106 protein-coding genes and 1 riboswitch (1 of these 107 running past the window's edge) are annotated in these 115,343 nt (G+C 45.7%); of the genes, 22 read left to right on the plus strand and 84 right to left on the minus strand.

Annotated features, from left to right (window positions below; genetic code table 11):
• The 17 genes from DWX28_RS05175 to DWX28_RS05260 all read right to left on the minus strand — a co-directional run.
• The coding region (locus DWX28_RS05175; RefSeq protein WP_243002344.1) for a transposase at positions 1-982 on the minus strand (982 nt) is incomplete at its 3' end.
• A 358-nt stretch (positions 983-1,340) separates the two neighbouring features.
• The gene (locus tag DWX28_RS05180; protein WP_118252068.1) at positions 1,341-2,282 is read right to left on the minus strand and encodes a hypothetical protein; all 942 of its coding nucleotides are present in this window, start codon (positions 2,280-2,282) and stop codon (positions 1,341-1,343) included.
• A 194-nt stretch (positions 2,283-2,476) separates the two neighbouring features.
• Positions 2,477-3,424, minus strand: coding sequence for an HAD-IA family hydrolase (locus DWX28_RS05185; protein ID WP_243875187.1), 948 nt, complete (start codon positions 3,422-3,424; stop codon positions 2,477-2,479).
• A gap of 169 nt (positions 3,425-3,593) precedes the next feature.
• The gene (locus DWX28_RS05195; protein WP_022213216.1) at positions 3,594-3,956 is read right to left on the minus strand and encodes an ArsR/SmtB family transcription factor; all 363 of its coding nucleotides are present in this window, start codon (positions 3,954-3,956) and stop codon (positions 3,594-3,596) included.
• Between the two features lie 29 nt (positions 3,957-3,985).
• A complete protein-coding gene (locus DWX28_RS05200) occupies positions 3,986-5,854 on the minus strand; it encodes a heavy metal translocating P-type ATPase (protein WP_022213215.1) in 1,869 nt (622 codons plus the stop codon).
• Between the two features lie 69 nt (positions 5,855-5,923).
• Entirely contained in the window at positions 5,924-6,142 is a 219-nt protein-coding gene (locus DWX28_RS05205) for a cation transporter (protein ID WP_005427815.1), read from the minus strand.
• Positions 6,143-6,315: 173 nt separating this feature from the next.
• Positions 6,316-7,704, minus strand: a complete 1,389-nt coding sequence (gene rlmD, locus DWX28_RS05210) for a 23S rRNA (uracil(1939)-C(5))-methyltransferase RlmD (RefSeq protein ID WP_118252069.1) — start codon at positions 7,702-7,704, stop codon at positions 6,316-6,318.
• A 99-nt stretch (positions 7,705-7,803) separates the two neighbouring features.
• A complete protein-coding gene (locus DWX28_RS05215) occupies positions 7,804-8,046 on the minus strand; it encodes a hypothetical protein (protein WP_022213213.1) in 243 nt (80 codons plus the stop codon).
• 116 nt (positions 8,047-8,162) lie between these two features.
• Positions 8,163-9,044 (minus strand): phosphatidylserine decarboxylase, encoded by an 882-nt coding sequence (locus DWX28_RS05220; RefSeq protein WP_118252070.1) that lies wholly within the window; start codon positions 9,042-9,044, stop codon positions 8,163-8,165.
• 3 nt (positions 9,045-9,047) lie between these two features.
• Positions 9,048-9,725, minus strand: a complete 678-nt coding sequence (locus DWX28_RS05225; RefSeq protein WP_022213211.1) for a CDP-alcohol phosphatidyltransferase family protein — start codon at positions 9,723-9,725, stop codon at positions 9,048-9,050.
• Positions 9,726-9,730: 5 nt separating this feature from the next.
• Positions 9,731-10,765: a lysylphosphatidylglycerol synthase transmembrane domain-containing protein gene (locus DWX28_RS05230; RefSeq protein WP_022213210.1), complete on the minus strand. Its 1,035-nt coding sequence runs from the start codon at positions 10,763-10,765 to the stop codon at positions 9,731-9,733.
• A 7-nt stretch (positions 10,766-10,772) separates the two neighbouring features.
• On the minus strand, positions 10,773-11,465 hold the full coding sequence (locus DWX28_RS05235; protein WP_118252071.1) for a phosphatase PAP2 family protein: 693 nt from the start codon (positions 11,463-11,465) through the stop codon (positions 10,773-10,775).
• A 98-nt stretch (positions 11,466-11,563) separates the two neighbouring features.
• Complete coding sequence (gene pcrA, locus DWX28_RS05240) at positions 11,564-13,795, minus strand: DNA helicase PcrA (protein WP_118252072.1); 2,232 nt, start codon at positions 13,793-13,795, stop codon at positions 11,564-11,566.
• Between the two features lie 222 nt (positions 13,796-14,017).
• Complete coding sequence (locus DWX28_RS05245) at positions 14,018-16,204, minus strand: alpha-galactosidase (RefSeq protein ID WP_118252073.1); 2,187 nt, start codon at positions 16,202-16,204, stop codon at positions 14,018-14,020.
• A 36-nt stretch (positions 16,205-16,240) separates the two neighbouring features.
• Positions 16,241-17,089 (minus strand): carbohydrate ABC transporter permease, encoded by an 849-nt coding sequence (locus tag DWX28_RS05250; RefSeq protein WP_022213206.1) that lies wholly within the window; start codon positions 17,087-17,089, stop codon positions 16,241-16,243.
• On the minus strand, positions 17,089-17,958 hold the full coding sequence (locus DWX28_RS05255; RefSeq protein WP_022213205.1) for a carbohydrate ABC transporter permease: 870 nt from the start codon (positions 17,956-17,958) through the stop codon (positions 17,089-17,091). The genes DWX28_RS05250 and DWX28_RS05255 overlap by 1 nt, the downstream gene beginning before the upstream one ends.
• The gene (locus DWX28_RS05260; RefSeq protein WP_022213204.1) at positions 17,955-19,247 is read right to left on the minus strand and encodes an ABC transporter substrate-binding protein; all 1,293 of its coding nucleotides are present in this window, start codon (positions 19,245-19,247) and stop codon (positions 17,955-17,957) included. Before DWX28_RS05260 ends, DWX28_RS05255 begins: the two co-directional genes overlap by 4 nt.
• Positions 19,248-19,541: 294 nt before the next feature.
• Between DWX28_RS05260 and DWX28_RS05265 the strand changes: the two genes are divergently transcribed.
• Positions 19,542-20,390: an AraC family transcriptional regulator gene (locus DWX28_RS05265; RefSeq protein WP_022213203.1), complete on the plus strand. Its 849-nt coding sequence runs from the start codon at positions 19,542-19,544 to the stop codon at positions 20,388-20,390.
• A gap of 67 nt (positions 20,391-20,457) precedes the next feature.
• Positions 20,458-21,066: a DUF1836 domain-containing protein gene (locus DWX28_RS05270; RefSeq protein WP_118252074.1), complete on the plus strand. Its 609-nt coding sequence runs from the start codon at positions 20,458-20,460 to the stop codon at positions 21,064-21,066.
• A 57-nt stretch (positions 21,067-21,123) separates the two neighbouring features.
• On the opposite strand, the gene DWX28_RS05275 is transcribed toward DWX28_RS05270, so the two are convergent.
• Both DWX28_RS05275 and DWX28_RS05280 read right to left on the minus strand, forming a co-directional pair.
• Entirely contained in the window at positions 21,124-22,080 is a 957-nt protein-coding gene (locus DWX28_RS05275) for a hypothetical protein (protein WP_243002346.1), read from the minus strand.
• 41 nt (positions 22,081-22,121) lie between these two features.
• A complete protein-coding gene (locus tag DWX28_RS05280; protein WP_022213200.1) occupies positions 22,122-23,090 on the minus strand; it encodes a serine hydrolase in 969 nt (322 codons plus the stop codon).
• A 245-nt stretch (positions 23,091-23,335) separates the two neighbouring features.
• Between DWX28_RS05280 and DWX28_RS05285 the strand changes: the two genes are divergently transcribed.
• Positions 23,336-25,045: a serine hydrolase gene (locus tag DWX28_RS05285; protein WP_118252075.1), complete on the plus strand. Its 1,710-nt coding sequence runs from the start codon at positions 23,336-23,338 to the stop codon at positions 25,043-25,045.
• Positions 25,046-25,239: 194 nt separating this feature from the next.
• On the opposite strand, the gene DWX28_RS05290 is transcribed toward DWX28_RS05285, so the two are convergent.
• On the minus strand, positions 25,240-25,548 hold the full coding sequence (locus DWX28_RS05290) for a YerC/YecD family TrpR-related protein (protein ID WP_118252076.1): 309 nt from the start codon (positions 25,546-25,548) through the stop codon (positions 25,240-25,242).
• Between the two features lie 181 nt (positions 25,549-25,729).
• Here DWX28_RS05290 and DWX28_RS05295 point away from each other — a divergent pair, with 181 nt between their 5' ends.
• Positions 25,730-27,049 (plus strand): replication-associated recombination protein A, encoded by a 1,320-nt coding sequence (locus tag DWX28_RS05295; protein WP_022213255.1) that lies wholly within the window; start codon positions 25,730-25,732, stop codon positions 27,047-27,049.
• Between the two features lie 18 nt (positions 27,050-27,067).
• Here the strand turns inward: DWX28_RS05295 and DWX28_RS05300 are convergent, their stop codons facing one another.
• The 14 genes from DWX28_RS05300 to infC form a co-directional block, all read right to left on the minus strand.
• Positions 27,068-27,586: a DUF4364 family protein gene (locus DWX28_RS05300; protein ID WP_022213254.1), complete on the minus strand. Its 519-nt coding sequence runs from the start codon at positions 27,584-27,586 to the stop codon at positions 27,068-27,070.
• 16 nt (positions 27,587-27,602) lie between these two features.
• Positions 27,603-28,586 carry a TIGR01212 family radical SAM protein gene (locus DWX28_RS05305; RefSeq protein WP_118252077.1) on the minus strand — a complete coding sequence of 328 codons (984 nt, stop codon included), beginning with the start codon at positions 28,584-28,586 and terminating at the stop codon, positions 27,603-27,605.
• Complete coding sequence (locus DWX28_RS05310; protein ID WP_118252078.1) at positions 28,583-29,242, minus strand: YesL family protein; 660 nt, start codon at positions 29,240-29,242, stop codon at positions 28,583-28,585. The genes DWX28_RS05305 and DWX28_RS05310 overlap by 4 nt, the downstream gene beginning before the upstream one ends.
• Positions 29,243-29,372: 130 nt before the next feature.
• The gene (locus tag DWX28_RS05315) at positions 29,373-30,104 is read right to left on the minus strand and encodes a polysaccharide deacetylase family protein (protein ID WP_118252079.1); all 732 of its coding nucleotides are present in this window, start codon (positions 30,102-30,104) and stop codon (positions 29,373-29,375) included.
• Between the two features lie 97 nt (positions 30,105-30,201).
• Positions 30,202-30,828 carry a cytidylate kinase-like family protein gene (locus DWX28_RS05320; protein ID WP_118252080.1) on the minus strand — a complete coding sequence of 209 codons (627 nt, stop codon included), beginning with the start codon at positions 30,826-30,828 and terminating at the stop codon, positions 30,202-30,204.
• 13 nt (positions 30,829-30,841) lie between these two features.
• The gene (locus DWX28_RS05325; RefSeq protein WP_118252081.1) at positions 30,842-31,552 is read right to left on the minus strand and encodes an ABC transporter ATP-binding protein; all 711 of its coding nucleotides are present in this window, start codon (positions 31,550-31,552) and stop codon (positions 30,842-30,844) included.
• A gap of 13 nt (positions 31,553-31,565) precedes the next feature.
• Positions 31,566-32,324, minus strand: coding sequence for an ABC transporter ATP-binding protein (locus DWX28_RS05330; RefSeq protein ID WP_022213248.1), 759 nt, complete (start codon positions 32,322-32,324; stop codon positions 31,566-31,568).
• A 2-nt stretch (positions 32,325-32,326) separates the two neighbouring features.
• Positions 32,327-33,397, minus strand: a complete 1,071-nt coding sequence (locus DWX28_RS05335; protein WP_118252082.1) for a branched-chain amino acid ABC transporter permease — start codon at positions 33,395-33,397, stop codon at positions 32,327-32,329.
• A 12-nt stretch (positions 33,398-33,409) separates the two neighbouring features.
• Entirely contained in the window at positions 33,410-34,294 is an 885-nt protein-coding gene (locus DWX28_RS05340; protein WP_022213246.1) for a branched-chain amino acid ABC transporter permease, read from the minus strand.
• 108 nt (positions 34,295-34,402) lie between these two features.
• Positions 34,403-35,563, minus strand: a complete 1,161-nt coding sequence (locus DWX28_RS05345; RefSeq protein WP_022213245.1) for an ABC transporter substrate-binding protein — start codon at positions 35,561-35,563, stop codon at positions 34,403-34,405.
• Between the two features lie 163 nt (positions 35,564-35,726).
• A complete protein-coding gene (locus DWX28_RS05350; protein ID WP_022213244.1) occupies positions 35,727-37,205 on the minus strand; it encodes a DUF6056 family protein in 1,479 nt (492 codons plus the stop codon).
• Between the two features lie 73 nt (positions 37,206-37,278).
• Positions 37,279-37,635 carry a 50S ribosomal protein L20 gene (gene rplT / locus DWX28_RS05355; RefSeq protein ID WP_015541986.1) on the minus strand — a complete coding sequence of 119 codons (357 nt, stop codon included), beginning with the start codon at positions 37,633-37,635 and terminating at the stop codon, positions 37,279-37,281.
• Between the two features lie 50 nt (positions 37,636-37,685).
• On the minus strand, positions 37,686-37,883 hold the full coding sequence (gene rpmI / locus DWX28_RS05360; RefSeq protein ID WP_015541985.1) for a 50S ribosomal protein L35: 198 nt from the start codon (positions 37,881-37,883) through the stop codon (positions 37,686-37,688).
• 86 nt (positions 37,884-37,969) lie between these two features.
• A complete protein-coding gene (gene infC, locus DWX28_RS05365; protein WP_022215329.1) occupies positions 37,970-38,464 on the minus strand; it encodes a translation initiation factor IF-3 in 495 nt (164 codons plus the stop codon).
• Between the two features lie 370 nt (positions 38,465-38,834).
• Between infC and DWX28_RS05370 the strand changes: the two genes are divergently transcribed.
• Entirely contained in the window at positions 38,835-39,161 is a 327-nt protein-coding gene (locus tag DWX28_RS05370; RefSeq protein ID WP_118252083.1) for a DUF1540 domain-containing protein, read from the plus strand.
• Between the two features lie 77 nt (positions 39,162-39,238).
• Here DWX28_RS05370 and ftsZ read toward each other — a convergent pair whose 3' ends face one another.
• The 24 genes from ftsZ to DWX28_RS05490 form a co-directional block, all read right to left on the minus strand.
• A complete protein-coding gene (gene ftsZ, locus DWX28_RS05375) occupies positions 39,239-40,402 on the minus strand; it encodes a cell division protein FtsZ (RefSeq protein ID WP_118252128.1) in 1,164 nt (387 codons plus the stop codon).
• Between the two features lie 148 nt (positions 40,403-40,550).
• Positions 40,551-41,750, minus strand: a complete 1,200-nt coding sequence (locus DWX28_RS05380) for a cell division protein FtsQ/DivIB (protein ID WP_022215332.1) — start codon at positions 41,748-41,750, stop codon at positions 40,551-40,553.
• Positions 41,728-43,023 (minus strand): UDP-N-acetylglucosamine 1-carboxyvinyltransferase, encoded by a 1,296-nt coding sequence (gene murA, locus DWX28_RS05385; protein ID WP_334294784.1) that lies wholly within the window; start codon positions 43,021-43,023, stop codon positions 41,728-41,730. The genes DWX28_RS05380 and murA overlap by 23 nt, the downstream gene beginning before the upstream one ends.
• 165 nt (positions 43,024-43,188) lie before the next feature.
• Positions 43,189-44,547, minus strand: coding sequence for a UDP-N-acetylmuramoyl-L-alanine--D-glutamate ligase (gene murD, locus DWX28_RS05390; RefSeq protein WP_022215334.1), 1,359 nt, complete (start codon positions 44,545-44,547; stop codon positions 43,189-43,191).
• A 34-nt stretch (positions 44,548-44,581) separates the two neighbouring features.
• On the minus strand, positions 44,582-45,538 hold the full coding sequence (gene mraY, locus DWX28_RS05395) for a phospho-N-acetylmuramoyl-pentapeptide-transferase (protein WP_022215335.1): 957 nt from the start codon (positions 45,536-45,538) through the stop codon (positions 44,582-44,584).
• 84 nt (positions 45,539-45,622) lie between these two features.
• Positions 45,623-47,362 carry a peptidoglycan D,D-transpeptidase FtsI family protein gene (locus DWX28_RS05400; protein WP_022215336.1) on the minus strand — a complete coding sequence of 580 codons (1,740 nt, stop codon included), beginning with the start codon at positions 47,360-47,362 and terminating at the stop codon, positions 45,623-45,625.
• Positions 47,363-47,427: 65 nt separating this feature from the next.
• Positions 47,428-49,692: a peptidoglycan D,D-transpeptidase FtsI family protein gene (locus DWX28_RS05405; RefSeq protein ID WP_243002347.1), complete on the minus strand. Its 2,265-nt coding sequence runs from the start codon at positions 49,690-49,692 to the stop codon at positions 47,428-47,430.
• 4 nt (positions 49,693-49,696) lie between these two features.
• Positions 49,697-50,260, minus strand: a complete 564-nt coding sequence (locus DWX28_RS05410; protein WP_022215338.1) for a cell division protein FtsL — start codon at positions 50,258-50,260, stop codon at positions 49,697-49,699.
• 29 nt (positions 50,261-50,289) lie between these two features.
• Positions 50,290-51,234, minus strand: coding sequence for a 16S rRNA (cytosine(1402)-N(4))-methyltransferase RsmH (gene rsmH / locus DWX28_RS05415; RefSeq protein ID WP_022215339.1), 945 nt, complete (start codon positions 51,232-51,234; stop codon positions 50,290-50,292).
• A gap of 35 nt (positions 51,235-51,269) precedes the next feature.
• A complete protein-coding gene (mraZ, locus tag DWX28_RS05420) occupies positions 51,270-51,701 on the minus strand; it encodes a division/cell wall cluster transcriptional repressor MraZ (RefSeq protein ID WP_022215340.1) in 432 nt (143 codons plus the stop codon).
• Between the two features lie 254 nt (positions 51,702-51,955).
• Positions 51,956-53,041, minus strand: a complete 1,086-nt coding sequence (locus DWX28_RS05425; protein ID WP_022215341.1) for a prolipoprotein diacylglyceryl transferase — start codon at positions 53,039-53,041, stop codon at positions 51,956-51,958.
• Positions 53,042-53,053: 12 nt separating this feature from the next.
• Positions 53,054-54,151 carry a redox-regulated ATPase YchF gene (gene ychF, locus DWX28_RS05430; RefSeq protein ID WP_118252085.1) on the minus strand — a complete coding sequence of 366 codons (1,098 nt, stop codon included), beginning with the start codon at positions 54,149-54,151 and terminating at the stop codon, positions 53,054-53,056.
• Positions 54,152-54,233: 82 nt separating this feature from the next.
• Positions 54,234-54,893: a thiamine diphosphokinase gene (locus DWX28_RS05435; RefSeq protein ID WP_118252086.1), complete on the minus strand. Its 660-nt coding sequence runs from the start codon at positions 54,891-54,893 to the stop codon at positions 54,234-54,236.
• Positions 54,894-54,901: 8 nt separating this feature from the next.
• Positions 54,902-55,576: a ribulose-phosphate 3-epimerase gene (gene rpe / locus DWX28_RS05440; RefSeq protein ID WP_118252087.1), complete on the minus strand. Its 675-nt coding sequence runs from the start codon at positions 55,574-55,576 to the stop codon at positions 54,902-54,904.
• On the minus strand, positions 55,577-56,455 hold the full coding sequence (gene rsgA, locus DWX28_RS05445; RefSeq protein ID WP_022215345.1) for a ribosome small subunit-dependent GTPase A: 879 nt from the start codon (positions 56,453-56,455) through the stop codon (positions 55,577-55,579).
• 3 nt (positions 56,456-56,458) lie between these two features.
• The gene (gene pknB / locus DWX28_RS05450; RefSeq protein WP_118252088.1) at positions 56,459-58,666 is read right to left on the minus strand and encodes a Stk1 family PASTA domain-containing Ser/Thr kinase; all 2,208 of its coding nucleotides are present in this window, start codon (positions 58,664-58,666) and stop codon (positions 56,459-56,461) included.
• Positions 58,660-59,406, minus strand: a complete 747-nt coding sequence (locus DWX28_RS05455; protein ID WP_022215347.1) for a Stp1/IreP family PP2C-type Ser/Thr phosphatase — start codon at positions 59,404-59,406, stop codon at positions 58,660-58,662. The genes pknB and DWX28_RS05455 overlap by 7 nt, the downstream gene beginning before the upstream one ends.
• A gap of 1 nt (position 59,407) precedes the next feature.
• Positions 59,408-60,448: a 23S rRNA (adenine(2503)-C(2))-methyltransferase RlmN gene (rlmN, locus tag DWX28_RS05460; RefSeq protein ID WP_022215348.1), complete on the minus strand. Its 1,041-nt coding sequence runs from the start codon at positions 60,446-60,448 to the stop codon at positions 59,408-59,410.
• Between the two features lie 2 nt (positions 60,449-60,450).
• A complete protein-coding gene (gene rsmB / locus DWX28_RS05465; protein ID WP_022215349.1) occupies positions 60,451-61,803 on the minus strand; it encodes a 16S rRNA (cytosine(967)-C(5))-methyltransferase RsmB in 1,353 nt (450 codons plus the stop codon).
• The gene (locus DWX28_RS05470; protein ID WP_022215350.1) at positions 61,796-62,497 is read right to left on the minus strand and encodes a zinc metallopeptidase; all 702 of its coding nucleotides are present in this window, start codon (positions 62,495-62,497) and stop codon (positions 61,796-61,798) included. Before DWX28_RS05470 ends, rsmB begins: the two co-directional genes overlap by 8 nt.
• Before the next feature lie 4 nt (positions 62,498-62,501).
• Complete coding sequence (gene fmt, locus DWX28_RS05475; protein ID WP_118252089.1) at positions 62,502-63,452, minus strand: methionyl-tRNA formyltransferase; 951 nt, start codon at positions 63,450-63,452, stop codon at positions 62,502-62,504.
• Positions 63,453-63,474: 22 nt separating this feature from the next.
• Positions 63,475-63,966 (minus strand): peptide deformylase, encoded by a 492-nt coding sequence (gene def, locus DWX28_RS05480; RefSeq protein ID WP_022215352.1) that lies wholly within the window; start codon positions 63,964-63,966, stop codon positions 63,475-63,477.
• A gap of 129 nt (positions 63,967-64,095) precedes the next feature.
• Positions 64,096-66,315, minus strand: coding sequence for a replication restart helicase PriA (gene priA / locus DWX28_RS05485; protein ID WP_173906786.1), 2,220 nt, complete (start codon positions 66,313-66,315; stop codon positions 64,096-64,098).
• Positions 66,312-67,784 (minus strand): UDP-N-acetylmuramoyl-L-alanyl-D-glutamate--2,6-diaminopimelate ligase, encoded by a 1,473-nt coding sequence (locus DWX28_RS05490; RefSeq protein WP_022215354.1) that lies wholly within the window; start codon positions 67,782-67,784, stop codon positions 66,312-66,314. Before DWX28_RS05490 ends, priA begins: the two co-directional genes overlap by 4 nt.
• 158 nt (positions 67,785-67,942) lie before the next feature.
• Positions 67,943-68,050: riboswitch (TPP riboswitch) on the plus strand.
• Positions 68,051-68,135: 85 nt separating this feature from the next.
• Between DWX28_RS05490 and thiW the strand changes: the two genes are divergently transcribed.
• From thiW to thiC, 4 genes are read left to right on the plus strand one after another with little or no spacing between them, the layout of a single operon-like run.
• A complete protein-coding gene (gene thiW / locus DWX28_RS05495; protein WP_022215355.1) occupies positions 68,136-68,645 on the plus strand; it encodes an energy coupling factor transporter S component ThiW in 510 nt (169 codons plus the stop codon).
• Between the two features lie 3 nt (positions 68,646-68,648).
• Positions 68,649-69,455, plus strand: a complete 807-nt coding sequence (locus tag DWX28_RS05500) for a hydroxyethylthiazole kinase (protein WP_118252090.1) — start codon at positions 68,649-68,651, stop codon at positions 69,453-69,455.
• Between the two features lie 31 nt (positions 69,456-69,486).
• Positions 69,487-70,296, plus strand: a complete 810-nt coding sequence (thiD, locus tag DWX28_RS05505; RefSeq protein WP_118252091.1) for a bifunctional hydroxymethylpyrimidine kinase/phosphomethylpyrimidine kinase — start codon at positions 69,487-69,489, stop codon at positions 70,294-70,296.
• Positions 70,297-70,331: 35 nt separating this feature from the next.
• On the plus strand, positions 70,332-71,642 hold the full coding sequence (gene thiC / locus DWX28_RS05510) for a phosphomethylpyrimidine synthase ThiC (RefSeq protein WP_022215358.1): 1,311 nt from the start codon (positions 70,332-70,334) through the stop codon (positions 71,640-71,642).
• An 18-nt stretch (positions 71,643-71,660) separates the two neighbouring features.
• Here thiC and DWX28_RS05515 read toward each other — a convergent pair whose 3' ends face one another.
• The 3 genes from DWX28_RS05515 to DWX28_RS05525 all read right to left on the minus strand — a co-directional run bounded on the left by DWX28_RS05515 (position 71,661) and on the right by DWX28_RS05525 (position 74,945).
• Entirely contained in the window at positions 71,661-72,923 is a 1,263-nt protein-coding gene (locus tag DWX28_RS05515; RefSeq protein WP_118252092.1) for a DUF11 domain-containing protein, read from the minus strand.
• 414 nt (positions 72,924-73,337) lie between these two features.
• Positions 73,338-74,030 carry a D-lyxose/D-mannose family sugar isomerase gene (locus DWX28_RS05520; RefSeq protein ID WP_022215360.1) on the minus strand — a complete coding sequence of 231 codons (693 nt, stop codon included), beginning with the start codon at positions 74,028-74,030 and terminating at the stop codon, positions 73,338-73,340.
• Positions 74,031-74,051: 21 nt separating this feature from the next.
• Positions 74,052-74,945 (minus strand): aldose 1-epimerase family protein, encoded by an 894-nt coding sequence (locus tag DWX28_RS05525; protein WP_118252093.1) that lies wholly within the window; start codon positions 74,943-74,945, stop codon positions 74,052-74,054.
• 144 nt (positions 74,946-75,089) lie between these two features.
• On the opposite strand from DWX28_RS05525, the gene arcC reads away from it, so the two are divergent.
• From arcC to eutJ, 3 genes are all read left to right on the plus strand, one after another.
• The gene (gene arcC, locus DWX28_RS05530; RefSeq protein WP_022215362.1) at positions 75,090-76,022 is read left to right on the plus strand and encodes a carbamate kinase; all 933 of its coding nucleotides are present in this window, start codon (positions 75,090-75,092) and stop codon (positions 76,020-76,022) included.
• A gap of 197 nt (positions 76,023-76,219) precedes the next feature.
• On the plus strand, positions 76,220-76,543 hold the full coding sequence (locus DWX28_RS05535) for a helix-turn-helix domain-containing protein (RefSeq protein ID WP_022215363.1): 324 nt from the start codon (positions 76,220-76,222) through the stop codon (positions 76,541-76,543).
• 326 nt (positions 76,544-76,869) lie between these two features.
• Positions 76,870-77,709 (plus strand): ethanolamine utilization protein EutJ, encoded by an 840-nt coding sequence (gene eutJ, locus DWX28_RS05540; protein ID WP_022215364.1) that lies wholly within the window; start codon positions 76,870-76,872, stop codon positions 77,707-77,709.
• Between the two features lie 89 nt (positions 77,710-77,798).
• Here the strand turns inward: eutJ and nrdD are convergent, their stop codons facing one another.
• The gene (gene nrdD / locus DWX28_RS05545; RefSeq protein ID WP_022215365.1) at positions 77,799-79,934 is read right to left on the minus strand and encodes an anaerobic ribonucleoside-triphosphate reductase; all 2,136 of its coding nucleotides are present in this window, start codon (positions 79,932-79,934) and stop codon (positions 77,799-77,801) included.
• Positions 79,935-80,280: 346 nt separating this feature from the next.
• Here nrdD and asnA point away from each other — a divergent pair, with 346 nt between their 5' ends.
• Complete coding sequence (gene asnA / locus DWX28_RS05550; protein ID WP_118252095.1) at positions 80,281-81,294, plus strand: aspartate--ammonia ligase; 1,014 nt, start codon at positions 80,281-80,283, stop codon at positions 81,292-81,294.
• A gap of 158 nt (positions 81,295-81,452) precedes the next feature.
• Positions 81,453-81,899: a CBS domain-containing protein gene (locus DWX28_RS05555; RefSeq protein WP_118252096.1), complete on the plus strand. Its 447-nt coding sequence runs from the start codon at positions 81,453-81,455 to the stop codon at positions 81,897-81,899.
• A gap of 94 nt (positions 81,900-81,993) precedes the next feature.
• On the opposite strand, the gene DWX28_RS05560 is transcribed toward DWX28_RS05555, so the two are convergent.
• From DWX28_RS05560 to DWX28_RS05575, 4 genes are all read right to left on the minus strand, one after another.
• The gene (locus DWX28_RS05560) at positions 81,994-83,433 is read right to left on the minus strand and encodes a M20 family metallopeptidase (RefSeq protein WP_022215368.1); all 1,440 of its coding nucleotides are present in this window, start codon (positions 83,431-83,433) and stop codon (positions 81,994-81,996) included.
• Between the two features lie 91 nt (positions 83,434-83,524).
• Positions 83,525-84,301 carry an amino acid ABC transporter ATP-binding protein gene (locus DWX28_RS05565; RefSeq protein ID WP_022215369.1) on the minus strand — a complete coding sequence of 259 codons (777 nt, stop codon included), beginning with the start codon at positions 84,299-84,301 and terminating at the stop codon, positions 83,525-83,527.
• Entirely contained in the window at positions 84,285-85,070 is a 786-nt protein-coding gene (locus DWX28_RS05570; protein ID WP_022215370.1) for an amino acid ABC transporter permease, read from the minus strand. Before DWX28_RS05570 ends, DWX28_RS05565 begins: the two co-directional genes overlap by 17 nt.
• Positions 85,071-85,183: 113 nt before the next feature.
• Complete coding sequence (locus DWX28_RS05575) at positions 85,184-86,053, minus strand: transporter substrate-binding domain-containing protein (protein WP_022215371.1); 870 nt, start codon at positions 86,051-86,053, stop codon at positions 85,184-85,186.
• 300 nt (positions 86,054-86,353) lie between these two features.
• Between DWX28_RS05575 and hydF the strand changes: the two genes are divergently transcribed.
• Both hydF and dapF read left to right on the plus strand, forming a co-directional pair.
• Positions 86,354-87,583, plus strand: coding sequence for a [FeFe] hydrogenase H-cluster maturation GTPase HydF (gene hydF / locus DWX28_RS05580; protein WP_022215372.1), 1,230 nt, complete (start codon positions 86,354-86,356; stop codon positions 87,581-87,583).
• Positions 87,584-87,779: 196 nt separating this feature from the next.
• On the plus strand, positions 87,780-88,634 hold the full coding sequence (gene dapF, locus DWX28_RS05585; protein ID WP_022215373.1) for a diaminopimelate epimerase: 855 nt from the start codon (positions 87,780-87,782) through the stop codon (positions 88,632-88,634).
• A gap of 61 nt (positions 88,635-88,695) precedes the next feature.
• On the opposite strand, the gene DWX28_RS19340 is transcribed toward dapF, so the two are convergent.
• Positions 88,696-88,836, minus strand: a complete 141-nt coding sequence (locus DWX28_RS19340; RefSeq protein ID WP_158565281.1) for a hypothetical protein — start codon at positions 88,834-88,836, stop codon at positions 88,696-88,698.
• Positions 88,837-88,840: 4 nt separating this feature from the next.
• The gene (locus DWX28_RS05590; RefSeq protein WP_330417624.1) at positions 88,841-89,110 is read right to left on the minus strand and encodes a hypothetical protein; all 270 of its coding nucleotides are present in this window, start codon (positions 89,108-89,110) and stop codon (positions 88,841-88,843) included.
• 235 nt (positions 89,111-89,345) lie between these two features.
• Here DWX28_RS05590 and DWX28_RS05595 point away from each other — a divergent pair, with 235 nt between their 5' ends.
• Complete coding sequence (locus tag DWX28_RS05595) at positions 89,346-89,672, plus strand: nucleotidyltransferase family protein (RefSeq protein WP_022215376.1); 327 nt, start codon at positions 89,346-89,348, stop codon at positions 89,670-89,672.
• 153 nt (positions 89,673-89,825) lie between these two features.
• Here DWX28_RS05595 and aroE read toward each other — a convergent pair whose 3' ends face one another.
• The 4 genes from aroE to DWX28_RS05615 all read right to left on the minus strand — a co-directional run bounded on the left by aroE (position 89,826) and on the right by DWX28_RS05615 (position 94,830).
• Positions 89,826-90,692, minus strand: a complete 867-nt coding sequence (gene aroE / locus DWX28_RS05600; protein WP_118252098.1) for a shikimate dehydrogenase — start codon at positions 90,690-90,692, stop codon at positions 89,826-89,828.
• A gap of 152 nt (positions 90,693-90,844) precedes the next feature.
• Positions 90,845-91,735 carry a quinate/shikimate dehydrogenase gene (locus DWX28_RS05605; protein WP_334290851.1) on the minus strand — a complete coding sequence of 297 codons (891 nt, stop codon included), beginning with the start codon at positions 91,733-91,735 and terminating at the stop codon, positions 90,845-90,847.
• A 47-nt stretch (positions 91,736-91,782) separates the two neighbouring features.
• Positions 91,783-93,804 (minus strand): oxidoreductase, encoded by a 2,022-nt coding sequence (locus tag DWX28_RS05610; protein WP_118252099.1) that lies wholly within the window; start codon positions 93,802-93,804, stop codon positions 91,783-91,785.
• 87 nt (positions 93,805-93,891) lie between these two features.
• The gene (locus DWX28_RS05615) at positions 93,892-94,830 is read right to left on the minus strand and encodes a LysR family transcriptional regulator (protein ID WP_022215379.1); all 939 of its coding nucleotides are present in this window, start codon (positions 94,828-94,830) and stop codon (positions 93,892-93,894) included.
• A 438-nt stretch (positions 94,831-95,268) separates the two neighbouring features.
• On the opposite strand from DWX28_RS05615, the gene DWX28_RS05620 reads away from it, so the two are divergent.
• From DWX28_RS05620 to DWX28_RS05640, 5 genes are all read left to right on the plus strand, one after another.
• Complete coding sequence (locus DWX28_RS05620; RefSeq protein WP_118252131.1) at positions 95,269-96,483, plus strand: MFS transporter; 1,215 nt, start codon at positions 95,269-95,271, stop codon at positions 96,481-96,483.
• Positions 96,484-96,531: 48 nt separating this feature from the next.
• Positions 96,532-97,293 carry a type I 3-dehydroquinate dehydratase gene (gene aroD, locus DWX28_RS05625; RefSeq protein ID WP_118252100.1) on the plus strand — a complete coding sequence of 254 codons (762 nt, stop codon included), beginning with the start codon at positions 96,532-96,534 and terminating at the stop codon, positions 97,291-97,293.
• 147 nt (positions 97,294-97,440) lie between these two features.
• Positions 97,441-98,067: a TRAP transporter small permease gene (locus DWX28_RS05630; protein ID WP_118252101.1), complete on the plus strand. Its 627-nt coding sequence runs from the start codon at positions 97,441-97,443 to the stop codon at positions 98,065-98,067.
• A complete protein-coding gene (locus DWX28_RS05635; protein ID WP_022215383.1) occupies positions 98,067-99,356 on the plus strand; it encodes a TRAP transporter large permease in 1,290 nt (429 codons plus the stop codon). The genes DWX28_RS05630 and DWX28_RS05635 overlap by 1 nt, the downstream gene beginning before the upstream one ends.
• A gap of 10 nt (positions 99,357-99,366) precedes the next feature.
• A complete protein-coding gene (locus tag DWX28_RS05640) occupies positions 99,367-100,416 on the plus strand; it encodes a TRAP transporter substrate-binding protein (protein ID WP_118252102.1) in 1,050 nt (349 codons plus the stop codon).
• A 97-nt stretch (positions 100,417-100,513) separates the two neighbouring features.
• On the opposite strand, the gene DWX28_RS05645 is transcribed toward DWX28_RS05640, so the two are convergent.
• The 12 genes from DWX28_RS05645 to DWX28_RS05700 all read right to left on the minus strand — a co-directional run.
• On the minus strand, positions 100,514-101,578 hold the full coding sequence (locus DWX28_RS05645; protein WP_022215385.1) for a substrate-binding domain-containing protein: 1,065 nt from the start codon (positions 101,576-101,578) through the stop codon (positions 100,514-100,516).
• Positions 101,575-103,170 (minus strand): response regulator, encoded by a 1,596-nt coding sequence (locus tag DWX28_RS05650; protein ID WP_022215386.1) that lies wholly within the window; start codon positions 103,168-103,170, stop codon positions 101,575-101,577. Before DWX28_RS05650 ends, DWX28_RS05645 begins: the two co-directional genes overlap by 4 nt.
• Before the next feature lie 28 nt (positions 103,171-103,198).
• Positions 103,199-104,698 carry a sensor histidine kinase gene (locus DWX28_RS05655; RefSeq protein WP_118252103.1) on the minus strand — a complete coding sequence of 500 codons (1,500 nt, stop codon included), beginning with the start codon at positions 104,696-104,698 and terminating at the stop codon, positions 103,199-103,201.
• A complete protein-coding gene (locus DWX28_RS05660) occupies positions 104,695-105,708 on the minus strand; it encodes a substrate-binding domain-containing protein (RefSeq protein ID WP_118252104.1) in 1,014 nt (337 codons plus the stop codon). The genes DWX28_RS05655 and DWX28_RS05660 overlap by 4 nt, the downstream gene beginning before the upstream one ends.
• Positions 105,709-105,821: 113 nt before the next feature.
• The gene (locus DWX28_RS05665) at positions 105,822-106,979 is read right to left on the minus strand and encodes an ABC transporter permease subunit (protein ID WP_118252105.1); all 1,158 of its coding nucleotides are present in this window, start codon (positions 106,977-106,979) and stop codon (positions 105,822-105,824) included.
• Between the two features lie 43 nt (positions 106,980-107,022).
• Entirely contained in the window at positions 107,023-108,564 is a 1,542-nt protein-coding gene (locus DWX28_RS05670) for a sugar ABC transporter ATP-binding protein (protein WP_118252106.1), read from the minus strand.
• Positions 108,565-108,664: 100 nt separating this feature from the next.
• A complete protein-coding gene (locus DWX28_RS05675; protein ID WP_022215391.1) occupies positions 108,665-109,795 on the minus strand; it encodes a substrate-binding domain-containing protein in 1,131 nt (376 codons plus the stop codon).
• Positions 109,796-110,024: 229 nt separating this feature from the next.
• Positions 110,025-110,816, minus strand: coding sequence for a shikimate kinase (locus DWX28_RS05680; RefSeq protein WP_118252107.1), 792 nt, complete (start codon positions 110,814-110,816; stop codon positions 110,025-110,027).
• Positions 110,817-110,956: 140 nt separating this feature from the next.
• Positions 110,957-113,272 carry an ABC transporter permease gene (locus tag DWX28_RS05685; RefSeq protein ID WP_118252108.1) on the minus strand — a complete coding sequence of 772 codons (2,316 nt, stop codon included), beginning with the start codon at positions 113,270-113,272 and terminating at the stop codon, positions 110,957-110,959.
• A gap of 12 nt (positions 113,273-113,284) precedes the next feature.
• Positions 113,285-113,983 carry an ABC transporter ATP-binding protein gene (locus tag DWX28_RS05690; protein ID WP_022215394.1) on the minus strand — a complete coding sequence of 233 codons (699 nt, stop codon included), beginning with the start codon at positions 113,981-113,983 and terminating at the stop codon, positions 113,285-113,287.
• 251 nt (positions 113,984-114,234) lie between these two features.
• On the minus strand, positions 114,235-114,843 hold the full coding sequence (locus DWX28_RS05695; protein WP_118252109.1) for a hypothetical protein: 609 nt from the start codon (positions 114,841-114,843) through the stop codon (positions 114,235-114,237).
• Positions 114,844-114,902: 59 nt separating this feature from the next.
• Positions 114,903-115,343: the 3' portion of an LCP family protein gene (locus tag DWX28_RS05700; RefSeq protein WP_118252110.1), read on the minus strand. 582 nt of this gene lie beyond the right edge of the window; only the last 441 of its 1,023 coding nucleotides appear in the window; its start codon lies beyond the right edge, outside the window; it ends in the stop codon at positions 114,903-114,905.

The raw sequence follows: 115,343 nt of genomic DNA on the forward strand, positions 1-115,343 counted from the left end.
TATCCCGTTTTCTCCACAGATGCAGTTTCTGTTTCTTTTTCCCGGATATCTTTCCTTTTATCTCCAGGTATTCGAAGACAATTATATCTGCATGGTTCTCTTTTGCATATTTTGTAACTGCTCCTGCAATCTTCCTGCCCAGTTCTATATTCAGGCGTTTTGCATAAGCCCATCTGCTCTTTGCCTGTACAGATCCATGTTCTCTCTGGAATCTCCGTATCCGTCCCAGCACACGGTACATCCGGTCTTTTTCACTGTGGAAGTTGATAAACTTTCTTCCCAGGACAGTTCCATCCGACCGCATAATGGTACAGACTGCATCGGTATTGATTCCCAGATCCACACTGCAGATGATCTGTTCTTTGGCTGGTATTTTCGCAAGTATCACATCTTCTGTATAAGAAAAACGCAGAAAATATTTCCTGTGCCTTTTCTCCAGTGTCGGGGCAGATGCCTTTTTCCCGGACCAGTTCTTTCTCAGATACTCCATGTCGGTATGACTCAACCGTACATGGAACCACTTCCAGTCATGTCCATCATATAATTTCAGATAAGCAGCGTCCTTCCCGCCTTCATCCTCCCGGTACATCACATCACGGTAAAAAACCGGCATAGCATGGTTCTCATATACAAGTCTCGGTTTTCCTTCTAACCGGTCTGTTTTCTCCCACAAACCCAGTCGGGTTTTGTAAGAAGACACACTTCCCAGGGCATTCTGGATAGATGCCCTTCTCAGATAGGAGGGCATCTTTGGAAATCGAATATCAAAATCAAAACGAGCCTGATTCTTTTTCGTTGTATGTATCAGGTGTTCTGCTTCATTGAAACGTTTCTTTGTTCCCGGGATCCTTTCCAGCTCTTCCCATACCTGTGCATAGACCTCTGTCAGATAGCTGACTGCAGCCCTGTAAACATCCAGTGTCTGACGAATCGGGATATTCTGTTTTCGTAATTCTACGCCATAGCTGGATATTATCTTCACAGTTGCTTCCTGCCTTTCTGACTTGTACTGGCATAAATAAGTCCTATTTGTTCCTTCCTATTCTATTATAACTCTTTTTAGGTCCAATAAAACTCCCTTTTATGTTTTTTTGTAAAAAATTTGCGCGCCTAACTCATCACTGGAAGTAACGAGAATGCGGCGCGCAGTTATTCAACAGTTCAACATGTACCTGCTCATTTTAGAATTGGATAAAAAAAACAGATAAGTGCTGTCACTCACCTGTCTTTGACACAATCACTCTTCATCGACAAAAATCCCCACAGCTTTCACCGCGGGGACTGAAATGTGTCTTTCTGAATTTTCTACTCATACAGAATATAAAATCTACTTTATTACCTCATCGGGTCCATCGTTCCAATTTTTCTGACATATGCTCTGGCAATACTCGTGACAGATTATCGGTCAAAGTACTCATGCTGCTCTCAATTTTACTTATCTGTTTCTCTAAAGAAGCTATCTTTTGATAGATGGAGTTGATTTCGTTTTTCTTTTTGTCAATTGAATTCTGGGCGTTGTCGCGTTCAGTTTTTGCCTGTTTCAGTGTCTCATCACTTACTGTTCCTATAAATCTTCCAATAAGTAACTCTATAATTAGACCAATAATTCCAGCAGGAACAGCAGCTAATAACCAAATACCAGATATTGCAATAGCAAACAGTATTATCCCCCCAAACACAATTATCACCAAAACACACTTCAGTATATCTCCTATACTCAATGTTCCCCAAACCTTGACCCAGTCAGACATACCGCCAAAAAATTCTCCAACCGCAGCCCATCGTCCACCAAATCCATATCTATAGACTATATACAAAAACAAAGATATTGTAATAATCCATGCTATAGTAGTTAGTATCTTGTCTGCCTTGGCATCTTTGTCTATCAGTTTAGTACGTTCTTCTATAGTCCCATGCAATGTATTTATTTCATCTTGCTCTTTTGAAATTTCATCCTTCATAAATGCCACAGAACTTCTTAAGCTGCTCAGTTTTTTCTGAATAACTTCCTCTGCATTTTTTCTTGTTGCGTCTTTTTTGGCTTGCAGCTGCGTCTGACGATACTTTTTTTTCAGATCCTGTATCTTTTTCCGATTTTCGTTATTGAGTTTTTCTATTTCCTTTTCAGTATTGCGGGATATTTTCCAGTTTTTTGCCAGCTTCGCAGAAATCTTGGACAGTGTTCTATGCTGTACATAATCCATTGTTCTGCCATGCCCGCATTCTGTACAGATTTCTGCTGTATCTTTATTTTCCTTTTCACAACGTATACATTTCCACATGTGCCTTTACTCCTTCGTTTCTCTTGCCGAATGCTGTATCATTTACAGACAATTATACATGCACAACAACATTACTTCAATATGTCCCTTCGCATTTTCCAATATCCGCTTCCTGCATCGAGAAAAGAATCCAATAGCTAAATCGATGCTGATTTTCCAGAAACCTTGTGAGTATGAGCATTTTAAATCGGTCATTATTTCAAGAAATGATCAATATCAACTTTTGTAAATGATCGTATGATTGGATAGTCTGTTTCATGTTCCGGTTCCTGTTCCTGCGTGTACCAGATGCCGCGCAGACCACTGTTGCATGCACCTTCCACATCTTTCTTATAATTATCACCGATGAATGCACACTCAACTGCCTGTACGCCGGCTTTTTCCACGCAGATCTCAAAAAGGTGTGGATGTGGTTTCTCAACGCCGGCCTCTTCGCTGCTGACCATAAAATCAATATATGGTGCAGCACCGAGGGATTCCAGTTTCTTATACTGGATATAGGCAGTCATGTCGGTTCCTGTTCCGGTGCGGACACCGCGTTTTTTGAGTTCTTTGAGGAAATCAATCACTCCAGGGACCGGCTGTGACTGACGGATCAGGGTGTCCCAATATGCATGATACATATTGCGGGCATGTGGAAAGACTGGTTTTTCCCAGAGTTCAAGCATCCCCTGCGTGCGGAGCAGGCGGTTATGGATCGCTGCTACATCGCCGCCGATCCTGTCGATCATGATCTGTCCGGCTTTTTTGTAGCATGCAAGAGTTTCTTCCGCTGACTTTCCAAACGCACTCTCACAGTAGTCGGTGAGGGCTTTCATTCCATAAATGTGGTTTTTGTCATAACTGTACAAAGTATTATCAATGTCAAAGATCACTGCTTTTATGGAAGGTCTGGCACCTGGAGTGCTTCCTTCTGGCGAATCCGTTACTTTTGGTGTCTGGATCAGATCCTCAAATTCGATCTGGAGACCGACTGTGATCTTGCACAGAACACCAATAGATGGATTTGCCTGACCTCTTTCGATCTGTGCCAGCATACTCTTGCTGACTCCTGTCCTTTCAGCCATCTGATCGAGGCTCATGCCTCTGTACTGACGGAATCTCTTTAAATTTACTGCTACATTATTTGATAAATAGTCCATGATCGTCATCTCTTTCTCTTGTGTGGTATCTGCGGATCATCCATTTCCGCTACAGGTTTCTTCCTTTATCTTACCTTATTCTTCTGATTTTGACTATACAAAAAATGCCGGCATGTGTCTGTTTCGGGCAGACATATGCCGACATTTGCTTTATTCTTACTATGAAATCTTACTCTAAGATATGCTCTCTTCCCATGGATATAATCATTCTGACATGGTCATCTGCCAGGGAATAAAAGATGGATTTTCCCTCTCTTCGGTTCTTTACGAGCTTGTTCTGCTTAAGGATGCGAAGCTGATGGGACACTGCGGACTGGGTCATATTCAGGACTTTTGCCAGATCGCAGACACAGACTTCGGATTCAAACAAGACAAATAGAATACGGATACGGGTAGAGTCTGCAAAAACCTTGAAGAGATCTGCCAGATCATAAAGTTCTTCTTCATCCGGCATGGTCTCATTCACGATCTTAAGCAGATCTTCGTGGATTTCCTGGCATTCGCAGGTTATTTCTTCTTTCTCTTCTGCCATAAACAGTCTCTCTTTCTTATAATTTCTTTTTACAGACGTTTTACAAAAAGGGTACGGATCGCATTCAGGACTGCAAGCACCATGACTCCGACATCTGCAAAGATCGCTACCCACATGTTTGCAATACCAACTGCACCCAGGATCAGGCAGATCACTTTGATACCGATCGCAAAATAAATATTCTCATATACGATACGCATACATTTCTTTGCGATACGGATCGCCTTGACGATCTTCATCGGGTCGTCATCCATCAGGACCACATCGGCTGCCTCGATCGCAGCGTCGGAACCCATAGCTCCCATTGCGATACCGATATCTGCTCTGGAAAGTACCGGTGCATCGTTGATCCCGTCACCAACGAAAGCGAGTTTCTCTTTTTCTGATTTCTTTGCGAGAAGTTCTTCTACTTTGCTTACTTTGTCAGCCGGAAGGAGTTCGCTGTATACACGGTCAACGCCAAGTTCACCTGCAACCTGCTGTGCAACTCTGTCAATATCACCTGTCAGCATGACGGTTTCTTTGATACCGTTTTTCTTAAGGTTTGCGATCGCATCTTTGGAAGTCGGTTTCGGAACATCGGAGATCAGGATGTGGCCTGCATAAGCTCCGTCGATCGCCACGTGGATGACGGTTCCTACCTGATGACACTCTACTGCTTCTACGCCGATGCGCTTCATCAGCTTAACATTTCCGACTGCAACCGGAGTTCCGTCTACTTTTGCTGTAACACCGTTGCCGCTGATCTCCTCTACATCTGTCACGCGGTTCTGATTGATCTCTTTGCCGTAGGCAGTTTTGAGGCTGCGACTGATCGGATGTGAGGAAAAGCTTTCTGCAAGTGCTGCGTACTCGAGGATTTTGGACTGTTCCATGGTGTTGTGATGGACACCTGCTACTTCGAATACACCCTTGGTCAGAGTACCGGTCTTGTCAAATACGACGTATTTTGTCTCGGACAGAGTCTCCAGATAGTTGGAGCCTTTGACCAGGACACCTGCGTTGCTGGCCCCGCCGATTCCGGCAAAGAAACTCAGCGGGATACTGATCACAAGTGCACACGGGCAGCTGATTACAAGGAAGGTCAGTGCACGGTAGATCCACTGGCTCCACATTGCAGGATTGTGAAGGATCACAAGGTTTACAATCGGCGGCAGGACTGCAAGTGCGAGCGCACCGTAGCAGACTGCCGGGGTATAATAGCGGGCAAATTTGGAGATAAAGTTTTCGGATCTGGATTTACGGGAACTGGATTCCTCGATCAGTTCCAGGATCTTGGAAACGGTAGATTCATCAAATTCTTTGGTTGTTCTGATCTTGAGCACGCCTGTCATGTTGATGCAGCCGCTGATGATCTCATCACCTGGTTTTGCACTTCGCGGAAGACTTTCACCTGTCAGTGCACTGGTATTGAGGGTTGTGGTTCCTTCTACGATCACACCGTCGAGCGGGACTTTTTCACCTGGCTGTACGACGATGATGGAACCGATCTCAACTTCATCCGGGTCAACTTTTTCCAGTTTACCATCGTTTTCGATATTGGCGTAGTCCGGGCGGATATCCATCAGTTCGGTGATGTTGCGGCGGCTCTTGCCGACCGCATAGCTCTGGAAAAGCTCGCCGATCTGGTAGAACAGCATAACGGCTGTGCCTTCTTTGTAATCCTTCAGAAGGATTGCTCCGATAGTTGCTACTGCCATCAGGAAGTTCTCGTCAAATACCTGTTTGTTACGGATTCCCTTGAATGCTTTGATCAGGATATCATAGCCGATCACAAGATATGGGATCATGTAAAGTGCAAATTCCAGATAGCCGTCAACTGAAAGCACGGACAGTACTGCGATCAGTACGAAAGCTATGATGATGCGGGTCAGCATTTTTTTCTGCTTTTTGTTCATGTTCTCTCCTCCTTCACCCATTTGATAAAGATGCCCTGCCGCATCCGCAGCAGAGCATTCTCATTGTTCTTATAAGTAGATCTCGCAGTCATCTTCAACTTTCTTGCAGTTCTTGAGGACTTCTTTCATAACGCTGTCCGGATCCTGGCCTTCTTCGAATTCTACTTTCATTTTGAGCATCATGAAGTTTACGCTTGCATCCTTAACACCTGCTGTGTTCTTGGCAGCTTCTTCCATTTTGTTTGCACAGTTTGCGCAGTCAACTTCGATTTTGTAAGATTTCTTCATAGTGGTGATCTCCTTTTTCTTCATAGATGTTTTATTCACGTTTTCATATGAACACTTATTCATATGTTTGATTGTATTATACCATCTTGTATAGAAATGTCAATATGTTTTCGCAAAAAAAGAAACCACCGGGAACGGAATTTTATTCCGTTCCCAATGATTTCCTGGTTTTCTCAATCTTTTACAAATACTGCGACTGCTTCCGTCCACACGGTTTCGCAGAACTGGTCTACACAACAGGCTTTCTCAAGACGGTAGCCTGCCTGAAGAAAGGCTTCGAGGTCTCTGGCGAGGCTGGTAGCTTTGCAGGAGACGTAGACGATGCGGTTTACACCGTAGGAAAGGATCTTCGGCAGTGCTTTCGGGTGGATTCCGTCGCGCGGCGGATCAAGAACGATCACGTCCGGTTTCTCGGTCAGGTCATCGAGGACCTTAAGAACGTCACCGGCGATAAATCTGCAGTTATCAAGACCGTTGAGTTTCGCATTCTCTCTCGCTGCTTCCACGGCATCTTCCACGATCTCGACACCGATCACTTCTTTTGCCACCGGCGCGAGGAGCTGGGCGATCGTTCCGGTTCCGCTGTACAGGTCAAAAACTTCCATTCCACTGGTATTCTGGATGTAGTCTCTGACAACGTTATAAAGAACTTCGGCTGCCAGTGAGTTCGGCTGGAAGAAAGAAAATGTACTGATGCGGAATTTCAGCCCAAGCAGTGTCTCATAGAAATAGTCCTGTCCGTAAAGAATCCTTGTCTCATCGCTCTTGACCACGTCAGAAAGTGAATCGTTGATAATGTGCATGATCCCGACGATCCTTCCTTCCAGCGGCAGTGCCAGAAGCTGTTCTTTGAGTGGTTCCAGATCGTATTCTTCCTGGCTGGTAGTGACAAGATGTACCAGGATCTCGCCGGAGGTCACGCCACGTCTCAGCATCAGATGGCGGAGATAGCCCACATGCTGGAGTTTACGATAATAGGAAGCACCTTTTTCCTGAAAAAATGTGCGTACACAGGTCAGAATATCTGTCATATCCTTATGGACCAGTCTGCAGTCATCCGTGTTTAAGATGTCATAAGTGCTGCCCTTCTTGTGCAGACCGAGAGAAAGCGGTCCGTCCTTGTATTCATCACCAAAGGAAAATTCCATCTTGTTGCGGTACCCAAATTCGATCGGGCTTCCGTGGATTCCTTCCCATTCAAAATCAGCCTTACCTTCTGCGTCTGTCTGTCCGCCCTGGATGAGTGCATCTTCCAGAAGCTCACGGATCTGTCTGTCCTTCATCTCAAGCTGATTCTCGTAGGACATTGTCTGGTACATGCATCCGCCGCATGCAGGAAAGTTGCTGCATACCGGCTCTCTTGTCTCAAGCGGGGATTTCTCCAGAACTTCCATGATGCGTCCCTGCGCCCTGCCGGAGCGTTTCTTCTGGATCATGAACCGTACATTCTGACCCGGGATTCCGTTCTTGATCAGGACTTTCTGATCATCCACCTGGACATAGCCTTTGTTTGGAAAGTCTACTTTTTCTATAATGCCTTCGTAAATTTCACCTTTTTTCATTTCACTTATTCCTTATCTTACTTTTATATTTACAGTAAAACAGCCCCGGTTATCTGCCGGAGCTGCTCAAAATCCAAGTTACTGTTCACCGTAGCCTGCTTACTCTTCTTCGTCCTCGAAATAATCATCAAAGTCGTCGTCGAAATCTTCTTCAAAATCCTCCAGATAATCTGGTGTGAAGAAGCGGTAAACTGCAAATGCGATACCTGCTACTGCTGCAACTGCACCGATGATTGCCAGCACCCAGAGAACTGTGTTTTTCTCTTTTTCTTCTTCTTTCTTGTTCAGGGTAGAGAGTAATTCCTCGATTTTGGCATTCATGTTTAAATTATTCAGATTCATTGTACGCACCATCCTCTCGCTCGATGTCAATTTTTATAGAACATAGTATATCACTATTCTGAAATTTTTACCATATGTTCTATAAAAAAGTTACTTCAAAAATCCGCGAAAAATTCTCATCCTTTCTCCAGAAAAGGTGCACTGCCTATCTTACTGCCTATCTGAACCTTTGTCTCCACACCTTCCTGTGAATTCGTCAGCAGATCCTGATCTGGAACCACGCATCCTTTCTGCGTCATATAAATGATCGTTGACCCGCCAAATGCGAAGTTCCCTTTCTCCTGACCGCGGTCCACATGGTCACATACCGGGTGGTTTTCAATCTTTCCGACCATCAATGCACCAACTTCCATCATCAGGAGCGTTCCGAAATGCTCGGACTTCATAAGTGAATACTCCCGCGTATTTTCCTTATAAATAGAATATACATCATTCGCGGCCGGATTCACTGTATGCAGAACCCCCGGTATCCTCCTTCTCACCGATTCCCTGCCACTGTCGACATAGATATAACGATGATAATCATCCACACTGAGTCGGAACACCCACAGATATCCACCTGCAAACCGCCTCGCAAGTGCTTCACTCCGAAGAAGGCTTCCTGCCGTATATCGTGTATGCTTGATCGTAACTTCTGTCTGCTCACTGACCGGATAAACACTCAGCCGACAGTCACATGGGCTGATAAAATGTGTCTCGTCCATATCTATCTCGCGAGCACCCTTTCTGAGTTTCCTTGTAAAAAAGTCATTATAAGAACGATATCTCCGCGGCTCATAATCCTTCATATTGATTCCGGCTTTTCTGATAAAAGGATCGATTGCCAGAGTAGAGATCCCGGAATCCAGAAACCTGCCGCCAAGTTTCGAAACTGACGGTGACACCAGCGGCTTCAGCAGACATCTCCCCGCTGCACTTCCATAAAGCTTCTCCAGGAATTTATCCTGACCGGTGCTTTCCTCCCATTTATGCCCCTGACGGTCTGCCGTGTATCGCATGGCTCAGGCTCCTTTCAGTTTTTGTATTCTGTAAAGATTATATTTTGCCCACCATCCTTCTTTGTAGAGAAGGATAAAAAGAACTGCCACAGCCACAACTGCTACCAGTATGACCAACTCGCGGTTTGTCGGCTTGCGGAAACGGAAATCCAGGATAAAAAGGAAGCCCACCAGAAGCATTGCAAAATGGAGGCATCCGAGAAAATAACGGAATCCCGGGAAAAACACCGAAACCATAAACAGAAGCGGCATGATCACAGACATGGATGTGATCGGAAGTCCCTGATAATATTTACGGTTCTCGCTTGTCTCGCTCTGTCTCTTTTCTTCCATTACGTTAAAATATGCCAGCCTGATCACGCCTGCCACACCATAAAAAGCAAGGATCATCAGACTGTAGATCTTGCACATTCCAAGCTGGTATCCCAGAATGATCGGAAAAATGCCAAAACAGACAATATCGCAGAGGGAATCGATCTGAATCCCAAAAGCCTTCTCATCATCTGTCCGGTTCTTTTTTGTCCGGGCGATCTTGCCGTCAAACATATCACATAATCCTGAAAATGCAAGGCAGAACACTGCCAGCGGCAATTTCCCATCTATTGCAAAAAACATGCCCATGATCGAAGAGATCAGGCTTATGTACGTTACCACTACTGTATAATCATAAAATCCAATCATTCATACTACCCCTGTTTTTCATTTGTTTTCTGACCTATCGTCAGCTGCGCTATTACTGTAAAAAACGCACTGATAAAGAGTTCCCCATAGTATCCCAGTCCCCTGCTCAGTACCATTCCAGGAAGCAGAAGGCTTCCAAAAACAGGCACAAAAATATTCAGGAACAGTGTCTCGCTGATTCCCATTCCTCCCGGAAGGGGTAGCATGTCAACAGAAACAGAAATCACCGCCTGCAGAAACAGGACCGTCCAGAATCCCGTTCCACTGAGCGAAAAAGCCCGGTACACAAACCAGGTGACCGCAAACAGAGCCATTCTCTGTGCAAACGTGATCAGGATCACATGAAAGATCACCCGCGGATGAGTTCTTAAATACGCAGCAGTTTCTCTGTAAGTATCCATAGAATCTTCCAGCTTCTTAAGTCTGCTGTGTTTTTTGCGGACAATATGCAGTTTCTCCAGGATCTTAAGACCCTTTACCAGAAAGTTTCTGGCAAGATCCGGATGAAACACTAGCACTGTCATGAACGTAACACAAAAAATATTCAACGCCAGTCCCAGATAAAAGATCGGCAGGATCCCGGTCAGATAGCGATGCAGAAAACCTCTGCCAAAGACCGCGATCCCGACTCCGATCGCCACCAGCACAAACTTGTAAGTGATCGTAACGATCATCAGGATCACTGTTGCCACTGGGATTGAAATCTTTTCTTTCTTCATATAGTAGATCTGCATCGGCTGTCCGCCGCTTGCAGACGGCGTGATACAGCTGAAGAAAAAACCTACCGATGAAAACAGAAAACAGACTCTTTTCCTGAGATGGATCCCATAGGAACGCATCATATACCAGATGATGATCGATTCACCCCATATAAAAAAAGCTACCAGTGCCACTCCCGGCAGAAGCCAGATCTTGTCTGCGCTCTGAATCGCATCCATGACTGCCCCCAAGTCCTCTCCATGAAAGACACCATAGATCGTCAGCCCAAATACTACGACCAGAAATATCGTATTAAAAATTATCTTTTTTGTTTTGTTCATACGCAGCTTACCCTTCTGTAATCTTCAGGATCTTTTTCTCGATCCTGCTGCCAAGTTTCTCATAGATCCTGTACAGTTGTGTCTTCCTTCCGATAAAGAAACACAGTTCTGCCAGAAGAATACCGCCTGCCACATCAACGATCACATGCTGCTTCGTCAGAAGTGTCGATGCAAATACAAGGACTGCGATCACCATGGATACTCTCTGATACCATACCGGAATCTCTTTTCTTCCGCGAATGCCAAGATAGCAGAACCAGCTCACAAGACAGTGGATAGACGGGAACAGGTTATCTGCCGCATCTATGGAATACAGCCAGAGTGCTGCCTGGTTCCATAAGCCACCGTCTGTGATCAATGGTCGTGTATTTGTTGTGGGGTATGCAAGAAAAAAGCCAAGGCAGATACATCTTGATATAAAATCCCCTGTAAAAAACTGGTACACACTGCGTCGCTCCTGCCTGGCAATCAGAATATAATTGACAGCCCAGAAAAGATAGCAGCCGAAATAGATCACAAGAAACTGCGGGACAAAAGGAAGGCTTCTGTCCACGCCGGTCTCGATATTGTGGTGATACCATCCGCCTGCGATCATTCTGGAGCCGGAATAAACAAGACAATTAAATACAAAAGAAAAAATAAGTGGAAAGACTCCATAAGCCGGGAGTATCCTGGTGATACCTTTCATAACTTTCTTCATTATATACTCCCTTCATCTTGCTCATGTAAACAGTATATCATCCTCGGACCGGGTAAGCAACCAAAGTCCGAAAACATTAAGAATTCTTAAGAAAAAGGTCAGATTTTCTTCAACTTTGCAAATCCTGCAAACATTTTTTTGACTCCGACCTTGTCAAAATCTACGGTTACTTCATAATCTCTGCCGCCTTCTACGATATCCCTGACGATACCAACGCCAAATTTGATATGACGGACGGTGTCTCCTACGCCGTAATCCAGTGATGCCGCCTTGGTGACTTTGAAGTTCTGTGCTTCAAACGGTTTCGCGCGGAAGGTCTGACGCATCTGCATGTAGCTGTTCTTAGGGGATGGTGTCTCCTGCATGGACGGCTTATGTTCCTGAATGGTCGTTCCAAGCTCTACCAGCTCCCTCGGAATCTCACGGACAAATCTGGATACTTTGTTGTACTGTGTCTCTCCGCGGACCAGGCGCTGGCGGGCACTGGTCAAGGTCAGTTCTTTCATTGCTCTTGTGATCCCCACATAGCAGAGCCTGCGCTCCTCCTCCATATCTGTAGGATCATCTGAGAAGATACACATGCTGCTCGGGAACATTCCATCCTCCATGCCTGCAAGGTAAACATACGGGAATTCCAGTCCCTTGGCACTGTGCAGAGTCATGAGCAGAACGTAATCCTGATCCGGATCTACTGTATCAATATCTGCGATCAATGCGATCTCCTCCAGGAATCCGGAAAGTGTTGCTTCTCTGCCCTCTGCCTTCATTGCTTCCTCATAGGAAACAGTCTTGGAGATCAGCTCGTCGATGTTCTCGATCCTTGCTCTGGATTCCTCTGTATCCTCTGCTTTGAGTTCATCCACGTATCCGGTGAGGCCGATCACTTCTTCCAGGATCTCTGTAACGCTGTATGCCTGTGCCTTGCTCTTGAGTGACTGGATAAAGGTAACAAATCCCTCAATCTTGTTCAGGCTCCTTCCGATGGATGGAACTTCCTCTGCCACTCTCAGAGCATCATAAAAGCTCACATTCATGTAATCCGCATAATCCTGCACACGTCCTACAGTCGTTGCACCGATTCCTCGTTTCGGTACATTCAGGATACGTCTGACTGCCAGATCGTCTGCGGAGTTATCGATCGTCTTGAGATAGCAGAGCAGATCCTTGATCTCTTTACGCGCGTAGAAGTTGATCCCTCCTACGATCTTGTATGGGATATTTGCCTTCAGGCACTTCTCTTCAAACAGACGGGACTGTACATTGGTTCTGTAGAGGATCGCACACTCTCTGTAATCTGCCAGATGTTCTCTCTTTTTCTTTGCAATATCTCCGATCACGTATTCTGCTTCCTCGAATCCATTCATAAACTGGCGGAAGTGAAGTTTCTCTCCCTCTGGATTCTCTGTCCAGAGACGTTTCTCCTTACGTGCTGCATTGTTGGCGATCACCTCATTCGCCGCATTCAGGATGTTCTTGGTGGAACGGTAGTTCTGCTCCAGGCGGATCACTTTCGCATCCGGGAAAACCCGCTCGAATCCAAGGATGTTGCCAATGTTGGCTCCGCGGAATTTGTAGATGGACTGGTCATCATCACCTACTACGCATAAATTCCCGTATCTCGCCGCAAGAAGGCTCACGAACTTAAACTGTACGGTGTTGGTATCCTGATACTCATCCACCATGATATAGCGGAATTTCTCCTGATAGGACTCCAGGACATCCCCGCAGTTCTGAAAAAGCTCTACGGTCTTGACCAGCAGATCGTCAAAATCCAGGGCATTGTTGCTCTTGAGTGCAGCCTGGTATTCGCGGTAGACCTGGGCTACTTTTTTCTGGTTAAAATCTCCTCCTGCATTCATCTCCATCTCATCCGGTGTGATCATCTCGTCCTTGGCATGGGAGATCTGTGCAAGAAGAGACCTCTCCTTGTATTTCTTGGTGTCGATATTTAATTTGCGGCAGATCTCCTTCATCAGAGTCTTCTGGTCATCGCTGTCATAAATGGTGAAACGATTGTCATATCCAAGCCTGTCAATATAGCGGCGCAGGATGCGGACGCAGGTAGAGTGGAAGGTCGCAACCCAGACGCTCATTCCATCCGCTCCTGTCAGCTTATCCACACGCTCTCGCATCTCCTGTGCTGCCTTGTTGGTAAAGGTGATCGCAAGGATGTTGAATGGATTCACGCCCTTGTCAGCGATCAGGTGGGCGATCCTGTGTGTCAGCACTCTCGTCTTGCCGGAACCTGCTCCTGCAAGGATCAGAAGAGGCCCCTCTGTATGAAAAACAGCCTCCTGCTGAGGCGGATTCAGTGTGTCATATATACTCATTTAAAAATTTCTCCTGTTTCTGTTAAACGTTCATAAGTTATCTGTGTCGAACTGATGTTTTACGGTCTTTTTCTATTATACATGAAAGTCCCGGGAGGGTAAAGGAAATTCCTTCGACAAGGATAAGATTCCCACATTGCCAGCTTTTCGCCATATAATGCAAAAACAGAGAAACCAGTCTGCCCGGTCTCTCTGTCCTGTAAAACTTAATATGCAGTTCGTTTATTTCGCTGTGATGTGGTAATTCCAGCTCTGGTATTCTTTCTTTGCCTCTTCCAGAAGAATACCGCCGTGCATAAGCGCACCGCCCGGATATTCCACTCCATTTACCAGATACATCTGATTTTCTTTAAGTCCGCGGAGTCTGATCCTTACTCCCGGGTCGTTTGCACGTACTCTGGATGCCACGACACTTACAAGCGCTTCGTTTCCGTCTTCACTTACAAACTCCCATGCCGCGTAAGGGCCTTCCTCCATCGCATTGGTCAGTCTGTAATAATCTCCAAAGTGGATCACATCATAATATTTCTTAAATTCCTCGATCTGACCACGGATCTGCGTTTTTTCTTCTTCTGAAAGTTTCGCCGGGTCCAGCTCATATCCGAAGGTTCCTGCCATCGCTACGGCTGCTCTTGTCTCAAACGGTACGAAACGTCCTGTCTGATGGTTCGGGCAGGCGGATACATGAGATCCCACTGCGCTGACCGGATAAGCAAATGAAGTTCCATACTGGATCTTCAGACGCTCGATCGTATCGGTGTCATCGCTGCACCAGATCTGAGAAGTATAATGGAGCATTCCGGCATCAAATCTTCCGCCGCCTCCGCTGCAGCCTTCGATCAGCATATCCGGATATCTCTTTCCGAGTCTGTCCAGAAATTCATACAGACCAAGAACATAACGGTGCGGAACCTCTCCCTGGCGGTCTGCCGGAAGTGCTGCACAGTAAATATCACTGATGCTTCTGTTAAAATCCCATTTCAGATAATCGACATCCGCTTTGTCCAGGACCTTGGTCATCTCATCAAAGATATGATTTCTGACATCTTCTCTGGAAAAATCAAGCACAAGCTGGTTACGTCCACGGTTCGGTCTTCTGCCCGGCACGGTAAACGCCCAGTCCGGATGTGCACGGTAGAGGTCACTGTCCTCTGATACACATTCCGGCTCGTACCAGATACCGAATTTCATTCCAAGACCATGGATGCGCTCTGCCAGCTCGCTTAACGTGCAACCTAATTTCTTCTCGTTTACCTGCCAGTCTCCAAGACCGCTGTTATCATCATCTCGTTTTCCGAACCAGCCATCGTCCATGACGAACAGTTCCACACCGCAGGAAGCTGCTTCTTTCGCCATCTCGAGGAGTTTTTCACCGGTGAAATCGAAATAGGTTCCTTCCCAGTTGTTGATGAGGACCGGTCTGCGTTCCAGTTTGAACCTGCCTCTGCATACATGCTCACGGACTGCCTTGTGGTAGCAGTTTGACATTTTTTCGAAGCCCTCTGCGCTGTATACCATCATGACTTCCGGTGCATGGAAAATCTCGCCTTCTCTCAGAAGGAACTCAAAATTTTCCGGATGGATCCCCATGATCAGTCTGGTCTGGTCAAACTGGTCTTTTTCTGCTGCTGCGAGGAAGTTTCCGCTGTACAGAAACGAAAATCCATAACACTCTCCTGAAGTTTCTGTCGCATTTTTATCTGCCAGCATTACAAATGGGTTGTACTGATGGCTGGATGCACCGCGAAGACTTCCGACAGACTGCACGCCGTGGTGGATCGGAGTTCTGGAAAGCTGTCTCTCCATCTCATGTTTTCCATAAAAAGTCATCCAGTCCCAGTCTCCATACGGCTGGTCCAGGCAGAGGGACATCACACGCTCAAGCTGAACCGGTGCCTGACCGTGGTTTTCCACGCTGACACTTCTTGTGATGACATCCAGGTCTTTCACAACTCCATAGTACAGTTTTACTCTGACATCCTGCACATCATCACGAAGAGTGATCACGAGAGTCTCTGCCTCGTTTTCGTCTGCATACATTGCCGGAAGTCCCGGAATGGAATATTTTCCCTTGATGATCTCATAGCCTTCATAGCGAAGTCCCAGAGTTCTTGTTCCATTATCATAGCGGATATCGAGTGCACTCTCACGATAGTCTCCGCTTCCAAAAGAAGAATATTCCTGCGGCAGAGTATCTGTGGAGTATGTCCTGTCCCCTGCTGCCTCGTCCGGATTTCCGGAAAAACCGTGATCTCTTCTCTGGATCAGATAGGAGTAATCACAAATGTCTGTTTTTCTTCCATAGTAGGTGTGAAGCAGGATTCCTTTGTCGTCCGCTTTCATCTGGTACATGCTGTTCTTTGTGCACAGGGTGAACAGTCTGTTTTCTTTGTCAAATACGATTGCCATAGATGTCTTCTCCTTTTGATAAGTTCATGATTAAGTTTATTTTACCGCTCCATTGACAACACCGTTAAGTATCTGCTTCTGGCATACCAGATAGAAAATCACAATTGGTATCAGTGCCAGCAGGTAGGATGCAAAGGCGAGGTTATAATTTGTTCCAAACTGTGTCTGGAAATTCAACTGTGCAAGCGGAAGTGTGTTTTTACCGGTTCCGGACATCATGACGAGTGGGGTCATAACATCATTCCATGTTCCAAGTGCAGTTAAAACTGCCACTGTCGCATGCATTGGCTTCATGATCGGGAAAACAATACTCCAATAGGTCTTCCATGTACTTGCACCGTCTACTTTTGCAGCTTCTTCCAGTGCCATCGGAATATTTTTGAGATAACCGGAATACAGAAGAAGATTCATTGGCATATAGAATACCACATAAAGCACGATCACACCAACCCTGTTTCCGATTCCCATCTGAGAAGTCTGTTTTACAAGCGGCATCATCAGGATCGCGAATGGAACGAACATACCGCTCACGATATAAAGATAAGAAAATTTATAAAATTTGCTGTTTGCCATGTTTCTTCCGATCGCATATCCGGCAATAGAATGAATCAGAATGGCAAGTACCACTGTCACAATTGTGATCAGCAGAGAGTTTCCAAGAGAATTCCAGAAATCTGTGACTTTCATTGCTTCTGTAAAATTCGAAAAGCTCCAGGAGGACGGCAGGGAAAGTGCTCCTGCAATATCATTTGTCATCTCGGACGGCTTTTTGAATGCAATGATCACTGCCATATATAATGGAAAAAAGATCGTGATACATCCAAGGATCAAAAGGATTGTAACCGGCCAGTTGGTTTTGCCTGGCATCTGACTGTTCTTTTTCATTATAACTGTTCCTCCTTTTTATTCATAAATGTAAGCTGGAATACAGAAATTGCAACAATGACTACGAAGAAAAGTACTGCATTCGCACTCTGGAAACCAAACTGTCCTCCATCCATTCCGTTTCTGTAAATAAGATAGGAAATAGACTCTGTACTCTGTGCCGGACCACCCTTTGTCAAAGACATGATCTGGTCGAATACCATGAGGAAGTTTTTCATGCAGAGAACCATATTTATGGTAAAAAAAGGAATGATCAGCGGAAAAGTAAGGTTTTTGAACTTGCTCCATCCGGTTGCACCGTCGATCGCGCCTGCCTCATAAACATCCTCCGGAACGGTCTGCAGACCTGAGATATAGATGATCGTGTTCATGGCGATTGCCTGCCATGCTGCAACAATTACGATTGCAAACCATGCTGACTTTGTGCTCGCAAGCATACTGCTTTTGAGAAATCCAATTCCCAGGTTTTCTCCGATTGTCGGGAGAATATATGTGAAAATAAAACTGAAAATATAGCCTACAACAAGTCCTCCGAGAACATTCGGGATAAAATAGATTCCACGGAGTGCACTTTTTGCACGGATCTTGCTGTTCAGACCAAGTGCAAGGATCAGACTTATCACATTGACAATGATCGTTGCCACGATTGCAAATTTAAACGTAAACAGATAAGATTTTCCTACGCGTGCATCCTGAAAGAGGTCAATATAGTTTCTGAGTCCTACCCATTCGTAACTTCCATATCCCTTGAAGTTCGTAAAGCTGTAGATGAAGCCTTTGATCAGCGGCAGTGTATTAAAGGCAAAAAACAGGATGAGCACCGGAATGGTGATCAGCATAAATGTACGTTTTCTTTCATTTCCTTTCATGATTCATTTCCTCCCTCTCCATGTTCTTCCTCATACTTCTGGACTTTTCGTATCAGGTCACGGTTGTAGCGTATCCAGTCTTTATCGAATTTCGCAAGGAAGCTGTCTGCGTCACCATCCATAAGATAGGTCTGGATCATTGCATCTACGGCCATTTCTGACGGATAATGGTGATCCTGGTAGTCTGTCATTTTGTCGTTTTCGATGTATTCTTTCACGCCGTCAAGCATGGACGGAAGTTCAAAGTCACCTTCCTTGCATGGAACTGCATTCTGCTCGTCCAGGTAAATCTGAATATTTTCATCCTCAAGCATAAATCGCAGAACTTCATAAGCGGCTTCTTTATTTTTGCAGTCCTTCATAACCGAAAATTGAAGGTCTACACCAGAATTCAGCACCTGTTCGTCTGCATTGTCATTTGCCGGAAATACGAAGGAATCAATCTGCATATCCGGATTCACAGACAGAATCTGCGGAACTGCGTAACTTCCGATACAGTACATTGCAGATTCCCCTCTTGCAAAAGCAGTGCAGGCATCGTTGTAGCTGAATGCATATGGATCATTCTGTGCATATGGAAGCAGCTGGATGATCTTGTCGGCAAGCTCTCTGTATTCTTCTGAAAAAGTTGTCGTTCCTTTGTTGACCTGCTGGCAGACATCTGCCGGTGAGAGGTCACACGCCATGGCATTCCACGGTGCAAGACAGGTCCATGTATCCTTAAAACCAAAGTACAAAGGAAGCTGTCCTGAAGCCTGGATTGTATCCAGAAGTTCTATGAATTCATCCCAGGTTGTCGGGATCTCCCAGCCATTTTCTTCGAACATTTCTTTGTTATAAAGAATTCCTGCTGCATTTGCCACATACGGGACTGCGTAAGTACCATCTTCCGGAATAAATTCCAGGTTTTTATCGATATCTAAGTAGGACTGTTTGATGTCTTTCAGACCATCAAAATCTGAAATATCCACCAGCATATCAGAATCCAGGAAATTGGAATAGTTCACATCTCCACCAATTCCAATGATATCCGGCTGATCTTCCTTGATAAATCTTGTCTTGAGGATTGTCATTGCCTCATTCGGTGATTCAATCGTCAGTTCGATGTCATCATGGGTTTCGTTAAATTTCTCTTCCATCTTTTCGAAGGCTTTGACTGCCTCCGGTTTGTACTGAACCATTTCTATCTTTGTTTTGCCGTCAGAAGTTTTTGAGGAATCTCCACATCCGGCAAGAGCAAGTCCTGCTCCCATAAGAACGGTTCCTGCAAGAATTAATTTTTTCTTCATTGCACTTCTCTCCCTTCCTGTTTTTTCTTTTATTACTACGGCCATAGTATTTTGGATCCTGAACGGATTTCCATCACTCTTCATCTAAAATAATATCATCTGGACTTCTTTCCGTAAATATTCTCATGACAGCACTTTTATACCTTTATTCGTTTTTTAAAGAATAAAGTTGAAGTATAGACTCATTATGGTATATAATATAGAAAAACATGCAAATTTCGTGTATTACTAACAATTTTAATTGATATTTTTTAGTAATATTAACCAGCTTCTATGTTTTATGGAGGATAAAATATGGATAAAGTCTTGTTTCATATGTTTTCAGATGACCGTTTTATGGATCTTACACTCTACCAGTATGGATATGAACAGTGTCTTCCACTACACTCCTACGGTCCTTTTGTACGAAACCATTTCCTGTTCCATTATGTTATTTCAGGTAAAGGAACACTCCTGGTTGATGATGAAAATTCCCAGTCTACGGAATACCAGCTTCAGGGCGGAATGGGATTCCTGATTGAGCCCGATTGTGTAAATACTTATTTTGCCGACCGCAAAGACCCATGGGAATATGCCTGGATCGAATTCAGCGGACTCCGGGCAAAGGAGATTCTGGAGGGCTCCGGTCTTTCTTCTGACTCTCCGGTCTATCTTCCACGCACACCACAGGATGGGGAGCGGCTCAAAAATGAGATTCTGTATCTTGCCACACACGCTCAGGAATCTTCCTATCATCTGATCGGGCATCTTTATCTTATCATGGATGCACTGGTCAGCGGATCGTCTTCCAGGCGGCACACCCAGGGAGGCAAACGTGCACAGTTTTACACGAACGAAGCTGTGACCTTCATCGCCCAGAATTATTCCCGTGCGATCACGGTCGAGGACATGGCTCGCCGCTGCAATCTGGATCGGAGTTATTTTGGCAAGGTTTTCCGTGATGTCCTCGGACAGTCTCCACAGGAATTTCTCATCCAGTACCGTATGGAAAAAGCTGCCGAACTTCTCAAGATCACAGATCTTTCTGTGGGCGAGATCAGCAGGCAGGTCGGCTATCCCAACCAACTCCATTTTTCCAGAGCTTTCAAGAATTTTTATGGAATCTCACCCCGTACTTACCGCCAAAATAACAAATTCCTTTAGAAAAATGTTTACAAGTAGTATTTAAAACTATATAATAAGGGGCATAAGAGAGAGGAAAGTGGTATTTATGTCAACAAATAATGAGGCGATGATCAGACATATTCTGGACTGGGTTTCCGGAATTGGATATATTAAACCCGAGGATATTCCGAATATTGATCTTTATATGGATCAGGTAACGACTTTCATGGAAGAGCAGCTTGCACATTCCAAGCGATATCAGGAAGACAAGATTCTCACCAAGACCATGATCAATAACTATGCCAAGAATAATCTTCTTCCGTCACCGGTGAAGAAGCGTTATTCCAAAGAGCATCTGCTGGTTCTGATCTTTATTTACTACTTCAAGAACATTCTTTCTATCAATGATATTCAGACTCTTCTGAATCCGATCACGGATAAATATTTTAAATCTCAGGAGAAGCTGGATCTGACTTCTATCTATGAGGAAGTTTTCAGCATGGAGAAAGAACAGATTGAAGTTCTCAAGAAGGAGCTTCTGAAGAATTATCAGACTGCTCAGAATACGTTTACGGATGCTCCGGAGGATGAGCAGGATTTCCTGAAATTATTCTCTTTCATCTGCCTGCTCAGTTTTGATGTCTACATGAAAAAAACGATCATCGAGCAGATGATCGACAGTCTTCGAGAAAATGACCCAAAGAAAAAGAAATGATTTCACTCAAATAAAAAGAGGTTCCCGCCGCAGTGTGACGGGAACCTCTTTTGTTATTTAGTATAAATAATTCTTGTTTACATAGCCGGATTTGTTCAGTTTCGGTGCATATACATACCAGTAGGTGCTGTCGCTGGTATCCTGTACCTGCACGGTGTCTCCGCTGTAAAGCTCTCCGATCTCATTGCTGTCATCGTATGCCTTGGCGGTACGAAGTGCAAGATATCCTTTGCTTACACTGACGGTCTTGGTTACTACAGAAGGAGTGCTGCTGCCTGCGCCTACGAGATAGTTGCGGTTTACGTAGCCGGATTTGTTAAGCTTCGGAGAATATACATACCAGTAGGTACTGTCGCTTGAATCCTGTACCTGTACGGTATCTCCGCTGTAAAGTTCTCCGATCTCGTTCTTATCATCGTATGCCTTGGCGGTACGAAGCGCGAGGTATCCTTTGCTTACGCTGACGGTATAGCTGGCTCCGCCTGTGTTTGCTGTTCCACCGCCAACCAGATAGTTGCGGTTTACATAGCCGGATTTGTTAAGCTTCGGGGAATATACGTACCAGTAGGTGCTGTCGCTGCTATCCTGTACCTGTACAGTATCTCCGCTGTAAAGCTCTCCGATTTCATTCTTATCATCGTATGCCTTGGCTGTACGAAGTGCGAGATATCCCTTGCTTACACTGACTGTGTAATTGCTTCCTCCTGTGCTGCTTCCGCCGCCAACCAGATAATTGCGGTTTACATAGCCGGATTTATTCAGTTTTGCAGAATATACATACCAGTAAGTGCTGTCGCTGGTATCTGTAACTTCTACGGTATCTCCTGTGTAAAGCTCTCCGATCTCATTCTTATCATCGTATGCCTTGGCGGTACGCAGTGCAAGATATCCCTTGCTTACGCTGACTGTGTACATGGTTCCTGCAAGGCTTTCCCTTGCTGTTAATGGCAGGGATAAAGTGAAAACAAGTACAAAAAGTGCTGTCCATTTTAAAAATGTTGATTTTTCTTTCATAGTGATGCCCTCCTTTGGGAATATTATTTTTTACAATTCTCTCAGGAATTGTAAGAATCATAGATCTGTCTACTCAGAGATGCGATCGTACTCTGAGCTGCCCCCGGCTGTGGAACATTCTCTGACATAAATACAATGATCAGGTCATTCAGGTCATTGTAGATGATTCCTGCATCATTCTCGACATCCGAAAGTTCTCCTGTCTTGTTTGCAACGCTGACGCCTGACGGCATCTGTGCCGGGATCTTGTTTCTCCTGCTCTGTGCTGCAAGTAATGCAAATTCTGCCTGTGCGTGTGCATCAGACTGCTGATTTCCATCGTAAACTTCCTTGAGGAAGTGTCCGCAATCTGAAACAGAGGTATAATTGTCATCGTACTGATTGCTTGCGAGGAGAAGTCTTCCCATATGTGTGCTGGAATATCCCTTATCACTGCAGAAATTATTAACTACATTCATTCCTGCACTGCTGTCTCCGCCTCCCAGATAACTTACCAGTGTGTTTGCCGCATCATTATCACTGACTGTTATCATGGAATTCAGGTTGGAATCTACGCTGGACTGTCCATACTGTCCCACAATACTGTCATAATTCTCATAAACAGCTCCCATGATATAAAGCTTGATCAGACTTGCTGCCTGCATTCTGGCATCCTGGATGGCTCCTTCGGTATTTTTCTCCAGGTCACATACATATACGGACCAGGTTCCATTTCCTGACGGAAGTGCAAGACTTGACAAAACGCTCTGAAGTTTCTCATCAGTCCCGGCTGTCTCTGATGATGCAGAACTTCCAAATACGCTTCCTCCCTCTGACTCTGACGGCGGTGACAGGGTTCCCTGTCCCTCCTGTACTGTAGCTGTTTCATCCGGTGCCGGTTCCGGATGATGATCGGATTCCTCCGTTGTCTGTGTCTCTGCTGTGGCTTCTGCCGCATAACACGGCTGCACCATCAGACATGCTGTAATCAAACTGCTTACTGCGATTCTGGTTAAAGTCTTATTTTTCATTTTCTCTCTTCCTTATTTTCAGATACTTTTATTATAAGTTTTTTGTATAACAGTTGCAAGAAATTTGTTACCATTTACGGTAACTTATACCTTACTTCGTATCTTGCCAAAATACTGATTATAGCTTATCATAAAAGCGGCAGTTTTTGAAAATCAATTCTGCTCTCTGTATATATTTATTATAGCAGAGTGTTTCGCAAATTTGTAATTTTTATATACAAAAAACAGTTTTCAGGAGGTACTTTATGAAAAAATTTTTGACAGCACTGCTGCTTGGCAGCCTGATCTTTGTTTCACCGGCAGTCGTTTCGGCTTCTTCGGAAACCACCTATGAAAGTGAGGAAGGACAGGCCATGATCAAACCGCCGTCTTCTTCTGAACAGTCATCTGAAACAGAGGATGAAACGACAGATGAAACTGACGCGCAGGAAGAAGAGGGTACTATCAGTTCTTCTGATTCCTCATCTGGCATGGACTGGTCTGCTGCCAACACCGAAAACAGCAAAACTTCCAATCAGGGAAATTTCACAGTCTGTGTGGATGCCGGGCATCAGGGATCCTGGGTGGATATGAGCGCACAGGAACCAATGGCTCCTGGATCTTCCCAGACGAAAAACAAAGCTACGACAGGAACCAGCGGAAATTTTTCCAAAGTTCCAGAATATGAAGTGAATCTGGAAGTTTCTCTTGTACTCCAGAAAGAGCTGATCTCACGTGGGTATAATGTTGTTATGACCCGTGAGGATAACGACACGGCTATCAGCAACAAGGAACGCGCGGAACTTGCTACGGAAAAAGGTGCTGATATCACGGTGCGTATCCATGCAAATGGCGATAACAGTTCTACTTCTTCCGGTGCGCTTACGATGGCTCCTACTTCTTCCAATCAGTATCTGGATCAGGATATCATTGAGAAAAGTAATACGCTTGCAAGCTGTATCATCAATCATTACTGTGATGCGACCGGGCTTGGAAATCTTGGGGTGATCTCTTCTGATAATATGACAGGAACCAACTGGAGTACTGTTCCTGTTGCGATCCTTGAGATGGGATTTATGAGTAATCAGAATGATGATCTGTATATCACCAATTCTGCAAATCATGAGACGATGGCGAAGGCAGTCGCGGATGGTATTGATGAGTATTTCAATATTGTTGCACCGGATACGGTTGCGATCGGGAAGCATCTTTCTGCACTTACAGATAAGATTGAAAAAGATTATGTGGATGTGCAGGAAAAGAAGGGTGAAAGCTGGGCTGTTTCTGTGATGGATCTTTCTACGCAGGCGTATAGTACGGTGAATGCGGAGAAGGCGATGAAGTCTGCGAGTGTTATTAAGGCGTTTATTATGGCGGCGGTTTATGATAAGATGGTTTATCCGGATGGAGCGGATACGGCTTCTGAGGAGTATGAGAAGACGTTGAAGCCGCTGCTTACGAAGATGATCACGGTTAGTGATAATGATGCGGCAAATGAGCTGGTGAGACAGCTTGGAAATGAGGATTTTGCTGCGGGGGCGGCTGTGGTTAATGAATTTTGTCAGGAGAGGGAGTATACCAGTACTCATCTTGGGAGGGAGTTCCTTGCGAATGAACCGACGGATGATAATTATGTGAGTGCTTCGGATTGTTGTCGGCTTTTGTCGGATATTTATAATGGAACGCTCGTTAATGAGAAGGCGGATTCCGATATGCTGGAATTGCTGAAGGGGCAGACTGTGAAGACGAAGATCCCGGTTGGGGTGCCGGATGGGGTTGAGACGGCGAATAAGACGGGGGAGCTTTCTGACGCAAAGCTGGGAGTGGTTGAAAACGATATTGCTATTGTTTTCGATGCCACGCACCCTTATGTGATTGCGGTGCTTTCCAATGATGTTAAAAGTAATGCGGATGCGCAAAATACTATTGCGAAGATTTCTAAAGATGTTTATGAGTTTATGACTTCGCAGAAGTGAAAAACCCCTGAGGGGGGAAAGTATCTCGGAGTCTGCGAAGGCCGAAGTTCCCCCCTCAGACTCCCCCCTTCTTGGCCACGCGGCTTTAGACTGGGGACGGGCGTGCCTGCGGCGTCGCCCTGGGTGTTGGGGAAATTATTGAGAAGAAAAACGGAGCCGTAGGGATCTTCGATCCTGCGGGCTCCGTTTTTTATTTATTCTTCTGTTTTATTTTCTTTGGCTTTCATTCTTTCGAAGACCATTTCGTAGCCGTCGTTTCCGTAGTTAAGGGAACGGTTTACTCGGCTGATGGTTGCGGTTGAGGCCCCGGTCTTTTCGGAGATGTCCAGATATGTGCGCTTGTCAGTTAACATTTTAGCTACCTCAAAACGCTGTGAAAGAGAAAGAAGTTCGTTGATCGTGCATACATCTTCGAAGAAGGTATAGCATTCTTCTTTATTCTTCAAACAAAGGATTGCCTCAAAAAGATGGTCAACCTCTTCCGTCCTGATTTTTTTACCCATTTTCCTGCTCCTTTAGCTTACATTCTGTTATATTTCACATATTAGTATTTTAACACTTTAACTTGTGATAAGCAAGGGATTTTGTGATTTTCGTAACAAAACGGTGTGGATAGTTGAATTTCCTTTGAAAAGCAGGTATACTGGGAACAAATGTACGAATTTTTCAGATTGGAGTATTGTTATGGATTTATTTGAATATGCCAAATCTAAGACTCTGGACCGGGAGTCGCCTCTGGCTTCCAGGCTTCGTCCTACTACTCTGGATGAGGTTGTCGGGCAGGAGCATATTGTGGGGAAGGATAAATTGTTATATCGTGCGATCAAGGCGGATAAGCTGACTTCTGTTATTTTTTATGGGCCTCCGGGGACTGGTAAGACGACGCTTGCTAAGGTGATCGCGAATACGACCCGTGCCAATTTTACTCAGATCAATGCTACGGTTGCGGGCAAGAAGGATATGGAGCAGGTCGTAAAGGAAGCGCAGGAACAGCTTGGTATGTATGGTAAGAAGACCATTCTGTTCATCGACGAGATCCATCGTTTTAATAAAGGACAGCAGGATTATCTTCTTCCGTTTGTGGAGGATGGAACGATCATATTGATCGGTGCAACGACGGAGAATCCTTATTTTGAGGTCAACGGTGCTCTTCTCTCCCGTTCTATTATTTTTGAGCTCAGGGCTCTGAGTCAGGAGAATATCCGCACGCTGATCCTGCGTGCAGTCAATGACTGTGATAAGGGAATGGGGAATTATGGTGCTGTGATCGATGACGACGCGCTTGAATTTCTTTCTGATATGGCCGGCGGTGATGCGCGGAGTGCACTGAATGCCGTGGAGCTCGGGATCCTGACAACTCCAAAGAGTGATGACGGTTATATCCATCTGACGCTTGATGTCGCTTCTGAATGCATCCAGAAGCGTGTGGTCCAGTATGATAAGCAGGGGGATAATCATTATGATATCATTTCTGCTTTTATCAAAAGTATGCGTGGCTCCGATCCGGATGCGGCTGTCTATTATCTTGCCAAGATGCTTTACGCAGGGGAGGATATCAAGTTTATTGCGCGCAGGATCATGATCCTTGCCTCTGAGGACATCGGAAATGCAGATCCGCAAGCACTCTGTGTGGCTGTTGCTGCTGCCCAGGCAGTTGAGCGTGTCGGCATGCCAGAAGCACAGATCATTCTTTCACAGGCAGTCACCTATATGGCATGTGCACCAAAGAGCAATGCCGCTGTAAACGCGATCTTTTCTGCCATGGACTCTGTCAAAAAGACCAGGACTACGGTTCCTGTTCATCTGCAGGATGCACATTATGGCGGGCATGAGAAGCTTGGTAAAGGGATCGGATATAAATATGCGCATGATTATCCAAATCATTATGTGAATCAGCAGTATCTGCCATCGGAGATCGAGGGCGAGAAGTTCTATGAACCAGGGGATCTTGGATATGAGAAAACTCTCAACGAATATATGAAACATATAAAGGGTGAAGCTTAACGGCTCCACCCTCTTATTTTATGAGATCAACTCTCCCATCAACATTTCATATATATCCTGTGACTTCGCTGCCCAGCTCCGACAGATCTCCTGGGCGGCTTCTTTGTTCGGTGCAGCCATGCTCAGATCCATGATCGTAGAGGAATCCTTCTCTATGATCTGGCAGCGGACGGCATATCCGCCCTGCGGGGTCGTATAATAGTCAGCCGGGGTCAGGATCCGCTCCTGTACTTTGCAGCCACGACTTTCCAGATATTCCTTGACTTCATTCTTGATATCCTGTGAGATATCTTTTTCGAAGTAGGAAAGCGTCTTGCGTCCTTCTTCCGTCAGTTCATAGTAAGAACTGTTCGTGATCGTCCTTTTGTGGAGAAGTTCTGTCTCTGTCAGCTCTGACAGTACTTTCTGCAGCTGGAAATAATCGGTATATTCCCGGTCCAGGATAAACTCTGAAATCTGTGAATTTGTCAGTGCCTGTGTCGCGTGCTTCGCCATATATAATACGATCAGCTTATACGTTGTAAATGGATCTGCCATTTGAGTCACCTCTTTCTTATTCTGACAGGGTGTGAAACTGCTTATTACTGTTCACTCCATTCACAGTAACTTGGTCAAAATTATACTGCTTCCCCTGCCAACTGTCACATACCTTCATCTGATGATGCAGAAGATTCAGGACTTCTCTCTTCCTGCCTGTCCATAGCGGAGCAAGTAAAAGTTCCTTCGGTCCGTCTCCTGTCATCCTGTGTATGACGATCTCCGGATCCAGATGCTCGATGCACCGGATCAGCAGATTCAGATATTCTTCTCTTTCGTATACGTGGAATTTGCCCTCCAGATATTCCTGTGCAAGATCGGTGCCCTTAAGCACATGGAGAAGCTGAAGTTTGATTCCCTGTATGTCTCTGTGGTTCAAATATTCCATGGTAGCGAGAATGTCCTCCTCGGATTCCCCCGGAAGCCCCAGGATCGTGTGAACGATCACTTCGATCCCACGTTCCCGAAGATTTCTCACCGCTGTCTCAAATACCGAAAGAGGATATCCTCTCCGGATATATGCGGCCGTCCGCTCGTGGATCGTCTGAAGCCCAAGTTCGATCCATACCGGCTTGATCTGGTTCAGTTCCGTAAGAAGATCCAGAATATCTTCTCCCAGACAGTCCGGTCTTGTCCCGATTGACAGTGCCACCACAGATGGATGATGAATCGCTTCTGTAAAAATCTTCCTGAGATATTCCACCGGGGCATAGGTATTGGTATATGCCTGAAAATAAGCAATATATTTATGGATCGGGCGTTTCGCGGACAAAACAGCGATCTGGCTGTCGATCTGCTCTGTAATCGTCAGTGCCGCATCTGCCGCAAAATCACCGCTTCCGCCCTCACTGCAGAAAATACAGCCTCGGCTTCCGAGTTTCCCGTCACGGTTCGGACAGGACATACCGCCGTTCAGCGTCACCTTGTATACCTTTTCGCCAAAGGTCTCTCTCAGCATATAGTCAAGTGAATGGTACGGTTTACCATTCCAGTTTCTCATTCTGCCTTTCCTCCGTCCTCTGCGCCTTCCGGAATATAATTCTCAAAGATCTTTACCAGGAAAAATGAGTTGCAGTATGCAACCACTGCCCCGCCGATCACAAGACAGATCAGTGCGATCGTCGCCTGCATCCTGAATGTCGGTGCAAAAGATACCAGAATGATCGGACATGCACAGACTGCTGCCATCAGGACCGTATACGGAAGATGACGAACAGACATCAGCACCGCATTGATGAACGTATTTCTGGTAGAATTATAAAATTTCGCCAGAACTGGATAAATATACAGGAATACCATCACATACAGAACGCTGAATGCAAGGAAAATGATATTCATGATCTGTCCAAGCGGCTGTCCCATCTGCTTTACGATTCTCATATCCACATAAAGGATCACTGCCAGCACAAGCATGATCAGGTTGATCACCGTTGCCTGTTTGAAATTCTGTTTGAAAGATTTAAAAAAGCTCTTGATTATGTAGGACTCTTCGTTCTTTACCATCTTCATGGTCACATAAAACATCGCTGTGATCGATGCCCCCGCTGTCACGATCGGGATGCAGCAGATCAGACATAGGATATTCAAAATAAATAAATCTGCGACCTTTCCCATAAATGTAAAAAACTTATTATCCATACTGAAAAATCTGTCCATTTTTTACTCCTTTTTCTGCTGAATTGATAAACTCATTATATATCAGTATAACGAAATTGAGCAGAAAAAGCAATGACAAACCTGTTACTGTGAACGGAGTGAACAGTAACACAAACCTTTCACGATATGGTCATGGTACGATCAGTTCATCTACTGTCACAAACTCATAACCTTTTTCTTTCAGCCGGTCGATAATGAGAAGGGCTGCCTCCACGCTGGTCTGATATTCGTCGTGCATAAGGATGATCGAACCGTCCTCCGGTTCTTCTCCTGCTGCCTTGAGGATCGCATCCACATTCTGGCTTTTCCAGTCAAGTGTGTCAATATCCCAGAATACGGGCAGCATCTCGACGCAGAGCTCCATGTTTTTCTTCCAGGCTCCATAAGGAGGACGCATGTATTCCGGATACTTTCCTGTCGCCTCATAGATCTCATTGTTTGTTTTGAGTATCTCCTGCCGGGCTGTAGTCTCCGGGATCTTGTTGAGCTGTACGTGATTATACGTATGATTTCCCAGAAGATGTCCTTCCGCCTGCATCCTCTGCACCAGTTCCTGATTCTCCTTCACATTTTTGCCCAGAAGAAAAAAAGTTGCCCGGACATTTCTCTCTTTCAGTCCATCCAGAAGAAGCGGTGTATATTTCGGACTTGGACCGTCATCGAAGGTCAGTGCTACTTCAGGATGTGCCTGGCTCTGCTCCATAAGTTCCTGTTCCATCAGCCGGAGCATCCCCTCTCCTGCAACAAGCCTGGCTGCCTTATTTCCGATCGTCTGTACAGCCTCCGGTTCTTTTCCTGCAGACCAGACAGTTCCCATGAGCAATAGAAGTACAACAACTATCCCTGAAAAAAATTTTCTCATATCTACCCTGCCTGCCCTGTACTCCCTTCAATATATGCATGAAAGCATAAAAAAAGAACGGGGACAGTGTTTTAAAAACACCGCCCCCAACTGGCTTTTATTTTCCAAGCATGATCTTTAACTGTGCTTCGATCGCATCAACGCATTTCTCAAATCCGAGTTTGCCGCTGTTCAGGCAAAGGTCGTAATTTGTCGCATCGTTCCAGACACCGCCTGCAAATTTATGGTAGTAGTCCTGTTTGCGCTTGTCATCCTTGAGAAGGAATTTCTCCACATCTTCTCTTGATCCGGAGATCTTCTCAGAAGCCTGCTCTACACGGAACTCCCATGGTGCATGGATGAATACACGCAAGGTATTCGGACGATCCTTGAATACATAGTTTACACAGCGTCCTACGATCACGTAGGATTCTTTTTCTGCAAGGTCGTTGACTACTTTAGCCTGGTAGTTAAAAAGATTCTCATCGGAGATGAAATCCTTGCTGCCTGGCTGGTGCAGGTCTCCCTTGTAGATGCTGTCCTTGCTGCCAAAAAGAGAAGTCTTGACTTTATCTCCCGCTTCTACTTTGCCGAAAAGTTTTACGTCAATTCCACTCTCATCAGATGCCATCTGAATGATCTGCTTGTCATAGAAAGAAATCCCCAGACGCTCTGCTAGCATTTTGCCGACGGTACGTCCGCCGCTTCCATACTGTCTTGCAATTGTGATTACAACCTGATCCATTATTGATTCCTCCTTATTCTCCCAGATATGCTTTCTGGACAGATTCATCATGAAGCAGATCATCTGCTTTGCCTTCCAGAGTAATGCTTCCTGTCTCAAGGACATACGCTCTGTCAGCGATAGAAAGGGCTTTCTTTGCGTTCTGCTCAACGAGGAGAACGGTTGTGCCGCTTTCACTTACTTCTTTGATAATATCAAAGATTTCATTTACAAAGATCGGGGAAAGCCCCATAGACGGCTCATCCATCAGGATGATGCTCGGTTTACTCATCAGAGCACGTCCCATTGCAAGCATCTGCTGCTCACCACCGGAAAGTGTACCGGCACGCTGTCCTGTACGTTCTTTCAGACGCGGGAATCTCTTGTAAACCATCTCGAGGCTCTGTGCGATCTCGTTTTTGTCTTTTCTTGTGTAAGCACCCATCAGAAGATTTTCGTATACAGACATGTCTGAAAATACACGTCTTCCTTCCGGTACATGTGCCATACCCATCTCGACGATCTTGTGTGCAGGTGTCTTTGTGAGGTCTTTGCCGCCAAACATGATACTTCCTGCTTTTGCCGGGATGATTCCGGTCAGTGTCTGCAGTGTGGTTGTCTTACCGGCACCGTTCGCGCCGATCAGTGCGATAACTTCTCCCTGTTCTACATGAAAGGAAATTCCCTTCAATGCCTGGATAACACCATAATAAACCTGGAGATCTTTTACTTCCAACATTGACATTTGATTTTCCTCCTTATTCTCCCAGATATGCAGTGACTACTGCCGGATCTTTCAGAACCTTCAGAGTCTCGCCCTGTGCAAGCACCTGTCCGAAGTTCAGTACGGTTACTTCTTCACAGATACCGCCGACCAGTTTCATATCATGCTCGATCAGAAGAGTGGTCATATCAAAATGTTTCTGTACGAAACGGATGGTATCCATCAGTTCCTGTGTTTCATTCGGGTTCATACCTGCAGCCGGCTCATCCAGAAGAAGAAGCTTCGGATCGGTTGCCAGTGCTCTGGCGATCTCGAGTTTACGCTGTTTACCATATGGAAGGTTTCCTGCAAGGGTATCTGCTTCTTTGTCGAGGTCGAATACCTTGAGGATCTCCATTGCTTTTTCATTCATTTCTTTTTCTACTTTGTGATATTTCGGAAGTCTTAAGATTCCGGTCAGGGTAGAATAAGAATGATGATTGTGAAGTCCGACCTTGACGTTGTCAAGAACCGGCATATCCTTGAACAGACGGATGTTCTGGAATGTTCGCGCGATACCTGCTTTGTTGATCTCGATCGTGCTCTTACCTGTGATATCCTGTCCGTCCAGTTTGATGATACCCTCGGTCGGTTTGTATACACCTGTTAGAAGGTTGAAGATTGTTGTTTTGCCGGCACCGTTCGGTCCGATCAGTCCGTAGAGCTGACCTTTTTCGATTGATACATTGAATCCGTCAACTGCGCGAAGACCGCCGAACTGGATAGCCAGATGATTTACTTCCAACATTGCCATGGTTAAGCTGCCTCCTTTTTGTTCTTAGTGCCTTTGATCTTTTCCATTACGCGTGCTCTCCAGTTTCTTGCTGCCGGTGCCCAGTTAAAGAGCATCATAACGATCAGGACGATCGCATAGATGAGCATACGATAGTTTGCAAATCCACGGAGAAGTTCCGGAAGTGCATAGAGGATGATCGCTGCGATCATGGAACCTCTCAGGTTTCCGATTCCACCAAGTACGACATATACCAGGATCAGGATAGACATGTTGTAGTCAAATCCGGATACCTTTAACATGGAAAGGTTGTGTGCATAGAGAACACCTGCAACACCTGCGAGGGCTGCGGAGATCGTGAATGCAAGAAGTTTGAACTTGGTAACATCGATACCTACGGATTCTGCTGCGATACGGTTATCTCTGGTTGCCATGATAGCACGTCCGCTTCTGGAGTTTACAAGGTTCTGTACGATGAACAGTGTAAGAAGAACCAGAAAGATTCCGATCGGGAAAAAGTAATGTTTGACATCTTTGTAAAGAGCACCTGTTCCGGAGATACCAAGCGCACCTTTGAGGATCTGTTTGCCGCCTGCTTCCAGTTTGAGACTTGCGGCACTTGTTGCTACGTGAAGTCCTTTTTCGTCAAAACCGATATACAGGATGTTGATCAGGTTCTTGATGATCTCACCGAATGCCAGGGTTACGATCGCAAGGTAGTCACCACGAAGTCGAAGTACCGGGATACCGATAATCACACCAAACACGGCTGCTACTGCTGCGCCGATCAGGATCGCCAGGATAAATCTCGGAACCTGCGGGATATCGCTTGCGATATGTGAAAATAATGCACTGGAATACGCGCCGACACACATGAATCCTGCATGACCAAGGCTCAGCTCACCGGAAAAACCTACTACCAGGTTCAGGGAGATCGCTGCGATCACATAAACACACAGCGGAACCAGAAGACCTGTAAGAAGTCTGGACAGATGTCCTGTACCGGAAAGGATCTGTACGATCACAAAAAGTGCGATCACGATCCCATAGTTGATCATATTGTTTTTTACTGTTTTGTTCATTGTTTTCTTCATTCTGACCACCCCTTATACTTTCTCCTGGATGTTCTTGCCGAACAGTCCGGTAGGTTTTACAAGAAGCACTACGATCAGGACGCCGAAACAGATAGCATCTGCAACCTGCGAAGAAATATATGCTTTACCAAAGATCTCGATCACGCCAAGGAGGATTCCTCCGACCATGGCTCCCGGAATGGATCCGATACCACCGAATACGGCTGCAACGAAAGCTTTAATACCAGGCATTGCTCCTGTATATGGAGTCAGTGTCGGGTAAGTCTGGCAGAGAAGAAGTCCTGCGATCGCTGCAAGTCCGGAACCGATCGCAAATGTCATGGAGATTGTCGCATTGACATTGACACCCATGAGCTGTGCGGCGTCGCGGTCCTCAGATACTGCCTGCATCGCACGTCCCGGTTTTGTCTTCTGAACAAAAAGCATCAGACCGACCATGATCACGATACAGGTAAGGATCGTTACAATAGTTATTCCTTTGATCACAAGCTGTCCGTCAAATAAAGACACGGACGGCACATCGATAACAGTTACGAAACTCTTGGCATCTGCTCCGAAGATCAAAAGTGCCAGGTTCTGAAGCAGATAGCTGACACCGATCGCGGTGATCAGTACTGCAAGGTTGGAAGACGCCTTACGAAGCGGGCTGTATGCGACTTTCTCGATCACCATACCAAGAACGGTACAGAAGATTACAGAAAGTACGATAGCCAGCACCGGAGACATGCCTCCTTTGGTAACAGCGGTAAGAATCACAAATGCACCGACCATGATGACATCACCATGAGCGAAGTTCAGCATTTTTGCAATACCATACACCATTGTGTACCCCAGGGCAATGATCGCATAGATACTGCCCAGGCTGATTCCATCTTTTAAGTATGATAAAAAGCTCATAATGCACCTCTTTAAATTATTAACTGATTGGCTTATTAGTGCAAGAAAGGGGGGGACAGTCCTGTGATAACAGGCAACCGTCCCCCGTCCTCTGAATATAGTATCTTATTAGTCCATTTCTACGTAAGCGCCGTCCTGGATCTCGAAAGCTTTTGGCTCTTTGTCACATTCGCCATCTTCTGTCCATTTTGCTTTACCTGTAAGTCCGTCAAGTTCTACACTGAGCATTGCCTCAGACATAGCTGCACTGATGTCTGCATTTTCCATATCCGGTGTGATCTCTGCTGCATCTGCTGCTGCTTTCATAGCATAGAGTACATCGTATGTATCTGCTGCGAACTGGTTCGGAACTTCATCTTTGTTTGCAGCTTCATATGCTTTAACAAATGCCTGAGATTTTTCATCTTCTGCTGTTGCAGAGAATGGTGTCAGAAGCATAACGCCTTCTGCGAGGGATGTATCGAAGTTTTCTACTCCAAGGATACCGTCCATACCGTCTACACCGAATTTCTTAACGTCGTCCATACCAGCGTCATGTGCCTGCTGAAGGATCAGTGCGTTGTCTGCATAGTAGTTAGGAAGGAACAGAAGCTCTGCGCCGCTGTCTTTGATCTTCTTGAGCTGTACAGAGAAGTCTGTGTTGCTGTCTGCTGTGTATGCTTCGTCAGCTACAACTTCAAGACCGTTCTCGTCTGCTGCTGCAACGAATGCATCGTTGATACCGGAGTTGTAGTCTGCGGATGAATCATAGAGAATAGCTACCTTTGTAGCAAGTGCATGCTCTCCGATGTACTGTGCGGATTTGGTTCCCTGTGCCGGGTCTGTGAAACACATACGGAATTCATTGGATCCGGATGTGATGCTGTCTACTGCTGTTGCTGATGGTGTGAACAGGAATGTATCCTCTGCTGCCTCTGCACCTACAGCGATACAGGAACCGGATGTAACGGTACCACAAAGCATCTGCATTCCTTTGTCCAGAAGGTCGTTGTATGCGTTTACAGCCTTCTCCGGGTCAGCCTGGTCATCACCAGCGTCAAGGATCTCTACGTTGTATCCGTTGAATCCGCCGTTAGCATTGATCTCTTCTGCTGCAACCTGTGCTGCATGGTATACACCAAGACCATACTGTGCGTTGTCACCTGTCATCGGTCCGATAACACCGATCTTGAAAGTCTCGTCGTCTGCTGCAAATGCAGATACAGGCATCATTGTTGCTGTCATTGCTACTGCTGCTGTTAAACTAAGTGCTTTCTTCCATGTTTTCATAATAAAGCTCCTCCTTTAATCTTTAGCCCGCGCACTTTCATTCGCTAAAGCTTTAATGTTTTTGATTATAGCATTGGCTATAGCTGATTGCAAGGGAAAATTTTAGATTTATTTAAGAATTTGTTTATTTAACAAGGATATGTGTCCTTGTATCGCGGACATTCTATTCAAATCTGACTGTCATATTCTCCGGAATATGATAAAACTCCTTGAATTTTTCGTTCCAGATCTCATCTATCGGTTCCGTATATCCTGTATAATCACTGAATGGCATGACCGGAAGTGTCAGTTCCTCTGCATTCTGTTCGACTGCCTCTTCGATCAGCTCTGCTCTGTAATCACTGTACTTCCCTATTATCATAAAAATTCTCACATAAAATACGGCTGAAATACAAACTGTTACTGCAAGGATCAGTGCCGGATAAAAAACCTGTATTTCTCCTCTGTTTTTCAAAAAATATTGAAGAATTTTTGCTGTCGTCAGCACTTCAAATACATAAGAAATATAAAAGCATCTCGGACCGATCGGATCTGCCGCAATAAGCGGTGCTGCAAAAGCCAGAGATCCGAGATATGTAATACAGATCGAAATTCGTTCTTCTTTTTCTGTAAACATCCAGATACACAGAAGCACATTTATAAAAAACAGCATGGAAAGAAGTGCCATAATCCCTCTGTCCACCGCCTGGTTTCCATCAAATGTCCACTCTGGACAAATTCTGTGAAAAATACTGTACACACTGTACCCCCAGAAAACGACCAGCATCTCTGCTGCTGCAAAACTTTGTTTTCTTTTTTTCAGGATCAGAGCAGTCAGCAAAACTGCAAGTATCACTGTCAGTACCCAGTTATTCAGAACCAGGTTTGTCCATATCCTGACAACAAACCTCTGGAGCAGTACTCCTGCACTCATATCAATGCTTTTATAGGTTTTTCCATTATGCACTGCCGCACTGGAATATGCCGAATTAGAAAACATGACCACCGCCCCCAGAATTGCGGACCACAGATAATTCACTTCTATCAAATAAATCTTTCTGTATCTGACACCAGTGTAAATCATCATCCATACTGCATATGCAACAACAATGATCGTTATATTTTCGCTGAATAGCTGGACACATATTCCCAGTGGGATGACTGCCAAAGTTTGAAACCATGAGTATTTTTCCACTTTATTTCTGTAAAGCTCATCTGTCCATATAAAATAGACCAGAAACAATGGCACCGGAACTTCGTAATTAACAAAAGCAGCCGGCCATCCATAGCTCTGCCCATACAGGGAAGCCGGGACAGCGAGTAACAATAAGATGAGGCTCAGAAGAAGAATCGGGTCTGACTTATCTTTTTCTGAAAAAGTTTTTCTTCGCACACTCATTTCCATCAGCCATACGATCAGCACCATACATACGGATATTACAAGTGTTTTTGCCACTTCTGACCTTGTGATCAGCAATGCCAGAATATTTCCCAGATATCTTCCATTATATCCTGAAAAGCCTCTCTTCATCAGTTCCACTCTCTGAGGAAGTCCCCACTTCCACTCATCAAGGCAGTATGGGACTTTATATCCCAAATATACAAACAACATAAAAAATGCAGCATAAATAAAATATCTTACCCTGTTATCTTTGATCTTCATCTTCTCTCTCCCTGAAACTGCCGCAAAAAAAGACCGCAGTTATAAACTCTGCGGTCTTTTCAGGCATATTAACTTATGCTACTGCTTTCTTAGCGATTTCAGCAAGTGCTGCGAATCCCTCTGCATCGTTTACAGCGAGCTCTGCAAGCATTTTTCTATTGATGTCAACGTTTGCTACTTTGAGTCCGTGCATCATTTTGCTGTAGGAAAGTCCGTTCATTCTGGCTGCTGCGTTGATACGAGCGATCCAGAGCTGTCTGAACTGACGTTTTTTCTGTTTACGTCCTGCATAAGAGCTTGCAAGTGCTCTCATAACAGACTGTTTTGCTACTCTATACTGTTTGGAACGAGCTCCTCTGTAGCCCTTTGCCAGTTTTAATGTACGGTTATGTCTTTTTTTTGCGTTTAATCCGCCTTTAATTCTTGCCATTTCTTATATTTCCTCCTGTTTGTCTTCTGATATCGTCCGCTGCCTGTTAATTATAAATATGGCAGAGCTTTCTTAATATTCTTCAGGTTTGTAGAATCAACAACAGTAGCTTTTCTCAGGTTTCTCTTTCTCTTCTGAGATTTCTTTGTTAAGATATGGCTCTTATAAGCTTTATTTCTCATGATCTTTCCAGTTCCGGTCTTTTTGAAACGTTTTGCTGCTGCTCTACAAGTTTTAATCTTAGGCATTGTTATTTCCTCCTTGATTCGTGGTTCTGTTTTTTATTTCACATTACCAGGTTCATGCACCAATGGCACAGTGTTCTGATAACTGCTTAACGCTTTTCGCTGAGAAACATGGTCATGCTTCTTCCTTCGATCTTAGGCGCTTTCTCTACGGTTGCAACGTCTGCGAGAAGTTCTGCAAAATCGTCGAGCACGTGTCTGCTGCTTGCCATGTGCGCCATCTCTCTTCCTCTGAAACGAAGTGTAACCTTTACGCGGTCACCTTTGGAGAGGAACTTTCTTGCTGCATTGACCTTGGTCTTTAAGTCATTTGTATCAATGTTTGGTGAAAGACGTACTTCCTTGATGTCGATCGTCTTCTGTTTCTTCTTAGCTTCTTTTTCCTTACGGGAGAGCTCATAACGGTATTTACCGTAATCGATGATCTTGCACACCGGTGGTTTCGCCTGTGGTGCGATCTTTACAAGGTCAAGTCCTGCTTCCTGTGCCTTCGCCATTGCTTCTCTGGCTGACACGATTCCGAGCTGTGCTCCGTCCGGTCCGATCAGACGCACCTCTCTGTCTCTGATCTGTTCGTTAATCATTAAATTGCTAATTGTAGTACACCTCCATACCTGTGAATAAATGATATGCCTGACTCTCAGTCACCCTTCAAAAAATAAAGAGCATGGACAGAATCCACACTCTATTATACCCAGTGATGCATGAGCAAAATGCCATGCAATATCCAGAATCCAGGAAGATTCTGCTATCTATCTCTGCATATAAACCTGAGACACAATCTCTGTGCTGAGGTGAGAGTGAAACTCTGCTTTGTTTTCTTTACGTACTTTAACAATATACTATTCCTTCCTGAGAAAGTCAAGAAGTTTTTTTGTATATTTTAATTTTTTTTGCGAATACTAGAATACGGACATACGTCCCGCAAAAAAATCAATCATGGAGGAACGAACTATGACAATTCTCAAATGTTCTGCAACCAAATGTATGTACAACGAAAACGAACTCTGTTCCAGAGGTGATATCGAGATTACCGGTGCAGGTGCACGCAATGCAGATGAAACAAACTGCGGAAGTTTCCGTGAACGCAGTGCTTCCGGTGCTGCCATGAACAGCGAAGCTCACCACTGCGGCTGCGAAAAGATCAACATCGACTGCAAAGCCCAGGAATGTACCTACAACGAACACTGCAAATGTACCGCCTCCGCTATTGATGTCTCCGGATGCAGCACAGAAGGATGCAACGAGACAAAATGCAGTACCTTCTCCTGCAAATGCTGATTTCTCTTAACTGCCCTCATTCCTAAAAACAAAACAAGACGCTGTGGAAACACAGCGTCTTTTGTATGTTCTGATTCTTATCTGTTTCTGAGGAAATCCGGGATCTGGATGTCCTTCTTCTGAACAGTGCTTGTCGGCACCTTGGTATTGAATGACGGAGCTGACTGCATGTTCGGCAGGTTGAAGCTTGGCATGCTCATTGTCGGCTGTGACTGGGCAGTTGTTGTTGATGCTGCTGCAGGTTTGCGGACACTGAACGGTGATGCACTGCTCCTGTTTCCAAACGGTGTGGATTTTGCTTCCAGATCGGAAAGTCCTGTTGCGATCACTGTGATTCTTGCGTAATCTGCAACGGAGTCATCGTACATAGCACCAAAGATGATATTGGAATCCTCTCCTGTGAGCTCCTGTACGTAGCTTGCTGCGTCGTTTGCATCCATGAGAGAGATATCTCCGGAAATATTGATGATCACATGAGTTGCACCCTTGATGGTTGTCTCCAGAAGCGGGGAGGATACCGCCTGCTGTACTGCCTCCATCGCTTTGTCGTCTCCTCTTGCTTCTCCGATTCCGATATGAGCGATTCCCTTGTCTCTCATAACAGTCTGAACATCTGCGAAGTCCAGGTTGATAAGAGCCGGGAGGTTGATCAGGTCTGTGATGCCCTGTACTGCCTGCTGGAGAACTTCATCTGCTTTGCGGAGAGCTTCCGGCATGGTTGTACGGCGATCTACGATCTCTAACAGCTTGTCATTCGGAATGACAATCAGTGTGTCAACAGCTTTCTTCAGATTTTCGATTCCGGACAGAGCATTGTTCATACGTGTTTTTGCTTCGAAACGGAAAGGCTTCGTAACAACGCCGACGGTCAGGATTCCCATTTCCTTGGCTGCTGCTGCGATGACCGGTGCTGCACCTGTACCAGTGCCGCCGCCCATACCACAGGTAACAAATACCATGTCTGCGCCTTCCATTAACTGTTTAACTTCTTCTATGCTCTCCTCAGCAGCCTTCTGGCCAACTTCCGGCTGTGCGCCGGCGCCAAGGCCCTTCGTAATCTTTTCACCAATCTGAAGTACTGTTGGAGCTTTGCAAAGTGTCAGGGCCTGTTTATCAGTATTTACACCAACAAACTCTACTCCTCCGATAGCCTCTTCCACCATTCTGTTTACTGCATTATTTCCAGCTCCGCCTACGCCGATTACAATAATCTTGGCTGAAGACTCGGCCTCATTTGACATAATCTCTAACAATGTACTTCCTCCTTTTATCTTCCTGATATTGTCATATCAAGCTACATATAGATATATCATATATTTTTTTCTTGAATTAATCAACTACTATTTTTGTTTTTTTATACTTTTTTCACGATTCTTCGCCATCAAAGAGTTATCCTTCTTCATCGTAATAGCCCTCTTCTTCGTCCGAATAATCGCTCTCAGAGTCGTATTCCTGGTCACTTTCGGTGCTTTCATCGTAAGAATCTTCCTCCCCGGAAGTGTCTGATGTGTTTTCTGTATCATCAGATGTATTCGGATTTGCTCCTACATAATTTCCATCGGCATCGTATTCACCGACTCCGTCAAATCCTCCTGATTCGTTATAACCGCCGATCCAGTCTCCAAAACTGTCCAGAAGTTCCTGTGTCGGTGCAGGGCCGACATAATTCAGATCAGCATCATACTCACCACTGCCGGTATAGTCGCCTTCTTCATCGTAGCCGCCTACCCATCTCTCAGTTGCAGTGTCCAGTGCTGTTGCCGGTTTTGGTCCTACATAATCGCCATTTTCATCATATTCGCCATCGCCGGTATAGTCACCATTCTCGTCGTAGCCGCCATTCCAGTTCTCGGCTGTGATCTCCACTTCCTCTGCCTCAAATGTCACAGTCTTTGAATTACGGGAAATATTTTCCATGTGCAGAATCCCCTTCTGTCCCTCAAGCTGTGGAAGAATGGCGATTGCCCTGGTCATTTTGTCCTCCAGATATTCATCCTTTCCAAGCTGTACAGTGATATCGCCATACAGAAGGCTGATTTCATAGCTGTCATCAAACATAATATGATCCGGAACCATATCATTCTTGGCAAAGATCGTAGAAAGGGCAACTGCTGTATTCAGAACCGTCTCCTTGATGGGAAGTTTCTCCTCCATCACGACCTTCTTCGGCTGGATGCCGTCAAAAAAGGCAACTTTCGTATCTCTTGTCTTGCTGCCCTCCACAAAATATCCATTACTGTCAAAGTAAACATAGCTGTCCAGATAAGGAATGCATCCTACAACGCTTTTTTCTTTGACGCTGATGATCAGTTTGTTCCTGCCGGAACGTCTGACATTAAAACTCTCAATATACGGAAGTTCTTCTGCCGCATTCTTGGAATAAAACAGCGGTGCAAGAATGGCATTGGATGTCATTGAGCCTTTAAGGATTTTTTCTTTCAGTTCATCCTCTGTATAATGGTCATTTCCTATAACTTCTACTGTTTTTACTTGAAAAAAAGTAAAGAAAAAAACAGCGGCAGCCAAAACCACAACAGCCACACTGCCTATAACCAGTTTTCGTGTACTAATATTGCTGGATGTCTTCATATATCGTAGTTCCTGTATCCTTCTTGATTTTGCCGCCAAGCCTTGAAATATCCTGGCTTATATCCTCGTAACCCCGGTGGATAAATGAATATCCTTCTACAATGGACTCACCCTTTGCCGCAAGTGCCGCAATTACAAGTGCCGCTCCCCCTCGGAGTTCCTGTGCACGTACCTTGGTGCCTTTAAGGCAAAAACTTCCGCGGATCCATGCTTTCTTCCCCTGTATCTTTATCTCTGCACCCATCCGGTTAAGTTCTTCTGCTATTTTGAAACGGTCTTCAAAAACAGATTCCTGTATGCAGCTCTCTCCCGGAATCGTCGCAAACACTGCCATCAGAGGCGACTGCAGATCTGTAGGAAATCCCGGATATACAGCGGTCTCTGTCAGAGGGACAGGAAAACGCACCCGGCGGCTGTCCGCTACTAGTTTACCACTGTTCCATTCATATTGTCCACCCATTTTGCGATATACTTCGAGGAAAGCTGTAAGCTCTCCCTCCGGAGGATTCTCAATCTCAATCTTTCCTCTGGTGGCTGCGGAAGCACACAGATAGGTTCCTGCCACGATCCGGTCAGGTGGAACCTGCATATCTCCGCCCTTCACCGGTGCGCCGCCTTCAACCAGGATTTTTTCTGTTCCTTCTCCCTGGATCTTTATTCCCATTCTTTTCAGGAATCTGCAGAGCCAGATAATTTCGGGCTCTTTTGCACAGTTATGGATTCTTGTTTTTCCCTCTGCCGAAGCAGCGGTCAGAACCGCCTGTTCTGTCGCGCCCACACTACTCCCTGCAAAAAAGATCTCGCAGCCTTTCAGCTTCCGGCATTCTGCTTCCAGAAACTCTTTCTTTTCTTCTATACATACACCGAATTCCCGCAACGCATACAGATGAAGATCCACCGGTCTTTTTCCAATCACACAGCCGCCGGGATACCCCATGGATGCCTTCCCATATCTTCCAAGCAATACACCCAGAAGTATGACTGAAGACCTCATTTTTTCTGTGTAAATCCCTGATATCTCCATTTTATCCGCTTTTGTGCAGTCCAGGTAAAGGTCATGTTCCTGCCACCAGGTATCTGCACCAAGTGCACAGAGGATTTCTTCCATGCAGAATACATCTGCGATTTTCGGACAGTTTCTGAGTATACTGACCCCCGGATAAAGAAGTGCCGCCGCCATCATTGGAAGGGCAGCGTTTTTGGAACCCTGGATACGGATGGTTCCATGGAGGGGTGTTCCCCCTGCTATGTGAATTTTATCCAATCGGTTCACTCCCAAAGGGCATCTTACTTTTATTATATGTCAAAAACTTTTTTCTGTGATTCTCTGTTCTGTCCACAAAATCCACACAATACAAAAGCCAGATCTGAACTTTTTGTTCAAATCTGACTTTCCTGTTTCTTCTATATTATATAGTGTTGTGAAAAATCCCAAAAATCAAAGAGCCTTTACGTATTCTTTGAACATATCTCCTCGCTGCTCATAATTGTCAAACTGTCCCCAGCTTGCACATGCAGGTGAAAGAAGGACTGCATCTCCTGCTTCCGCTTTCTGTGCACAGAACTCTACTGCTTCCTTGAGGTCCTCGCAGAGAACAATGTTCGGGCATACGCCAAGACGCTCTGCCGCTTCTTTGATCTTCTCTCTTGTCTGTCCGATCAGTACAAGATAACGCACTTTGCCGTCAAAAGCATTCAGCCATTCATCGTAGCTGGAGCCTTTGTCATAACCGCCGCCGATCAGAAGGGTCGGACGGTTCATCGCCTGGATGCCCTTGATCGCAGCATCCGGGTTGGTTCCCTTGGAATCGTTGTAATAAGCGACACCATTTTTCTCTGTGACATATTCAATTCTGTGTTCTACTGCTGTAAACTCACAGATGCTCTTACGGATACTCTCTACAGACACGCCTGCATAGTATGCCATTGCAACTGCTGCCATCACATTCTCAAAGTTATGCTGTCCCAGAAGTTTCAGTTCTCCTGTATGTACGAACGGAATCTCCGCTTCTGCGGTCTTGAGTACGATCAGATCTCCGTCCAGATAAATTCCCTCGTCAAGTTTCCTTACGCTTGAGAAATAAACAGTCTTCGGAACGATATGCTGGCCAAATTCGCGAAGTACCGGATCCTCATAATTCAGGACACAGTAGTTCTCTGGTTTCTGGTTTTTGACGATAAGTTCCTTGACGCGGATATATTCCTCCATTGTATGGTGACGGTTCAGATGGTCCTCTGTGATGTTGAGGATCGCACTGACCTGTGGTGCAAATTCTTCGATCGTCTCCAGCTGGAAACTGCTGATCTCCGCTACTGTTGTGGAATTCTCTTTCATTTCCAGTGCTTTGGAAGTGTATGGAGTTCCAATGTTTCCCACTACAAAGACAGAGTCCTCTGCATCACTCATGATCTTGCCAAGAAGGGCTGTTGTGGTTGTTTTGCCATTTGTTCCGGTGATTGCGAGTACCCTTCCCTTGCTGGTACGGTAAGCCAGTTCTACTTCTCCCCATACCGGAAGTCCCATCTCATAAAATTTCTTCACGATCGGAATATCTGTCGGTACTCCCGGGCTCAGTATAACCAGATCAAGACTTTCCAGAACTTCCTTAGGAAGCTCACCGGCATAAACAGAGGCATCCTCTGCGTGAGATACTTTCGTCAGAACCGCATCCTTGTCTGTTTTTTCGTTTCCGTCAAAAAGGATCACATGAGCTCCTGTCTCTTCCAGAAGATCTGCAGCTCCGATGCCGCTTTTGCCTGTTCCAAAGACAAGTACTCTTTTTCCCTGTAAATTCATTTTTGTTTCCTCCTGCAAACTGTCGTTATGCGGATCACAGAGCGAGAAGTGCAATCAGACACATAACTGCTGTTATGATAGAAAATACGGCTACAACTCTTGTTTCTGACCATCCACATAATTCAAAATGATGGTGGATCGGTGCCATCTTAAAAATACGTTTTCCATGTGTTTTCTTGAAGTAAGTTACCTGGATGATAACGGACAGTACCTCTACCAGATAGATCAGTCCTACCAGAAGGATAAACAATGGCATCTGCATCATGTATGCAGCTCCTGCAACAAATCCTCCGAGTGCCAGAGATCCTGTATCTCCCATGAACACCTTCGCCGGATATACATTGAACAGTAAAAATCCCATCAGTCCACCCACAACTGCACAGGTGATCGGCTCAATTCCACTCTTTGTTCCGATAGAAACAACAGTAAAGAATACTGCAACGATCAGTGTCACGCTGGATGCCAGTCCGTCCAGACCGTCGGTAAAGTTTACACCGTTTACCGTTCCGATCACGGCAAAGAAAAGTACCGGGATCGCCAGCCATCCGATATTCAGATAATGATCGGTCCAGAACGGAATACGCATTGACAGGTTTACGTCTGTATAGTTTACAAGGTAATAAGTAAACACTGCGGTTACGACCACCTGCAGAGAAAATTTCTGCCATGGAAGAAGACCGTCAGAACGTCTCAGAACTACCTTGAGGTAGTCATCCAGAAATCCGATGATACCAAATCCCAGTGTCAGAAACACTACCGGGATCACCTTCGGGTAATCTTTTACGTAGAACAGGGATGTTACAACAGTAGCTATCAGAAAAATGATACCTCCCATGGTAGGGGTACCCGCTTTCTTCAGGTGCGACTGCACACCTTCCACACGTTCTGTCTGTCCCATCTTGAGTTTTCTCAGAAACGGGATGATGATCGGTCCCAAGATCACACTGATCACAAAGGAGATCAGTACAGGGATTACAACTTGATAATTCATCCTCACACCTCTTATCATTCTTTTGTTTTTTGTCATGTTTGATTATAAGGCTTTTTGGCGTATTTCGCAACCCTATGTTACGCTTCACTCTTCCTGATTCCTTCCATTTATCCCCATATATGGAAGAACGTTTTCAAAGATCGTCCGCACGACCGGCGCTGCGATCGTTCCGCCATAGTAAATGCCTTTGGGGTCGTGGATAATACACAGTGCCAGTACCTGGGGATTCTCAGCAGGTGCAAATCCAAGAAAAGAGGAGATATAACGGTTTGCACTTCTCGGAAGTGTCTGTGAAGTCGCTGTCTTTCCCCCGATCGTATAACCTTCGATCGCAGCATTTTTGCCAGATCCCTGCGAGACAACTTTTTCCAGAATATAACGGATTTTCTCGGAAGTTTCTTCCGAAAGGACCCCTGTCTTTACCGGATATTCCAGTTCCTGAATGACTTCTCCGTTTTCATCTTCCACCGCTACTCCAAAATGCGGCGTAATTCTTCTCCCACCGTTTATCAGGGAACTTACTGTCGTTGCAAGCTGGATCGGTGTGATCTGAAAAGACTGCCCGAACGAAACAGTTGCCAGTTCTACATTTCCCATATTTTTTGCCTGATGCATGATCGTACCTGCCTCTCCCGGAAGGTCAATACCCGTTTTTTCCAGAAGTCCAAATTTTCGGAAATATTTATAATATTTTTCCACGCCGAGCCGCAACCCTACTTCAATAAATACCGGATTACAGGAATTCTGCGCTCCTTCAACAAAATTCTGGGAGCCATGTCCTCTTCTGTTTGCACAGTGAATTCTCCTGTCATCTACCAGTTTGTAGCCCGGACAGTAAAAACGGTCTTCCATGCTCACAACTCCCTCTTCAAGTCCCGCCGCCATCGTTATGATCTTGAAAGTTGACCCCGGTTCATAAGTATCATTCAGACAGGGATTTCTCCACATCTGATTCAGAAGTTCCTGCTTCTTCTCGGAACTTAACCCTGAGGTATCCACTTCTGTATTCAGGGTAAACGGCTGGTTTAGGTCGAATTCCGGTACATTCACACAGGCATAGATTTCTCCATTCTGGGGATTCATAAGAAGAATGGACACTCTCTCCGCTTCTTTCTCTTCCATAACTTTCTTTGCCGCCTGCTGGACATATTCCTGAATGCTGATATCCAGGCTGGTACGAAGTGTGTTGCCTGCTTCTGGTTCTTCCCGGCTTTCTCCGATTCCATCCAGTTCGATTCCTCTGGCATCCGTCGTTGTGAGAATTTTTCCTGCTTCACCGCTCAAAATCTCTTCATATTGAACCTCAAGTCCGATGATCCCCTGGTTGTCTGCCCCTGTGAATCCCAGAACTTTGGAAGCAAGTGAGTGATATGGATAATATCTTTTGTAGTCTTCATCCACTTTCACACCGGAAAGTCCTGTCTTTCGAATCTCATCTCCCACAGCTTTGTCGACATTTGTCTTTATTCTTTCTATAGAAGATACTTTTTCTACTTTTTTTCGGATGCTTTCTTCTGACAGTTCCAGTTTCTGCGACAACAAAGAAATGATTTTCTCCGGTTCTTTTATCTGGCTATGGATAACAGATACCGTACAGACCGTTTTATTCGAGGCAAGAACTTTTCCTCTGGCGTCCAGGATTTTTCCCCTTGCCGCCTTGATGGAACGTTCTCTCTCATGGAGATCCTGTGCTTTCTGGTAATAATAATCCGACCGAAACCCCATCAGATACACAAGCCGTCCTGCCAGCCCAAGCATCATTGCTGCACATAAAAGAAAAACGGTCCAGACTTTGCGTTTATGAAAAGTCCTGTTTTTTTTCATAAAAAAATCCCTCCGGAGGCTGTCATATCATTATATGTCCAGCCCCCGAAGGGAATCACTGCGCTTTAATCCAGTCCTGCTTCTTCGTTGGTAAGTCCTTCGCTCTCCATGTCGTTGTCCTGCATGGTATCTTCCTCATTGTCTTCCGGCGGTCCCGGAACATTCTCATCGGAAATTGCTTCCTTGAGAGTATTATCCGTCTGTTCAGAACTGCTCGCAATAGTAGTAGTTCCCAGATTCTGTGACTTCACATACTGTCCGTTCTCATCTGTAACATATTCTCCGTTGTCCTGAAGGAGATAACCACTCTCATCGATCCTGTTGCCATCCAGATCTACAAGGTTTCCATTTCCATCTGTGAGATTTCCACTTGCATCCACGCTGCTTCCGGATACGTCCACAAGATTTCCTTTGAATCCCTCCCAGAGTTCTGTCTTCGGAATAGTACCGTCCTCGGATTCATCCGGTGTAACATTCAGATACGGAAGAAGTTCTGACAGAATTCCCTGTGCAATGTACTGAGGATATTTACTGTCTGCCTGTTCCTCTGCATTCGGCTCATCGACAACTACATACAGAAGCACCTGCGGATCATCAACCGGTGCAAAAGTAATAAAAGAAACGATATACTTCTTGTTTCCTCGTGGAAGTTTCTCCGCTGTACCGGTCTTACCGCCTGAGCTGTATCCCTGCACCTTCGATGTACGGCTGGTACCTTCCTGTACACTGGCCTGCATGTAGGATCTGATATTTGCCGAAATATCAGAAGAGATTGTCTGCTTGAGAAGCACAGGGTCAATTGTTCTGACCGTTCCACCGCTGCTGTCCTTGATTGCAGTCACAAGATGCGGCTGATAATAATATCCACCATTGATAACAGAACACATCGCACTGATCTCCTGAAGCATCGTACAGGTAAATCCCTGTCCGAATGCAGAGCAGGCAAGCTCTGTCTCTCCCATGGTATCAGTTGTATGGATAACACCGGAACCCTCATTCGGAAGATCAATTCCTGTTCGTGAACCGAAATTAAACAGTGTCTGAGCCTTAAGGAAAGATTCTGTTCCCATTCGCGCTGCAATCTGCATCATGGCATCATTACAGGAGTTCGCTATAACTTCACGGAGCGTTTCTGTTCCATGTGCATCCGGCCACACCGCACATTTAATGTAGGTATCACCATTTGCGCCAAATGTCTCTCCACCGTCGCAGTTGAACGTATCGTTTACTGTGATCTTGCCTTTCTCAAGGGCTCCCGACATTACAATCGGCTTTACAACTGATCCCGGTTCAAATGCATCTGTTACACAGAAATTGCTCCACATGGCATTGAGAGCTTCTACTGTCTTCTTATCGCTCTTTTTTAGCTCGGCAATTTCTTCTTCAGAATATACCTGAGACATATCCCTCGGATTGTTCAGATCATATCTGTCACCGCCATCCATGGCAATGATCTCTCCCGTTGATGGTTTCATCGCAATTACACCGATGTTCTTGGCTCCCATGCTTGACTTGAAACCATTGACATATTTCTCTACGATCTGCTGTGCGCCTACATCCAGAGAAGTTTCGATACTTTCACCGGAAACAGGCTCCATGATCGTCTGTTCAGCATCTGAATCATTGTTGATATATCCGTATTTACGCCCATCTGTTCCCATCAGGGTACTGTTATAATATCCCTCCAGACCGACATCGGCTGTTTCTCTTGAAAGCGTAAATCCAATCGTATCACAGGCAAGGGCATTAAAAGGATAAACTCTCAGATAATCCTCCTCAAACCAGATTCCCTGTACATTGGAACGCTCTTCCAGTTCTTTTTCTGAAAGGCCGCTGTCCTCATCTGGATCTGCATATTCCTCGAACGCCTTCTTTTCGTCCATGGTTACTTCTTTTTTGAGGACCTGGTACTGACTGGAGCTTGTAGCAGGATCCGTAAGTCTCTTGCGGATATCATCCTCGTCAAGTCCCAGAACTTCTACCAGTGCATTCACGGTTGCATCTACGTAATCATGATCCTCATCATTGACTTCTTTGCAGTCCATGATCACTGTATAAACCTTCTGGCTTGTGGCAAGGATATTTCCGTTTCGATCGTAAATATCGCCTCTCTTTGCCGGAAGCACACTGCTCTGATATGTCTGCTGTGCCTGCAGAAGCACCCGCTTTTTGTACTTGGTTCCGCTGGTGGCATTAATATAGGTAACTCTGCCTAACAAACAAACTAAAGCTAGTATTACTACTGCAAATAGTCCTACTAGCTTCAATTCCATCGTATGATAAATTTTTCTTTGAGGTTTTCTGGTTTTCCTCGGTCTGGTATTGCTCAAATTCTCACCTCTTGCTTTCAGGAACATCCTGATACTGTCTCACATAACTGCTGCTTGGTACACTGTAGGTTCTTTTCTGCGTGTCAGAAGGATAAGTCATTCCCAAACGCCCAATGGCAATCTTCTTAATCTGGTTCAGATCTGTCTCTGAAGTCACCTGACTCTCATAAGCATCGTTTTCTTCCTTGAGCTGTGACCATTCTGTTTCGAGACTTGCAACATTCTTAATCTTGCCTGTCAGTTCAGCCTTAAGCTGAAGATAATTGACACAGCAGAACAGTACTGCCACACTCATGACTGCCAGAAATGCAACAAATCCGCGCCCCATACTCATCGCAGCCCTCTCTCTGGTACGCTGACGCTGTGGATTTACCTTTGGCTTGCCAGCTGACACTGTCCGTGTCTCAATTCTGTTATTTCCCTGAGAAGGCTTACGGGAAGCCGCCGATCTGCGTGCCGGTACTTCCTGCAGTCTCCTCACTGTATTTCCATCTACATACATTCCTCGGGCATTTCTTGCATTTACCTTGCTTTTTCGGTTTGTAACTGCCCTGTTTGTCCTCTCCATTTACGCCTGTTCAACTCCCTGTATTGGTTTCAGTCTGAAAATCTTCGCTCAAAAATCCTTAGTTTTGCACTTTTTGATCTGGGGTTTTCTTCCTGCTCGGCTGTACCTGGAAGAATCGGCTTTCTGGTGATAACTTTTCCTTTGGATTTTTTGCCGCATACACATACCGGGAAATCGGACGGACATGTACATGGATTTTCATTTTTGCGGAAGATCGTCTTGACAATACGATCCTCCAGAGAATGGAATGTGATAATACAGATTCTGCCTCCGTCATCGAGAAGGTCGATCATTCCATCCAGTGACTCCCGCAGAACATCCAGTTCTCTGTTCAGTTCGATCCGGATTGCCTGAAAAGTCCGCTTCGCCGGATGTCCTCCGGTTGCCTGAATCTTCATCGGGATAGACTGGCGAATGATCTCGGTCAGTTCTCCGGTCGTGCGGAGCGGTGCCTGCTGTCTGGCAGCCACAATGTGTTTCGCTATATTCTTTGCAAATTTATCTTCACCGTAATCACGAATGATACGGTACAATTCTCTCTCTTCGTAACCATTGACAATATCAGCGGCGGTACGGCTCTGTCTCTGATCCATTCTCATATCCAGAGGTGCATCTACCCTGTAGGTAAAGCCCCGTTCCTCATTATCCAGCTGATAAGATGAAACTCCCAGGTCAAGAACAATTCCATTGACTTTCTGAATTCCCAGGTTATGCACTTCATTAGCCATGTAACAATAATTGCTGCGAATGATCGTCACTCTGTCCTCATAGGCAGCCAGCCTTTCACTCGCAGCAACTATTGCATCTTGGTCCTGATCTATGCCAATAAATCTCCCCTTGGCAGAAAGTCTGCGGCATACTTCACTTGCATGCCCTGCTCCTCCCAGCGTTCCATCCACGTAGATTCCTTCTGGCTTAATATTCAAGCCGTCAATGGTTTCTTCCAGTAATACAGATTTGTGTTTAAATTCCATATCCGTCTCCTGTTGGATTTCTTTCCGGCGAATGCTCAAATGATGATACCCATATCCTGCATACTTTCTGCAATACTATCCATATCATCATAATTGCAGTTCTCGCTCCACTTTTCTTTGCTCCAGATCTCGATCCGGTCCAGGTTTCCTGTGAGTACCACTTCTTTCTCCAGACCGGCAAACTCCCTCAGTGTCTGAGGTACAAGAATTCTCCCCTGCCTGTCCAGTTCACAGTTTGTGGCACCTGCTACAAAGAAACGTGTGAAGGTTCGCGCATTTTTATTTGTAAGTGGTAAGGCTCTGAGTTTTGTTTCAAATGCTTCCCATGCATCCATAGGGTAAATTGAAAGACAACCATCCAAACCTTTTGTCAGGATGAACTCTTCTCCCAGGAGTTCTCTGAACCTGGCGGGAATAATCAGGCGCCCCTTCGCGTCTATTATATGATTGTATTCTCCCATGAACATAAAACTCACCTGCTCTCAAAATACACGATTCTCCCCTTCGTGCATTTCAGGTGGAGCTGTCAGGTCTGCCACATTCCCTCCATTCCCCACCACTATTCACCACTTTCTACCACTTATGAAATTATTCTAACCCATTTACTGTTAAATTACAAGTGGGAATCTGAGTTTTTTTGGTGCAGATAAGGCTCTTTTCTGCCCTGAAAAAAGGGAAGATTTTCCCACTTCCCGTAGAAAAATCTTCCCTTTAAATTCTGTTATTTTATCTCGTCTTCTGTTTGTCCGGAATCTGAAATCGGTTTCGGTAATTCGTCTGATTTTTCTGTAATATCTGGCTCTGTTTCAGACGTTGACTCTCCTGTTTCTGAAAAAATCCCCCGAAATTCATCACTGACATCCTCAAAACTCTGCATATTCTGATAACCGCGTGACGACTTTTCTTCGGATGCATACCGTTCCTCCATCCTGCGTTTCTGAAACTTCTCACGTTTCTTTGAAAGAATACGGCGAACTGTTGCAACAATACTGAAAATCACAAAAATGCCAAGTAAAATCGGAATAAGAACAGGGAGATGCGTACCTGGGATATATGGTCTGCCCGACCGAAGCCATTCAATTCCCGCATTTCCCAGAGCATACCCTGCCAGATATCTCATGAAAATCTCACCCTGAAATTTCTTGCGCTTCGTATAGGCAAGAAGAATAACCAGAAGAAGCAGACACCACAGGCTCTCATAAAACCAGAGAGGATGTACCTGAACCCAGGAAACATCTCCGGCTTTGACCAGATGTTTCTGCATCTCTGATGTCAGTTCCATGCTCCCGACTGTCTCTACCGGAATCTGCATCGCAAAAATGCTGTCCGTAGATGTTCCGATAAATTCTCTGCTAAAAAAATTCCCCCAGGTTCCGATCATCTGACTGGATACCAGGCCGATACTGAGCGTATCTGCCATCCTTCCAAATGACAGTTTCCTGATTTTGCAGAAAACAGCCAGAGCAATCACCCCGCCTGCAAATCCGCCATAAAAGGATAATCCACCTGTACGCAGATCCCAGAGAGCACGTGTCGGTTCATCTGCAAAAAGTTTCCAGTTCAGTGCTATATAGCATGCTCTGGCACAGATTACGCCGAACACTACTCCTGGAATCAGTGCTTCCAGATAAAGATTCTGATCCTGATTCTGTCGTTTTGCCTGTAATACAACGACAGTAAGTCCAAGAAGCATTCCTGCCATCACAAGGATTCCATATATCGTGAGCTCAAATCCAAAAACCGAAACAGTTTTACCCACATATCCAAGGTCAATGCCCAGATGTGGAAAACGAATCGACATATTCATAAAACACCTTCATTATACGTTAAATCTGAACAGAATTACATCTCCATCCTGAACAATATATTCTTTTCCTTCCATGCGGACAAGTCCCTTTTCTCTTGCACCTGCATAAGAACCGCAGTCGAGAAGATCTTTGTAATTAACAACCTCTGCCTTGATAAATCCACGCTCAAAGTCTGTGTGGATCTTACCTGCTGCCTGTGGAGCCTTGGTTCCGATCTTGATCGTCCATGCACGTGTCTCATCCTCTCCTGATGTAAGGAAACTCATGAGTCCCAGGAGGCTGTAACTTGCTCTTACCAGTTTCTCAAGACCAGATTCCTTAAGTCCCAGATCCTCGAGGAACATTTTTTTCTCATCGTCATCGAGCTCGGAGATTTCTTCTTCGATCTCTGCACAGATCACGAATACTTCGCTCTTCTGCTCGGCTGCATATTTACGTACAGCCTGTACATGCTCGTTAGATGCTCCATCATCCGCAAGATCATCCTCGCTTACGTTTGCAGCGTAGACCACCGGTTTCCAGGTGAGGAGATTATAAGTTCCCATCCATGCTTCCTCATCCTCAGATTCCAGTTCCATTGTGATTGCCATCTGTCCATCCTCAAGATGTGCTTTGACTTTCTGGAGGAAATCAAGTTCTTTGGCAGCTTCTTTGTCCATACGTGCTGTCTTGGTGACTTTGGCAATTCTTCTCTCAAGGATCTCGATATCAGAGAAGATCAGCTCAAGGTTGATGGTCTCGATATCTCTGAGCGGATCGATGCTTCCATCTACGTGGATGACGTTCGGATCCTCAAAGCAGCGTACTACGTGAACGATCGCATCTACTTCACGGATGTTTGCAAGGAACTGGTTTCCAAGTCCCTCACCTTTGGATGCGCCCTTTACAAGACCTGCGATATCAACGAATTCAATGACTGCCGGAGTTACTTTCTTGGAGTGATAAAAATCTCCCAGAAGTTTCAGTCTCTCATCCGGTACAGTAACAACGCCCACATTCGGGTCGATGGTACAGAAAGGATAGTTTGCTGATTCTGCACCTGCTTTTGTCAGTGAGTTAAATAATGTACTCTTACCTACGTTCGGTAATCCAACGATTCCAAGTTTCATTGCTCTATTTCTCCATTCCGTTATTTATTTGATTGCATTTTTCTGCTTAATTTTAGCACACGTGTCATAAAAAGTCTATCGTTTAGTCTCTTGACATGATCATGAGAAGTTTTCCTGTTTCAAAGGTGACTTCTGCTTCAGGATCTGAGATCTCATTGCTGACAGTCAGACCGCTGTCCTCAACTTTGAGAGTATAGCTGTTCAGAGGATATTTGAAGCCTTTCAGAGTCAGTCCTGTAACCTCTCCTTCGATCGGGAAGAAAGAGACATATTTCCCGAACTGCTCTTCTTTCTTAAGGATCATTCCGCTCTCGATCAGACTCATATAGTTGTATGCGTCAACAAGAACGATCTGTACCTGTTTTGTTTTTCCGAGCATCAGAAGACCGAAATTTGCCATCAGATGATCGATGCGGTTTCCTGTCGCCCCCAGGATCATAATACGTTCTGTTCCCTGTTCGATCGCATAATTTGCTGCTGACTGTGTGTCGGAATCGTCCTTCTCTGGCTTCAGTCTGCGAATTTCCGTATGTTTGAGAGTTTCCATATATTTCGCACCCTCCGCAGAAAGACTGTCAAAGTCTCCCACTGCCACATCCGGTTCCAGATCTGTTCCCATAAAGAATTCCACGCCACGGTCTGCTGCGATCAGACAGGTATTCTCTGTTTTGTTTTTTTTCAAAAAATCGAGGGCAAAATCTTTATGGATATTGCCCCCGCTTACGATGATCGTATCTTTCATATTATGCCTCAATTTAACTTTTCGCTGATATCCTGCATCTTCTGCTGGATTCTCTGTACATTTGATTCAAGATCACCATTAAACACGTAAGAACCTGCAACAAGAAAGTTTGCACCTGCACGCATTGCGGTTTCCATAGTAGAATCATTGATTCCTCCATCTACCTGAATGTCTACATTCAGTTCTTCTCTGTCTATGATCTCTTTGAGTTCCTGAACCTTTTCTGTACATTCCGGAATATACTTCTGTCCGCCAAATCCAGGCTGAACCGTCATGACAAGTACCATATCCACATCTTCCAGGAGATGGCTGATGTCATTGATCGGGGTCGCCGGTTTGATGGAAATACCAACTTTGACACCTGCATCACGAATCAGTTCGATCGCACGTTCCAGATCCTCGCACGCCTCTGCATGAATGGTAATAGAATCCGCGCCGCAGTCTACAAAATCCTGAATATAACGTTCCGGTGCGCTTACCATAAGGTGTACATCAAAAAACATCTTTGATTCTTTGCGGATAGAGCGGATCACCGGCATTCCAAAAGAAATACTCGGTACAAAATCTCCGTCCATAACATCAATATGAAGCCATTTCACTCCCTGTTTCTCCAATGTCTGAATCTGTTCGCCCAGACGGTTAAAATCCGCTGATAAAATAGACGGGCACAACTGATATTCCATTTAATATCTCCTTTTCTCTTTCAATTCTTCATATAAATTAAGATAATCTTCGTACCGGATCCTGCTGATCTCGCCCTGTTCAAGAGCTTCCTTTACTCTGCATCCCGGTTCGTGGATATGACGACAGCCCTGAAAACGGCACTGGTCATCATACTTGCGAAACTCCGGAAAATAGTCCTTGAGTTCCTGTTCTTCCATATCCATAAGATACAGGGAAGAAAATCCCGGCGTATCCATAAGAAATGTATTCTCTCCTACCGGGATAACCTGTGAATGTCTGGTCGTATGCTTTCCTCGTTTGAGTTTCCGGCTGATCTCACCTGTCTCCATCTGAACTTCTGCCTGGAGAAGATTCGTCAGAGATGACTTGCCAACGCCGGAAGGTCCTGCCACGACCGTTGTTTTACCTTTGAGGATTCTGTGAATCTCGTCAATACCCTCCTCCTCCAGTGCGCTGGTGAGAAGAACCTGATATCCACAGCTTTGGTAGGTCTGATAAAGCTCCTGTGTTTCCTTTTCTGTTGCAAGATCTTTTTTGTTAAAGCATATGACTGCCGGAATGTCTGCCTGTTCCATCATGATCAGGAAACGGTCCAGCAGCATGAAATTCGGCTTTGGATTGTCCATTGCAAAAATCACAAATGCCTGATCTACATTGGCAACTGCCGGGCGGATCAGGGAATTTTTGCGGGGGAGGATCCTGGTCAGGTTCCCCTCCCGTTCCTGTTCATTCAATACTGTAATCTCTACATTATCACCAACCAGCGGTTTCTGATTATCCTTTCGGAAAATACCCTTGGCTTTACATTCATAAAGCACTTCGTTCTCTCCGTAAACATAATAAAACCCGGCAATTCCTTTGATAATTTTACCCTGCATGAATTACTCTGCTTTCTTGAAAGTCAGTGGATAAGAACCAAGCTGCTGGAAGTTTCCGTCAATCAGCTCTGATACATACAATGTTCCTTCGCTGACTCCTGACGCACCTGTAATATCCAACGTATACGGGAATGTAATCGCCTCTCCGTCAACCACTTTAGTAGAAGTTGTTTCTCCGTTTACTTCCTGGATCAGTTCCAGACGAATTGCACCACCCTGATATCCATTTGGAGTATTCAGTGTCTGCGTACATTTCCATACTTCGCCGTTTGCAGCAGCTGTGCTCTGCTGCGCCGTATCTGCTGTGGAAGCACTGTCTGTTGTTGTATCTGTTGTAGTTGTTGTATCTGCCGGAGCCTGATTGCCGCTGCTTACTACGATAGAGATCGTTTCATCCGGATTGCCGTATGCGGTGTCCCCATCCTCTGAAGTTGCAGATGGATCCTGTGAGATGACCTGTCCTGCCGGCACTTCACTGCTCTGCTGTTCTGTAATCTGAATGTCTGCCCATTTACCAAGTGCAGTGATCGCTTCATTCTTAGTCATTCCTAATACATCCGGAATCTGTGCAGTATCACCATAATCCAGACCACGGCTGACTGTCAGGGTTACTGATCCGCCTGCTGTCATGCTTGTGCCAGTTTCCGGTGATACGGCCATAACATATCCTGGTTCTGTAAGCGGCCATCCACTGTCATCTGCTTCACTGTATTCTTTCTGTACAGTTACAGTAAGTCCAAGATCTTCCAGTGTCTGCTGCGCATCTACTCCTGTCTGGCCGGAAACATCTGGTACTGTGATTTCCTGCTGACCTTTACTGATATAATATTTCAGAGTTGTATACTGTTCAACTTTGGTTCCTGCCGGAATATCCTGAGAAGAAATTCGTCCCTTTTCCTGCGTGGAGTTCTCTTCTCCCATCATCTGCTTGCCAAGCTTTTCTTCTTCCAGAAGAGCAGAAGCCTCTTCCTCTGTCTTGCCTACCAGAACCGGAACAGTAACCATTCCATCTTCGTCTGCTGTATCTGCTGCCTGTTCTGTCTGCGGTGTGGTTTCTGCCCCATCACTTCCGATGATGCCGGCAGCCTTGCCGATCACAAAAATTGCCCCCACCAGGACAACTGCGCCTGCAAGAAGTGCAACGATAGTTACTGCTGAGTTCGGTCCCTTTTTCTTCTTTTTCCTGTCAGATTTCTTACCAGCCGGAGTTTCCTCATAGTCCTCGTCATCGCTGTCATAATCTGTATCATAAATTTCATCTTCCAGATCTTCTACATCTGATTTCTTTGAAGATGCACGTGGAGTATTCTTGATTTCTCCCAGTTCTTCGTCTGAGATCACCACTGTCTTGGCTTCATTGTCCACGGAAGATAATGTCACAAAATTTCCCTGAGGATCGATCAGTGAATGTTTCAGGTCTGCAATGACATCTTCCATTTTCTCGTAACGGCGGCCAACACTCTTCTGGGTACATTTCAGGATGATCTGCTCCAGACTGTATGGAAGATTCTCTGTGTACACACTCGGCGGTACCATCTCTTCCTGCAGATGCTTGATCGCAATAGCTACTGTAGTATCTCCGTCAAACGGAACCCTGCCTGTGACCATCTCATAAAGTGTGATACCAAGAGAATAGATGTCACTCTTCTCATCACTGTATCCGCCGCGCACCTGCTCCGGTGAGCTGTAGTGTACAGATCCCATCACATTGGAGCTGATCGTATTGGAAGATGCGGCTCTCGCGATTCCGAAATCTGTTACCTTCACTTTACCATCTGTAGAAATGATAATATTCTGCGGTTTGACATCACGGTGTACGATTCCATGGTTATGTGCTGCTTCCAGTCCCATAGATACCTGAATGGCAATACTGGTCGCTTCTTTGATGGAAAGTTTCCCCTTCTTGGCAATATATTCCTTAAGAGTGATTCCTTCGATCAGCTCCATGACGATGTAATATACACCGCCATCATCTCCTACATCAAATACATTGACGATATTCGGATGTGTAAGGCCGGCTGCTGCCTGTGCCTCGCTGCGGAATTTGCGGATAAAAGTTGTATCCTCTCTGAATTCCGGTTTTAATACTTTGACCGCAACAAAGCGGTTGAGTTTATGATCCTTTGCTTTATAGACATCGGCCATTCCGCCGGTACCTATTTTTCCTAAAATTTCATAACGTTCTGCTATGATCGTTCCCGTCTTTAACATTTTTCCACCTCATTCGTGAATGGTTCTACCAGTACAACTGCAATATTATCCTTACCACCGTTCTGGTTGGCTTCTCTCAGAAGTCTCTCACCCTTCTGCGGCAGTTCCTCATTCTGGTTCAGTATAATTTCTTCGATTTTGCTGTCTTCTACCATATTGCTCAGACCATCGGAACACATAAGGATGGTACTGCCCGGTTCCATCTTCAGGTCAAAAAAGTCAATATCTACGGTTCTCTCTGCACCAAGTGCTCTTGTGATGATGTTTTTGTCCGGATGATTTCTCGCCTCTTCCCGCTTGATCTCTCCGAGTCTGACCATCTCTTCTACAAGTGAATGATCCCTCGTAACCTGGCGAATCTTTCCCTGGATGATATACAGGCGGCTGTCACCAACATTTGCCACATATAGATAATGGCCTACGACCGTAGCCACCACGATCGTCGTTCCCATCCCGCGCAGTGCTTCTTCTCTCCTGGCGCATTCAAGGATCTCTGTGTTGGCTTTCTCAATGGCATGACGAATCACCTTGATTGGGTTGAAATCTGCATCCTTTTGAATCTCTTCTACCAAAGTCTGAACGGCATGAGAGGAAGCGTAATCTCCCGCATTATGACCGCCCATTCCATCGGCAACAACGAACAAATTCTGGAGATTTCCTACAGGGGTTTCGGAAACGAACACATAGTCCTGGTTCATCTTCCGCTTCTGCCCTACATCCGTAGCTGAATATACCCTCATGTCACTTCTCACTTTCTGTTTTTTCCATGTAACGTTTTCTTAACTGACCACAGGCACCGTCAATATCGCTGCCCATTTCCCTTCTAATAGTACCATTTATTCCGTATTTTTCAAGATTTATTTTGAAATTCTCAACAGCCTGTCGGGTAGAACGCACGAAAGAACGCTCTCTGACCGGATTGACCGGGATAAGATTTACGTGACAGTTCAGTCCCTTAAGACGGCCTGCAAGCTCTTTTGCATTCTCTTTACTGTCATTTACGCCTGCTACAAGGCTGTACTCAAAGGTGATCCTTCTGCCTGTCTTGTCAAAATAATTCCGACAGGCTTCCAGAAGCTCATCGATCGAGTATTTATTGGCGATCGGCATAAGCTCGCGCCTTTTCTCATCGTTCGGCGCATGAAGAGATACAGCAAGCGTCATCTGAAGTTTCTCGTCTGCAAGCTTGTAGATCTGTGGAACAAGGCCGCAGGTAGATACTGTCAGGTTCCTCTGGCTGATGTGGATACCGCCTTCTTCCGTCAGGATATGTATGAAGCGAAGAAGGTTATCATAGTTGTCCATCGGCTCGCCGGTTCCCATCACAACCACATTGGATATACGCTCGCCAAGTGATGTCTGGATTCTGTAGATCTGATCCAGCATCTCTGACGGAAGCAGGTTTCTCGTAAGTCCGCCGATCGTGGAAGCACAGAATCTGCATCCCATACGGCACCCCGCCTGAGAAGAGATACAGACAGAGTTGCCGTGCTTGTATTTCATAAGAACACTCTCGATCATATTTCCATCAGACAGGCGGAACAGATATTTCCTGGTGCCGTCTATCTTGGATATCTGGACATCCAGTGTCTCCAGAACCGTGATCGGATACTGCTCCAGCTTCTGCCTGAGGCTCTTTGGAATGTTTTCCATTTCGTCGTAAGAAGTGACCAGATGCTCGTGCAGCCAGCTGTAGATCTGCTTTGCGCGGAAAGGTTTCTCTCCGAGTTCTGCCATAAGCCCCTTCAGTTCTTCGACGGTCATTGATTTTATGTCTGTCATTTTTATTTCCTTCTGAATTTTGCCATAAAGAATCCATCCGTTCCGTGAACGCCTGGAAGCAGCTGCAGGTAGCCGAGGCTGGTCGTTTCGGATTTGAGTTCATCCGGAACAAACTCATCAATGCTTTCCAGTTTGAATGGATGGTTGTTCATAAACCACATCATATTTTCTTCGTTTTCTTCTTTGGCGATCGTACAGGTACTGAAGATCAGAACGCCGCGCGGCTTCACATACTCTGCTGCCTTGTCCAGAATGTTTCTCTGGAGGATCACCAGTTCTTCCTCTTTCTGTGCAGTAGAACGATATTTGATCTCTGGTTTCTTACCGATCACACCGTAGCCGGAACATGGTACATCTGCAAGTACGATATCTGCCTTGCACTCAGATTCCACATCGAACACTGTCGCATCCTGCACATGTGCCTGTACATTGATGGAGTCGGTGCGGTGGATATTTTCCTGGATCAGTTCAACCTTATACCGGCTGACATCTCTTGCATCCACGGTTCCAAAGCCTTCCATCTTGTCTCCCAGATGAATGCTCTTACCGCCCGGTGCCGCACACATGTCGATGATATAATCACCTTTCTGCGGGTTTGCGATCTCGGAAACAAGCATGGAGCTTACATCCTGTGCCACGATCTTACCCTCGATAAATGCATCCAGTGCAAGAATGTGGTTATAATCAGAAATCCTGAATGCATACGGAAGATACGGCGCCGGTTCTACCTTTACACCCTGGTTTCGGAGGCTTTCGCAGGTCTCCTCTACAGAATTCAGATATGTACGGCAGCGTACAGTGATCGGTTTTTCTTCCAGAAAATCCGCCAGCATCTTCTCTGTGACTTCCTCGCCATAATCATTCAGCCAGCGCAGAACAAGTGGTTCCGGCATGGAATATCTGACAGAAAGATAACGGACCAGATTTACCTTTCTCGAAGGATATTCAAGTTCATCCATCTGTCTCGCTATCGTCCGGAGCACGCCGTTCACAAAAGGTTTCAGGTTGTAAAATCCCTTTCGCTGGGCAAGTTTCACAGCCTCATTGCAAACTGCGCTGTCCGGCACTCTGTCCATGAATTTCAGCTGATACACCGCGCTCCTGAGGATCTCACGGATCGGCGGTTTCATCTTGTCCACGGTGATCTTTGAAAAAGAATCTATTATATAGTCAATGAGGATCCTGTATTCCAGAGTCCCCTCACAGACTCTGGTAATAAAGGCTCTCTCCTGCTTCGGAAGGAACTGATATTTGGAAAGCGCATTGCGGATCGCAATATGGCTGTGTTCTCCTTCTTCATTGATCTGAAGGAGGATCTCCAATATCATTTCTCTTGTATTGATACCACTAGTCATCTCGTCTTCCTCCTGCCAGTATCACAAGTCTCAAAAGTTGTAAAATAGATGCCGCAAGTGCTGCAACATATGTCATGGCAGCTGCAGTCAGCACCTTGCGGGCTCCCTTTGTCTCATCTGCCCCAAGGATTCCTGTGCTCTGAAGCATCTTGAGTGCTCTTGCAGATGCATTGACCTCAACAGGAAGTGTCACAAGCTGAAACAGCACTGCCAGTGAAAACAGCACGATACCTGCTGTTACCAGCGGGCGGATGCCTGCAAAAAGTCCGATCAGAAACAGCGGCCAGGAAAGACTGCTTCCGATATTTGCTGCCGGAACGATCGCGCTCCGCATCTCCAGCGGTGCATAGTTGGTCGCATGCTGGATGGCATGACCACACTCATGTGCTGCAACTCCGACTGCTGCCAGAGAAGTCTGACCGTAAATATCCTGGGAGAGATTTACCGTCTTTGTCCGCGGATCATAATGATCTGTCAGGCTTCCAGCTACCGGTCTTACCTGTACATCTGTAATCCCGGCACTGTAAAGGATCCTTCTGGCTGCTTCTTCTCCGGTAAGTCCTGATGCGCTTCTTACTCTCTTATAACGGGCAAAGGTGCTTTTGAGCTTTGCAGATGCCGCGAGAGACAGAAGCATTCCGATGATCAGAAGAAGATACGTCCAATCAAATCCATAGTATCCATATCCGTACATATTATCACTCCTTATGATCTGTCAGCATGGTTTCCTCAGTTACCTGATAGCCGCGAAGGAAAGCATCTGTTTCCATACGCTTCTTTCCCTCAAGCTGTACTTCGCGAAGGACGAGAACATCTTCTCCACAGGCTACGTGGATTCCTGTTTTATCCACCGCTGTGATCGTTCCCGGTGTGGTTTTTCCACCATTTGCGCCCTTTTCTACTGTGGATTTCCATACTTTAAGTGTTTTTCCATTGAGGAAGGTGTAGGCGCTCGGCCACGGGTTCAGGCCGCGGACCAGTCTCTCAAGTTCTTCGGCACTCTTTGAAAAATCCATAAGTCCCATTTTCTTGGTGATCATCGCTGCATACGGGGTCGGGCTTTCCTCCGGCTGTTTCTCATAAGTAGCAGTTCCGTTCTCTATAGAAGGAAGTGTCTCCATCAGAAGATCAGCCCCTGCCTGTGCAAGTTTATCAAAAAGACTGCCGCCTGTTTCCTCTGTCTCGATTGGTACAACGATCTTGGAGATCATATCTCCGGTATCCAGACCGGTTCCCATTCTCATGATCGTCACGCCGGATTCTTTCTCTCCGTCAATGACTGCCTGCTGGATCGGTGCTGCACCTCTGTATTTCGGAAGCAGGGAAGCATGGATGTTGATACATCCATATTTCGGAAGATCCAGGATTGTCTTCGGGATGATCTGTCCAAAAGCTGCCACAACGATGATATCCGGTGCAAGTCCTGTAAGTGTCTCCACAAATTCCGGATCACGTACTTTGGCCGGCTGGTAAACCGGAATTTCATGTTTCATGGCTTCTTCTTTGACAGGAGTTGGCATAAGTGTCTTGCCTCTTCCCTTCGGTTTGTCCGGCTGTGTCACAACTGCCGTGACCTCATATCCGGCTTTTACCAGTGCGGCAAGCGGCGGCACTGCAAAATCCGGAGTTCCCATATAAACTATTTTCATAATATGCTCCTTTTTTCGTCTGTTATTCGAAATCCTCAAATTCCTCATCCTCGTCATAGCTGGTTCTGTGAAGTTCTCCTTCTACCAGGTCTGTGTACATCTTGCCATCGAGGTGGTCGATCTCATGGCAGAAAGCTCTTGCGAGAAGTTCTGTTCCTTCGTAGATCACTTCTTCCATGTCTTCGTTCATTGCCTTTACTTTGACATAGTTCGGACGGGTCACCTGTCCTGCCATGCCCGGAACGCTTAAGCATCCTTCGTCTCCTGTCTGTTCGCCGGAGGTTTCAAGAATCTCCGGATTGATCAGGACGATCGGACCATCCCCGATATCAATAACTACGATTCTCTTGAGGATTCCGACCTGCGGTGCTGCAAGTCCTACTCCCATCGCTTCATACATGGTATCAAGCATGTCATCTACTAAAGTTACGATCTTTGGTGTAACTTCCTTTACCGGTTTGCTTACCTTTCTCAGTACCGGATCTCCTTCTGTTCTGATTGTTCTGAGTGCCATTTCTTTCTTCCTTTCTTTTGTCCTTTATATATTAGTGTACTGTATCACTCACATTTCGCAGAATGACGCAGTACACTAGTGTACTGTATCATTGACATTTCGCTAACTGAAAGTCAATGAGACAGCACACTAACTGTAATCAAACTGTATATATAATTTCCGGAAACCGGAATTTACTTCGATATATTTTTCTGCTTTATCCTTGATGTCCATCAGCACACGTTCTTCCTGATGTTTCAGGTAGATGACCTTGTGGTAGACATCGTTGATCTTCCCGACGGATGCATAGGCAGGACCGATCACGTGAAGGTGGTATTTTTCCCCGATCCGTTCTACGAATCGTCCGAGATAATCCATGCCCTGGCTCAAAAGTTCCTCATCTTCTCCCGCAGCAAGGATCGACAGCATATGTGCCGCCGGCGGATAATCCATCAGAAGACGGTAGCTCATCTCCTCGCGGTAAAAAGCTTCATAATCCTGGGTTGCCGCGGTCTGGATACTGTAATGTTCCGGATGGTATGTCTGGATCACTGCCTCTCCCGGCTTATTGCCCCGTCCAGACCTTCCAACTGCCTGAGTCAGAAGCTGAAATGTCCTCTCTGCACAGCGATAATCGGCCGCATTCAGAGAAAGGTCAGCCGCCACTGCACCAACCAGAGTCACATCCGGAAAGTCGTGTCCCTTGACGATCATCTGGGTTCCCACCAGGATATCCGCTTCATGGGCGGCAAAAGATGACAGGATCTGCTCATAACTTCCTTTATTTCTTGTAGTGTCGTAATCCATGCGGAGAACACGGGCTTTCGGAAAAGTCTTGTGAAGGACCTGTTCGATCTGCTGTGTTCCCGCTTTGAAACCGCCGATATAAGGCGAACCACAGGACGGACACTGCTCCACACGCGGTCTCTCATAGCCACAGTAGTGGCAGACCAGCTTTCCATTGTTATGTTCTGTCAGTGCGACATCGCAGTGTGGACACTTAAGAGCCTCCCCACAGGAACGGCAGGAAACAAAGCCCGCGTACCCGCGCCTGTTCAGGAACAGAATGGACTGCTCATTATTTCTCAGACGTTTCTCCAGGGAACCCTTCAGTTTACGGCTCAGGATCGAACGGTTCCCTGCTTTTAATTCTTCCCTGAGATCCACAACCGATACTTCCGGAAGCGGACGATCCTCAAAGCGGGCCGTCAGCTTCGTCAGCAGATATTCGCCGGAAACCGCCCTGCTGTATGCTTCCAGGGACGGCGTCGCTGAACCAAGGACCACATGTGCACCTTCCTGCGCTGCCCTCTGCACAGCCACCTCTCTCGCATGATAACGTGGACTGTTCTCACTCTTATAAGTCTGCTCATGTTCCTCATCAATTATGATAAGTCCCAGGTTGGAAAAAGGTGTAAAAAGAGCGGAACGCGGTCCCACCATGATCTGGATTTCTCCGCGCTTTGCTCTTCGAAACTGGTCATACCGCTCACCCATGGACAATCGTGAATTCAGGACCGAAACCTTCTCTCCAAACCATCCATAAAATCTGCGTACTGTCTGGTATGTCAGGGAAATCTCCGGGATTAGTACGATCACCTGTTTTCCCTGTGCTACTACCTGCTCGATCAGTTTCATATAAACCTGCGTCTTGCCGCTTCCGGTGACACCGTGGATCAATACCGGACGCGGAGTTTCCTTCTGCCATTCCTCCTGGATCTGGCAAAGGACTTCCTGCTGTGCCTCAGTAAGACTTGACAGTTTCTCCCTTGGGATCGAACCTTCCTCTATCGGAATGCGGTAAATTTCATCCTGCTGGATATGGACAAGTCCCTGCTCAACGAGAGGTGCGATCACTGCCGCAGTCATGCCCAGTTCTTTCGAAGCTCTGGTATAGTCAAGTTTCGGTTCCTCGCAGAGTGCCCGAAGAAGTCTCGCTCTCGCTTTACATCTGCCTTTTTCGAGATTTTGTGCAAGGGCAAGGGCTTCTTCTCTGTCAATATTGAGAAGAACATAGCGTTTTTCTTTGGATTTGACTTTTTCTCTTACTGGAAGGACCGTCTTGAGTGCCTGTGCCATCGTGGAACCATATCGTTCTTTCATCCATGCAGCAAGGGCGATCAGTTTTTCCTCTGTTGTTTCCTCGCTGCTGCAGATTTCCTTAAACGGTTTGATCTTTACCGGGGCCAGCTTGGGCTCCCGGGAAAGTCCGATCACATAACCTCTGCGCTCATGATTTCCATTTCCAAAAGGAATGGATACTACCATTCCTATATGGATCTGGCTTTCCAGTTCCTGCGGAACGCGGTACTGAAAACTCCGATCCAGTTTCTCATGGGAAATATCTACAATGATATCTGCATACATCATTGATCTTTTTCCTGATCCTCCTTCAGAATCTCTGCGATCAGAACTCTTTCATCCATAGGATACTTCTTTCCTTTGATCTCCTGGTAATCTTCATGTCCCTTTCCGGCAAGGACAATGATATCGCCCGGCTCTCCATGATGGATCGCATAGGCGATCGCTTCCTTACGGTCACAGATCTCTACGTATTTGCCGTTTGTTTTGGCAATTCCTGTCTTGATGTCGTCGATGATCGCCTGTGGCTCCTCGAATCTCGGGTTGTCTGAAGTAATGATAGTCAGATCTGCCATTCTTCCGGAAACCTCACCCATTTCATAACGACGGGATTTTGCACGGTTTCCTCCACAGCCGAACAGGCACACCAGTCTGTGCGGATGATATTCTCTCAGAGTTGTGAGAAGACTCTCCAGCGCCATCGCATTGTGTGCATAATCGATCATCAGAGTAAACTCATCGGATACCTTGATCATCTCGATACGCCCTTTGACTCTCGCTACTTTGAGAGCTTTGATGATGTTTTCCTGGGAAACCTTGAAATGACGGCAGATGGCGATCGCAGTCAGGGAATTGTAAATGCTGAATTTACCTGGAATATCGATTTCTACCGGGAAGTCCATAAGACCTTTGACATGGTAGGAAATTCCCAGATATCCCTTGCCGCCGACCATATGTGCATCTTCTGCGCGAAGGTCTGCCTCCGGTGAAAATCCATAAGTCTCCAGATTGCAGGTATGGCCTTCGATAATCTTCTCAAAGTGCTCATCATCGCGGTTTACGATGCCGACTTTGCACTGACGGAGAAGCATGGATTTGCAGGCAAGATAATGTGCGAAATCTCTGTGCTCGTTCGGTCCGATATGATCGGGTTCGATATTTGTAAAGATACCGTAGTCAAAAACAAAGCCCTGTGTTCTGTGAAGCATCAGTCCCTGTGAAGAAACTTCCATTACTACACAGTCACATCCTGCATCTACCATCTTGCGGAAATATTTCTGAACGACAAAAGATTCCGGAGTTGTGTTGGCTGCCGGGATCACCTCGTCACCGATGATCGCCTCGATGGTTCCGATCAGGCCGACTTTGTATCCGGCGTTTTCAAGGATGGATTTGACCATGTAGGTGGTTGTGGTCTTTCCTTTGGTTCCTGTGATTCCGATGGTCTTGAGCTGTTCTGCCGGATGTCCGAAATATGCGGCAGAAATGAACGCCATTGCATAGCGTGTATCTTCTACCTTGATCACAGTGACATCCTGCGGTGCTTCCACATCGTCCTGGACTACCAGTGTCTTTGCTCCTTTCGCAACTACATCCGGTACAAATTTATGTCCGTCCACAACTGCACCTTTGATACAGATGAACAGAGAATTCTCGATCACTTTGCGGGAATCATACTCTACAGTACTGACTTCCTGCTCCACGCTGCCCTGGCAGCAGGTATATTCCAATCTCTCTAATAATGATGAAACTTTCATATTTATTCTGATCCTCCTCACTTCGGGATATACTCCATTATAGGATATCACAGGTCGAAGTCTTTTTCAATGTCCGGTCTGTGTCCGTTTTTTATAAAAAGCGGTTCGAATTTTTTCTTGTCATATCCTGTAATGGGCTGTATAATAGTAGCGTAAAATATATGAAACAGGGGAGCTGGCTGAAGCTGGCTGAGAGGAAACTGACTGGTTTCGACCCATAACCTGATTTGGATAATGCCAACGTAGGGAAATACCGAAGATTTTTCAGGAGAATTCCCCCGCGGATTTCTCCTTTTTTTGCGCTAATTTTTCAGACCAGATGTTTCATAATTAACAAAGGAGGTCAAACCAATGTCAAAGAGCAATACACATGCCGCACAGAAGCTCGCCGTTGCCGGTGTACTGACAGCAGCAGCCGTAGTTGGAAGCTTCTTAAGTGTTCCGGTTGCCGGAAGCAAATGTGCTCCGGTACAGCATATGGTCAATGTATTCTCTGCCGTCCTTCTCGGACCGTGGTGGGGGATCGGCATTGCATTCTGTGCAAGCCTGATCCGAAATCTACTCGGGATCGGAAGTTTTCTTGCTTTTCCGGGAAGCATGGTTGGAGCCCTGTGCTGTGGACTTATGTACCATTTCACCAGGAAATTAAGTCTCACCTGTGCTGCGGAAGCACTTGGAACCGGCGTTCTCGGCGGACTTGCCGCTTACCCGGTTGCACGTTTCGCCATGGGACTTGCCCCTGCCGGATTTACGGTATACATGATCCCGTTCTTTATCTCCACTCTGGCAGGCAGCATCCTCGCCTATGTGCTTCTCCGCATCTTCGAGAAAAGCCAGGTGCTTGACACAGTAATGAGGTAATTTATGGAAAGAAACGAAATTCTGGCTGCGATCCTTAGGAAACAACCAAAGATCCACTGTCTGACCAATCCGGTCACGATGAATGATGTTGCAAACATCCTTCTCGCTGCCGGCGGAAGTGCCGTGATGGCGCAGGATGAACAGGAGGCTGCTGAGATCACTACTTTCTGTCAGGGAACCCTTCTAAACACCGGTGTCCCTGATGAAGCCAAGATCCGGGCGTGCATCCTTGCCGGGAAACGTGCCAATCAGCTTGGTCATCCTGTTGTTCTCGATCCGGTCGGTGTGGGCGGAAGTTCTTTTCGCCGGAGAGAACTCCGGAAGCTTCTGGATCATGTGCATCCGGCTGTGGTCCGCTGCAATCAGGAAGAAGCGGCTGTACTCTGTTCTTTTCATTCGGAACAGGAAACACATTTTTCCCACGGCGGCGTGGAAAGCAGCCTGCATATGGATGCGCAGGACCTGACACAACTCGCGCGGACTGCTGCCAGACTTTATAACTGCACCTTTTTTATTACAGGAAAAACAGATGTCGTATCAGACGGCGAACAGACCATTTTGCTTAGTGGCGGCGATCCAAGGCTCTGCCGGATCACGGGCGGCGGCTGCATGCTCTCTGCCCTGTGTGCCCTGTTCTGTTGCAGCGAAGCATCTGCCTTCGAGGCAGCGTCCACGGCCGGTCAGCTCTGGAAGGAAATTTCAGAGGAAGCCGGAAGACATACAGATCAGAATAGCGGCGGCATCGGACAGTTCCACATGTCACTCATGGATATGACCGAGCAGAAAATATTTTTTTCCGCTCGTTTATAAAAAAATTATTTGCAACAGGAGGAGAACCACTATGAAAAAGAAAACAGTACTGACTATCGCAGGAAGCGATTCCAGCGGCGGCGCAGGCATTCAGGCGGATATCAAGGCGATCACCATGAACGGTGTCTACGCTTCCAGTGTGATCACTGCCCTGACTGCCCAGAACACTACCGGAGTATATGGGATTCTGGAAACACCGGCTGATTTTATCGCCGCACAGATGGATGCCGTATTTTCTGATATTTTCCCGGATGCCGTCAAGATCGGCATGCTTCCGTCCCCGGAGGCTATGGAATGTGTTGCTGCCAAACTCCGCCAGTACAAACCGGAACATATTGTCCTGGATCCGGTCATGGTGTCTACAAGCGGACATCGTCTGATGGAACCGGAAGCCGAAGAAACACTCAAGGCAGAACTTTTCCCGCTGGCAGAGCTCATCACACCGAATATCCCGGAGGCTGAGGTTCTGACCGGACTTCTCATCAATGATGACAGTTCCATGGAACACGCATGCCGGGAGCTTTTTGCAAGATTCCACTGTGCGATTCTTCTCAAAAGCGGACACAGAACCGACCATGCAAACGATCTCCTCTACACCGGAGACGAAACGCTCTGGATCAAAGGTGAACGTATTGACAATCCGAATTCACACGGAACAGGCTGCACGCTTTCCAGCACGATCGCAGCCAATCTCGCCAAGGGATATTCCCTCGGTGATGCTGTTGCCAAAGCCAAGGAATATCTTACAGAAGCACTCCGGGTAAACCTTGATCTCGGAAATGGTCACGGACCGGTAGACCATGCCCTCGGTGGACAGCATACTTCTTATTTTTACAATTAAACACTTTTAAATTTTACATAAACAGGAGGAAACTTATGACTCAGTATACAACTCAGATGGATGCCGCAAGAAAAGGCATCGTAACACCACAGATCAAAACCGTTGCAGAAAAGGAACACATGCCTGTAGAAAAAATGATGCAGCTCGTAGCAGAAGGTAAGGTTGCCATCTGTGCGAACAAACACCACACCTGCCTGAACCCGGAAGGTGTCGGAAGCATGCTCCGCACCAAGATCAATGTAAACCTTGGTGTATCCAGAGACTGCAAGGATTATGACATTGAAATGCAGAAAGTCATGAAAGCCGTAGACCTCGGTGCTGAAGCGATCATGGACCTCTCCAGCCATGGAAACACACAGCCATTCCGTCAGAAACTGACACATGAATGTCCGGCAATGATCGGAACTGTTCCGGTATATGACAGTGTCATCCACTATCAGAGAGACCTCTCTGAACTGACTGCTCATGATTTCATCGATGTGATCCGTCTGCACGCAGAAGATGGCGTTGACTTCGTTACTCTTCACTGTGGAATCACCCGCAAGACTATCGAACAGATCAAGAAGCACAAACGTAAAATGAATATCGTAAGCCGTGGCGGAAGCCTTGTCTTCGCATGGATGAGCATGACCGGCGAAGAAAACCCGTTCTATGAATACTTCGATGAGATCCTTGATATCTGTGAAGAGCATGACGTGACGATCTCCCTCGGAGATGCCTGCCGTCCGGGATGCCTTGCTGACGCTACTGATGTATGCCAGATCGAGGAGCTTGTCCGTCTTGGTGAGCTCACCAAACGCGCATGGGATCACAACGTACAGGTTATGGTCGAGGGACCGGGACACGTTCCTCTCGATCAGGTTGCAGCCAACATGAAAGTACAGCAGACTATCTGCATGGGTGCTCCATTCTATGTACTTGGACCTCTCGTTACAGATATCGCACCTGGCTATGACCACATCACAGCAGCGATCGGTGGTGCCGTTGCCGCTATGAACGGAGCTGCTTTCCTCTGCTATGTAACACCGGCTGAACATCTGGCACTTCCGAATGTTGATGATGTTAAACAGGGAATCATCGCTTCCAAGATCGCAGCCCATGCGGCAGATATCGCCAAAGGTATCCCGCACGCCAGAGATATCGATGACAAGATGGCTGATGCACGCCGTGTTCTTGACTGGGATGCACAGTTTGCCTGCGCCCTCGACCCGGAGACAGCCAAAGCGATCCGCGACGACCGTCTTCCGGAGGACGACCACAGTGATACCTGCAGTATGTGCGGTAAATTCTGTGCTGTTCGAAGCATGAACAAAGCTCTTGCAGGAGAACACATTGATATCCTGTAATCTGTAATCTTATTTAATCTAGTTTCGCATCCGGCTGCGCACCCAGCCAGCCGCGAGAAGGGAACCGGGGATCATCATGAGCCACAGGACAGGCTTCATGGGATCCCCGGTTTTTGGATGCGTGGAAGCTGCCTGCCCTTTTTTCTCTGCATTCTGGTTTGGTGCACCTTCATCTGAAACTGCCTCTGGTTCTGGTGTTGGTGTCTCTGCTGTCCTGTATACCTCGATCTCAGTCTTTGATGTTACTTTTCGTTCCCCTGTTTCTGTTGTTGTCACGCTGACCTCATTTACAAGTTTCTGGTCTTTCAGTTTCTCCGGAAGCGTCACCTCCGCCAGAAGCCCCACAGAACACCCTGGCTCGATCTTCTCGATCCGTGCTTTCGTCCTGGCTTTGTTCAGTACGATCCCTTCTGCTTCCAGAAACCGCACCGGAACATTCTGAAGCTGAAATTTTTCTGTCGTTACCACGGAGTGAAGTGTCCTCTCCCCGGTGTTTCGGATGCATATCTGAAAAGTGACTTTATCTCCCGGCACTGCCATTGTGCGGTCAGCCGTCTTTGTGACCTGAAAATCTGCTTTGAGCGGGAGGATTTCTGTCTCACTGCTTTGTTCCACTGAGACAAGGCTTCGAAGTTCGCCCGTTTCTTCCTCTTCATACTCTGCAGTTCCATTCAGATACAGGCAGATCTTTCCCGACTGTGTCTCTGGAAGCTGTACAGAAAAATAAAATTCTTTTTTTATCCCTGTTTCCAGCTTTTCCAGTTTCAGGTTCTTTTCCTGGATTTCTGCATCTTCTGCTTCTTCCCATGTTCCCTCCAGCGATGTATCCGAAAAAGTGCTCTGAAGACAGATGTTTTTGAGAGGACATTTGCCCGTGTTTTCCACTGAGATCGTATAGAGCAGTTCTTTCCCTGCTTTGATCTGGGTCTGCTGCGGGGTTATCCACATTTTGTACGATGGTGTCTGATCCTTTTCCTCCGAATCGGTGAACGGCGGTATATCTGTTGCAGTGGGAGATTCTGTAATTTCCGGTATTTCGGTTATTTCCAGAGTTTCCGCTGCTTCCATTGTCCTTATCTCATCCACCACTTCTGCCAAATCCAGCTCCTGTTCTGTCTCAGACTCTTCGGGCGGATTTATTTCTTCCGCATCTTCCAGAAAAATATCACTTTCCGCCAACTCTGCTCCCAGAACCGCACTCCCACTTCCCATCAGAAGCGAACAGGACATGATAAGGGCTGCACCTGTCATTTTCCAGTTTCTCCATATTTTATTTTTCATAAAAACATACTCCTTTTTACTCTGCTTTACTGTTGTTTCTGTCCAGGAATATGTTCACACAGTCATAGGCATCTCCCCTTCCCTTCCGTTCTGTTTACAGATCTAATCAAAAATGGAATGTTTTCGTCGAACGACGATAAGAAAAAATAACTCTCAAATGGAATCCTGCGAAATAAGATTCCGACTTAATGAATGTAACATGTTCTGCTCAGATATACAAGGATATCCTGTAATTATAAAATTTATTTAAGATTTATTTATAAAATTTCGATTTCTTTTAGAATCCGTACACAGTTTGCACACATTTATTTCTTATAATAGGTCTTGGATAGATGAATAACCACTCTCTATCTCCCCCCTCAAAAAAGTTAAGGAAACAGGTCGCCTGAGTTCAGGCGGCTTTTCCTTATGTCTTTATTTCTCCGGTGCAGGCGGGTATTCATTGCACAGAAGACGGTATGGCGGCTCGTCTTCCTCAATTTCCGGGAAACGACCTACTGGCGGTTCGAAGCGGTTGTCGGTATTGTCATCATTACACTGGCTGACTTCTCCGATCAGGACTGCACCTGTTCCCGGTTCTACTTCAAAATCATGGTACATTCCCTGCATAATGCTGATGCTCATTCCCGGTTCCAGGCGGACCTGCGTGCCTGCCGGAACTACTCTGGTCTCTCCGTCGATATGGACTGTCACATCATTCTGCTTATCAATAGACTCATCCGGCAGAGAATTAAAAACACGGATCAGGATGTTTCCACCGCCTCTGTTGATGATATCCTCCATCTTGTACCAGTGAAAATGATTCGGAGCGTACTGTCCCTCTTTTAAATAGAGAAATTTTTCTGCGTATGGTTTTTTATATTTATCCTGCATCTTAAGATTTCCGTTACGGATCGTAAACAGTGAAAATCCTACTTCATCAAACTTTCCGAGACCATAATCTGTGATATCCCATCCCAGCATGTTGTCACGGATCTCATCAAACTCATGCCCCTTTGATTTCCATTCTTCCGGCGTGAAATCTGCAAACTTCGGAAGGAAATATTGATATTCCCTCAGCATATTTTCCAAGTCTTTTAATGCTTTGTTGATTTCTGATCTTTTCATAACTGCCGTCTCCTTTTTGTATTATTTTATCCTATCTAGTGTAGTGAGCATAATGCTCCATGTGTTTCTGTACTCTTCTCCAGATTTCAGAGCATGCAGGTTCTTCTGTTTCTCCAGATCTTCTACGATATTTTTGCGGGAAGGAAGGGAACTCCATGGTTCTACACACATATAATCTACTTCCGCATGTGGCCAGTGCCAGAATCCCAGATAATCCATATCCGGAAATGCAACTCGAATCTCTTTCTCGCCTTTTTCACTGTTGATCCTTATTTCTTCTGGCATATTTTTTAATACGATCGCATCATTGTCGAACAATGTATGTTCCAGATTCAGGTATCGCCCCTGTACAAGCTGCAATGGTTCATCCTTTTCCAGTACAAAACAGTCCTCTGAAAGAAGGATGCGGCGTGGTTTGGCTCCCTCGCCAAAATCAATTCGATAATCTTCAAATTTCAGGTCATCTTCAAACGGGATCTGAAAACCCGGATGTCCTCCGATGCCAAAATATATGGTTTTGTCATCTGTATTTTTTACAAGATAAGTAATCGAAATTTTTTCATTTTCCAGTTTCCATGTAATATCCAGCACAAATTTAAACGGATATTGTCTTTCCGTTTCCGGTGAATCCTCCAGTCTCAGTGTCAGTTCCTCTTCTTTGTGTTCCACCAGGTTCAGCTCTGCAGTTGGAAGAAATCCATGTATATCCATATGATACGTCTGTCCCTGGTATGTATAACTCTGATCGGTCATCCTTCCTATATAAGGAAAAAGATTCGGTCCTCTGTCTGTCCATGTTGCAGCATCCCCCTGCCAGAGATATTCTCTGCCCTGTGCGTCACGGATCGACTGAAATTCCCCTCCTCTGGATGATATCTCCAGAGTTAGTTTCTGATTTTTGATTGTATAGTTCATGCTTTTAACCTCCTATTCTGTCAGTATATCATGCCAAGGGGATGTATTCTATCTTTTTATTGCAATTCCACGCCCATTCTTTTATAATATAGATAATTATTCACACCAAGTTATACCAAAACTGAAAAGAAACGAGGAATCCATATGAGCGAAAAAACCGTAGTTGTTGCTCTTGGTCACAAAGCCCTTGGCACAACACTTCCAGAACAGAAACTTGCTACCAGAGAAACTGCTAAAGCAATTGCAGATCTTGTAGAAGAAGGCACACGTGTTGTCATCTCCCACAGTAACGGACCACAGGTCGGCATGATCCACACAGCAATGAATGAATTCGGTAAAGCACATCCGGATTACACTTTTGCTCCGATGTCTGTCTGCTCTGCCATGAGCCAGGGTTACATCGGATATGACCTCCAGAATGCGATCCGTGCTGAGCTCATCTCCCGCGGTATTTACAAACCGGTTGCCACGATCCTGACCCAGGTTGTTATCGATCCATACGATGATGCTTTCGGTGAACCTGAGAAGGTGATCGGTCGTGTCCTCAACGCAGAGGAAGCGGAGGCAGAGGAAGATAAGGGTAACTTTGTTACCGAGACTGCACCTGGCGAATACCGCCGTATCCTTGCAGCTCCGAAGCCGCAGCGCATCGTCGAGATCGAGACAGTACGTGCCCTTACAGATGCCGGTCAGGTCGTGATCGCAGCCGGCGGCGGCGGAATTCCTGTTATGGAACAGGGAATCAACCTCCATGGTGCAAGTGCCATCATTGAGAAGGATTTTGCAAGCGGACTTCTTGCAGAGGAGCTGAACGCAGATACTCTTCTGATCCTCACTAGTGTTGAGAAAGTCAGCCTCAACAAAGATACTGACCATGAAACCTACCTCGGTGCGCTTTCCGCAGAAGAAGCACAGAAATACATCGATGAAGGTCAGTTTGCTGCAGGCTCCATGCTTCCTAAGATCGAGGCAGGTCTTTCCTTCCTCAGCAAAGGCGAAAACCGCCGTGCGATCATCACGGACATCGCTCACGCCAAAGACGGCTACAGAGAAAAAACCGGAACTATCCTCAAATAATTACGGTATATCCCCCAACCATATCAGAACGCTGCCCTGTGCATCCCGTGCAGGCGGCGTTCTTCTTTTGTGCATCGTATCAGCGTGTCATTTGTGTCGTTTAATCTAATCTTTCCACTTAGGCACTATTTCGTTAATATATATAGGAAGTATTTACTAGTTTTTTACACGCACAAATGACGATGAGGTGACTTATAATGACAGAATTAAATCCTTTGGATCGTATCCAGGAATTATGCGATGAGCGTAACTGGTCTTACTATCAACTGGCGAAAGTATCCGGAATCGCGTATTCCACGCTCAGTACAATGATAAACAAACATAATATGCCTTCCCTTCCTACTCTGCAGAAACTCTGCTCCGGGTTCGGCATCTCCATTACCGACTTTTTTGATCCAGGAAACAGCAGCAAAGGGCTTACTTCTGACCAGGCACAGTGTCTGAAACTTTTTACTGCACTGAGTCCGGAGGACAAAACTCTGGCGATCACCTATATGAAGGGACTGTCAAAAACCTTATAAAACCATCCAGATCCTGAATTTACGGGCTGCCATGTTACTGGCAGCTCTTTTTTGTCTCTCTCCAAAGCAGTCGTTACTGTTCACTCCGTTCACAGTAACTTGGTCAAAATCCATTCCAAATCACCTTCGGTGATGGGATTTTGCCCTGTATGTCTCGGGATTTTGCCATATTCATGGCAAAACACCTCGCGGGATACTACCTGTGAACAGTAACAAGCAGTCGCACAATTTTCAAAGTTTTCTCCTCCATTCATTGTTTTTTTCTGTCATTTCCTATATAATAAATAGCAGATTCGATATTTTTTCGCAGAAATGGAGTAGCAAAAATGGAACTGAAAAACAGAACTTTATCTAATTTTGCAGAACTGGTGCGGACCGGCGAATGCAAAAATTACCGTGGCAGGCTCAAAGTCGGCGTTGACCTTGGTACTGCCAATACCGTACTTGCTGTTGTGGACAGCAACAACCGCCCGATTGCCGGAGCTTCTGCTCCTTCCCATGCGATCCGTGACGGTGTGATCGTCAATTATTATGAGTCCGTTCAGCTTGTCACCAAACTTAAAAATGAGCTTGAAGAAAAACTCGGCACGGAGCTTCTCTACGGTGCCGCAGCGATCCCTCCAGGAGTTTCCGAGGGCAGTATCAAAAGCATCGGCTATGTCCTCGAAGGAGCCGGTTTTGAAGTAACCAACATCGTAGATGAACCGACTGCTGCTTCTGCCGTGCTCAAGATCACTGACGGTGCAGTTGTCGATGTCGGCGGCGGCACTACCGGAATCAGCATCCTCAAGGATGGCAAGGTCATCTATACCGACGATGAGGCAACAGGCGGAAGCCACATGACCATGACCGTTGCAGGTCATTACAAGATTCCTTACGAGGACGCTGAAGTTCTCAAGACTGACCCTGAAAAGGAAGCTGAGATTTTTCCTGTTATCAAGGCTACTGTTGAGAAGATGGCAACAATCACCGAAAGATTTCTCCAGGGATATGAGGTCCCTGCGGTTTACGTCGTAGGCGGTTCTGCCAGCTTCAAAGAATTCACGACCGTATTCGAGAAGAAACTCAAACTTCCGGTCTACCGTCCTGTCCACCCGCTTCTTGTAACACCACTTGGCATCGCTTACTACTGCGAGCTGCCGCCGGTAACACCTAAGAAGAAATAAATTTCTCCTTATATACCAAAAAGAGTACAGACATGACTTTCACTTTCGTCATATCTGTACTCTTTTTGTATACTTAAAACTCTATCTGCTTACATAGATTTACGCTCTGCGATCTCGGCCATCTTCGCTTCATTCAATCGTGTGTCACCATGAACACGGCTATAGGAAAGATATCCGTTCATACGGTCGATCTTTGTCAGGTTACGTGAGCCGCATACCGGGCATACGTCCATTTCCAGCTCCTGGTGACCGCAGTCATCGCAGTAAGCCAGAGAAAGGTTTACACCCTCATAATAGCCCAGGTCCATCGCTCTGCGGATCAGGGTACGGATGGCTTCTTTGTTGTAGCCGATCGGATAACGGACATACTGGATCTTACCGCCGTTGCAGAGTTCCCAAAAACGTCCCTCCAGATCCTGTTTCTCAATCGGAGTCACATCCTCGGTAACATGGCAGTGGAAGCTATTGCTGACATACGGTCTGTCAGAAACACCCTCTACGATTCCATACATCTTGCGGAACTGCTCAACCTGAAGACCACAGAGGCTCTCTGCCGGTGTTCCGTAGATCGCATAGAGGTATCCGTCCTCCTGCTTGAACTGGTTTACTTTGTCATTGATATATTTCAGTACTTCCAGTGCAAACTGTCCATCCTCGCGGATAGATTTGCCGTTGTAAAGCTCCTGAAGCTCATTCAGGGCTGTGATCCCGAAGGAAGCTGTCATCGGTTTGAGGATCTTGCCGATCTTTTCGTTCGGTTTGAGATGACCGCCGTAGAAACCGCCCTCACAGTAAGCAAGCGGGTTCGTGGATGCTCTCATCTGTCCCAGGTACTCATAGGTGCGGATGTGGAGATTTCGGATCATCTGCAGGTAAAAATCAAGAACCTCGTAAAAATCTCTGCTCTCTGCTCTTGCTTTCGCCAGGATCATCGGAAGATGAAGACTGACTGCACCGATATTGAAACGTCCTACAAATACAGGCTTGTCATTCTCATCTGCCGGATACATGCCGCCTCTCTCATACCATGGACTTAAGAATGCACGGCATCCCATCGGGCTGATAACCTTGCCATACTGCTTGTACATGCTTGCGATATAGCCCTTGCCAGTCAGAGAAAGCCAGTCCGGATACATGGTCTTGGAGGAGCAGTCAACGCCCTCCTCAAAGATGTCCTCGCACGGTTTGCCCGGTCCATGAAGATTCTCATCATACAGAAATACGATCTTAGGGAAAAGAACCGGCTTCTTATGGCCTTTCTTACCCTGACCGCCCTTGTGCACCTGCAGAAGAGAAATATTACACATCTTCTCGAACTGACCTGTACCAAGTCCGAGTGTCACAGTAACAAACGGATAGTCACCACGGGAAGAACCTACCGTATTCAGCTTGTACTCGATTCCCTGCCATCCCTGATCAAAATCTCTCCGGACTTTGTCCAGCGCGTACTCGATAGCTCTCTCTTCTCTGCCGGTCCAGTTCTCATCGGAGTATTTCATAAATTCGCTGACGTATTTGTCATAACTCTTCTGTGCGTACGGTCCGAGGATCTTGTCGACCTCCGGCACTGTAAAGCCGCCGTACTGCTGTGCTGCTGTACTCAGGATGATATCACCCATGACATCAAATGCAGTATCCAGTGTCTTCGGCTCGTTGTACCAGACATTCCCCATCTCGAAACCGCCGCTTAAAACTGCCCCCACATCAAACAGGCAGCAGTTCATCGTGTCCAGTCGTGCAGACTGATCGTGAATATAGATGTATCCGTCCTTGCATGCCTGCAGCTCATTGCGGTTCATAAAAAACTTCCTGTATAATTCCTTGTTCAGTTCGTTAAAGATCAGGCTTCTCTTGGTCGCAACAAGAGCACTATCTGTATTCGCATTACTCTTGTCACCGATATAGCGGATCGCCTGGCTCTTGGTATAGACATCATCCATCATATGGATAAAATCCAGCTTGTAGTTGCGGTAATCGCGGTAACTCTTGGCAACTGCCGGATTCACACGCTCCAGTGCGCCCTCTACGATATTGTGCATCTCCTGGATCTCGATCTCGTTCTTTCCGAGAGAATCTGCATGTTCCTGCGCGAACTGGCAGATAAATTCCTTCTCTTCATCTGAAAATTTATAAAGAATACGTGCGGCTGATTTATTTACCGCCTTGACGATCTTCTGCGGATCAAATTCTTCTCGCGTGCCGTCTTTTTTGATTACATAGATCATACCTTTGTCTCTCCTGTTTGCTATAATATAAGGCTTTTCTATTCTTTTCGCCTTCCCCATATCTTGTATCGCTTATGAGAGTATACCACAACATCATGTAAAATAAAAGGGGATATTTCATTTTTTATTGTCTGAAATTTCCCCTTGTTTTTGCCATATTCTGAACATTTGTTTGCACCGCATAAAGTCACCTGTGGACCGTCATCCAAACATCATTTACGTGGTCAGATCATGCGGACAGTAACATTTATTTTAGACTCATTTTCAAAATAATGCAAGGTTAAAATTGCAATACAGAAAATTTCTTGCTATAATTAAGCCTAGTAAAATTTGAGGAGGAAATATTATGGATGAAATTAAAATCCCTGCCGGTTATCATTCAGATCTGAGTCTGCATGATACACAGGTTGCAATTAAAACAGTCAAAGACTTTTTCCAGCAGACCCTCGCCCAGAAGCTGAATCTTCTTCGTGTTTCTGCACCGGTTTTTGTATCCCCGTCTTCAGGCCTCAACGATAACCTGAATGGCGTAGAACGTCCTGTAAGCTTTGACATCAAAGGACAGGAAGAAAAAGAAAACGCTGAGATCGTACACTCCCTTGCCAAATGGAAACGCTACGCACTCAAGAAATATGGCTTCGCTCACGGCGAAGGACTGTATACTGACATGATCGCGATCCGTCGTGATGAAGATCTCGACAACATCCACTCCGTCTATGTAGACCAGTGGGACTGGGAGAAGATCATCTCCAAAGAAGAACGTACCATGGAAACTCTGATCAACACCGTTCGCTCCATCTACAGCGTTCTCCGCAAGACAGAGAAATACATGGCTGTCCAGTATGACTACATTGAAGAGATCCTTCCTAAAGAAATCGCTTTCGTTTCCACTCAGGAACTGGTTGACATGTATCCTGACCTGACACCAAAGGAAAGAGAATACAAGATCGTCAGGGAGAAAGGTGCTGTCTTCCTTATGCAGGTTGGTAAGACCTTATCCAACGGAGAGCGTCACGACGGACGTGCCCCGGACTACGATGACTGGGAACTGAACGGAGATATCCTTGTATACTATCCGGTTCTTGATATCGCTCTGGAGCTTTCTTCTATGGGTATTCGTGTTGATGAGGATTCTCTTGACTCCCAGCTCACAGAAGCAGGCTGTGACGACCGCAGAGAGCTTCCATTCCAGAAAGCGATCCTTAACAAAGAACTGCCATACACCATCGGCGGCGGTATCGGCCAGTCCCGTATCTGTATGTTCTTCCTCCGCAAAGCTCATATCGGTGAAGTACATGTATCCATCTGGCCGGAATCTGTGCGCAAAGCTGCAGAGGAAGGCGGAGTAAATCTGCTGTAAAACCTTCTTGTTTTTCAGGATTTATAGTGATTTTTCACCAAATTTTAATATTTAAACAATTGACATTCTGTACCCTGCATACTATCATAATAAGAGCATCTGAACTATAAACCAAGCCAGATACACTGAATGAGTATAGAAAGACAGAGGTACTGATTGTGAATATTTTGTTTTTTTTAACACCTAAGAGTGACGTTGCTTATATATTTGAGGACGAAACACTTCGTCAGACCGTCGAGAAGATGGAGCACCGCAAATTCTCCTGTATCCCGATCCTTAACAAAGAAGGTAAATACACCGGAACGATCTCCGAAGGAGATCTTCTGTGGGGAATCAAGCGTCTCAACATCAATATCACAGACCTGAAGCAGATGGAGGATGTTTCCATTATGGCGATCCCGCGCCGTGCCACTTACAAGCCGGTTCATGCGGACGCAGATATGGAGAATCTTCTGGATCGTGCCATCAACCAGAACTATGTTCCTGTCATAGATGACAAGGGGTCTTTTATCGGCATCATCACCCGTAAGGAGATCATCAAATACTGTTATAAGGAAATGAAGGAATTAAGTGCCCTTCGTGCCCAAATGGAAGAAGCCGAATAACAGGATTTTATTCCGCAATCAAATAGAACCGGTTTCCCGTGTGCTTTATCCTGCACCGGAGCCGGTTCTTTTTTATCTTCTTTTATCGTCCAGATCAGTCCGGGATGACCGGCACTGCATCTTTCGGGATCGGGCATACATAGCCATCTTTTGTACGTTTTTCAAACTCTGCTCTTGCTTCATCCAAAAGTGAAGTATCTTCAAACAGATCGATCGCGGTCGCTGCGAGGACTTTTCCTGCACACAGGGCTGCTTTATGACCGATCTCTGTGCGGTCACAGGAAACATTCTGCCAGCTGTGACCCGGGCAGCCGTTTGGCCATGCCGCAACGTGGATCTGCGCTGTCGGGGTCAGCCAGCTTACATCTCCAACATCCGTAGACCCTGCTTTGAACGCATCTTTCTGATAGAGAGGTGTCAGGAATGCATTCATCGCATGTCCGTATTCTTTCTGCATCTTCTCCACCTGTTCTTTCGCTTCCTCGTCGTTTTCTGCCGCAACACCAGGAACTGCACTGTGATCGTAGGTTTCCGCGAGTGCATCTGCGAAAGCATTCTCCTCGTCTGTGTACTGCGGAACGCCCAGTTCTTTGAAGTTTTTATAGAGGACACGCTCAAGGGCAAAGTTGCTCACGGTATCGGCAAGTCCGTCGATAAATTTCTTCTCGTAAGTGGTCTCTGTCATCAGAGCTGCGCCTTCTGCGATCTTGTCGACACGTTTCTGGAGTTCTACCGCCTCAGCCACATGATTGGAACGCACCATATAGAGAACGCTTGCACGAGGCTGTACCACGTTCGGGCTGCATCCGCCTGCGTCTGTGATCGCATAATGGATCCTTGCCTTGTCACTCATATGCTCTCTCAAAAACTGCACGCCAATATTCATAAGTTCTACTGCATCAAGGGCGCTTCGTCCCATCTCCGGGGCTCCTGCCGCGTGAGAGGCGATTCCTGTAAACTTGTACTGTGTCTGGATACAGGAGTTGGAGGAACCGGTTGCAACTTCATTGACGTCTTCCGGATGCCAGGTAAGGGCTGCGTCGAGTTTTTTCCAGACTCCGTCACGCGCCATGAATGCCTTTGCAGCACCGCCCTCTTCTCCCGGACAGCCATAGAGGATCACGGTTCCGGAAATGTCATTTTTCTCAAGATATGCTTTCACTCCAAGTGCTGCCGCAAAAGCTCCTGCACCAAGGATGTTATGTCCGCATCCATGGCCGTTACCGCCGACGTGGATCTCTTTTCGCTCAGTTGCACCTGCTTCCTGAGAAAGCCCTGAAAGCGCGTCATACTCTGCGAGGATTCCGATATACGGACGTCCGTGGCCATAAGATGCCGCAAAAGCCGTCTCGATATTGCTGGTTCCACGCTCCACTTCGAATCCCTCTTTTTCCAGAGCTTCGCAGTAGGTTTCGGCTGACTTAAATTCCTGGAGGGAAAGCTCTGCAAATCCCCAGATCTTATCTGCGATACCGGTGATCAGAGATTTTTTTTCTTCGATCGTCTGCAGTGCAGACTGTTTTTCTGCTGTCATAATATAATACCTTCTTTCGACATGATTTATCTTTATTCACGAAAAGGCAACCAGAATCTTCCGGTTACCTTCTCGTTAATCTTTGTTGATTTTATAAAACTTTGGATAAAAATTCCTGCAGACGCGGGTTGCTCGGGTTATCAAAGATTTCTGACGGAGTTCCATCTACGAGAAGTTTTCCGTCTGCCATAAAAAGTACACGGTTTCCAACCTCTCTTGCAAATCCCATCTCGTGTGTTACCACGACCATGGTCATGCCTTCCTTCGCAAGTTCTTTCATAACATCCAGAACCTCTCCTACCATCTCCGGGTCAAGTGCGGAAGTCGGCTCGTCAAACAGCATGACTTCCGGTTCCATTGCAAGTGCACGGACAATCGCAACACGCTGTTTCTGTCCGCCGGAAAGCTGGATCGGATATGCATTGGCACGGTCAGCAAGCCCTACACGTGCAAGAAGCTCCAGAGCTTTTTTCTCGGCATCTTCTTTGGAAACGCCTTTGACCTTCATAGGTGCCAGGGTCATGTTGTCAAGGATTGTCATATGCGGGAACAGGTTAAAATGCTGGAACACCATTCCCATTTTCTGACGAAGATCGTCGATGTTGAGCTTTACAGTCTTGCCGGAAGCGTCCTTGTATTTCTTCTTGGTGATATCCACACCGTTGAAGATGATCTCACCGTCTGTCGGCTCTTCCAGAAGGTTCAGGCTTCGAAGAAAAGTGGATTTACCGGAACCTGACGGTCCGATGACTACCATAACATCACCTTTGTTGATGTTGACTGTCACATCATCCAGAGCCTTGATCGCGCCCCTGTGATAATGTTTCTTGAGGTTTTTTACCTGGATCATACTATCGTTTGTCGCCATGGCTCATTCTCCTTTCGAAATATGCGATCAGTTTGGAGGTCGGGAAGCACAGGCAGAAATAGATCGCTGTTGCTACCAGCAGAGGCTCGATGATGATAAAGGTCGCACCTTTGACTGCGTTTACTGCAGACATGATATCCTGCACACCGATGGTGTATGTAATCGCAGATTCCTTGATGATAACAACGAATTCATTTGCAATCGCCGGAAGGATATTCTTGAGTGCCTGCGGAAGAATGATGTAACGCAGGTTCATTGTCTGAGAAAGTCCCAGAGAACGGGCTGCCTCTGTCTGTCCCTGATCGATGGACTGGATACCTGCACGGATGATCTCACAGAGGTAAGCACCGGAGTTCATTCCAAGTGCAACGACACCAGGGAAAAATCTGTTGAATTTGATAAATCCAAACATCTGGAAAGACGGAAGGTCGATCATTCCGAACACACCATAGTAGATGATGAAGATCTGTACCAGTACAGGTGTGGAACGAAGGATCTCAACGTATGCAGTTGCGATAAAAGAAAGGGGATTGAATTTTGAGAGCCATACCAGCGGTCCTCCCTCTCTCAGATGTCCATTACGGTCTACTGCGAGAGCGCGGAACGGACGGATGTTTGACATACGCATCAGCGCAAGGATCAGTGCGAGCACAAAACCGATCGCAACGGTGAACAGGGATAACAGTACAGTTACCAGAAGTCCCTGTCTGAACAGCTGTGCATATGGGGCAATTTTGCCAAAATTAGATAATTTAATAAAACTGTCCATAAAAATTCCTTTCTTAATAATGTAATAAATTGATCGTCAGCAAAATTCCTCCCCATCAGTTCTGGGGAGGAATCCATTATCCATTGCTTGTATTACCAGTCAGGTTGATCTGCTTATTCAGCATCTTCTGCAGTGTCATCTGTCTCCGGAACTGCACCGTTGTCGTCCAGTGTTCCTTCATATGTCTGACCTGCTGCAAGCTCTGTTGCATCTGCGATGAATTTGTCCATGGAACCGTCATCAAGTGCATCTGCGATCGCTGCGTTTACAGCTTTGAGAAGTGCATCGTTTCCTTTTGAAACACCGATTGCAGATCCTACGGTATCATACGGTACATCACATACGATCACAAGATCCGGATAGTTCTTCTGATAGCTCTCTGCTACTGCTGTCTCGATGAATGCACCATCCATCTTACCTGTCAGAAGCTCTGTGATAAGGTCAGTAACCTTAGGAAGAGATACGATATCAGCATCCGGTGTGTTCTCGTTTGCAAGATCAAGCTGGATAGAACCTGTCTGTGCTCCGATGGAGTAATCCTTGTTGTTTGCATCTTCAAGAGATTTGAACTGATCTGCTTTGTCTTTGACAGTTACGAAGGACTGTCCACCCTGATAGTACAGGTCTGAGAACTCCATAGCATCCTCACGTGCCGGATCTGGGGAAAGACCAGCCATGCCAAGGTCTACGTTCTTCTGAGCAAGTTCGCTTAATACACCGTCAAAGTCCATCGGAACTACTTCCAGTTCCAGTCCCATCTTGTCTGCGATGTACTTAGCCAGATCCATGTCAAATCCTGCCAGTGTCGGGTTGCCGTCATCATCGATAGAATAGAATTCATACGGTGCGAAGTCCGGGCTTGTTGCTACTGTAAGTTTGCCATCTGTAACGGTCTCTACATCGTCTGCTGCAAATGTCGGTACTGCCATAGATACAGTCATAACTGCACCAAGAGCGATTGCTGTGATTTTCTTTAAGTTCATCTTCTTTTCCTCCTCGTTTTCCTGGAATATTTATGCAGGAAAAATGCATAATTCCTCTTCATTTTTCTTATTGTATCATAATCCGCAGAAAATACAAGCAATTCTTTCTTTTAGTGCAATACAAAAATTTTAGCATTGTCGCTTTTTACGCAGAAATGCACTTCTCATACTTGCATATTTTTCTGTATTTTCTTATAATAGAAAGAAACACTTTCATAATTTAAAATATTGCAGTAAATTTTTCCTGTTTTTTCGGATTATTTTCTGTAATCTTTTTTCGAAGGCAAAGGGGGAAGAGTTATGGGAATGAATCAGACACCTGCTTCTGAACGGGTACATATCAGTTTTTTTGGAAAAAGAAATGCCGGGAAATCGAGTGTGATCAATGCTGTGACCGGGCAGGATCTTGCGATCGTTTCTTCTGTGATGGGAACTACGACGGATCCTGTATACAAATCCATGGAACTGCTGCCGCTTGGCCCTGTGGTTGTCATTGACACACCGGGGATTGATGATGAGGGCGAACTTGGTGCGCTTCGCGTGCGCAAAAGCTATCAGGTCCTGAACAAGACGGATATTGCGATCCTGGTCGTGGACAGCACCACTGGAAAGGGTGAAGAGGAATTTGCGCTTCTTCATAAATTCCATGAGAAGCACATTCCGTATCTTGTTGTTTACAATAAGATTGATCTTCTTTCTGTCGAAGAGATCAAGAATCTCGCAATGTCAGTCCGCGCCGGGGAAGTTCTGGCCAGTGCAGCTGATGGCATGAACATCCAGGAACTAAAAGAAAAGATCGCCACTCTGAAACCGGAAGATACACACCAGTATCCACTGATCCAGGATCTGATCGAGCCGCTTGATCTGGTGATCCTGGTCGTCCCGATCGACAAGGCCGCACCGAAAGGCCGTCTGATCCTGCCGCAGCAGCAGACGATCCGTGATATTCTGGAACGTGGCGCACTTTCCCTTGTTGTGCGGGATACGGAGTTAAAAAGTACTCTGGATCATTTTCTGGCGCAGGGTGTCTGTCCGAAACTGGTTGTCACTGACAGCCAGGCATTTGCGCGTGTTTCAAAAGATGTGCCGGAGAATATCACTCTGACTTCGTTTTCTATTCTTTTTGCAAGATATAAAGGAGAACTGGAGACACAGCTGAAAGGCGTTGCCGCACTTTCTTCTATCGAGGATGGCGACCATATCCTGATCGCAGAAGGATGTACGCATCATCGTCAATGTGGAGATATTGGAACCTGCAAGATGCCTGAGTGGATCCGAAACTATACAGGAAAAGAACCTGTATTTGAATTTACTTCCGGCACAGAATTCCCGGATGATGTTTCTTCCTATAAAATGGTCGTTCACTGCGGCGGCTGCATGCTGAATGAACGCGAAATGAAATACCGCATCGCATGCTGCCAGGATCAGGGCGTGCCGATCACGAATTATGGTATTCTGATCGCACAGGTAACGGGAATTTTGAAACGCAGTCTTGGACCGTTTCCGGAAATGCAGGAGCTGGTTCCGTAAGTTCTTTTGATTTTCAAAAGAGTTTAGGCGTTATTCATAATAATTTTGAGTATTTTTTAGTTAAACTTCACAAAACTATAACATTTTTCCGTTATACTATGGTTCTATGATGTTGGAAAGTTTATCCAGCTTTTTAGTTTTTTACTAAAGATACTGTAACTGAATGGGGAGAATATTAATAAATAGGAGGACTTTTATGAAATTTACAAAAATGCACGGGATCGGCAACGATTATGTATACGTGAACTGCTTCAAGGAAACAGTAACCAATCCATCTGCTGTGGCAAAATTCGTCAGCGACCGCCATTTCGGAATCGGATCAGATGGTCTGATCCTGATCAAACCGTCTGACGTGGCAGACTGTGAGATGGATATGTACAATCTCGACGGCTCTCAGGGTGCTATGTGCGGAAATGGAATCAGATGTGTTGCCAAGTATGCTTATGATTACGGCATCGTCAACAAGACCAGCATCTCTGTTGCAACCAAAAGCGGTATCAAGTATCTGGATCTGACACTTGGGGATGACGGCAAAGTTGCCCTCGTTAAAGTAAATATGGGATCCCCGATTCTGACAGCAAACCAGATTCCGATCGTTTCCAGCAAGGAACAGGTCATCGACGAACCGCTGGATGTAGATGGTACTACTTACCGTATCACAGGTGTTTCCATGGGAAATCCACATGCGATCGTATATATGGATGACATTGACAATCTCGAAATCGAAAAGATCGGTCCGAAATTCGAAAACCACATTGATTTCCCGGACCGTATCAACACAGAATTCGTCAAAGTCATTGACCGCCACACACTCCAGATGCGTGTCTGGGAACGTGGCTCCGGCGAAACCCTCGCCTGCGGCACCGGTGCCTGCGCCGTAGCTGTAGCCTCCACCCTGAACGGACTCGTTGACGAAGGCGAACCAGTCACCGTCAAACTCCTCGGCGGCAACCTCCAGATCTTCTGGAACCGCCAGGAAAACCTTGTATATATGACAGGACCGGCTACTACGGTGTTTGATGGGGAGATTGATCTTTCATTTCTTAAGTAGTCTGTAACAGAAAAAAGCACTGAACTCATGACATCATCATGATTTCAGTGCTTTTTTCTTATTATTCCACATTATTTTTCAATTCATATTCTGCCTCTATTTTTGTTTTTTCATTCTCAAGTTCAAGGCGAATCTTTTCGTACTTCGTAGCGAATTCCCTATCTGTCATTTGTTCTGCTTTGAATTGCTCTAATGTTTTCATATTTTCACAGTCCTTCTCGATAAACGTGATTTATAGTTGCCTGAGCGTGCTCCAGTTCTTTCTTTTTGATAATCGCTTCGCGGTCGATCAGGATTGCTAGCATTTCGTCTACTACGTCCTCCGGGCGGGGATTGGAGACGCGGTAGAGGTAGCCTAACATTCGCGTAGCCGTATAATCTGTATTCATCTGCCGGTAGGCGATTTCCTTGCAGAAGTCATCCGGGTAGCCCTTTTCACACAAGACATGATATAACTCATCTGATCTGGATTCCATGATCTTACACCTCCATTTATTTCTGCGTTTACTGTATACACAGTATACCCGCTTCCACTCTAACTCTCAATATTATCTCAAAAAAATCGTTATTGTTCACTCCGTTCACAGCAACTTGATCAAAATGCATTCCAAATCACCTTCGGTGATGGCATTTTGCCCCGTAGGTCTCTACCTGTGAACAGTTACAAAAAATCCCCGGATATAATTTCATATAAATCGGAGGTGATAAAATATGAGATACAATCTACCGGATAGAGTTTTCAGAGAACTTACCACACTTGCACAGAAATATTCTGTTACGAAAATCATACTATTTGGTTCACGCGCGCGAGGTACACATACAGAACGAAGCGATATTGATATTGTTGTATACGGTGGAGATTTCGATAATTTTTACTGGGATGTCAAAGAAAATATATATTCACTCTTAATATTCGATATTATACAAGCAGACGCACCAATTTCAGATACACTAAAAGAAGAAATAAAAAAAGATGGTATCACCATCTACGAAAACAAACCAAAATCACTCACAACATCAATTTTTCAGAATCAGTAAAGTCAACACCCTCCCGTCCTCCACGACGAAGAACTCTGTACCCTTCCTACCACCATTCATCCCGTCGAAAACACCGGCGAGGGGTGTGCCGAGGGGACTGCGAAGTCCCCTTGGCGATTATTTTCGGCTTCTCAAGCCAAACATTTCCTCTTCCTAAGAGAAATACTTCTCCTTTATGATCTCCACCGGCATCTCCTCACCCGTCCAAAGCTTGAAGGACGCAGCTCCCTGATACAGCAGCATGTACATACCGTTACCAGTCTTGCATCCTGCTTCCTTTGCTTCACGGAGCAGTCTTGTTTCCTGTGGATTGTAAATTACATCGAATACAAACAGATCCTTATGGAACATACTTGTATCTGTGATGATCGTTCTGTCTACATTCGGAGCCATTCCAACAGAAGTACCATTTACAAGGATTGCGCTCTCTGCGATAGAAGCACGAAGTACTTCCGGATCTGAGAAGTCATGCAGAGTTACCTTGCACTCTGTGCGCTCATTCAGTTTCGCAACGATCTCCTCAGCTCTTCCGAAGAAGTTGTCTCTCACGTTAAATACATTGATCTCTGCTACGCCATCCAGTGCAGCCTGTACCAGAATCGCTGTAGCTGCTCCGCCGGCACCGAGAAGAGTCATTTTCTTGCCGATGATATCTACACCGTTCTCAGCAACTGCTCTCATAAATCCAACACCGTCTGTTGTGTAAGCAGTCAGCACGCCGTTATCATTAACGATCGTATTGCATGCTCCTGAAATCTCAGATGCAGGAGATACTTTATCTGCAAGTTTGCACATGATATTCTTGCCCGGCATGGTAATGTTCCAGCCTCTTGCGCCCATGGTACGAAGCCCCTGAACTGCTTCCGGCATCTTATCTTCCGGTACATCAAATGCAAGATATGTATAATCCAGCCCCAGCTGATCGCATGCTTCATTGTGCATTTCCGGAGAAACACTGTGTGCGACCGGGCTTCCAAGTAAACATAATAATCCGGTGTGTCCTGTGATATGTTTTGACATAATCCATATTCCTTTCCGCGTATCAAAATTTGGCGATTTCGCTCACCTGTATATAGCTCTCATTATACACACTTTAAAGTGATAAAGCAAGCAGAACATTTAAAAAAGCCACAGAGACGAAGTTTCATCCCCATGGCTTTCCTGGTTTCTATTTAGATTCCAAGTTTTTCTTTCATGTAATCTACCGGAGTATCTTTTCCAGTGTAAAGTTTGATGGCGATGAGTGCCTGGAACAGCATCATGCTCATACCATTGTAAACTTTTTCGCATCCTGCTTCTTTTGCCTGTTTCATCATAACAGTTTCGCGTGGTGCGTAAACTGTGTCAGTTACGATCAGATCTTTCTTGAAGAAAGAAGTGTCCGGGATGTTGGAAAGGTCTTCCAGTGGGTGCATTCCTACACCTGTTGCATCGCAGAACAGATCTGCTGCATGCATTTTTTCTTTGAGGAGGTCATGATCTGCAAGGTCATTCATTGTAGCTTTGCAGTTTGTGTTCTTGTTAATCAGGTCAACGATCTCTTCTCCACGGCTGTAGAATTTATCTTTGATGTTGAAGATCTCGATCTCTGCGATTCCGTCAAGAGCTCCGCGTACTGCGATTGCTGTAGCAGCTCCGCCGGTTCCGATCAGAACCATCTTCATTCCTTTGAAATCAATGCCTTCTTCTTTGAGTCCCTGCCAGTATCCCATACCGTCAGTGTTGTAGCCTTTGAGTTTTCCTGTAACCTGTCCGTTTTCGTCACGCATGTTTACAACTGTGTTGATAGCACCGCATAATTTGGCAGCTTCATCAACTTCGTCCAGATATTTGTGAACAACAGTTTTGTTCGGCATGGAGATGTTGGATCCAAGCATTTTGAGAGCACGGATACTCTGAACAGCGTCTTTGAGGGAATCGTTGTCTACTTCAAATGCAAGCTGGATAACGTCATCGCCGTTTTTGTCGTATGCGAGGTTATGAGTTGTCGGAGACTGTGTGTGACGGATCGGGTAAGCCATTAATCCTACTAATTCTGTATGTCCTGTTACGTTTGGCATGATTTTTTCCTCTTTTCTTTTTAATAAAAACTTTGCTCCCTTGGTATCATTTATTCAAGTGGTTCCAGATGCAGGAATCCCTGAGACTCCAGTACGTTCAGTACTGCACGGCCTTCCATGGTACCTTCCATGATACGGCGGGCACGAACGGAATCACCGATGGTGTATACATAAGTATCTGTATCATTGAAAGCTTCTTCAAGTTCCGGAAGTACCGGGTTGTTGGAACGCATTCCAAGGCAGTTGAAGCCGAGGTCGAATTCCATATCCTTGATCTGTCCGTCCGGAAGTTTTACTGTGAATGCATTTTCCTTCACTTCCTGAAGTGCTGTGTTTACATATTCCTTAACACCATATTTGTCGTGAGTCTCACGCATGGAACATTTGGTGATCGGGTCTGCAAGCATACCGATCTGAGGAAGCATATCGATGATCGTACACTCTGCTCCGCGAGGTGCAAAATATTCGATAACGTCAAGTCCAACGGATCCACCGCCGACTACAACGACCTTTTTGCCCTTACATGCTTCATCCGGATATTTGCCGGCGTTCAGGTTGTTGATCATATCAAAGATCGTAGCCACGTTTCCGGCCTCGATGTTTTCTTTGAGACCTTTGATCGGCGGGACAAGCGGTACAGAACCTGTTGCGTTTACAACGATGTCCGGTTTGAACTGTTTTACTTTGTCAACAGTTGCTTCTGTGTTCAGGAAAACATAAAGATTCTTCAGTCTGGCTGCACGGGCTTCCAGATATTTCGGGAAATCTTTCATACGGGTCTTGCTCGGAAGATCTGAGATGAATGTGGAGAGACCTCCAAGGTGATCCTTCTTCTCCAGAACGAATACGTTACAGCCTACTTCTGCTGCTGTACATGCAGCTTCCAGACCTGCTGTACCACCACCAACAACTACAACATTGCAGTTCTTGTTGACTTTGAGTGCTTTATAGATATCGCCTTCCGGTACAGCCGGGTTGACTGTACAACGGATCGGACGGTTAACACCGATACGGTTTCCGGCACATCCAACATTACATGAGATACATTTACGAAGAAGATCTTCCTCGCCATTCTCAACTTTCTTAACCCAGTTTGGCTCTGCGATAAGGCCACGTCCCATTCCGACGATATCTACATCGCCGCTCTCGAGAACTTTCTCGACGATCTTAGGATCACGGTAGTTACCTGCATTGATAACCGGTTTCTTGAATTTGTCCTTTACGGCTCTTGCCATGTAGGATCTCCATCCATCCGGAAGGTAGTTGGAGTCGATCTGATACTGAAGAGATGGGTTCAGGGCACAGGAAACATCGTACATATCTACGAACTCATCGAGATATTCCAGATATTCCAGAGTGTCTTCCAGAGTGTTTCCACCCGGTACTCTCTCTTCTGCGGAGATACGAACAATGATCGGGAACCAAGGTCCTACGTTCTTACGAACTTCTTCGAGTACCATACGCGGGAAACGAAGACGGTTCTCTACGGAACCTCCGAACTCGTCTGTTCTCTTATTATAGTAAGGGGAGATGAACTGGCTCATCAGATAAGAATGTCCGCAGTGGATCTCGATCGCATCGAAACCGATCGCCTGGACACGCTTTGCAGCCTCTCCATATTTCTTAACAGTTGTAAGGATTTCTTCCTTTGTCATCGGACGCGGAACTTCTCCGCCGGTCTTTGTCGGGATATTGGAAGAAGAAACGGTCTCCATTCCGGTTCTTGCAGAAGAGGCTGAAGCTCCGGCGTGGTTTACCTGGATCGCTACTGTAGCACCATTCTTATGAAGGTTTTCTACGAGCTGATAATAACGCGGCATAAAGCTGTCGTGGTCGATACGGATCTGGCTGGTGCCGTTGGATCCTACCGGATACTCAATGTTGGCATTTTCCAGAATGATTAAACCTGTGCCGCCTTTTGCGCGGAGTGAGTAATAATTCATGTGACGGTTACTCATCTCACCGCTTGTCTCACCATAGTTTGTTCCCATCGGGGTCATTGCGATACGGTTCTTGATAGTAGTTCTTTTGATTGTTATAGGTTCAAAAATCTTTGGGTATTCACTCTTCATGAAATAATCTCCTTATTCATTTAACATCATATTCATAATGTGAGTGGCCATCCTTTGTTTGTGACACCTTTATCATAACTCTTTGTATTAAAAATTAACAATATCTTTCAGATAAATTTTTGATACGTTTTCGGTATCATTTGCATCATCTGCCTGCTGTTCCTTCATATATTTGATAAAACGCTCCACTGCCGGCAGACGATATCTGTCTTTCATCCAGAACATAAAAACCTGGCGGTAGATCTCGAGCCCCATGATCTTGTGGATCTTGATGCCGTCTGCATTCAGAAGTATATCCGTCTGCGGCATCAGTGCGATACCAAAATTCTCCCTTACCAGAGATACTATAGAATATTCATCCGGACATTCCACGATCGTATTCGGATTTACCTGATATTTCCTGTACAGATACTTGGCATAAGTTCCCATCCAGGATGCACTCTCATAGCCGATCACCGGGTAATGGTCCAGTTCCACCAGCGGAACTTCCTGCATCTCTGAAAGGGGATGTTCCTTCGGCGTGATGATCACCAGCTCCTGTGCGCTGAGCGGAAAAAACTCCATATCATCCATCTTGAGATAACCGCCGAAACCAACGTCCAGCTCGCCTGTACGAACCTTCTCGGCAATTGCCGGTGTATGATTCTGCCAGAAATTAAAGACTACGTTCTTATTTTCTTCCTGGTTCAGAAATTTCCTTACTTTATGAGGAATATAATGCCCCGCAAGCGGAAAAATATAACCGATATCGATCTTTCCGCCATCTGAAGAAAGTTCCTGCATTTTCCCCACTGCCACGTCACAGTCTCCTGCAATCCTGTCTGCATGTTCCAGAAAAAGCTTGCCCGCTTTTGTAAGTGTTACGCCCCTGCCTTTTTTTTCAAATAAAGCAACTCCCAGCTCGCTCTCGAGGGCTGCCATGGAACGGCTCAGAGACGGCTGCGAAATATACAGTTCTTCTGCTGCCTGATGATAATTTTCCAGCCGTGCGACCTTCTGAAAATACAAGATCTGATTCAGTGTCATGATTGATTCCTCCTATATAAATATATTCCCCAATATCCTGTCCCGGATTTCTACTTTCATTAATCATTATAATTTTGTGTTACTGTTCACTCCGTTCACAGTAACTTGGTCAAAATGCATTTCAAATCACCTTCGGTGATGGCATTTTGCCCCGTATGTCTCGGGTTTTTGCCATATTCATGTCAAAACACCTCGCGGGATATTTCCTATACGCAATAATTATTTTGTTCCTAGTATATCACATTAATGCATTCAATGCATTGGTTTTTCGCTTTAAAAGCATTAGACTACACGAATTGTACCTGTTAAAATACAGATAAATGTTATTTTTTTAACAGGCTTTTGATAAAAGCTTTTCATTAAAAAAGGCATTCATTGTTTGTGACAGAACAAAACAAAGTAAAAAAAACAAATGTTTCACAGGAAAAGGAGAGAACCATGAACAAAAAGTACCTGCCAAGTGCATTGATCCTGTACTTGAACTATTTTATCCACGGTGTTGGATGTTCTATCTTAGGACAGGCAGTTATTAAGGAAGCTCTGGCAACCGCATGGGGTGTGGAAGCCATGGCAATCACCGCAATTTCAGCAGCATTAGGTCTTGGACGACTGATCGCCCTTCCTTTTGCAGGCCCGCTTTCAGACAAATTAGGACGCCGTATTTCCACAGCGATCGGAAGTGCTTCCTATGCAATCTATCTGGTCGGTCTGGCACTCGCATTTAATGCCGGAACAAACGGCGGATACACGATCGCTTATGTATGCGCGATCGTCGGCGGTATCGCAAACTCATTCCTTGACACAGGTATCTACCCGGCAGTTTCCGAGATCATCTACAAAGCTCCTGGCGTTGCTACAATGGGAATCAAATTCTTCATCGCTATCGCTCAGATGATGCTTCCGTTCGTACTCGGTGCAACTGTAGCTACTACTGCTGCAGGACTTACTTCCTACAACCGTTTATTCTTCGGATGTGGAATCATCTACCTTGTACTTTTTGTACTGGTATTCCTGTTCCCGCTTCCTGATGCTGACCAGAAAGCAGCCGGCGAAAAAGAAGGACTTATCGACAGCCTGAAACACACTCATTTCTCACTTGAATCCGTTGCTATGATCCTGATCGGATTCACCTGCACAGGTACTTTCCAGTTATGGCTGAACTGTGCACAGAACTTTGCAAAAGAAAACGTAGGCTGGGCTGACCCGTCTATCATGCAGACATATTACTCAGCAGGAACCCTGATCGCACTTGTTGTAACAGCACTGCTCACAAGAAAGATCAAAGACGTTCGTTTCATCGTGATCTACCCGGTTATCTGCCTTGCAACTCTGATCGTTGTACTTATGGGACAGAGCCAGACACTTATGATTGCCGGTGCATTCATCATCGGATGGGCAGGCGCAGGCGGACTTCTGCAGATTGCAACTTCTGTATGCAACATGCTCTTCCCTAAGATCAAGGGAACTGTAACCGCGCTCGTTATGATCGCATCTTCCCTCTGCAACTACACGATCCTGACAGCAGCATCCAAAATGCAGCCATCTCAGGTTATGACAATGAACATCGTTCTTACAGCAGTTGGTGTCGTACTCGGACTGTACGTAAACATCCGTTACAAAAAAATGGTTGCACTTGCTGAAGCAGAGAACTAAAATGAAAACCAAGGGTGAAAAGCCAACTAAATAGAAAGGACCCAAATCATGAATACAGTAAAAATCCGTGATATCGAGATCGGCGCAGGCGCACCGAAGATTATCGTTCCTATCGTTGGTGTTACAAAAGAAGACATCATCGAAGAAGCAAAAACCTTTGATTCTATTCCGGTTGATGTTGTTGAATGGCGTGTAGACTGGTTTGAAGGCGTTTTTGATTTTGCTAAAGTTGAAGATGTACTCAAGGACCTCCGTGAGGCTCTTGGAAACATCCCGCTTCTTATGACATTCCGTACTTCCAAAGAAGGCGGCGAGAAAGCGATCGAGCCGGAAGCTTATGCAGAACTCAACATCAAAGCAGCTCAGACTGGATATGTAGATCTGATCGACGTAGAAATCTTCACAGGTGATGAGATTGTTAAGAAGATCATCGACGGTGCTCACGCAGCAGGCGTTAAGGTTATCGCTTCCAACCACGACTTCTTCAAGACTCCTGCAAAAGCAGATATCATCTATCGTCTCCGCAAGATGCAGGACATGAACGCAGACATTCCGAAAATTGCAGTTATGCCACAGAACAAGAAAGACGTTCTCACACTTCTGACTGCAACAGAGGAAATGGCTACAGACTATGCAGACAGACCGATCATCACAATGTCCATGGCGGGCACCGGCGTTATCAGCCGTCTCTGCGGTGAAGTATTTGGTTCTTCCATGACTTTTGGTGCAGCAAAGAAAGCATCCGCACCGGGACAGATGGGAGTAAACGATCTGAACACAGTCCTTGGACTTCTTCATAACGCTATGTAATATAGCCAAATCGCATTATATAATATTTACTTCTTGAAAACACCGGTATTTTTATTTACAATAGAAATACCGGCGTTTTTATAACTGTAAAGCATTAAACAGTTATTGTGGAAAAGCATCTATATTTACTTTTAAGGGAGGTCATCCATGAAAAAAACACTTCACTGGCTGGACGAAAACCTCGAAGAATTTATTCTGGTCATTTTTCTGATCGCCATGACACTGATCATGGGTATTCAGATATTATGCCGATACGTTCTTGGAATGTCCCTGTCCTGGTCTGAGGAACTCACCAGATACCTGTTTATCTGGTGCGGCTTTTTGAGCGTCAGCTACTGCAGCAAGAAATGCCTGTCGATCAAGATCGAACAGTTTGTTGCAATTTTCCCACGCAGAGGCAAGGCGATCTTCAAGGTTGTGAACCACACCTTCGAACTCATCTTCTTTATCTACATGATCCCGTTTGCCTGGTCCTATATGATGTCTTCTGTGCACAGCGGACAGCTTTCCCCGGCCTGCGGCATCCCGATGTATTACATTCAGGCGGCTCCGTTCATATCTTTCATCCTGGTCGCATTCCGCGTCCTGCAGCGCTGGATCATCGAGTTCCGCGTAGCAAGAGGTGAAAATGTCTTTGACCCGGCTCACCCGGAGCGCAACACACCAGAGTCCTTCATCCAGGCAAATGCAGAATCTCCTGCTGAACAGGCCATCGGTGCAGGAATTGACAACCGTATCAACACCATCAAGAATTCAAATGAGGAGGAACACTAATGCCAGTCGTTGTTTTATTTATCATTTTTGTTTTATTACTGGTCATCGCTGTTCCGGTATCGATCACACTGGGAATTACATCTGTTCTTCCTTCCATCTGTGATCCTTCCTTTACGGTAGGTGCCAAATATCTGATCCGTGCGATGTTCGGCGGTCTGGATTCTTTTCCGCTGCTCGCCGTCCCAATGTTCGTATTGTCCGGTATCATCATGGCAAAAGGCGGCATCTCCAAGAAATTATTCGATGTTTTCGCTTACTTTCTTGGTAAATTCACAGCAGGAATGCCGTGTGCCGTTATCGTAACCTGCCTTTTCTACGGTGCAATCTCCGGATCTGCTCCGGCTACTGTTGCAGCCGTAGGAAGTATGACCATCCCGATCCTTACCAATCTGGGATATGACCTGACATTTTCCACTGCAATCGTTGCCGTTGCCGGAGGCCTGGGGGTTATCATCCCTCCGAGTATCCCGTTCATCATGTACGGTATGGCATCCGGTGCTTCCGTCAGCGACCTGTTCCTTGCCGGAATCGTCCCTGGCCTCATGATCGGAGCCCTGCTCATGATCTATGCGATCTATCACTGCAAACGCTACGGCGAGGACAAAGCCAAGATCCATGCCGAAGTTCAGGAGCTTCATGACAAAGGACTTCTGAAAGTGCTCAAAGAAAGCTTCTTCGCTCTCTTGAGCCCGGTCATCATCCTTGGATGTATCTACAGCGGTGTCGCTTCTCCGACAGAAGCCGCTGTTATCTCTGTATTTTATGCACTGATCATCAGCCTTTTTGTATACAAGAGCATCCATATCCGCGATATCTGGGGAATCCTGGTGGAAGCGATCCGTACTTTCACCCCAATCCTCTTCATCCTGGCTGCTTCCACTGCATTCTCCAGAGTCCTGACTCTGATGCAGGTTCCACAGACAGTCAGTGAATTTATCCTGAACAACTTCCACAGCCCGGTTGCGATCCTGCTGATCATCAACCTGTTCCTCCTGATTGTCGGAATGGTTATGGATACCACACCGGCAATCCTGATCCTTACACCGATTCTGCTCCCTATCGTGCAGGCGATCGGTATGGACCCGATCCAGTTTGGTGTGATCATGGTTGTAAACCTTGCCATCGGATTTGTTACTCCTCCAATTGGAGTCAATCTGTTCGTTGCAAGTTCCCTTACCGATGTTCCAGTCATGGCAATCGCCAAAAAAGCCATGCCAATGATCGTATTCTTCCTGATCGCCCTTCTTCTGATCACTTTTATTCCGGCGATCTCAATTGGAATCTTATAGGAGGAGAAAGATGAAAAAATTTACTACTTATAATTCAGACAAAAAAATCCGTCGTATCCTCCGTACAGTCCCGGTACTGGCTGCAGCTGGAATCCTGAGCGTTGCTCTTACCGGCTGCGGCTCTTCCGATGAAGAAGTACAGCGTTATTCCTGGCCGCTGGCAACCGCCAGCCCGGAGGATACCGTAACACAGATCTTCGCCGAGAAGTTTGCAGAAGAAGTCTCAGACTTAAGCAACGGCAAAATGAAGATTCAGGTTTACGCAAACTCCACCCTCGGCGGTGACCGTGACCTTCTGGAGACCTGTGCAGACGGCGACATTCCGTTTGTCGTTCAGAATACTGCACCTCAGGTTTCCTTCATGAGCGACCTTGCTGTATTTGACCTTCCGTGCGTATTCGATTCTCTGGATGACTGCCGTAAAAAGATCGACGATCCACAGTTCAACAGCCTGATCAGCGACGTCTATACCGAAGGCGGCTATCATCTTCTTGGTATGGCAGACCAGGGCTTCCGTGTTATGAGTACAAACAAACCGGTCAACAGCCTTGCAGACTTTAAAGGCCAGAAGATCCGTACCATGGAAAACAGCTACCATCTTGCTTTCTGGAAAGCGCTTGGTGCAAACCCAACCCCGATGAGTTTCAGCGAAGTGTACATCGGCCTGCAGCAGCACACCATCGATGCACAGGAAAACCCATGCGAGGTCATCGTTTCCAACAATCTCTATGAACAGCAGGATTATGTTGTAGAAACCAACCATCTTCCGCATCTGATCTCCCTGATCGTCAATGACGATTTCTTCAAGGATCTTCCGGAGGATGAACAGGAGATCATGACAGAGGCTGCCCAGCTTGCCACAGAATACGCAAGAGAACAGTCCGATGCCAGAATCGCAGACAAAGTCGCCGTGATCGAGGACAGCGGAACACAGATCATCAAACTTTCTGATGAGACACGCAAAGAGATCCGCGAGGCTTCTCAGGGCGTTTACGATTCCATCAGGGAAAAGATCAATCCCGATATCTATAATTCCTATATGGAAGGGATCGAGCAGTAACTTTCTGCCGGTCATCTAAATCAAAGCATTCAAAAAGGAACCCCGCACAGCCTGTTCCAAAGCGCTGTACGAGGTTCCTTTTCTTATTACATCTCTTTTATTCTTTTACATTCAGATATACATCTTCTTTTGAATGGAATCCTCCATCCACGATGACTTCGTCCATGTTTTCTGCAGTCACTGCGATCGGTGTGATCTTGTAATATGGGATCTCGCCGGAACCGTCATCTGTGGTCTCTGTGACCGGGATCTCACAGTCTTTTGAGGTAATGTCTGTACCGTTTCCGAGTGCCACTGCGAGGATCGCCGCTGTGCTTGCCTCCTGCTCGATCGGTTTGTAGACTGTCATGGTCTGTGTCCCCTCTACAATCCGCTGGCAGGCTGCCAGGTCTGCATCCTGCGCAACCAGTGCCACCTGTCCTGCGAGACGGTTTTCTGCCAGGACTTTGACTGCCTGGCTTGCCAGATCATCATTGCCGCACATCACGCCCACAATGTCGTCTGTCACCTCAAGGCCTTTGTTTACATGCGTTGCTGCCATCTCAGCGAGCCAGTTATCACAGTATCCTGTATAGACGATCTTGAGTTTGCTTCCTTTCAGAGCCTTACGGAAACCAAGTTCTACCTCCTCTACATTTTTGTCCGTAGGAGAACCGTTGATCGCGAAGATATTTCCACCGTCCGGGCATGCCTCGACCAAAGCCTCTCCCATCAGGGTTCCTACCATCTCATTGTCGATCGTGATATAGAGGTCTGCATCCACATTTGCGATCATCCGGTCATAGCAGACTACTTTGATCCCCTTGTCCTTCGCTTCTTTTACCACATCATACAGAGCCTCTCCGTCGATCGGGATGATCACGATCACGTCCATTTCCTTCTGGATAAAGTATTCGATCTGTGAGATCTGTTCATCCACATCACCGCCTGCCACCTGGACATTTACTTCTGCCCCAAGCCCCTGTGCCGTAGATACGAACATATCCCGGTCGCGAAGCCATCTCTCGATCACAAAGGAATCAAAACTGAGTCCGATCTGGAGTTTCTTTTCTTCTGTTGTTTCTTTTTTTGTTGTCTCAATTTTCTGTGTTCCGCATCCTGTCACGCAAAGAACAAACATCAGGGCAGTTATAAGAAGAGCTATCCCTCTTTTCTTTTTCATTTTCCGTACCTCGTCTTGAATTCACTTGGAGTCATGTCTGTCTGCTTCTTAAAGATCCTGCTGAAATAGTTCGGGTCTGTATAGCCGCTCTTTACGCCGGCTTCTTTGACGCTGACTTCCGGCTGTTTCAGGAATTCTTTCGCTTTTTCTATTCGGATCCTGGTGAGATATTCAATGAAGTTCTCGCCCGTTTCCTCCTTGAAGATCTTGCTGAAATAATAAGGGCTGATATTTACCTGACCGGAAACTTCATCCAGTGAAATGTCCTTGCTGAAATTTTCCTGGATGTAGAGCATTGCCTTTTTGACAGCGGAATTCGACTGTTCCTCTTTCTGATCACGGATGGAACGACAGATGTTGACCATCTTATCCAGAAACCAGCTTCTGAGTTCTTCGTAACCGCTGCATGCCATCGCTACATCCAGATAATCCCGCCTGTAGCTGAATCCATAGTTGACAGCACCTGCCTCAAAAGCGATCTTTTCGCCCCAGATAATGTATTCCAGAACCTTCAGACGGATGTTGTTCATATCCTCCGCGTAATGTTCCAGCATCCAGTCAAAGAACGTATTCAGCTCCTGTACACATTTCTTTTCGTCCCCATCACCAAGATAACGGAAGATCCGTTTCTCCATATCAACAGGAAACTCCTCATCATAAACACCGTTCTGCGAAAGGTCCTCGATATGGATCACTCTGCTCTTGCTTCCGTTCAGCGCGCGGAGTGCTTCACGGTAAGAGCGCTCCAATTCCCGCATAGGTCTGATCCTGCCAAGTCCGATACGAAATCTGGCATCGATCCTGTTTTCCAGCCTTGACACAAGATTTCTCGCCTGTTCCACGAGGTCGATCCTTTCTTCATATGGATTCTCAGGCAGGCTGCACGGCACGATCACCGGAATACGGTTTGACATCACCGATCCCACTGCACAGGAAAAAGAGGATTTCACCACATCCCTCAGCTCATCATAAAAACTCTGTGCTTTCACATTCATTCCGACAGGGCTTATCAGCCTACCATTTTCATACGACTGGCCAAACTGGATGACCATGACATAGCCCTGTTTTTCCTCGATATCCAGAAGCTGCCGGTAGTAGTCTGCTGTCTGTTCCTCCTGCTGGAACAAAAGGCTTCCTACAAAGCTGTTTTCCACAACAGGGATGACCGTTTCCAGTTTTTCCTGGATCTTCAACAGGTTGCTTCTCTGATTTCTCTTCTTATCCACCTTCTCGATGGCTTCTTCCACCGCGGAGATGATCTTTGCCTTGGAGATCGGCTTTGTCAGATAACGCTCCACGCCAAGATCGATCGCCTCTTTTGCATAATCAAACTTGTCATAAGCAGATACTACATAAAAAAGTGCTGTCGTATTGAATTTTCGTATTTCCCGCATTGCCTGGATCCCGTTGATTCCCGGCATATGAATGTCCATAAAGACAATGTCCGGATGAAAAGTTTCTGCTTTTTCTGTCACTGCTCTTCCTGTCTTGGCAGTTTCTGTGATACAGCTGTCCCCAAATGTACTGGATATCACACTTTTGAAAGCTTCCAGCATAATTCCCTCGTCATCTGCTACCAATATACGATACATTGTTTTGTTTCCCCTCCACTTTCTTATGCTACTCCAGTTCCTCTTTTTCCATCGGAATGACAATATGAACTTTCGTTCCGGTTCCAGGTCCGTCACTCTCGATCGTCATAAGTCCTTCCTGTTTGTAATACAGCTTCAGTCTTTCTATGACATTATGTACCGCGATTCCTGTAGAATAGCGGTTTTCTTCATCCTGCACTGCTCTTCCTTCCATAACCTTCGCGATCATTTCTTCCGTCATTCCCGCACCATTGTCGCTGACCGTGATATAGATCATATCCTGGTTTCTGTGGATAGACATCACAATGCGTCCCGTCTCCATGCAGTCATGGATTCCATGCTGGACGGCATTTTCTACCAGCGGCTGAAGGATCATGCTTGGAATGCGGATGTTTTCGATGTCTTCATCTATTTCCCGGATATATACAATATCTCCGGCAAAGCGCACATTCAGGATATAGATATAATTATCTACCGCCTCGATCTCCTCCCAGAGCATCGCATCTTCTTCCATCTTGCGCACATTATACCGGAAAAAATCCGCCATTTTTTCCAGAAATATACCTGTCTTGTCCGCATCTCCCATCATCGCAAGCTGTGCACCTGCATTCAGGGAATTGAACAGAAAATGCGGATTGATCTGCGCCTGAAGGAACTTCAGCTGTGCTTCCTTAAGGTGTGCCTCCATCATAAGCTCTCGTTCCTTCATCTGCGCCTGCCGCTCCATGCTTTCCTTGAGCTGGTCGATGTTCTCGCGGATGCTCTCCAGCATCTGGTTAAAACTTCTCGTCACGACTCCAACTTCATCATCCATAACAATAGGAAGCTGCGGAACATCGAGATTTCCTTTTGCAACCTCATGTGCCGTATTGGAAAGAGCGGTCAGCGGGCGGATCATATTCCGCACCAGAAGGACCGTCACTGCAAGCCCAACCACATAGACGACGATCAGTACGATCAGGCAGAGTCTGTACAGCACATTCATCGATGACAGTAATAACTGATAATTTGCTGAGTTTGTCTTAAAGCGCAAATTATTTAATTTGTATATGTAAGTGTTGATATATTCATAGAGCTGATTTTCTGTTTCGTAGGAAGTCTTGTATTTCTCTACATTTCTTCCTCGCTTCGCCTGAACTGTCTCATTTGTCTGATCCAGATAACTCTCGGACATCCTGCGGATGTTTTTTTCGAGCATCTTTACTTCGCTGTCCATGTTTTTGTCGTTGAGATCTTCGATCAGATTTTTGTAATTCTGGTCATAACGGTAATAGTTTTCCAGTGTCTCGGTACTTTTTGTATTCAGGTATTCATAGACTGTGTTCTCAACAAGTTCCAGTGCTTCCGAAAGCTCATTCACATCGACATTGCTGGAAAAGACCGCATCGATCCTGGTAACGGCATTCTGGATCTGACTGAAAATAAAGAAATTGATCCCGAGTGCAAAGACAAGCACCATGAGCATGACTCCGCTCAGTCTGGTCTGTATGGAATTATTTACGGAAGGGGTGTCCTTTTTTTCTGTCATTTTTCGCCCTCCGTTCTGTACTCATCGGTGTTATCCTTTGTGATCACATGCTGATTTACACTGTAATATCCGTTGCTGTGCCCAAGAGATAAATACTCTTCCAGTGCGTTGACACTGTATTTTCCTACTTCATCCATATCCATCGCGATCGTGGAGGACAGGATCCCCTTGTCGATCGCATTCAGAATCACATCGGAATAATAGTAACCGATCACCTTGACATTTCCAACCTGGTTATAATCGACCAGGGCCTGATATACGCATTCCGTCACGACTTCATCCATGCATACCAGGACATCCGGCAGACTTTCCTCATTTACAAACATATCCCGGACAAATTCTTCCGTGTCAAAATCTGCACTGCTATCCACACAGTACTCTGACAGATTGACAGACTGGCCTGTTTTTTTCCTGGATTCCAGTTCTTTTTTTACCTGGTAGTAAACAAGATTGGTCTCCTGTGTCTTGGAACTGGAAGTCGAAAGAAACAGGATCTGTGTGGTCCCTTTTTCATTCAGCATTCCTGCTATCTGGTCAGTATAAGCACTTCCCATCTCATAACTGTTCAGACCGACAAAGCTGATCCTGCGGCATGCAGAATCGTCTGTAAGGATCGTGACAACCGGGATTCCCTCGCGGGCAGCCTCCTCGATCAGTTTCTGCTCGGCCTTGCTTCCGTCTGCTTCAAGAATGATCCCGTCAACGTGAGATGCGATCCCGATCCGCAGACAGTCTTCCTGTGTGTAATTCTTCATCTGTTCCGGTGAAAGAAGTTCGACGTAGGCATCGGCTTCTTTGGCAGTTTCGCTGGCGCTTTGGTAGATGGACTGCCACATCAGGGTATCTTTGTCATTGGAGATCATCAGATAGTGCTTCTGATAACTCGCTGCATATTCTCCTTCGCCCAGATCCACCTTATCCATGGATTTCTGAAAGTAGACCCAGATCCCTGACAGAAAAAAGATGCATCCTGCCAGTATGCAAAAAACTGTCAGTGTAAATTTTTTCATAATTCATCATAATTCCTTTGTATTTTTTCATATTGTAACACAATTATGACAGCATTGCAAAAGGAGCCATTGCTTTTGCACAATGACTCCTCTTGTTAATCTGATCAGATCGATCAGCCGTTCTTTCTGTTGGATAATACATCAAATACAACTGCGATAAGAAGTACGGCACCTTTTACTACGTACTGCCAGGAATCACCGATACCCATGATGGACATACCCATGTTGATGACACCGAGGAGAAGAGCACCGATCACTACACCGCCTACAGTACCGCTGCCGCCGTATGCGGAAGCACCACCGATGAAACAGGAACCGATCGCATCCATCTCGAAGGATGTACCTGTACTACCGTTTACAGAACCTACACGTGCTGCACAAAGAAGACCTGCAAGACCTGCAAGAAGTCCCATGTTTGCATACGCGATGAAGTAAACTTTGTTTGTATCAATACCGGAAAGCTGTGTAGCTTTCTCGTTACCGCCGATTGCGTAGAAGTAACGTCCAAATGCTGTTCTGGATGTGATGAAGTTGTAGATCAGGCAGATTGCAACAACCCATATGAACATGATGGAGATACCTTTGTACTGGAACAGTTTGTAGCAGTACCAGAGGATAACTGCTGCGATGATGACTGCTTTGCTGTAATCAGAAAATGCTGTGTTCTGGCGATATCCTCTTTTTGCTTTGTTTGCTCTGGAACGAACTACGTTGAAGATCACATAAACTGCAACTACGATACCAACGATCAGTGCAGAATAGTTTGCTGTGTCGTCAAGTCCAGGAATGTTGATGTAGGATGTAAATACATTCAGGAAACCTTTGTCCTGGATAGAAACAGTCTTGTTGTCCAGGATCAGACGTCCAAATCCACGGAAGATGAACATACCTGCAAGTGTTGTGATAAATGGAGGGATACGTTTGTAACCGATCCAGTAACCCTGCCATACACCTACCAGAAGACCTACAACGAGGCAGATGATAATGGTAAGATATGGGTTCATTCCTTTGTTACCGATCATGACGGCTGCAAGACCGCCGACCATACAGATAACAGCACCTACAGAAAGGTCGATGTTACCACCTGTCAGGATACATAACAACATACCACATGCAAGAACCAGAACGTAACCATTCTGAAGCATCAGGTTTGACATATTCTGTGCATACAGAAGTCTTCCATCTGTCAGGCCACAGAACAGGATAAATACAACTACCAGTGCAATGACCATTGTATATTTTCTTAAGAAATCTTTTACATTAAACTTCATTTTTTTACCCCTTTCCCGGTAGAATCGAATTCACGTTTCGACCTTATTTCTTATTCTGCTCCTGCATGATCGAAGCCATAATACGTTCCTGTGTTGCCTCTTCGGCACTGAGTTCGCCTGCCAGACGGCCCTCACTCATAACGTAGATACGGTCACACATACCAAGAAGCTCCGGCATTTCGGATGAGATCATGATAACTGATTTTCCATCTTCTACCATTTTGTTGATCAGGCAATAGATATCGTATTTTGCACCTACATCGATGCCTCGTGTCGGCTCATCCAGAATCAGGATATCCGGTTCTGTAAACATCCATTTGCCGAGAAGTGCTTTCTGCTGGTTACCACCGGAAAGGTTGCCGATCTTCTGCTCATTGGAAGGAGTCTTGGTTCCCATTTCCTTTGTCATCTCATCAGCCAGGTGCACTTCCAGATCTGTGTTGATCACGCCCTTTTCACAGACTTTGGAAAGTCGTGCAAGCGTTGTATTAAATCGAATAGATTCTCCGAGGATCACACCGTTTGTCTTACGATCTTCTGTTACATAGGCAAGACCATGACGGATCGCATCACGCGGATTCTTGAGGTTTACTTTTTCTCCCTTGATATAGAGTTCACCACTGATGTTGCTTCCGTAGCTCTTTCCGAATACGGACATTGCAAACTCAGTACGTCCTGCACCCTGCAGTCCGGAGAAACCAATAACCTCGCCTTTATGTACTTTACAGGAAATATTGTTATCTACGACTTTTTCCGGATAAAGCGGATGATGTACGGTCCAGTTCTTTACTTCCAGCATGACATCTTTGCTGATGTTATGCTTTCTGGCCGGATAACGGTCATCCATGGAACGGCCAACCATACCTTTGATGATACGGTCTTCGCTTAAGTCATCTACGCCCTTTGTCAGTGTTTCGATCGTTGTACCATCTCGGATGATCGTACAGCGGTCTGCACAATAGATGATCTCATTCAGTTTATGTGTGATGATGATAGAGGTAAGACCGTTTTTCTTGAATTCCATCAGAAGATCCAGAAGCATCTTGGCATCTTCATCATTCAGAGAAGAGGTAGGCTCATCCAGGATCAGAAGTTTAACCTTCTTGGAAAATGCCTTGGCGATCTCTACCAGCTGCTGTTTACCTGTTCCGATATCTTTGATCAGCGTCTGTGCAGATTCATGGAGTCCAACCTGAGCCATGTGTTTTTCTGCTTCACTGTATGTTTTGTCCCAGTCAATGCTACCTCTTTTATTCTTAATCTCGTTTCCGAGAAACATATTCTCTCCGATAGAAAGCAACGGAATCAGTGCAAGTTCCTGATGAATAATGACGATACCTTTCGCTTCACTGTCGTTCAGGTTTTTAAACTTACATTCCTCGCCTTCATAGGTAACGGTACCTGTATAACTTCCATATGGATACTGACCACTTAATACGTTCATCAGTGTGGATTTTCCCGCACCGTTTTCACCGATCAGCGCGTGAATCTCTCCTCGCTGGACCTCAAGATTTACATTGTCCAGAGCTTTGACACCGGGGAACTCCTTCGTAATGTGATCCATTACTAAAATATTGTCTGCCAAAATGGCGCCCCCTTTCAAAAAGATCGGGCGGGGCATTCACCCCGCCCATTTAATTCAAGTTCTATGTTTTTTGTTGATAGTTACTGGCTCTGCGGAAGTATCAGCCTGCTGGATGAAGGTATCCGTCATCGTCCTGTGTGTAGTATCCTGTGTCAACAAGTTCTTCTTTCATGTTGTCTTTGGTTACAACTGTAGGAACAAGCAGGAAGGATGGGCATTTGTTTCCATCAGATGTTTCATAGGATTCTGTATCATATGCACAATCGAAATCCCAGCCAGAGTTTGTGATCAGAGATTCATCAATTGTGTCACCTTTCAGCATTGCTTCTGCAAGGTCAAGTGTTACGACTGCTTCGTTTGCAACTGCTTTGTAAACGGTCATGGACTGTTTTCCGTCAACGATGTTTGCAAGGTTTGCTTCGTCACCGTCCTGTCCTGTGATCAGAACGTCATTTTTGCCTGCATAGTCAGACTCGATCGCCTGTGTAACACCAAGTGCTGTAGAGTCATTGGAGCAAAGAGCTACATCAAGCTGTGTTCCGTCTGCATAGTAGGAAGCGAGGATGTTCTGCATTCTTTCGAGAGCTGTCTGTGTATCCCACTGAGCTGTTGCAACAGAGTCGAAATCTGTCTGTCCGGAAACTACGTTTAATGTTCCTGCATCCAGATAAGGTTTCAGAGTATCGTAAGCACCGTTGAAGAAGTATCCAGCGTTGTTATCTGCCGGGTCACCTGCTGTGAACTCGATGTTGTAAGTTTTGTCACCTGCATTGTCAAGATCCAGAGTATCGATTACGTACTGTCCCTGAAGAGTACCTACTGTGTAGTTATCGAAGGAAATATAGTAGGAAACTGCATCGGATTTGATCAGACGGTCATAAGAAATAACCGGGATTCCAGCATCTTTAGCTTCATCCATAACTGTGTTAAGTGCTTCACCATCGATAGCTGCAACTACCAGAAGGTCAACTCCATCGGAGATCAGGTTCTGGATATCATTTACCTGACGGTCTGTTTCGTTGTCGGAGTATGTCAGCTCTACATCATAGCCAGCTGCTTTGAACTGTTCTTCCAGATAAGAACCATCTCTGTTCCAACGCTCCAGAGACTGTGTCGGCATGGAAATTCCGATCTTTCCGCCGCCTGCTGCATCATCAGAAGCAAATGCAGGAACTGCACAGGATGTGATTGCCATTGCTGCTGCCATCGCTAAAACTAATTTTTTCTTCATAAGAAACCTCCCATTTTTTATTCGTTCTTATTAGCTATTTCGTATAGCTTTTTGATGAGATTATAATACCATATGGATATATTAAACAAAATGGACTGTTTTTTGATGCACCTTTCAATTTTTGCGAAAAAAATATCCAGATGGGACTCATCTGGATATTTTAGTAAAATCTTTATAAATGATAGTAAAATTATGCTATTGACAGGGAGTTGTATGCTATTTTGCTGCCTTATTTACTCTCTGCATCCAGGGCGCGGAGGCTGTGTACGAGTTCTTCGCAGATCTCCAGCTTGTCCTTGCCATCTGTCTCGATCACGATGTCAGAAGCAGCTTCGTATTTCTCGCGGCGTTTCTCCATCAGGTCTGCGATGAAATCAACGTTTTTGTTGCCCTCAAGGAGCGGTCTGTCGTGATTGTCCTTGACACGGTTCAGGATTGTCTCCGGTTTTGCGGTAAGGAGAACGACACGTCCGTTCTTCTTCATCTCAACAACGTTGCGCTCTCTCATCGGAACACCACCGCCGCAGGAGATGACAACGTTTTTCCTGGACTGCATCTCGATCAGCAGTTCTGTCTCCAGATTGCGGAAGTATTCTTCTCCATAGGTCTCGAAGATATCGGAGATGGACATTCCCTCTCTCTCCGCGATGATCTGATCCATCTCAACAACTTCCATGGCAAAAACTGTCCGGAGAAAATCAGAGATTGTAGATTTGCCGGCTCCCATGAAACCGATCAGCACGATATTGTAATCAAACAGTTTACGTGCCTGGATCTTCTTGCTGTTTCTGGTGATCTCCTCAAATACTGCGTCTACTTCGTTCTTATGACGCTTGCCTTCCATTCTTCTGGCAAGCCATTCCTTCTGTTTTGCCTCCTGCTCCGGCTGGAGGATCGGGATATCGTTGGCTTCCTTGTAAACCATGATATCCTCTACAATTCTGTTACGCATGAGCAGTGCATCCAGAAGGATCTCGTCACACTGTCCCAGGCTCTCTCTAAGTACATCTAACTGGCTCATATCGTTTCCTCTTTTCCGTTCACCTCTGTTATCTATTCTATATTCTGCAAAATGGAATTCTTTTCCGTGAACAATTTCGTCCTTTTATTATAACAGCTATTTAACGCTTTAACAATATGAAGTGCGAATTTTATTCCAGTTTATTCTGCATTTTTGAGAGCTTCGCCCATAGGAACTTTGCGGATCCTTCTGTATTCCAGCAGCGCAACGATACCATAGGTCACAAATCCTGCTGCAAACATCTGCACATAGATCATCGGGTCGATCCATAAGGCAATCCAGCCGGAAATACTCTGCAGCATCATTTCCCTGAACAGGACTTCCATCACGGTCGCCTCGATCGGCAGACTGATGAGAAGGCACAGGATGACTACGATCGATGTGGACATGATGTACAGCCTGCTGATCTCTCCGTTCGTGTAACCAAGGATCTTTGTCATGGAGATGGACTGTGCGTTTTTTTCGATGATGATCTTGGACAGGAGATAGATCAGGATCATATAGATTGCGATCGCAAAGCCGTTGACCAGCCCCATCATGCTTCCCATTGATACATTCAGCTGTCTGGAAATCTTTGTCAATGCATCCAGATCTATCACGGAACCAATGTAGCTGCTGTCGATATCCGTAATCTCTGAGTTGCTGAAATAGCCACTGAAATAATCATCTCCCAGATCAAACATCTGATTCAGTTCATCCTGCGGCATAAAGATACAGAGACCTCCATTGTAATCATAGATCCCGCCGATTCCGAATGTATACTCATCATCTTCATATTTTTCTTTGAGGGTGATCGTGTCTCCCGGCTTCAGCAAAAACTTATCTGCATATGCCTGTGAGATATAAACTCCATCCGAAAAATCCGCATCGATATACTTACTGTCATCATGAATGCCATAAAGAGACACTTCTTCGCTCTTATATTTGCCCGGAAGCGTATTCAGTGAATAGGCACTGAATTCTTCCGCATCTTCATTATCCGTTTCCGTATCACGTGAAAAAAGAAGCATGTCCAGCATACTTTCCAGTTTATTGCTGCCTCCCATCACACTGACCGGCACAGACAACATATACTGGTATTTTGCCAGCATATTGTTCTGGATCTCCATCTGATAATGATCCAGTGCGGACGGAAGCAGAAGCCCGAACATCAGAAGCAGGTTTGCAAAAACGATTCCCACAAAAAGCACCAGATAGTTGCTGATATTCTGGAAGATCACACGCAGACGAAATCTGTGGAAGATCTTGAGTTTCGAGCTTAAATAAAGGGCTCTTTTCTGTTTTCTGGTGGACAGATCCCTTCGAAGGAATTTGAGCGGGGAAAGCTTCAGCTTATGATGCAGGATTGCATAGTTGACCACAAACATGATCACCACAGGAACCACAGTTGTCAGAAGAAACGCTTCTGCATTCCAGATCGTCACATAAGTCGGAAGGCTGTAGCTTCCATAATACATACCGGCGCAGACATCTTTGAACGCCGTATATCCCAGAATATTTCCGATCAGTGCACCGATGAGTGTCACAATGACAGGAAGTGTCATATAATGCTGGGCCAGCTCGCCTCTGGTATAACCGGATGCCCGGAGTGTTCCGATGACACCGGCCTCTTTGGCGATCGTATTGCTGGTTGTGATGCCAAATACAAATGCCATGATCACAATGATGATATACAGAAGCATGACCATCATTGCCTTATCGCTTCCCATATCGTCACCGGTAAAAATGATCGCCTGATTCTGATACTGTGGAACAAAATTTTCCAGTGTGACTACTTTTCCCATTGCCTTCATCAGATCTTCGGAAACATCTTTTTCCTCAATCTCGCTCTGTGGCTTTTCATTGTAAGTCCAGGCATAGTTATACTGGAGTTTGTCCTGATCGAGAGTGTCAAACTCTTCCTCCGTTACCAGACCAACGCCAAATTTTACCGCATCAAACATTGTGTCGCTGTTGTTCTGAAACAGGCAGCTGTAATCGGAAAGTGCAACGAGCCCTGTGACCGTCCAGGATTTTGTTCCATCCTCCAGCGTATCTCCGATCTTCAGGTCATTGTTATCCGCATACATACGGTCGATTGCGATCTCGCCTGTTTTTTCTGCCAGCTTGCCGTCCATCAGGCAGACTTTGTTGACATCTGTACGGTTCTTGAAGAAACGCATCGTACTGCCATTGGTGAGAGTATCTTCTATATAATAGTTCTCATAGACTTTGACGCCTTTTTCTTCGATCGCTTCGCGCTGTCCACGGTACAGCCGCTCTCCGGTGCGGAAGTTTCCATCTTCGATGTTGTATTTTTCAAATCCCTCATTGTATGCCTGGATCATACTGCCATCTGCAACCAGGAAACCGGATACCATTCCGATCGTCGTAACCATCAGGATAAACACGACCAGATATTTGCCGAATTCCCCTTTGAGTTCACGGGGGATCCTTTTTCTCAGAGGATTTTTCATGATACCGCCTCCTTACCAGTCAAGATCCATTGCCGGGATCTTATGTTCATTCTGATAATTCTTACGTATCATGCCATCACGCAGTTTAACTACACGGTCTGCCATATCCTTGATCGCATCGTTGTGCGTTACCATGATGACGGTATTGCCGTATTTCTGATTAACAGTCTCGATCAGTTTCAGGATCTCCTTGGAAGTATTGTAATCCAGTGCTCCTGTAGGCTCATCACAGAGCAGGATATCCGGATTCTTTACGATGGCACGTCCAATCGCAGTTCTCTGCTGCTGTCCGCCGGAAAGCTGGTTCGGAAGTTTCCTCTGGTGCTCATAGAGTCCAAGTGTATGCAGAAGCTCGTCCACATCCAGTGCCCGGTCACTCAAATATGCCCCAACTTCGATATTTTCACGGACAGTCAGATTCGGTATCAGATTATACATCTGAAAGATGTATCCCAGATGCTTCCGCCTGTACTGGGAAAGTTTCTTTTCTTTCATATCTGCCAGTTTCTCACCTTCAATGGAAATGCTTCCTGCATCTACGCTCTCGATCCCGCCAATGATATTCAGAAGCGTGGATTTGCCGGAACCGGATGGACCCAGAAGCACACAAAATTCTCCTTTTTCAATATCCAGATCCAGACCCTTGAGGACATCTACCCTGCTGTCCCCGGAGCCAAATGATTTCCTGATATCCCTTATTTCCAAAAACATAATAGTCTCCTTTTCATACTCTGTTATAGTGGTATAACACTGTTACTATTATGTTAGTTTAAACTATCCAGGTTGTCAACTTGTGGAGTTTATTATGAAAAACTTTCTCAATAGTGCTGAATTCAGGCAACTTTTGCACCACCAGTTCTTCTTTTGAGATATGTAATACAAAAAATAATCCCCTCAGACAACCGATTACGGTCATCCAAGGGGATTGAATTCACTTCATTAATATGAAACCTCTGAACTAATTATTTAGCTGCCGGAGCATCAGAGATGATGGAGAACAGAGAAATGTCTTCCAGAGTGATTGTAACTGTGTGGTTCTCTAAATCGATATCTTCTGCCGGAATCTCAACGATTTCCCAGAGTCCTGTTTTTGCATTGTAAGCCAGAACTTTGAGTCCTGTTAAGTCTTTTGTAAGGTTCTGAACAGTAAGAGTTACTTTGTATTTACCATCCTCTGTTTTTTCGATAGTTACATCAGAGTTCTCATCTTCTGTCAGGGAGTAGAATGCTGTTACGAATTCTGTTCCTTCAAGTTTTTCAGCGATCTCTAAGAGATTTGCTTTCTGATCTTCTGTCAGATTAGCGTTTGCAGTTGTTTCTTCTTTTGCTGCTGCGATGAAATCTTTCATTACATCTGTGCCTTTGTTTACATCAACAACTGCGCCCGGAAGAACTGTGTAAGTTTTGGAAATTTCCTGGTAAATAGGTGTAGTTGTATCTACAACTGCAACTTTGTAACCGTCTGCTTTACCAGTCTTGTCGATACTTCCTGCTGCCATTGCAGTAACTGCAGAAGTAACTACTACTGCTGCTGCAACAACACATGCCATGATACGTTTTTTGAGCTTCATCTTTCATCTCTCCTTTGGGATTTTTATTTAGATAATAGTACTTACGTGCTAACTATCTCTTACAACTTATTATAAAACATAGAAAGAACCAGTTTGTAAAGTGCATCATCATCTACATGATACTCGTCATAATATTCCCCTTCTACGCCCTCACCAGGAACAGTCTGTGTTTCCAGTGTACTGTTTCCTGCTGCATTCAGGAGTTTGACAAACACATCATTTCCCATATTTGTTACGGTATAAGGCTGGATATCATTCAGCATATTACCCACAAAAGAGGAATCTGTCTGTGTCTTCTCCTGAAGTTTCGGGATCAGAGCCTTCAGATAGGTCTTCTGCCGCTGCTGGCGAACCAGTGCACTCTGACTCTTGCCCGAATCTCGATAACGCAAAAATTCTTCTACATTATCGCCATTGATAACTACGGTTGCTCCTTCTTTGAAATAAGGATCGTATTCTTCCAGACTGTCATCCGGTACAACGATCTCCACATCACCTAC

The sequence above is a fragment of the Blautia sp. AF19-10LB genome (assembly GCF_003461245.1).
Lineage (GTDB): Bacteria > Bacillota > Clostridia > Lachnospirales > Lachnospiraceae > Blautia_A > Blautia_A intestinihominis.

Coding starts and splice junctions, on each gene's coding strand:
- DWX28_RS05180 (WP_118252068.1), bottom strand. CDS start 2,282: ATGTGGAAATGTATACGTTGTGAAAAGGAAAATAAAGATACAGCAGAA.
- DWX28_RS05185 (WP_243875187.1), bottom strand. CDS start 3,424: ATGGACTATTTATCAAATAATGTAGCAGTAAATTTAAAGAGATTCCGT.
- DWX28_RS05195 (WP_022213216.1), bottom strand. CDS start 3,956: ATGGCAGAAGAGAAAGAAGAAATAACCTGCGAATGCCAGGAAATCCAC.
- DWX28_RS05200 (WP_022213215.1), bottom strand. CDS start 5,854: ATGAACAAAAAGCAGAAAAAAATGCTGACCCGCATCATCATAGCTTTC.
- DWX28_RS05205 (WP_005427815.1), bottom strand. CDS start 6,142: ATGAAGAAATCTTACAAAATCGAAGTTGACTGCGCAAACTGTGCAAAC.
- rlmD (WP_118252069.1), bottom strand. CDS start 7,704: ATGAAAAAAGGTGAAATTTACGAAGGCATTATAGAAAAAGTAGACTTT.
- DWX28_RS05215 (WP_022213213.1), bottom strand. CDS start 8,046: ATGAATCTGAATAATTTAAACATGAATGCCAAAATCGAGGAATTACTC.
- DWX28_RS05220 (WP_118252070.1), bottom strand. CDS start 9,044: ATGCGATACACGGCAGACCGTCAGGGGCATAAATGGGAGGAAAGCACC.
- DWX28_RS05225 (WP_022213211.1), bottom strand. CDS start 9,725: ATGATTGGATTTTATGATTATACAGTAGTGGTAACGTACATAAGCCTG.
- DWX28_RS05230 (WP_022213210.1), bottom strand. CDS start 10,765: ATGAACAAAACAAAAAAGATAATTTTTAATACGATATTTCTGGTCGTA.
- DWX28_RS05235 (WP_118252071.1), bottom strand. CDS start 11,465: ATGAAGAAAGTTATGAAAGGTATCACCAGGATACTCCCGGCTTATGGA.
- pcrA (WP_118252072.1), bottom strand. CDS start 13,795: ATGAGTATATATGACACACTGAATCCGCCTCAGCAGGAGGCTGTTTTT.
- DWX28_RS05245 (WP_118252073.1), bottom strand. CDS start 16,204: ATGGCAATCGTATTTGACAAAGAAAACAGACTGTTCACCCTGTGCACA.
- DWX28_RS05250 (WP_022213206.1), bottom strand. CDS start 17,089: ATGAAAAAGAACAGTCAGATGCCAGGCAAAACCAACTGGCCGGTTACA.
- DWX28_RS05255 (WP_022213205.1), bottom strand. CDS start 17,958: ATGAAAGGAAATGAAAGAAAACGTACATTTATGCTGATCACCATTCCG.
- DWX28_RS05260 (WP_022213204.1), bottom strand. CDS start 19,247: ATGAAGAAAAAATTAATTCTTGCAGGAACCGTTCTTATGGGAGCAGGA.
- DWX28_RS05265 (WP_022213203.1), top strand. CDS start 19,542: ATGGATAAAGTCTTGTTTCATATGTTTTCAGATGACCGTTTTATGGAT.
- DWX28_RS05270 (WP_118252074.1), top strand. CDS start 20,458: ATGTCAACAAATAATGAGGCGATGATCAGACATATTCTGGACTGGGTT.
- DWX28_RS05275 (WP_243002346.1), bottom strand. CDS start 22,080: ATGAAAGAAAAATCAACATTTTTAAAATGGACAGCACTTTTTGTACTT.
- DWX28_RS05280 (WP_022213200.1), bottom strand. CDS start 23,090: ATGAAAAATAAGACTTTAACCAGAATCGCAGTAAGCAGTTTGATTACA.
- DWX28_RS05285 (WP_118252075.1), top strand. CDS start 23,336: ATGAAAAAATTTTTGACAGCACTGCTGCTTGGCAGCCTGATCTTTGTT.
- DWX28_RS05290 (WP_118252076.1), bottom strand. CDS start 25,548: ATGGGTAAAAAAATCAGGACGGAAGAGGTTGACCATCTTTTTGAGGCA.
- DWX28_RS05295 (WP_022213255.1), top strand. CDS start 25,730: ATGGATTTATTTGAATATGCCAAATCTAAGACTCTGGACCGGGAGTCG.
- DWX28_RS05300 (WP_022213254.1), bottom strand. CDS start 27,586: ATGGCAGATCCATTTACAACGTATAAGCTGATCGTATTATATATGGCG.
- DWX28_RS05305 (WP_118252077.1), bottom strand. CDS start 28,586: ATGAGAAACTGGAATGGTAAACCGTACCATTCACTTGACTATATGCTG.
- DWX28_RS05310 (WP_118252078.1), bottom strand. CDS start 29,242: ATGGACAGATTTTTCAGTATGGATAATAAGTTTTTTACATTTATGGGA.
- DWX28_RS05315 (WP_118252079.1), bottom strand. CDS start 30,104: ATGAGAAAATTTTTTTCAGGGATAGTTGTTGTACTTCTATTGCTCATG.
- DWX28_RS05320 (WP_118252080.1), bottom strand. CDS start 30,828: ATGGATCAGGTTGTAATCACAATTGCAAGACAGTATGGAAGCGGCGGA.
- DWX28_RS05325 (WP_118252081.1), bottom strand. CDS start 31,552: ATGTCAATGTTGGAAGTAAAAGATCTCCAGGTTTATTATGGTGTTATC.
- DWX28_RS05330 (WP_022213248.1), bottom strand. CDS start 32,324: ATGGCAATGTTGGAAGTAAATCATCTGGCTATCCAGTTCGGCGGTCTT.
- DWX28_RS05335 (WP_118252082.1), bottom strand. CDS start 33,397: ATGAAGAAAACAATGAACAAAACAGTAAAAAACAATATGATCAACTAT.
- DWX28_RS05340 (WP_022213246.1), bottom strand. CDS start 34,294: ATGAGCTTTTTATCATACTTAAAAGATGGAATCAGCCTGGGCAGTATC.
- DWX28_RS05345 (WP_022213245.1), bottom strand. CDS start 35,563: ATGAAAACATGGAAGAAAGCACTTAGTTTAACAGCAGCAGTAGCAATG.
- DWX28_RS05350 (WP_022213244.1), bottom strand. CDS start 37,205: ATGAAGATCAAAGATAACAGGGTAAGATATTTTATTTATGCTGCATTT.
- rplT (WP_015541986.1), bottom strand. CDS start 37,635: ATGGCAAGAATTAAAGGCGGATTAAACGCAAAAAAAAGACATAACCGT.
- rpmI (WP_015541985.1), bottom strand. CDS start 37,883: ATGCCTAAGATTAAAACTTGTAGAGCAGCAGCAAAACGTTTCAAAAAG.
- infC (WP_022215329.1), bottom strand. CDS start 38,464: ATGATTAACGAACAGATCAGAGACAGAGAGGTGCGTCTGATCGGACCG.
- DWX28_RS05370 (WP_118252083.1), top strand. CDS start 38,835: ATGACAATTCTCAAATGTTCTGCAACCAAATGTATGTACAACGAAAAC.
- ftsZ (WP_118252128.1), bottom strand. CDS start 40,402: ATGTCAAATGAGGCCGAGTCTTCAGCCAAGATTATTGTAATCGGCGTA.
- DWX28_RS05380 (WP_022215332.1), bottom strand. CDS start 41,750: ATGAAGACATCCAGCAATATTAGTACACGAAAACTGGTTATAGGCAGT.
- murD (WP_022215334.1), bottom strand. CDS start 44,547: ATGAATTTACAGGGAAAAAGAGTACTTGTCTTTGGAACAGGCAAAAGC.
- mraY (WP_022215335.1), bottom strand. CDS start 45,538: ATGAATTATCAAGTTGTAATCCCTGTACTGATCTCCTTTGTGATCAGT.
- DWX28_RS05400 (WP_022215336.1), bottom strand. CDS start 47,362: ATGAAAAAAAACAGGACTTTTCATAAACGCAAAGTCTGGACCGTTTTT.
- DWX28_RS05410 (WP_022215338.1), bottom strand. CDS start 50,260: ATGGAGAGGACAAACAGGGCAGTTACAAACCGAAAAAGCAAGGTAAAT.
- rsmH (WP_022215339.1), bottom strand. CDS start 51,234: ATGGAATTTAAACACAAATCTGTATTACTGGAAGAAACCATTGACGGC.
- mraZ (WP_022215340.1), bottom strand. CDS start 51,701: ATGTTCATGGGAGAATACAATCATATAATAGACGCGAAGGGGCGCCTG.
- DWX28_RS05425 (WP_022215341.1), bottom strand. CDS start 53,041: ATGAATATGTCGATTCGTTTTCCACATCTGGGCATTGACCTTGGATAT.
- ychF (WP_118252085.1), bottom strand. CDS start 54,151: ATGAAACTTGGAATCGTTGGATTACCGAACGTAGGTAAGAGTACATTA.
- DWX28_RS05435 (WP_118252086.1), bottom strand. CDS start 54,893: ATGAAAGATACGATCATCGTAAGCGGGGGCAATATCCATAAAGATTTT.
- rpe (WP_118252087.1), bottom strand. CDS start 55,576: ATGGAATATCAGTTGTGCCCGTCTATTTTATCAGCGGATTTTAACCGT.
- rsgA (WP_022215345.1), bottom strand. CDS start 56,455: ATGCAGGGTAAAATTATCAAAGGAATTGCCGGGTTTTATTATGTTTAC.
- pknB (WP_118252088.1), bottom strand. CDS start 58,666: ATGTTAAAGACGGGAACGATCATAGCAGAACGTTATGAAATTTTAGGA.
- DWX28_RS05455 (WP_022215347.1), bottom strand. CDS start 59,406: ATGAGGGTATATTCAGCTACGGATGTAGGGCAGAAGCGGAAGATGAAC.
- rlmN (WP_022215348.1), bottom strand. CDS start 60,448: ATGACAGACATAAAATCAATGACCGTCGAAGAACTGAAGGGGCTTATG.
- rsmB (WP_022215349.1), bottom strand. CDS start 61,803: ATGACTAGTGGTATCAATACAAGAGAAATGATATTGGAGATCCTCCTT.
- DWX28_RS05470 (WP_022215350.1), bottom strand. CDS start 62,497: ATGTACGGATATGGATACTATGGATTTGATTGGACGTATCTTCTTCTG.
- fmt (WP_118252089.1), bottom strand. CDS start 63,452: ATGAAAATAGTTTATATGGGAACTCCGGATTTTGCAGTGCCGCCGCTT.
- def (WP_022215352.1), bottom strand. CDS start 63,966: ATGGCACTCAGAACAATCAGAACAGAAGGAGATCCGGTACTGAGAAAG.
- priA (WP_173906786.1), bottom strand. CDS start 66,315: ATGATGTATGCAGATATCATTGTAGATATTTCCCATGAGAAACTGGAT.
- DWX28_RS05490 (WP_022215354.1), bottom strand. CDS start 67,784: ATGAAAGTTTCATCATTATTAGAGAGATTGGAATATACCTGCTGCCAG.
- thiW (WP_022215355.1), top strand. CDS start 68,136: ATGTCAAAGAGCAATACACATGCCGCACAGAAGCTCGCCGTTGCCGGT.
- DWX28_RS05500 (WP_118252090.1), top strand. CDS start 68,649: ATGGAAAGAAACGAAATTCTGGCTGCGATCCTTAGGAAACAACCAAAG.
- thiD (WP_118252091.1), top strand. CDS start 69,487: ATGAAAAAGAAAACAGTACTGACTATCGCAGGAAGCGATTCCAGCGGC.
- thiC (WP_022215358.1), top strand. CDS start 70,332: ATGACTCAGTATACAACTCAGATGGATGCCGCAAGAAAAGGCATCGTA.
- DWX28_RS05515 (WP_118252092.1), bottom strand. CDS start 72,923: ATGAAAAATAAAATATGGAGAAACTGGAAAATGACAGGTGCAGCCCTT.
- DWX28_RS05520 (WP_022215360.1), bottom strand. CDS start 74,030: ATGAAAAGATCAGAAATCAACAAAGCATTAAAAGACTTGGAAAATATG.
- DWX28_RS05525 (WP_118252093.1), bottom strand. CDS start 74,945: ATGAACTATACAATCAAAAATCAGAAACTAACTCTGGAGATATCATCC.
- arcC (WP_022215362.1), top strand. CDS start 75,090: ATGAGCGAAAAAACCGTAGTTGTTGCTCTTGGTCACAAAGCCCTTGGC.
- DWX28_RS05535 (WP_022215363.1), top strand. CDS start 76,220: ATGACAGAATTAAATCCTTTGGATCGTATCCAGGAATTATGCGATGAG.
- eutJ (WP_022215364.1), top strand. CDS start 76,870: ATGGAACTGAAAAACAGAACTTTATCTAATTTTGCAGAACTGGTGCGG.
- nrdD (WP_022215365.1), bottom strand. CDS start 79,934: ATGATCTATGTAATCAAAAAAGACGGCACGCGAGAAGAATTTGATCCG.
- asnA (WP_118252095.1), top strand. CDS start 80,281: ATGGATGAAATTAAAATCCCTGCCGGTTATCATTCAGATCTGAGTCTG.
- DWX28_RS05560 (WP_022215368.1), bottom strand. CDS start 83,433: ATGACAGCAGAAAAACAGTCTGCACTGCAGACGATCGAAGAAAAAAAA.
- DWX28_RS05565 (WP_022215369.1), bottom strand. CDS start 84,301: ATGGCGACAAACGATAGTATGATCCAGGTAAAAAACCTCAAGAAACAT.
- DWX28_RS05570 (WP_022215370.1), bottom strand. CDS start 85,070: ATGGACAGTTTTATTAAATTATCTAATTTTGGCAAAATTGCCCCATAT.
- DWX28_RS05575 (WP_022215371.1), bottom strand. CDS start 86,053: ATGAACTTAAAGAAAATCACAGCAATCGCTCTTGGTGCAGTTATGACT.
- hydF (WP_022215372.1), top strand. CDS start 86,354: ATGGGAATGAATCAGACACCTGCTTCTGAACGGGTACATATCAGTTTT.
- dapF (WP_022215373.1), top strand. CDS start 87,780: ATGAAATTTACAAAAATGCACGGGATCGGCAACGATTATGTATACGTG.
- DWX28_RS19340 (WP_158565281.1), bottom strand. CDS start 88,836: ATGAAAACATTAGAGCAATTCAAAGCAGAACAAATGACAGATAGGGAA.
- DWX28_RS05590 (WP_330417624.1), bottom strand. CDS start 89,110: ATGGAATCCAGATCAGATGAGTTATATCATGTCTTGTGTGAAAAGGGC.
- DWX28_RS05595 (WP_022215376.1), top strand. CDS start 89,346: ATGAGATACAATCTACCGGATAGAGTTTTCAGAGAACTTACCACACTT.
- aroE (WP_118252098.1), bottom strand. CDS start 90,692: ATGTCAAAACATATCACAGGACACACCGGATTATTATGTTTACTTGGA.
- DWX28_RS05610 (WP_118252099.1), bottom strand. CDS start 93,804: ATGAAGAGTGAATACCCAAAGATTTTTGAACCTATAACAATCAAAAGA.
- DWX28_RS05615 (WP_022215379.1), bottom strand. CDS start 94,830: ATGACACTGAATCAGATCTTGTATTTTCAGAAGGTCGCACGGCTGGAA.
- DWX28_RS05620 (WP_118252131.1), top strand. CDS start 95,269: ATGAACAAAAAGTACCTGCCAAGTGCATTGATCCTGTACTTGAACTAT.
- aroD (WP_118252100.1), top strand. CDS start 96,532: ATGAATACAGTAAAAATCCGTGATATCGAGATCGGCGCAGGCGCACCG.
- DWX28_RS05630 (WP_118252101.1), top strand. CDS start 97,441: ATGAAAAAAACACTTCACTGGCTGGACGAAAACCTCGAAGAATTTATT.
- DWX28_RS05635 (WP_022215383.1), top strand. CDS start 98,067: ATGCCAGTCGTTGTTTTATTTATCATTTTTGTTTTATTACTGGTCATC.
- DWX28_RS05640 (WP_118252102.1), top strand. CDS start 99,367: ATGAAAAAATTTACTACTTATAATTCAGACAAAAAAATCCGTCGTATC.
- DWX28_RS05645 (WP_022215385.1), bottom strand. CDS start 101,578: ATGAAAAAGAAAAGAGGGATAGCTCTTCTTATAACTGCCCTGATGTTT.
- DWX28_RS05650 (WP_022215386.1), bottom strand. CDS start 103,170: ATGTATCGTATATTGGTAGCAGATGACGAGGGAATTATGCTGGAAGCT.
- DWX28_RS05655 (WP_118252103.1), bottom strand. CDS start 104,698: ATGACAGAAAAAAAGGACACCCCTTCCGTAAATAATTCCATACAGACC.
- DWX28_RS05660 (WP_118252104.1), bottom strand. CDS start 105,708: ATGAAAAAATTTACACTGACAGTTTTTTGCATACTGGCAGGATGCATC.
- DWX28_RS05665 (WP_118252105.1), bottom strand. CDS start 106,979: ATGAAGTTTAATGTAAAAGATTTCTTAAGAAAATATACAATGGTCATT.
- DWX28_RS05675 (WP_022215391.1), bottom strand. CDS start 109,795: ATGAAGAAAAAATTAGTTTTAGCGATGGCAGCAGCAATGGCAATCACA.
- DWX28_RS05680 (WP_118252107.1), bottom strand. CDS start 110,816: ATGAGCCAGTTAGATGTACTTAGAGAGAGCCTGGGACAGTGTGACGAG.
- DWX28_RS05685 (WP_118252108.1), bottom strand. CDS start 113,272: ATGAAAAATCCTCTGAGAAAAAGGATCCCCCGTGAACTCAAAGGGGAA.
- DWX28_RS05690 (WP_022215394.1), bottom strand. CDS start 113,983: ATGTTTTTGGAAATAAGGGATATCAGGAAATCATTTGGCTCCGGGGAC.
- DWX28_RS05695 (WP_118252109.1), bottom strand. CDS start 114,843: ATGAAGCTCAAAAAACGTATCATGGCATGTGTTGTTGCAGCAGCAGTA.